The sequence below is a fragment of the Trichlorobacter lovleyi genome (assembly GCF_015239775.1).
Lineage (GTDB): Bacteria > Desulfobacterota > Desulfuromonadia > Geobacterales > Pseudopelobacteraceae > Trichlorobacter > Trichlorobacter lovleyi_B.
Window position 1 is genome coordinate 1,750,858 of the sequence record NZ_CP058409.1, and the last position, 115,343, is coordinate 1,866,200.

Consider the following 115,343-nt stretch of genomic DNA (forward strand, 5'->3'; position numbering starts at 1 on the left):
TGACCTGCTTGTGACTCAACCTGCACAAACCCGCCATGCTGTTTGACCGTACCATATACCATGGCCAGGCCTAAACCGGTGCCTTTGCCCACCTCTTTAGTGGTGAAAAACGGTTCAAAGATCTTCTGTCTGATTTCTTCAGGGATTCCCTGACCTGTATCCTGTACCATCAGTACCGCATAGGTTCCCGGTATTCTGTCCTTGGCCCCGCCAATACTCTGCTCGTCAAGCAAGCGCTCCGCCGTGGCAATTGTTATGGTACCGCCTGTTGGCATGGCATCCCGCGCGTTGGTGATAAGGTTGAACAGCACCTGCTGCAGCAATACTTCATCGGCTGTAATGATCAGGGCTGTTTCAGCCAGCTCAAGCTGCAGCGTCGTATTTTTATGCAGCAATTTCTGGGCCAGAAGTTGCGAATCCTTGACCAACTGATTCAATTCCAGCGGGATGCTGTTGATGGTTTGTTTGCGACTGAAGGCGAGCATGCTGCGGGTAAGGGCAGTACCCCGTTCAACCGCCTTAAGAATTTCCTTCAGTTGTGGCGGGTCTGGACTGGTTTGCTTCAAGTCATACTGCAGGATCTGGGTGTTGCCAGAGATGATCTGCAGGATGTTGTTAAAGTCATGGGCGATCCCGCCTGCCAGCTGGCCGGCAGCCTCCATCTTCTGTGCGTGGCGTAACTGGTCTTCAAGCTGGCGGCGTTCAGAGATATCAACAAAAGTGCAGACCATGCCGATGATCCGGTCCTGTTCCTGAATCGGATGGACACTGTAGGAAACCGGAAAAGCGCTGCCATCCTGCCGCCAGAAGACTTCATCGGTAACCAGTGCCGGTGCTGCCCCGGTGGTAATCATGCGGTGCGCCCTGCATTCTGTTTCAGGGTAGGGAGTGCCATCGGCATGGCTGTGGTGCATCAGTTGATGCATGTTTTTACCCAACAGTTGTTCCGTCGAACTGTATCCCAGCAGGCGGGCGCAGGAGCGGTTGGCCAGGATACAGCGCCCCTCTTCGTCAGTGCCGTAGATCCCTTCAATGGTTGAATCGAGCAGTAGCTTGATACTGCGCAGGTTTTCCCGATTTTGATGTTCCACAATTAGCTCGTTACGCTGCTTTAAGGCCCGCATCCAGGCGATCGGGGCGGCAATCAGGAGTGCTAGGAACGTAACGGCTGAAATGGTGACAAGTTGATGTTGCTGCAGGGCACTGGTTAAAGGGGAACGCTCATCAACGGACTGTATTTTGCCGAACTTGTAGAGCAGATCCAGGTGGCTGCTTCGTTCAAGCAAAAAAATTGCCCCGCTCGCCAGCAGGGTAAACAGTGCAAGCGGCAGGAAACGCCCCAGAAAGAGGGTGAACATGGATTTAAGACCGGATATGTTTTTGAAAATCTGTTTCACAATGCTCCTTGGTACCAGGTTTTCTGGCTGCCTATAGCAGCAATTGATTGTGTTGTCATATTGAAACAGCACCGGGAAGTACCTGCAGCAGCGGCAGACGGATCCTGAAACTGGTGCCGTGGCCAAATGCCGAGTCCACGCTGATACTGCCGCCATGTTCCTCAATAATCTGGCGGGTGATGGAGAGCCCAAGCCCGGTGCCGGCGCCTTTACGGGTAAAGAACGGCTCAAAGATCAATGGCAGGTCCTGGGCCGGGATACCGTGACCGGAGTCGGTAACCGTTATCAGTGCATCATGGCTATCGCGGTTGATGGTCATGGTGATCGTTCCTCCCAGCGGCAGGGCCTCCAGGGCGTTTTTCAAGAGGTTCAGCAAGGCCTGGCGGATTTTTTCCGCATCAATCAGGCAGTTTGGCAACGGACTGCGTTCAAGGTTCAGGACAATCCCCTGCCGTTGACAGGCACGCTGCATCAGCATCACCACATCTTCGGCAGCTTCACCCGGGTTGCCCGGTGCAAAGCGTGAGCGGGGCGGGGCTGCAAAGGTCAACAGGGCCGAGATCAGCCGTTCCATCCGTTCGATCTCGGCCATGGCTTTGGTCAGCATCTCACGATCTTTGTCACCCAGTTGAGCACGGTCATGCAGGTCGTCCAGCAGCAGCGAGATGCCGGTCAGAGGATTACGGATCTCATGGGAGATGCCGGCTGCCAGTTTCCCCAGTGAGGCCAGCCGTTCAAGCCGGACCGTTTCCTCCCGCAAATCCTCCCGGATGGTCTCATCCCGCAACGTTACGGTCAATCCCCGTTCTGCGTGTTCGCCAATCGGAAAGATGCCGACGTCAAAGTGCCGGATCCTGCCATCCTGTTCCACCTTGAGCGGTTCACGGCCATAACCGCTACCTTCGCTAAAGGCGCGGCCGATCCTGGCCGGCAAGGCCTCCCAACCGTCAAAGACAGTGGCGTAATGGCTGCCGAGCGGCCAGCTTCTTCCCAGAAAACTCTCGACCGTGCTGTTGCGTGAGGTGAGGGTGCCGTCGGGCGCAAAGGTGGTGATGGCACTGGAGATACTTTCCAGAATGCTTTCCTTGAAGTTGCGTTCATCCAGAATGGCCTGCCGGGATTCCTGCAACTGTTCAAGGGTTGCAACAAGATTGGCTTTACGCTGTTCAAGTTCTGCCACCATGGCATTAAAGGCCAAGGCCAGTTCTGCCAGTTCGTCACTGCCCTTCACCACAACACGATTGCCGGTTTCCCCGTTGGCTAGGCGGCGGGCACCCTCACTGAGGTGCTGCAGCGGGCGGGTGATGCCCCGTGCCAGCAGCCAGGCAGCCAGCGCTGCAACCAAGGCTGCCAACGAGATGAATAGAGCGCTTTTCTGGCGGTATTCTTTCAGTTTGCTGGTTATGAGATGACTGCCGGCGCTGGCCTGTTGCTGGAACTGGTCAACCTGGTACCCGATGGTTATGCCGCCAAAGATGCCGTGCCGTTTATACGGGCCGGTATTATACAGGATCGGGGCATAGGCCATGATCTTGCGGGCACCGCCCACGTTGGTCAGTTCAAGCACACCGCTTTGCTGTTTTCTGACTAACGCCGAGGCCTTGGGGTAGTTGGGGTGGATAAAACCGGCGTAATCCAGATTGAATGGAATGGTGCCCGCCTCAATACTGCGGGCGGAAGAACGGTCGGTGTAGGGCGGTACCAGGCGGCCCTGCCGGTCAACACCACGGATATCCCACAACTTGGGGTGGGTGATGATCCAGCCTTCATCATCAAACAGAAAGGCGTAGTTGCCGCTTTTGTAGGAGGGAAAAACGGTTGAAAAATGGGGGCCCGGATCAATGTGTTGGGTAAACTCCATCAGGTGGCGATGATCCATGGAGATGACAAAGGCCCCATTAAAGCGCCCATCCGGCCCATACAGCGGCATGCCGAAACGGATCACCCCTTCATAGCGGCTGCCCAGTGCCTGTTCAGGCTCATCGGCCCCGGCCAGCTGTTGCTGTTTGTTGACATGAAAGCCGGTCAGGTGGGTGACATGGATCTGCCCCGGCTGCATGCTTTTGATGGCCTGGAAGTAGGTCTCGCTTTTGAATTCAGTGAATGCCGGCAGGGCAACGTTGCGCAACTCTGCAGGGGGCAGGAAGCGGCCATCCTTCAGTACCATCTGCTCCTGACCGTTTGCATCGATCAGGGCAAAGGAGCGGTAGATCGGCAACTGCTCCCGAACCTCACGGACCTGGTTGGCTGCAACGGCACGGCGTTCCCAGACCTCGCTGCGCTGCTGTTTCCAGAAGGAGAGCAGCACCTGTCGGTCAGCGGCAAAACGGCTTAAAAAACGCAGGTCGTCTTCGCGGCGGTAAAGGTAGTCGGCAATGTTGTCGGCCACCTGACGGGCCCGCATCTGCAGCCCTTCAGCGGCCTGTTGTTCGGCGCTGTTGCTGATTTCCAGCGCCAGCCGGTCCCGCACCTGTTCAAGTCCTGAAAACTGGAAAATTGAGGCAACCAAAAGCGGCAGCAGCGCTATCAGCAGCGAGGCGATCAGAAATTTTCTGAAGATAGTCGGTCTGATCATAGGGAACCAGGGTCAGGGTTAAGGTTCAGGTTGAATTGACGTGGTGCAGATGATACCGTATCCGGCACTAAATGACAGCCAGAAAAGAGAAGAAATCGATGGGATACAGAAATCTTCAGGATTGTGTCGAGGACCTGGAACGTCATGGCATGCTGCGCCGGATTGAGGTGCCGGTTGATCCCTATCTTGAGGCCGGCAGTATCCAGCGCCGGGTCTATCAGGCTGGCGGCCCTGCGCTTTTGTTTACCCAGGTGACCGGTTCTGCCTTTCCGATGCTGGGCAACCTGTTTGGTACCCTGGAACGGACCCGCTTTATCTTCCGTGACACCCTGCGAACCATCGAGACCCTGGTGAAGCTGAAGGTGAATCCCTTTCAGGCCCTACAGGAACCGGCCCGTTTGCTGGGAGCTCCATTGGGAGCCCTGCACCTGTTACCGAAGCGGGTGTCACAGTCCCAGGCCCCATCGCTGAGCTGCCGGACAAAACTTTCGGCACTGCCCCGACTGGTCTCATGGCCCAAGGATGGCGGCGCCTTTATCACCCTGCCACAGGTCTATAGTGAAGATCCGGCCAAGCCCGGTTTTGGCAAATCCAACCTGGGGATGTACCGGGTCCAGATCTCCGGCAATCAGTATCAACCGGACAAGCAGGTCGGCCTGCATTATCAGATTCATCGCGGTATCGGTGTTCACCATCAGGAGGCGATCCGTCGGGGGGAGCGTCTGAAGGTGAACGTGTTTGTGGGAGGTGCCCCCTCCATGTCGGTGGCAGCGGTCATGCCGTTACCGGAAGGGATGCCGGAGCTCTCCTTTGCCGGCCTGCTGGGAGGACACCGGATCGCCATGGCAGCACTGCCGGGCTGTTTGCCAATACCGGCTGAAGCGGATTTCTGTATTGTCGGCTCCATTGATCCCCATGCCACCCTACCGGAAGGCCCTTTTGGTGATCATCTGGGCTATTACAGCCTGACCCACCCCTTTCCGTTTATTGAGGTTGAGGCGGTCTATCACCGTCCTGATGCGATCTGGCCCTTTACCACGGTGGGGCGGCCGCCCCAGGAGGATACCTCCTTTGGTGCCTTTATCCATGAGCTGACCGGCGACCTGATCCCCACGGTATTGCCCGGCATCAAGGCGGTGCATGCCGTGGATGCCGCCGGGGTGCATCCGTTGCTGCTGGCCATCGGCTCTGAACGCTACACCCCCTATGACGGTGTGACCCGTCCTTTGGAGTTACTGACCCAGGCCAATGCCGTTCTGGGGCAGGGGCAGCTTTCCCTGGCAAAATACCTGTTGATTGTTGCTGAACAGGATAACCCGCAACTGGATATTCATGATATTGGCGCCATGTTCAGCCATCTGCTGGAGCGGGTGGACTGGCAGCGTGACCTGCATTTCCAGACCGCTACCACCATTGATACCCTGGATTATTCCGGTGGCGGCTTCAACAGCGGTTCCAAGCTGGTCATGGCTGCCGCAGGTCGGATCAGGCGTTGTTTGCTGACGGAGCTGCCGGGCGATATTCCTGTGCCGTCCGGTTGGTCAGATCCAGCCCTGGCATTGCCCGGTGTGCTGGTGCTGCAGGGCAGTATCCCGGTCCCGGACAATGGCGAATCTGATCAGGCAATTCAGGCACTCTGCAGCTTCTGGGAGCAACGCCCTCTGCCCGATGGGATCGCCTTGGTAGTCATTGTTGATGACAGTGCGTTCTGCAGCCGTTCTCTGGATAACTTTCTGTGGGTTGCCTTTACCCGTTCGAACCCTGCTGCAGATATCTACGGTGTCGGGGCCGCAACGCGGCAGCGGCACTGGGGGTGTAGAGGACCACTGGTGATCGATGCACGCAGGAAACCGTTTCATGCCCCGGCGTTGGAGGAGGATCCGGCTGTTGAAAAGCGGATTGAAGAGCTGGCTTCTGCAGGGGGCCCGCTTTACGGCCTGTTTTAGGGATATTACCCTATTTTACTTTTGTAAAACTGTGCTATGATCCAAGCAACGTAACGAGTCCATTATTCCCTCATAGAGGAGGTTTCAATGTCAACCACAGCCCTGGTAAAAAGCGGAGATGTCACCACAAGCGGAGACCAGTTGATCCAGTTGGTCAGTTTCATGCTCAGCAACGAAGAGTACGGTGTTGAAGTGTTGAAGGTGCGGGAGATCATCCGTATGCCCGGCATCACCAAGATGCCCAACACTCCTCATTATGTTGAGGGAATTATCAACCTGCGGGGCAAGGTGATTCCGATTATCTCAATGCGTAAGCGTTTTGGCTTGGCTGAGTCGGACTATGACAACCATACCCGCATTATGGTTATGGATGTTGCCGGCGGGCTGACCGGTTTCATTGTGGATGCGGTTTCCGAGGTTATCAGGATTCATTCCAGCGAGATTCAGCCTCCCCCCACCATGGTCTCCGGCAATATTGATCAGGAGTTCATTACCGGCGTGTTCAACCATGCTGACCGTCTGTTGATCATCATGGATGTGGACCGGATGTTCTCACAGCAGGAGCGGGAGTACTTTGGCAGTGTAGGTGAGTAGTAGTAGCTGCAGCGACTGAACATGCTGTATAAGCAAAAAGCCGGGAATTGCTTCCCGGCTTTTTGCGTTTATGGCAGGTAATGGTCGTTAATCAGTTGGCCCGGGAGATTTCTTCCAGGTTGCCGGCAATCACGGTGGCCGTTGCCGCCTGTTCTTCAGAGGCGGTTGCAATCTGAGAGATCAGGTTTTTGATGTTCTCAACCGAATCAACTATGGCGATCAGGGATGCCTCGGCCTGATGGGACAGTTGTTCTCCCTTTTCAGCCTCAGCCTTGCCATCTTCAATGGAGGCAACCGCCTTCTGGGTGTTGGACTGGATCTCCGTCACCATGGAACCGATCTGCTTGGTGGAGGTCATGGTCCGTTCCGCCAGTCTGCGGACTTCGTCGGCAACCACGGCAAAGCCGCGCCCCATCTCGCCGGCCCGGGCAGCCTCGATGGCAGCGTTCAGGGCCAGCAGGTTGGTCTGGTCGGCAATTTCATTGATGACGTTGACGATCTCGCCGATTTTTTCAGAGGTTGCACCCAGGTTGCCTACGATCTGGGCTGACGAGCGAACCACTTCCGCCACCTGCTGCATCCCCTTGACCGCCTGATTGACCACCCGCTGACCTTCATGGGCGCTGTCAGCCACCTGGCTGGCCGAGTCTGCAGCATTGGTGGTATTACCGGCCACCTCGTTGACGGTCATGCTCATCTCTTCCATGGCAGTGGCGATCTGGTGGATACGCTCCTCCAGATAGTTTTTGCGTTCAATATCCTTATGTTGTTGCTCTTTGATCTTGCGTTCGGCTGTAATGTCGCTCCAGCAGGCCATGAAGCAGAGCAGCTTGCTGCTGTCGCTGGGATCCCAGATCGGATAGGCCTTGGTCTGCAGGGTAACACCACCGATCGGAATATCGGCAGCGTGCGGCAGCTTGTTGCGTGGATCAGCAAAGATGTTGCGGATACGGGCCGGGTCCTTGTGGAACTGGTGGATCGAGTTGCCAAAGGCATTACTCACATCTGCGCCGCGCAGGCCACTGTTCAGCTCTGCACGGTGTTGTTGCAGCAGTTCCTTGGCCTTGCGATTCATGTAAAAGATCTTGTTGTCATTGGTGGTGTCACAGAGCATGACCACGTTGTCAACGTTGTCCAGCATCTGCATCAGCTTCTTGATTTCATTGTCCTTATCCAGCAGTTCCTGTTTGCTGGGGCCGCCGAAAAGTCCCATACCATGGCTCCTTTAATGCCGATGTAGTATCGCTTTTGATCAGTTCAGTATAGACGAGCAGAGGATAATTGCAAGGATTGGAAATGCGGGCTATGATGCCGCTACTAGTCAGGAGGGAAAGGGTTATGTTCAAAGGTGTACTACCAGTGCTGGTTGCACTTGCCGTTTGGGGGCTGCTTGTCACGGGCTGCCAGCCGCAGAAAACAGAGAGTAATCAGCCTGCACGACCGATCGTGATAACCACGCTGTTCCCATTGTACGATTTTGCCCGCACCATTGCGGGTGACCGGATGGAGGTACAGCTGTTGCTGCCTCCCGGTGTTGAGCCGCATCATTTTGAGCCGAAACCGGACGATCTGGCCCGCATCCACCGGGCTGCCCTGTTTGTCTATATCGGTCCTTTTATGGAGCCTTGGGCGGACAAGATCATACAAGGGGTTGATCGCACAAAGGTCCGGGTTGTTGCCGCTGCATCCGGCGTGACATTGTTGCCTTCCGTTACCCATACCGGTAAGGAACAGCAGCATCATGGCCACGACCATCAGGCTGAGGCCTCTGATCCCCATGTCTGGCTTGATTTTACGGCTGATCAGGCCATGGTTGCCAAACTGCTTGAGGCGTTGGTTGCTGCAGACCCTGCCGGTGCCGAGCAGTATCGCCGCCGGGCAGCAGCCCTGACAGAACAGCTGGCAGCCCTTGATGCACGCTATAAGGCCGGGCTTGCAAGCTGTAGCAGCAGGGTGCTGCTGCATGGCGGACATGCTGCCTTTGGCTATCTGGCCAACCGCTATAATCTGAACTACCAGGCCGCAGCCGGGGTCACTGCCGAACTGGAGGCAACTCCGCGCCGCCTGGCAGAACTGGTGCAGCAGGTGCGCAGGTACAACGTAAAGGCGATCTATTCCGAAGAACTGGTCTCTCCCCGCGTGGCACGGACCATTGCCGGTGAAACCGGTGCGACGGTGCTGAAACTGCATGGAGCCCATAACGTGGCAAAAGAAGATCTGGAACGGGGTGTCAGCTTCATCACGCTGATGGAAGAAAATCTGAAGAACCTGCAGGTTGGACTTTCATGCAGGAACTGATCAGGGTAGAACAACTTACCTGTCGTCACGGAGCAATAGAGGCGCTGTCCGACATCAGTTTCAGCGTGTCCGGTGGCGACTATCTAGGGATTGTTGGACCCAACGGATCAGGGAAAAGTACCCTGGTACGAGCCTTGTTGGGGTTGATGCCTTCGTATCAAGGCCGGATCTCGCTCTTTGGGCAGCCCCGTGACAGTTTTACCGCATGGCAGCGGCTGGGCTACTTGCCCCAGAATCTGGGGCCGCTTAACCCTGCCTTTCCTGCCACGGTCCTTGAGGTGGTGCAGTTGGGGTTGTTGGCCGGTAAGGGGCTGCCGCGGCGTCTCTGTCGCCATGATCGCCAGCAGGTGCAGGAACTGCTGGAACTGCTGGGGATTGAGCATCTGCAGCGCCGCATGATCGGTGAACTGTCCGGGGGGCAGCAACAGCGGGTCATGCTGGCCCGGGCCCTGGTCAATAATCCCGAACTGCTGGTGATGGATGAACCAACCGCAGCCCTGGACCCGGAGATCCGTGACCGTTTCTATGAGCTGGTGGCTCGGATGAACAAGACCAAAGGTACCACGGTCCTGCTGGTGACCCACGACACCGGTACCATCGGACAGTATGCCTCCCGCATGCTCTATCTGGATAAAAAACTGCTCTTCTTCGGCTCTTTTGATGAGTTCTGCCACTCTCCCGAGATGTCTGCCTTTTTCGGAGAGCATTCGCAACATCTGATCTGCCACAGGCATTGATATGACGATATTTGAAATGTTTTCATACAGCTTCATTCAGCGGGCCCTGTTGGCCGGTACCCTGATCGGTGTACTCTGTGCGGTGCTTGGTGTGTTTCTGGTGCTGCGCCGCCTGTCGCTGATCGGTGACGGTCTGGCGCATATCACCTTTGGCAGTGTGGCCCTGGCCCTGTTTGCCGGGTTGCAGGGGGCTGCCATGTTGCTGGTGTCGCTGCCGGTGGTGCTGCTGGCCTCGCTGGGGATTTTGAAGCTGACCGGCAAGGCCCGGCTGGGCGGAGATGCCGCCATCGGGATCGTTTCATCGGTCGGGGTCTCATTGGGGGTGTTGCTGGCAGTTCTGGGGCGCGGTTATGGCGTTGATCTGTTCAGCTACCTGTTTGGCAGCATCCTTGCCATCAGCCAGGCAGAACTGCTGGTGGCCGGCGGTCTGTTTGTTACCGTGCTGGCACTGCTTTGGCTGTACTACAATGATCTGGTGGCCTTGACCTTCAATGAAGAACTGGCGGTGGTCAGCGGCATCAGAGTCAGGTTTCTGAACGGTCTTCTGGCGGCCCTGACTGCGTTGACGGTGGTGCTGGCCATGAAACTGGTGGGAGTAATGCTGATCTCCGCACTGCTGATCCTGCCTGCCTCAGCTGCCCTGCAGGTGGCCCGGGGGGTCAGGATGACCGTGATTCTGTCGGTGCTGTTCTCACTTCTGTCGGTTGTCGGGGGGATTGTGCTGTCGTTTCTGCTGAACCTGCCGTCAGGCGCCACCATCATTCTGCTGGCGTTTGTGATCTTTTGTGCCGGTTATCTCTTCAGGCAGGTATCTGCAGCCGGCAGGCAGGAGAACAGATGATTGGGCCGGTCGGATAGCAGCTCTATGCGAGTGCAGCAACTGAGGTATAACCGTCTTGCGCTAGGCTTAGGCGGGGGAGCAGGCAGTTCATAATGATGCAGACAACTGCCGAACCGGTTTAGAAGTAAAAACTGAAGTCCTTCCATTCATGTTTGTTTTCTTCAAGGCTGGCAACCAGCTCGTCCACAATATCCGGATCAAACTGCTTCTCTTTCAGCTTGATTATTTCATCAACCGCCTCTTCCCGGCTCATGGCTGGACGGAATGAACGGGGTGAGACCATGGCGTCAAAGGCATCGGCCACGCAGATGATCCGTGCATGCAGAGGGATTGATTCATCCTGCAGGCGGGCCGGATAGCCGGTGCCGTCCCAGCGTTCATGGTGGTGCATGATGGTGGGCAGAATATGTGAAAGGTTTTCCAGGCCAACGATCAGCAGGCCTGCCTTGAGCGGGTGTTCCCGCATGATGATCTCTTCGCGCTGATCAAGCGGATTGGGTTTGTTCAGGGTTGCTTCGGTTGTGCCGACCGCCTTGCCGATGTCGTGCAGGATTGCACCGGCATAGAGATCCCGCAGTTCTATCTGGGACAGCCCCATACGGGCGCCGATGGCCAGGCTGATTTCAGCTACCCTGCGGGTATGGCCCTGGATATAGGTGTCTTTGACCTCAAGCGCCTCCACCAGCACCTGGATCAGGTTGTTCACAAAGCGTGGATCCCACGTTTGGGCTATGTCATACGGTTTTGGCATGGTAATCCTCTATAGCGTAAAATACGCTACTGTCAACCCGGCCCTATCGCTTTCCCTGAGCCAGCCTGGCCGAAGCCGGGTCTCTGCGCAGTAGCCACATGCAGAGCGGACCCAGCAGTCCCCCCAGCCCTACCGTGGTAAAGGCGATCCCCCAGGCACCGTTGATGCCGGGCCAGGGCTGCCAGTCCTGAAAACGGTCCAGTGCCCAGCCAAAGACGGTGGGGGAGATCATCCCCATGGTGTAGCCCACCAGCGATTGCATGCCCATGGCAGCCCCCAGATAACCCGGAGCTACCAGTTCGGTCAGGGCAGTGGAAAAGACTGGCGATTCTGCCACAATCAGCCAGCCATAGACTGCGCCCACGAGCAGGGTCAGCCAGAGATTGCTATTGATCAGCCAGCCAAACAGGAATGAACAGACAACAGAACCCAGCATGACCACACTGACGGTGGTGGTGCGGCCAAAACGGTCAGACAGGCTGCCGGTAATGGCGGTGGAAAAGGTACCGATTCCCACCAGTGCGGCAGCAATGGCGGCTGCTGTGGCTGTGGCCCTGGCGGTGCTGAACCCCCAGCCGGTCAGTGCGGCAGCAAAGAACGGGGCCAGCCAGCTGCGCATGCCGTACATCTCCCACATATGGCTGGCATACCCCAAGATAACCAGCAGGGCCGGCCGGTTCTGCAAGATCTCGCCGTTAAAACCGCGAGGCGAAGGCTGGGGCGGGGCAGGACGGTAATCGCGGAAAACCAGTAGTGAGAGGCAGGCACCGACAAAGACACCGCCTGAACAGGCGAGCATTGCGATCCTCCAGCCCCAGACACCGGCAATGGTACCCGGCACCACCAGCGACAGTGAAGCACCCAGGACTAACGCACCAACATAGATCCCCACTGCTCTGCCGCGTTGATGGCTGGCAAAACGTTCTGCCACCAGTTTCAGTCCCGGCATGTAGGTGCCGCCCATGCCGATGCCGGTCAAGCCGCGCAGGATCAGGCCGGACAGGTAATCATGGGCAAACAGGCCAAACAGCAGGTTGGCGATTCCTGACCAGAGTGCAGCGGTAATAAAGATCCAGCGGATGTTCAGGCGGTCGGACAGGGTGCTGAGCAGGACACCTGAGGCGATATAGCCCAGTTGGTAGACTGAAAAGATCACTCCGGCCTGGGTGTTGTTCATCTCCCATTCGATTTTCAGGATGGGGAGGATGGCAGAATAATTAATAAATACCAGCATGATAAAGATCTGGCTGCAGCAGAGGGTCAGCAGCCAGAGAGTATTGGAACGCTGCTTAGTCAAACAGTTCCGCCTCGGATAGTACTTTGCCGGCAAGATCTTTCGCTGATAACAGTGGATCGCCGGACAGGGGCCAGCTGATACCGATGGCTGGATCATCCCAGGCAATCGTCCGTTCAAATTCCGGGGCCCAGTAGTCGGTGGTCAGGTAAAGAAACTCGGCATGGTCTGAGGTGACACAGAAACCGTGGGCAAATCCTTCCGGCACCCACATTTGGCGTTTGTTCTCAGCTGAAAGGGTGGTACCGAACCATTTGCCACAGGTTGGCGAAGAACGGCGAATATCCACTGCAACGTCAAAGACTTCTCCACTGATGACACGAACCAGCTTGCCTTGGGGGTGCTGAATCTGGTAATGAAGCCCCCTCAATACATTGCGGGCTGAGCGGGAATGATTGTGTTGGACAAATGACCGTTCCAGGCCGGTTACCTTTTGCCAGACCCGTTCATTGAAGCTTTCAAAGAAAAATCCCCGGTCATCTCCAAAGACTTTTGGTTCAAGAATCAGGACACCGGGCAGGGTAGTGGTCAGGCAGTTCATGGAAAAGGTTTCCTCCTTTGTGCAAGTCTGCTTGTCATACCAGATAACTATTAAATTGTGAATATTTGTTGGAGGCACTGGAAAAATTGGAAAACTGCGCTAAGCTGACAAACATGGTACAAGAAACAACCTTTGATAATGGTGTCAGGGTCGTGACCCAGCAGGTTCCCGGTATGCATACGGTTTCGATCGGTGTCTGGGTCTCCAACGGTGCCCGTTGTGAACAACCATCTGAACATGGTACGGCGCACTTTATTGAACATCTGTTGTTCAAGGGAACCCACCGGCGTACTGCACGACAGATTACCCGCGAAATCGACTCGCTGGGTGGGGTGTTGAACGCCTTCACCAGCTACGAATATGTCTGCTACTACGCCAAGGCCCTGGCCAAAACGCTGCCTCAGGTAGTTGATATCCTTGCTGATATGTTTCTGCATTCCACCTTTCCGGCAGATGAAATTGAGAAGGAACGCAAGGTGGTGCTGCAGGAAATCAAGATGCGGGATGATGCCCCGGAAGAGTCCATCCATGACCGCCTGCACCAGAGTTTCTGGAAGGGGCATCCCTTGGGGCACCCGATCCTGGGCACAGATCAGATCATCGGCTCTATCACCCGTGATACCATCATGGAGTTCAGAAACCACTGGTACCGTCCCAGCGAGATTCTCATAGCCGCTGCCGGCGGCGTTGAACATCATGCCCTGGTTGAGCTTTTGCAGGAATCCTTTTCCTGTCTGCAGCCCGGTGAACCCCGTCGCACGCTTCAGTCGCACGGCAGGCTTGCAACGGGACGGGTCATGGAGTTGTGTGAGCGGGACCTTGAGCAGACCCTGATCTGTCTGGGCACTGAAGGGCTACCGACCAGTTCTCCGGAACGTTACAGCCTGATGGTGCTGAACGCCATTCTGGGGGGGGGGATGAGCTCTCGGCTGTTTGAGGAGATTCGTGAGAAGCGCGGCTTGGCCTACTCGGTCTATTCCTATGTCTCATCCTTTGCCGATGCTGGAACATTGTCAATCTATGCCGGTTCCGAACGGGAGCGCAGTTGCGAGGCGGTCACCATTATTCTGGAGGAGATGTCCCGCCTGCGGGATGAGGCGGTACCACAGGATGAACTTGAGGCGGCACGTGAACAAATAAAAGGTAAGATATTGATGTCACTTGAATCAAGTGATAGCTATATGTCACGTTTGGCACGCAGTTACTTGAATTTTGGCCGTTATCAGCCGCTGGATGAAATCATGGCAGGCTTCGATGCCGTGACAGCTGGAGATCTGCAGCAGCTTTCAGCCCGCTTGTTCCGTGATGAAGCCCTGAATATCCAGGTCATGGGCAAGGTTGATCCGCACTGTTTTGCTGAAAAGTCCGGGCGTATCACCCTGTAGTTTTTTGTGTCTAGCGAGTCGACCCGCAGCTGGGAGTGGTTGCTATGGCAGGTAGCTATTGGCCCCATAGCTGGAACTTGTTGACCAAGATTGTTGCTGTCAATCTGGTGGTCCTCTTTGTCGCGTTTCTCGCCCTGATGTTCTATGTGCTCCCCCTCTATGAAGACAAGCTGCAGCAGCAGCGCAAGCAGTATATTGCCGAACTGGTTGATATGGCCACCGGCGTGGTTGAAAACTGCCACCAGCAGGAGTTGCAAGGGCGTCTGACCACCTCTGAGGCGCAACAGTCCGCATTGGCGACACTCAGGGTGATGTCCCGGGACAACGGCTATTTCTGGATTCATGACATGCAGTTAAAGATGATCATGCATCCCTATGCCACCCATCTTGATAACCACAATCTTGCAGGTTATGCGGACCCGAACGGCAAGAAGCTGTTTGTGGAGATGAACCGGCTGGTGGCGGCGTCCGGCAAGGGCTATCTGGAGTACTATTGGCCGAAGCCCGGCCATGACCAGGCAATTTCAAAGATCTCTTTTGTAAAGCTTTTTGTCCCCTGGGGCTGGGTGATCGGTAGTGGGATGTACCTGGATGATATCTCTGAGGAGGTATCATCGCTCAGGCATAAGGTCTATCTCATTGTTGGTCTTGTGCTGGTCTTGATAACTGCGTTTTCATTGATTGTTGCTGTCCGGATCAAGAAGCCGCTGCAGCAGGCACTGGAACTGCTGCAGGAGATACCTGAACAGTACCGGCCTGTCCAGAGCGTGACTGCACTGGATGAATCCAACCGGCTGTTGCGGGCCATGGTTAATCTGGTAACCGCTCTGAAGGCTGCCAAAGAACAGGCAGAGGCAGCCAGTTCTGCCAAGGGGGCATTCCTGGCCCAGATGAGCCATGAGATCCGGACACCGATGAATGCGATCAGCGGGCTGACCGAGCTTGCCCTGGATCAGGCTCCTTCCGCGCAACAACGGGAGCTGCTTGAAGGTATCAGTCATGCCGCAAACCATCTCTTGAGCCTGATTAACCAGGTGCTTGATTTCTCAAAACTGGAGGCGGGAACCGTTGAGCTGGAACAGATTCCTTTTAATCTGCGACAGACACTGACAGCAACACTGCTGCCATTCTCGGTGCGGGTCCGTTCAAAGGGAGTCAGATTTGAAACTGTCCTGGCCGATAACCTGCCCACCCGGGTGATTGGTGACCCGACCAGATTGCGTCAGGTGTTGGTTAATCTGGTGGGGAATGCGGTCAAGTTTACCCGGCAGGGGTGTATTGAGATCGACGTTGAAAAAGGTGAGCAGACGGGTAACCGCTGTGAGCTGCATATCATGGTCAGAGACACCGGAATCGGTATTCCGCAGGAGAAGATTGCGCAGATCTTTGCTCCTTACAGTCAGGCTTCCGCCTCAACGACCCGCGAATTCGGCGGCACCGGTCTGGGACTTTCGATTGTCAAGCAGTTGCTTGAGGTGATGCAGGGGACGATTACGGTTGAAAGCCAGCCAGGAGCAGGAACCTGCTTCTCGGTGTCTGTTCCGGTTGAGATTGCAGGGCCTGATACGCTGTCCGGCTCGGCAGATCTCCAGGGCGTTCTTGCCCAGCGGGTTTTACTGGCAGAGGATAATGAAATCAACCGCATGATGTTGGCCAAGCTGCTGGAAAAGACCGGTCACCGGGTTGATGCCGTAGCAGATGGTAAGACAGCCGTTGAATACTGGAAAAACGGCTCTTACAGCATGATTTTGATGGATATCCAGATGCCGGAAATGGATGGTCTTGAGGCCACACGGATCATCCGGTCACTGGAAGCGGGCCAGGGAGGGCATATCCCGATTATTGCCATGACAGGCCAGGACAGCCCGGAGGATGTGCAAAACTGCTACCGGGCCGGGATGGATCTGTACCTGAAAAAACCGGTACAGCTGTGTGAACTGGTTGCCGCAGTGGCGCGTGTGGCAAGCTAGGCCGGAGCCGCTACAGCTTTCCGGTATGACCAAACCCGCCGGTTCCCCGCGCACTCTCTTCGCTGAATTCCTCTACGACCCGTAAACTGGCCTGCACCACCGGCATGAACAGCATTTGACAGACCCGTTCACCGGGCTGGATACTGTACGGTTCACTACCCTGATTGCGGACACCGATCTTGATCTCACCCTGATAATCGCTGTCAATCACGCCAATGGTGTTGGCCAGGACAATGCCGTGCTTGATCCCCAGACCTGAGCGGGGTGCCAGGATAGCCACCAGATTCGGATCGTGGATACTGATGGCAATACCGCTGGGGATGGTGACGGTTTCGCCGGGTGCCACGGCCACTGCCTCATCCAGGCAGGCCCGCAGATCAAGGGCTGCAGAGCCGTCGGTGGCATACTGGGGCAGGGGGATGCTGCTGCCGATCAGGGGGCTGACAATTTTGGTTTCAATCTCACGGTGTTTCATGTAAAAAATCCCTTCTGGTTGTTACTGTACAGGCTTTGTAACGTAAAGCCGTCACAACGCAAAGCATAAAAAGGAGCTGTCATGCGTGACCCCCGTGTGGCCGAGATGGCCAAGGTGCTGGTTGATTACTCCACCCGGATCAAAAAAGGTGATCGGGTGCTGATATCTGCTGCCGGTTTTGAGGCCGCCCCACTGGTAAAGGAGTTGTACGCGCTTTGCCTGCAGCGTGGTGCCGAATATGTTGAGTACAGCTTCAGTGTGCCCGAGATCGACCGTCAGTTGTACAACCTGGCCTCTAAAAAACAGCTGGAGGTCTTTCCTCAACACAAATTGGATTTCTTCAAGACCTTGACCGCGTATATCGGCATCTCTGCCGGAGAAAATTCCATGGTCAATGCCACCAGCAATCAGAAGGCAATGGTGGCCTATGCAAAGCTGACCCGTCCTCTGGTGGACCAGCGGGTCAAACACACCAAGTGGGTGGTCACCCGTTATCCGACCCAGGGGGCGGCCCAGGAGGCCCGCATGAGCCTGGATGAGTATGAAGATTACCTGTTTGGGGCCTGCAATATTGACTGGTCAGTCGAGTCAAAAAAGATGGAGAAACTGAAGAGGCTCATGGATAAGACCGACAAGGTTCGCCTGAAAGGGCCGGATACCGACCTCTGCTTCAGTATCAAAGGGTTGCAGGGGATCAAATGCGACGGCCGCTATAATCTGCCGGATGGCGAGGTCTTTACCGCACCGGTGCGGGATTCGGTGCAGGGGGTTATCACCTATAACTGCCCCACCATCTATCAGGGCAAGGAGTTCAACAATATCCGGCTTGAGTTTAAGGATGGCAAGATTATCAAGGCCACGGCAGGGGAGATGACCAAGGCCCTGAATGATATCCTGAACACGGATGAAGGTGCCCGTTATGTTGGTGAGTTTGCGGTGGGGGTCAACCCCAATATCCGTACCCCGATGCGTAACATCCTGTTTGATGAAAAGATCTCCGGTTCTATTCACTTTACCCCCGGACAGGCCTATGATGAAGCTGACAACGGCAACCGTTCGGCTGTACACTGGGACATGGTACGTCTGATGCAGGATGGTGAGATCTGGTTTGATGATTGTCTGATCCAGAAAAACGGCAGATTTGTGATTAAAGAGCTGGAAGCCCTTAACCCGGAGAAGTAGTCCCGATGCTGCTCGAAATCAATCCGACATATCCGCAGCCGCATCAGATCGCCCAGGTTGTGGACTGCTTGAAAAACGGCGGTATTGTTGCCTACCCGACTGATACAACCTATGGTATCGGCTGCTCAATTTTTAATAAAAAGGGGCTGGAGCGGATTTATCAGGTCAAGCAGCGGGATAAGCGTAAGCCCTTTTCCTTTATCTGCGCCGATCTGTCCGAGGTCTCGCGCTATGCACGTCTGACCAATCATGCCTTCAAGATCATGAAGCGCTATCTGCCCGGTCCCTACACCTTTGTGCTTGAGGCCAGCCGCGAGGTGCCGGATCTGCTGATAACCAAGCAGAAGACCGTCGGGATCAGGATGCCTGATAACGCAATCTGTTTGTCGATTGTACAGGGGCTGGGGGTGCCGATTGTCACCACCAGTGCCAATCTGTCCGGCGAGGATCCGGTGGGAGACCCGTTGGAGATTAATCGGCTGTTTGGCCATGTCCTGGATCTGGTGGTTGACGGAGGATTGCTGACCACTGATGTCAGCTCGGTGGTCAGTCTGGTGGGGAAAGAGCCTGAACTGCTGCGGGAAGGGGCTGGCGATCTTTCCTGGCTGACAGGGTAGTTAAGTAGTGCGGGGGCACGTGTGACCAACAACCATATGAGCGATAGTGAGCGGGTCGTTGAGCTGCTGGCCCGCAGGAATGCGGAACTGGCGTCTTTGCTTGAGATTGGCAAGACCCTGATTTCATCGCTTGAGCTGCGTGAGGTTCTACAGGCGATCATGTCGCAGGTGGAACGGCTGTTGCAGCCAAAGACCTGGTCTTTGCTGCTGGTGGATGAGGAAACCAATGAGCTCTGTTTTGAGATAGCGGTTTCACCGGTTGCGCAGGAGTTAAAGGGGATTCGCTTGAAGATGGGTGAGGGAATTGCCGGCTGGGTTGCCCAGACCGGTCAGCCGCTGCTGATTCCTGATGTCAGCCAGGATTCCCGTTTTGCCCACCATGTTGCCGAAGAGGTCGAATATCCGGTCAGCTCCATTCTCTGTGCCCCACTCAAGATTCGCGACAGGGTGCTGGGGGTAATTGAGCTGATCAATACCGTGGGTGAACGCACCTTTGATGACGATGACCTGCCGCTGCTGGGGGCTGTGGCGGACTTTGCCGCCATTGCCATTGACAATGCCCGCAACTACAGGCGGGTCAGCGAACTGGTGGTGACTGACGACCTGACCGGCCTGCATAATGCCCGCCATTTTCACGAACTGCTGGAATACGAGCTTGAGCGTAGTCGTCGTTACAAGAGTCAGGTATCACTGCTGTTCTTTGACCTTGATCACTTTAAAGAGGTAAATGACCGCTTTGGCCACCTGGTCGGCAGCCGGATGATTGCCGAGGTGGGGCATCTGGTGAAGCGTCATATCCGTTCCTCAGACCGGGCAGCCCGATACGGCGGTGATGAGTATGTGGTGGTGTTGCCCAACACCGGCAAGCAGGGGGCTCTGGCGGTTGCCACCAATCTGCTGGAACGTTTTCGCGCCCACCTGTTTTTAACGGACAGCAACGAATCTGTGCCGATTACGGCAAGCTTTGGGGCGGCAACCTTTCCCGATGATGCCCATGATCGTACCAGCCTGATCCGTGCTGCTGATTCGGCCATGTACGAGGCCAAGGAGGCAGGGCGCAACAGGGTTGAATATTTTTCAGGTAATGAAACAAAAATAATGTCTTAACTGATTGCATTGAAAGGAATTTGTATGTATCGCTTGACTATCAAGACCGGCTTTGCCGCTGCCCATAACCTGATCAACTATCAGGGTGATTGCGAAAATCTGCACGGCCATAACTGGAAGGTTGAGGTGACGGTAACTGCCAGCAAACTGGATCAGGCAGGCCTGGCCATTGACTTTAAACTGTTGAAGCGGGAAACCAATGCGTTGCTTGATGAATTGGACCATAAGTATGTCAATCAACATCACTTTTTTCAGGATATTTCCCCTTCTTCCGAGAATATCTCCCGCTATCTCTTTCAGGAACTGTCCAAACGTCTGAATGACGGCAATGTCAAAGTAGAGCGGATCGGGGTCTGGGAATCCGATAATGCCTGTGCCGAGTATTATGAATAGTTCGGCCTCCTTGGTGGAGATATTTTCCTCCCTGCAAGGTGAGGGGGTGCTGGCTGGCTATCGCCAGATTTTTGTCCGTTTTCCCGGCTGTAATCTGGACTGTTCCTTTTGCGATACGCAGTTTGAGGCCCAGCAGGTCTGCCGGGTTGAGACCACACCGGGAAGCGGGCAGTTTCAGGAACTTGCTCAGCCGGTCACTCTTGAAACCCTGCTCGGCATCATTACCCGCTGGTGTAAACAGCTGCCCAATGCCCACCACTCCATCAGCATAACCGGCGGTGAGCCGATGTTGCATGCTGATCTGCTGGCCCGCTGGCTGCCGGAGCTGAATATCCTGCTGCCGATTCACCTGGAAACCAATGGTACCCTGCCGGAAGCATTACCAAGACTGATTGAGCACCTGGACGTGATCAGCATGGATATTAAACTGCCCAGCTCGGCAGCCACCCCGGAGCTTTGGCAGGAACACAAGCGTTTTCTTGAGATCGCCCTGGAGCGGGATGTCTCGGTAAAGGTGATCGTTGGTGAGCTGACCACTGAACAGGAGCTGCTTAAGGCCTGTAAACTGGTTGCAGAGCTTGACGATGAAATTCCTTTCATAATCCAGCCGGTCACTGGCCGGGATGGACGGGTAGCTGTAGCCCCTGAACGGCTGATGCAGTTTCAGGCTGTTGCGGCAAAAAGGCTGTGTGACGTGCGGGTACTGCCCCAGATGCACCGCTTTCTTGAGGTGGCCTGATGCTGCTGGAAGAACTGACCATGCCCCAGGTTGAGGCAGCCCTGGCTGCCGGCTGCAGAACCGTCTATATCCCCTTTGGTGCACTGGAAGAACATGGTCCCCATCTGCCGTTATCCACTGATACGATCCAGGCCTATCAGGTGGGCAAGCGGGCAGCTGAACTGGTTCCACTCTTTGTTGCGCCGCCGATTCCCTATGGTAACTGCCGTTCCACCAACTGCCACCCCGGTACGGTCTCCATCTCCACCACCACCCTGCGCTGTCTGTTAAAAGACCTAGTGCGCTCCTTTTATCGTCAAGGGATGCGCAATGTGGTCGTGCTGACCGGCCATGCCGGCGGTGCCCATCGCCTGGCCCTGCAGGATGCCGGCGAAGAGCTGCTGGATGAACTGCCGGAACTGCGAATCGCTGTGGTGACGGAATATGAACTGGCCAAGGATGAGGGCAGGGGGATCATTGAAACCCCTGGCGATGCCCATGCCGGTGAGATCGAGACCTCCCGCATCATGCACAGTCACCCCCATTTGGTACAGGGGACGGCCCCTGAGGAGTATCCAACCTTTCCCACCGGTATTCTGGTACGGGACAAACGTCGCTACTGGCCCGGCGGTGTCTGGGGTGATCCGGACAAGGCCACCGCGGATAAAGGTGCCAGGATAGAAGAACTGGTGGCCCGCAAGGTGGTTGAGCTGGTCAGGCTGCTTGAAGAGGGGCGGTATGTCTGAGCAGCCTTTTCTGCGTGATTGTGCTCTTGCCAACGGCCTGCAGGTAACGGTGGCGGATGTCTCACGTCACTACTATGGCGGCTACTGGCAGGTCTGCCTGGAGGTCAGCTGTCTGGTACCGCTTGAGCTGGGTCTGTTTTCTGATCCGGTCATTGAGGCGGATGCCTGCCGGCTTTTGGGGGCAGCGGTTCCTTTTGTGCGCCATCTGGAAAAGATGGCGGTCCATGGTGATGACCTGGCTGCTGTGCAACAGGAACTGCTGGAGCGGTTTGATCGCCACCTGTTGCCGTTTCTGGGCAATCAACAGTTTCCTTCCCGTTTTATTCAGAGTGAGTTTCAAAAACGTTGCAAGAAGAGTAACCGTGGGATCCCCTGCCTGTTATGAGTGTCGATGAACTTGTGATTGAACGGCTGGCCCTGGGAGGCAACGGTGTCGGCAGAATTGACGGTAAGGTCTGCTTTGTGCCGTTTTCCGCTCCTGGCGACCGGCTGAAGGTACGGGTGGTACGGGAGCACCGTTCTTACTGTGAAGCAGAGCTGGTGGAGTTGTGTGAGCCATCACCGCAACGGGTTGAACCACGCTGTCCTGCCTTTGGGCGGTGCGGTGGCTGTGATTGGCAGCATATCAGCTACCAGGCGCAATGTGATGCCAAACAGCAGATCCTGATTGAGACCCTGCAACGGGTTGCCCATCTTCAGGCTCCGGCAGTCGCGGCAACAGCCGCGTCCGGGCTGGACTATGGTTACCGGGCCCGGGCCCAGTTCAAGTTGCATGCAACACCGGCGGGACTGGCGGTTGGCTTTTTCCGGCGTGGCTCACGTTTTGTGATTGATCTGCCCCAGGGCTGTCCAATCTGTACTGAGCCCATTAACACCGCCATGCTGAAGCTGCGTCAGGTTATTCAGGCCGTTCCGGACCTGCACCGCATCCCCCAGCTCAGTCTGGAGGAAGGGACCTCCGGTGTCGTGGCGGTTGTGCATTACATCGGCAGCGACCATCAGCATTTGAAGCAGCTGCTTGTGCAGCACCGGGACCAGTTGGGGGTGAACGGGCTTTTTCTGCAAATCGCCAGGAAAGAGGCACTGCAGCCGGTTTTCGGCTCCGGCCATCTGACCTATCCGGTGCCGCGCTGCGATTTGTCTGCTGACGCCATGCTGCTTGGTTATGAGATCGGCGGGTTCTCGCAGGTCAATCGCCTGCAGAATCAGAAGATGGTCAAGCTGGTCTGCGGCTATGCCCAGCCTGCTGCAAGCCAGCGTATGCTGGATCTTTACTGCGGGAACGGTAACCTCTCCCTGCCGTTGTCCGGTGCCGTGCAGGAACTGCTGGGGATTGAAGGGTTTGCCCCCTCAATTGCATCGGCAGTTGACAATGCCCGTCAACTTCGTGTAAACAATAGCACTTTCAGATGTAACGACGCCTCAAAAGAGTTGCGTCACCTGATAGCTCAACATGCCGTGTTTGATCTGGTGCTGTTGGACCCGCCCAGGGCCGGTGCTGCTGACGTCGCCCGTCAACTCGCTCAGCTTGGGGCACAGCGGATTGTGTATGTCTCCTGTGATCCTGCAACACTGGCCCGTGATCTGGCGGTGCTGTGCGGCGCTGCCGGGTACCGGCTGATTGAGGCTACACCGCTGGATATGTTTCCCCAGACCGGCCACCTGGAAACAGTGGCCTTACTGACCCGAACCTAGAATAAGCTGTTTTCTTATAGCGAATCTGCACAACAAGGAGCGTACCATGAACAAGTCTGAACTGATCGAAACCTTTGCCCTCCAACGCGAGATCTCCCACAAGCGGGCTGAAGAGGTGGTCAACATGATCTTCAACTCCATGAGCGAGGCGATGACTGCTGGTGAGCGGATCGAGATTCGTGGTCTGGGGAGTTTTGTGGTTAAGGAGTATGGCGCCTATACCGGTCGTAACCCCAAAACCGGTGAGCCGATTGAAGTAAAACCGAAGAAACTGCCGTTCTTCAAGGTTGGTAAAGAGCTGAAGGAGCGTATCCTGGACGGCGAGTAACTATGTCCCGTCGTATTGCAGCCATTGATTTCGGTACCAACACTGCCCGGCTCCTGATTGCCGACCTGGCTGATGATGGACAGTTTGAACAGGTTGCCCTGCAGCGAACCATTGTTCGTCTGGGAGGCGGTTTCAGCCGTGAAACCGGTCTGGCTGATGATGCCATCCAGCGTGCCCGGCTTTGCCTGCACCAGTTTGCTGATACGATTCATAAGCATGCGGTGGATTCGGTGCGGGCTGTGGCAACCAGTGCCGTCAGGGATGCAGTCAATGGCCCGGCCTTTGTGGATCAGATGGTCCAGGAAACCGGCATCAGGCTTGGTGTCATTGATGGCCTGACAGAGGGCCGGGTGACACTGGCCGGTGTGCTGACCGGTCTGGACCAACAACCGGAACAGGTGCTGATGTTTGATGTAGGGGGGGGGAGTACCGAGTATACCATCGCTCGGGGCGCCAGCCCCCTTTTTGTGCATAGTCTGCCTTTGGGGGTTGTACGACTGACGGAGGGCAAGGTTGATCCGGCAGCCATGGCAGACAAGATCGAACGCGAACTGGACCGTCTGCAGCAGCAGATGGCACAGGCGCAGATGGCACTTTCCCCCGATGCCCTGCTGGTGGGTACCGCAGGTACCGCCACCACCCTGGCTGCCATTTCGCTCGGGATGGCAGAATATGACTACCGCAAAGTAAACAACTGCATGCTGGAGCTGCAGGAAATTCAGCGCATCTATGAGCTGTTGCTGCCGCTTTCACCGGAACAGCGTCTCTCTGTTGCCGGCCTGGAAAAAGGACGTGAGGATCTGATCATTGCCGGTAGTCTGATTACCCTCCTCACTCTGCAACGCTTTGGTTTTAGTTCCATGAAAGTCAGTGATTACGGACTGCTTGAAGGTCTGGTGGTCTCAGACATTGTGTGATTGATCAAAAGCAGGCATGACAAAGTACAATCAGGTGGTATACTCACAACTGTGTTTTTTGATGGCAACGTACCGGGGAGTTTTGTGTGGAGAGTAACAGCCATCTGATGGGCAGACAACCGATCCTGAACGGCCTTGAAGAGGTTGTCGGCTATGAGTTGTTGTTCCGTTCCCCCAAATCCATCGCCACAGCAACCATTGAGTGTCCGGTTCAGGCAACCTCCCGCGTCATGCTGGATGTCATCTCCAGTTTTGGTATCCGCGAAATGCTGGGTGAGCTGCCCGGTTACATCAATGTGGATGCCGAGATGTTATTGAGCGATGCAATTCAGCTGCTGCCAAGTGACGTGATCGGTCTTGAGCTGCTTGAGGATATTGCCATTACGCCCGCTATTGTTGCACGCTGCCGTGACCTGAAGGCACAGGGCTATCAACTGGTGCTTGATGACCACCGCTACGGACCTCAGTATGAAGAACTGTACGATGGTCTGGTGGATATCATCAAGATGGATATGATCACGACCCCCCTTGATGACCAGTACCGCGAGGTTGAACTGTTTAAGCGCTACCCGGTTAAGCTGCTGGCAGAGAAGGTTGATAGCCGTCACGTCTATCTGCGTTGCCGCAAGATGGGGTTTGAGCTGTTTCAGGGCTACTTCTTTGCCCGTCCGTCATTGGTTAAAAAGACCCGTCTGGCCAATTCATCCAGCACCTTCTTTCAGTTGATGCAGCAGCTTGCACGTGATGCTGATATTGACGAAATCGAACAGACCTTCAAACAAAGTCCCGCTTTGACCTATAAGCTGCTTCTGCTGGTTAATTCAGTCTCCTTTTCCACCCGGGAAAAGATTCGGACCGTACGTCACGCCATTATGCAAGTGGGGAGGCAACACCTGAAGCGCTGGGTGCAGCTGGCAATCTTTGCCGATGACGGCGGCCTGGGGATACACAACCCTTTGCTGGAGATGGCTGCAGTGCGGGCTGCCTTCATGGAGGAGCTGGCCAGGCTGGAATTGAGCAAGACACGGCTGCTGCGCTATGCCCAGCCGGATGAATGCTTTATGCTGGGAACCTTGTCAGTCCTGAAGGATGTCTGTGAGATCGGTACTGATGATATGCGTAAAAACCTGAATTTGTCAGATGATCTTGTTGGCGCCCTGGTGGCCCATGAAGGTGATCTGGGTACCATGCTCTGTCTGGCAGAGATGATTGAGCAGCTTGAGTTTGAAGAGGCAGAGCAATGCCTTGGGCGGTTGGGGGTCTCACCTGATCTGGTGCTTGACTGTCAGAAAAAGGCCTATAACTGGCGCAACAGTCTGGTCTGAGCTGCTGTTATTGTTTTGAGATGATCTTGCTGTGTTCTCTGACCGTCCTGGCCCGTTGCAGGTAGCCCTGCTGCAGGCCTTTGTTGTCTTGCAGGCCGGCAAGTTCTGCCAAGGTCTCCAGATCCGCTGCGATCTTTGCAGAAACCTCCTGCTGTTTGTCCAGCTTGAGTGCCTCCTGCAGCAATTCTTCAGCCTTATCAAACTGTCTTTCCTGTGCCTTGAGCAATCCCAGCATCCGCAGCGAGTTTGCGCGTTCCAGCTCCATACCGTCCTGTTTGTTGGCTGTTAATGCCGTTTCAGCCAGCCGCATTGCTTCGGTTTTGTCTCCCGTGATCAGGGCGATCCGGGCCAGCAGATTCAAACGCCGTCCCTGCAGGTTACCCTGTTCTGATTGCAGGGCGATCCCGGCCCAGCGGCCAGCTTCTGCAAGGTGGTTCGCTGCCAGTTCCTGAAGGGCCTTTTCCTGGGCAGCATCGGCATACTGCGGGGTACCGCCGGCATTGGCAAGGGCCTGTTCCACCAGTTGGGCAGCCAGCTGCAGCTTGCCGTCGTGACGGGCAATTCTGCTCTGGTTCAGCAGTGTCAGGCTCAGGCCGTTACGATCATCCTGTGCTGCGGCACGCTGCAGCGCCTCCTGAAACAGTTTCTGGGCGTCAGTGGCATAGCCTTTTGCGGCGCTGTCCAGGGCCCGTTCGTTCAGGTCAGAAATTTTACGTTCATGTTCGGACAGTTGCACCTTGCTGCCAAAACAGCCGCCCAACAGGATCGTGGCAGCCAGGAGCAGGACCGTTTTAGCTGCTACGTTAGTCATGACTGTCACCTGCCTTGAAGGAACGGCTTGGTACGGTTACCGGTCCTCCTCCCAGCAGCCAGGAGTTATTCAGGCTGTTCACCAGCCGGTCGGTGCTGAACAAGAGTTCTTCCGTGCGTGACAAGACCCCGGGAATCAGGGGGAATGCCTGTTGGGACAGTTTCTTTGTCTCTGCAGAGATTGCCGTGACATTAGCCATGGCGGCATCGGTTTTTTCAAGCAGTGGCGGCAGCTTTTCAAGAGTGGTATTCAGCCTGGCTACATCCAGGCTGTCAATCTTGCGGGTGCTGACCTCCAGAAGCGTTGTGGTCCGGTTGCTGATCTCTTCTAGGTTGCGGGTGGTGCTTACCAGCAGGGTGTCGGCATTGCTGCGGGTCGTCTCAAGATGCCGGGTCAGCAGCTCCAGATTGCGGATGGTCTTTTTCAGGTCCCCGTTGGGATCATTAACGTAACCGATGATATCCCGTACCTCAATCAGCACCGGTTTCACCTTTTCAGCAATTTCATCTGCCAGCTCATCCAGTCCCTTGGTCTTCAGATAGGTGATGGATTCGCCCGGCTTCAGCTCAGGTTTGTCAAGTGAACCCACGGCAACCTCAACAATACTGTCACCCACCAGCCCTTCCTTGACCAGTTTGACGGTTGAATCGCTACGAATCCACTTGCTGTATTTCTTTGCTATTTCAATTGAAATCTCAACCATGGCCTGTTCATTCAAGGCCATGTCAGTGATGCGCCCTATTCTGAATCCGGAGAGCTTGACCGGCATTCCCTTGGTAAAACCGGTGCCGCGGTCGACGGTCACGTTCAGGGTGTATTTGGGGCTGAAAAGGTCTTTCTGAACCCCTACCAACAGTACCACCAGGGCCACACCAGCCAGGGCCAGCAGGGTAAACAGACCGATTTTACGTTCAAGGTTTTTAAATCTGGGGTCTTGTTGCGTGATCATGTCTGCCTCGTGATCTGTGGCGGATTATATCTCAGGTCACAGGTAATGTCCGGCGTCAGCAGCGGCAGCTGAACATCTCCTGTGATAATGAACAGCGCTGCCGGGGCATCAGTCTGATTTTGTAATGCCATGGCCTGTTGCAGAAGCAGATCACGCTGCAGGCTGGGGAGGTCATCCAAGCATTCAGCATACACCATCAGGCGTGGTGCTGAAACAGCAGCGCGAACAAAAGCGGTCATGATCCGCTCCGTATAGCTGAGATGACCGGGCAACGCCCAGATGTTGCCTTTGTAGCCAAGTTTTTCAAGCAACAGCAGGGCCTGCTCTGCTGCTGTGTCAGGTACTGCGCCATAGTGGTACAACAGGGGCAGGGTGATGTTCTCCCAGACCTTCAGGTTGGAGATCAGGCCTGCCTGTGCGGTGACCGTGCTGATAGTTCTGCGAACCCTGAGCAGTTGCTCACGATCCAGCTCATGTAACGGCAGTTCATCCAGCAGCACGGCACCGCTTTCAGGCCGTGCTTCCCCGATAACCACCTGAAGCAGTTGCTTGGTCTCCTGCTCCCCTGAGGTCTTGCAGAGCGCCACCTGCCCCTGTTGAAGGCTCAGGCTCAAATGGCTGACAACACCTGGAATGGTGAGATCTCTCAGTTCAAGAAGCTCAGGCATGACAAAAAACAGGCTCCTGTTTTGTTACGGGTAGTTTGGTTGACGTAATCTGACTTGACTGTCTACATACCATAAACTGACCCGCTTCACAAAGCGTGAAGATTCGCCCATTTGAGGATATGAAACAAGAGTAAACGAATTGACAATACCGTGCGTCAACGTGTATAAATTAACCCTTTAATTCTATTTATATGTTGTAAAGTGAGATGAGTTCCCATGAAAGAAATTCTGTCCGGCAACGAGGCCATTGCACGGGGCGCCTATGAGGCAGGTTGTCTGGTGGCCAGTGCCTATCCCGGTACCCCTTCGACTGAAATCCTTGAAAACGTAATCAACTACAAAGAAATCAACGCCTCGTGGGCTCCCAATGAGAAGGTCGCCCTTGAGGTCGCGATTGGCGCCTCGTTTGGCGGTGCCCGTGCGCTGGCCTGCATGAAGCATGTCGGGGTCAACGTAGCTGCAGATCCGCTGTTCACCGCCTCCTATACCGGCGTCAAGGGCGGGCTGGTGCTGGTGGCTGCCGATGATCCGGAAATGCACTCCTCCCAGAACGAACAGGACAGCCGCAATTATGCCAAGTTCGCCAAGGTTCCAATGCTGGAACCGGCAGACTCCCGTGAGTGCAAGGAGTTTACCAGGCTGGCCTTTGAACTGTCTGAGCAGTTTGATACCCCGGTAATGCTGCGCAGCTGCACCCGTATATCCCATGGCAAGTCGGTTGTGGAACTGGGTGAACGGGTAAGCGACCTTCCTGCACCGAAGCTGGTAAAAGACGCACCCAAGCTGGTGATGCTGCCCGGTAACGCCAAGGTACGCCATCCACTGGTTGAAGAGCGCACCGTCAAGTTGTCAGAGTACGGTGACACTGCCGCCATTAACCGGATGGAGCTGCATTCAGGCGAAATCGGTGTAATCTGTGCCGGTGTCACCTATCAGTATGTTCGCGAGGCACTGCCTGAGGCCAGTGTGCTCAAGCTGGGTATGGTCTGGCCGTTGCCCAAGAACCTGATCAGAGAGTTTAGCACCAAGGTGAAGCAGCTCTTTGTGATTGAGGAACTGGACCCGTTCATTGAAGAGCAGGTCAAGGCAATGGGCATTGCCTGTCAGGGCAAGGGGCTTACCTCGCTGTGCGGTGAACTTTCTCCCGGGCGGATCCGTGATGCCTTTGTCAAGGCCTCTATTATCGAGGCTGCTGCATCTGAGGCCGTTACCGTTGAGCCGGTTCCGCCACGTCCGCCCAACATGTGCCCCGGTTGTCCCCACCGCGGTGTCTTCTATCAGTTAAACCGTGCCAACGCCTATGTGACCGGTGATATCGGCTGCTATACCCTGGGCTTCATGCCCCCTTTGAATGCCATGGACACCTGCGTCTGTATGGGGGCCTCCATCAGCATGGGCTCCGGTATTGTGCGGGCGCTACCACCTGAAGAACAGAAGCGTGTGGTGGCGGTGATCGGTGATTCCACCTTCCTGCATACCGGCATCAACAGCCTGATGGAGATGGCCTGGAACAAGGCGCCAGCCACGGTTGTCATTCTGGATAACCGGATTACTGCCATGACCGGCCGCCAGGAAAACCCGGCCTCCGGTTTTACCCTTGCAGGTGATGAGACCTCAGAGGTGAATATCCCGGAGCTCTGCCGGGTGTTGGGGATCAAGCATGTCCGTGTGGTTGACCCCTATGACCTGGATGCTACCAGGCTGGCTATTGAAGAGGAGATGAACCGCCCTGAACCATCGGTGATCATCACCAATCGCCCCTGCTGTCTGATCAAAGGGGCTGGACGCTTTGAAAAAGGAAAAATCCTGGAGGTGGATCAGGGCAAGTGCACCGGCTGCAAGGCCTGTCTGAGAATCGGCTGCCCTGCCATTGAGTGGAAACCCAACCCGGATGGTAACAAAGGCAAGGCCTTTATTGACCCGCAACTCTGCACCGGTTGCACGGTCTGTCAGCAACTCTGTAAATTCAATGCCATCGGGGGGAGAAAGTAATGGATAACGCAATCACCAACATCCTCCTGGTGGGGGTAGGCGGGCAGGGGATTCTACTGGCTTCGGAGATTCTGTCAGAGGCGTTCATGCTGGCTGGTTTTGATGTCAAGAAGAGCGAGATTCATGGCATGTCACAGCGGGGCGGCAGCGTGGTTTCCCACGTACGCTTTGGTAAGGAAGTTTTCTCTCCCGTGGTACCTGAAGGGGAGGGGGACATCCTGTTCGGCTTTGAACTGCTGGAAACCTACCGTTATCTGTCGCTGCTCAAGCCGGGTGCCACGGTGGTGGCCAATGACTACAAGATCGCTCCACCTTCGGTATTGCTGGGGCAGGCTGGTTACCCTCAAGCCTTGCCTGAAAAAATCAAGGCCAAGTTCCCTGATTTCCTGTTGGTTGATGGCCAGGGACTGGCACTGCAGGCCGGTGATGTGCGGGCTGCCAACACCGTCATGCTGGGTGCGGTTTCCAAGCGTTTGCAGATTGCAGATGCGGTCTGGCAACAAGCCTTGGAAAAAATGGTGCCGAAAAGGGCGCTGGAGATCAACCTGAAGGCCTTTGCCATGGGCCGGGAACTCTAGGAGGTCGTACGCGTGGCCAACTATTTTAACGAAGAGTTTGAGACGCTGCCCCGTGCAGCCTTGGAGGCGCTTCAGCTGAAACGCCTTCAGGCAACGGTTGCACGAGTGTATGCTAATGTGCCGTTTTATAAGCAGTCCTTTGATGCTGCCGGTATCAAGCCGGAAGATATCAAGAGTCTGGCCGACCTGCAGCGCCTGCCGTTTACCACCAAGCAGAATATGCGGGACTCCTATCCCTATGGCCTGTTTGCAGCCCCCATGGAAGAGATCGTCAGAATCCATGCCTCATCCGGCACCACTGGTAAACCGACGGTGGTGGGCTACACCCAGAAGGATATTGAAACCTGGTCTGAGCTGATGGCTCGTTCCTTTATGGCTGCAGGCGCCCACAAGGGCGATATCATCCACAACGCCTATGGTTATGGCCTGTTTACCGGCGGTCTGGGAGCCCATTACGGTGCTGAAAAGCTGGGTGCGTCGGTTATTCCGATCTCCGGCGGCAATACCAAGCGCCAGATCATGATCATGCAGGATTTTGGCTCTACTGTGCTGACCTGTACCCCTTCCTATTCACTGTATCTTGCTGAAGAAGCTGCTGCAGAAGGGGTGGATGTCAAGTCTTCAAAGCTGCGGGTCGGCATCTTTGGTGCCGAGCCCTGGTCTGAGGCGATGCGGGGGGAGATTGAGGCTAATCTTGGCCTGGATGCGATTGATATCTATGGCCTGTCCGAGATCATGGGGCCTGGTGTCGCGATTGAGTGTATTGAGGAAAAGCATGGCCTGCATATCTGGGAAGACCACTTTATCCCGGAGATCATCAATCCTGAGACTGGCCTGCCGGTTGCTGAAGGGGAAAAGGGTGAACTGGTAATCACCACCATTACCAAACAGGGAATTCCGTTGATCCGCTACCGTACCCGCGATATCACCAGCCTGAGTTACACCCCCTGCGCCTGCGGCCGTACCCATGGCCGGATTGCCCGGATGAGCGGCCGCTCCGATGATATGCTGATCATCCGTGGGGTCAATGTCTTCCCGTCCCAGATTGAATCGATTCTGGTGCGGATTGAAGGGGTTGAACCCCACTACCTGCTGATTGTTGACCGTAAGGATAACCTGGATACCCTTGAGGTGCAGGTGGAGGTGGATGAACGGATCTTCTCTGACGAAATCAAGGTACTGCAGTCTCTCTCGCGTCAGATAGAGAAGGAGATCAAGGATATGCTGGGTGTGACCTGCACGGTCAAGCTGGTGGAGCCCAAGACAATTCAAAGAAGTGAAGGTAAGGCGCAGCGGGTCAAGGATAATAGAAAGCTCTAGGAGGTTTGCCATGAAAGTTGAACAGATCTCAATATTTATAGAAAACAAATCCGGTCGTCTGGCAGAGATCACCCGTATCCTGGGCGAGGCGGGCATTAACATTCGTGCCCTGTCTCTGGCTGATACCTCTGATTTCGGGATTCTGCGTCTGATTGTGAATGAGGTTGAGAAGGCCAAGGCTGTGTTGAAAGAAAAAGGGTTTACCGTCTCCAAAACCGAAGTGGTGGCGGTTGAGGTGCCGGATCAGCCCGGTGGTCTGTCCACTATTTTGCAGGCCCTTGACCGGGATAATACCAATGTGGAATACATGTATGCCTTTGTGGAGCGTTGTGGCGGTAATGCGGTGATCATCTTCCGTTTTGATGAGACTGATAAGGCGATCGCCACATTGACTGCCAATAATTTTAGTATTCTTGCAGGTGAGCGACTCTATTCTATGTAGTTAAAACAGGAGGAGAGCATGAAAAAACTGGTGATGGTCTGTGGTATGGCAGCGATGCTACTCTGCAGCGCAACAATGGCCCTGGCATCCGGTACGATTAAGATCGGTGGCCTGTTTAGCGTGACCGGTCCGGCATCATTCCTGGGTGAACCGGAGAAGAAGACCCTTGAAATGCTGGTGGCGGATCTGAATGCCAAGGGCGGCATCAATGGCCAAAAGCTTGAGGCGGTGATCTATGACACCACCGGTGATGCCACCAAGGCGGTACAACTGGCCACCAAGCTGATTAAGAACGACAAGGTCGTTGCCATCATCGGCCCCAGCACCACCGGTGAATCCATGGCTGTGCTGGCCTTAACCGAGAAAGAAAAAATTCCGCTGATCTCCTGCGCAGCCGGCATCAAGATCACCGAGCCTGCCAAGGATCGCAAGTTTACTTTCAAGACTCCGGCCAATGACCATGTGGCCGTGGAAAAAATCCTGCAGTACGCTGCCAAGGTCAAGCAGAAGAATCTGGCTATTCTCACGGTTACTGACGGGTTCGGTGCATCAGGCCGTGAACAGCTGAAGGTTTCGGCTGCTCAGAAGGGTTTCAAAATTGTTGCTGATGAAACCTATGGCCCCAAAGATACCGATATGACCCCGCAGTTGACCAAGATCCGTTCCAGCAAGGCTGATGCAATTATCTGTTGGGGCACCAACCCCGGTCCTGCCATTATCACCAAGAACATCAAACAGCTTGGGATCAAGACCCCGGTCTATATGAGCCATGGTGTTGCCTCCAAAAAGTATATTGAGCTGGCCAGCCCGGCTGCAGCGGAAGGGATCATGCTGCCTGCAGGGAAACTTGCCATCTACGATGTGCTGCCTAAAAACGATCCGCAACAGAAGCTTTTGAAAGAGTATGATGCTGCCTACAAAAAGGCCCACGGCGTTGAGGCATCGACTTTTGGCGGCTATGCCTATGACGGTTTCCTGCTGGTAACCAATGCCATCAAGACCAAGGGAGCAAGCCCGGCCCAGATCCGTGACGGACTGGAGCAGACCAAGAAACTGGTGAGTGTCTCCGGTGTGTTCACCATGTCGGCTGCCGATCATAATGGCCTGGACCTGTCGGCTTTTGAGATGGTGAAGATTCACAAGGGCGACTGGTCCATACTGAAATAAAGGAGATACCAGCATGCGTTTCCGATTTACAACTCTGACAACTGCAGCACTGCTGCTGCTTAGTGCGTCTCTTTCCTTTGCTGCCGGTACCATCAAGATTGGTGGTCTCTTTTCGGTGACCGGACCTCCTGCCTTTCTGGGTGAACCCGAGCGCAACACCGCCAAGATGGTGGTGGACACTATCAACAGAACTGGTGGTATCAAGGGACAGAAACTGGAACTGGTGGTGTACGATACTGCCGGTGATGCAACCAAGGCTGTCCAGATGGCAACCAAGCTGATCAGGGACGACAAGGTCGTTGCCATTATCGGCCCCAGCACCACTGGCGAGAGTATGGCGGTGATTCCGGTGGCTGAAAGGGAAAAAGTTCCGCTGATCTCCTGTGCAGCCGGTAGCAAGATTACTGACCCGGTCAAACGCTATGTCTTCAAGACAGCCCAGAATGACGGGTTGGCAGTGGCAAAGATCTATGAATATCTGCAGAAACATAAGCAAAACAAGGTTGCTATTCTGACCGTCTCTGATGGTTTTGGTGCTTCAGGACGGGAGCAGCTGAAGTCTTTGGCTGGCAAATATGGCGTGCAGATTGTGCTGGATGACACCTACGGCCCCAAAGATACGGATATGACGTCACAGTTGACCAAGATCCGCGGTTCGCAGGCCCAGGTGCTGATTGTCTGGGGTACCAATCCCGGTCCGGCAGTGATTGCCAAGAACGCCAAACAGCTTGGACTCAAAATGCCGCTCTATATGAGCCACGGTGTCTCTTCCAAGAAGTTCATCGCTCTGGCTGGTGATGCAGCAGAAGGCGTTAAACTGCCATCCGGCAAGGTTATTGTCTCTGACGTACTGTCCAAGCATGATCCTCAAAAAGGATCGCTCATGGCCTATGTCAAAGACTACCAAAAACAGTTCAAGGCTGAAGGCGACCACTTTGGCGGCCATGCCTGGGATGCGGTGATGCTGCTCAAGGCCGCCATTGAAAAAGGCGGGGCAACCACTGAAGGAATCCGTACCGGCCTGGAGGGGCTCAAGGATTTCCATGGTATTGGCGGTACCTTTAACTTTTCAGCCGGGGATCATGCCGGTCTGAATAAAGATGCCTTTGTTATGGTTGAGATCAAGAACAAAGACTGGATGATTGCCAAATAGAAACAGTCTTTTTTCGCCCTGAGCCAGTCGCGCTTCAGCATGGCTTGTGTGGCGTACTCTGTTGTACGCCTCCGTACCATGCTTTGTTTTCTTGGCTCAGAACGATAAAACTGTGCTTCAAGATAACTTTATTGCAATACACATCATCGTAAAGACAGGTGTTTTGGAGCGCCTGTCTTTACGTCTGTAAAGGGTTGGTATTAAAATCGTATGGAACTCGGGAATCAGGTGCTGCAATATCTGCTGTCAGGATTTTCCACCGGGGCTATCTATGCCCTGATCGGGATCGGCTTTTCCATTATCTACAACGCCACCGGTATCATCAACTTTGCCCAGGGCGAGTTTGTCATGCTGGGCGGTATGCTGACCCTGTTTTTGATGGAGACCCTGAAGCTTCCACTCTGGGCCGCTATTCCACTGGCTGTCCTGCTGGCCACCCTGGTTGGTCTGGTCTTTGAACGGCTGGCAATCCGGCCTTTGAGCAAGGCATCCCCCATCAGTCTGGTCATCATTACCATTGGTGGTTCAATTCTGATCCGCGGTCTATCCATGCTGATCTGGGACAAGGACACCCACGCCCTGCCGCCATTTTCCGGCGATGAGCCGATCATGATTGCTGGTGCCACCGTCTTGCCGCAACACTTCTGGATCCTGGGGATTACGGTGGTGCTGATTGGCCTGAATAAGTGGTTCTTCAATCATACCATCAGCGGCAAGGCGATGCGTGCCTGTTCCTATAATCCCCGTGCAGCAGGTCTGGTAGGGATAGACGTGCGCCGGATGGTGCTGCTTTCCTTTGTGATTAGTGCTGCCATGGGTTCTCTGGCCGGTATTATTGTGGCCCCGCTGACCATGACCTCCTATGATGTCGGTGTTATGCTGGGGCTGAAAGGGTTCTGTGCTGCCATTATCGGTGGTATGTCCAGCGGCATTCCCACGGTGATTGGCGGGCTGATCCTGGGGGTGCTGGAGTCGCTGGGGGCCGGCCTGATCTCCTCCGGTTACAAGGATGCCATTGCCTTTGTAATTCTGTTGCTGATCCTGTTCATCCGTCCCCAAGGCCTGTTCGGTAAGCCGGAAAGTGAACGGGTGTAACGGTGAAAAAGGAATTGATCAAATACGTAATTTTTGCTGTCTGTGTCCTGCTTGCACCTCTGGCCTTTTCAGGCAATTACCTGATGAATGTACTGGTCTTTGTGGGAATCCACACCCTGCTGGCAGTGGCACTTAACCTGCTGCTGGGGTATGCAGGCCAGATCTCGCTGGGGCATGCTGCCTTCTTCGGGCTGGGCGCCTATGGTTCAGCTATTCTGTCCACAACCTACGAATGGAATCCCTGGCTTGCCATGCTGGTGGTTGCCCTTGCCGTGGGAGGATTGGCCTTTGCTATTGGCTTTCCGATCCTGAAATTGAAGGGGCACTATCTGGCCATGGCCACCCTGGGGATGGGGATCATCGTTTATATTGTCTTTAATGAATGGATAGACATGACTGAGGGGCCATCCGGTTTCTCAGGCATTCCCAACCTGGAACTGGGACCGCTGGTCTTTGACAGTGATTTTAAAAATTACTATCTGGTCTGGAGCTTTGTGCTGGGCTGCGTACTGCTTTCGGTCAACCTGGCTAACTCACGGATCGGGCGGGCCTTCCGGGCCATCCATGATGCCGAGGTGGCTGCACGGGTAATGGGGGTCAATGCACGCTTGCTCAAGGTGCAGGTCTTTGCCCTTTCGGCCCTGATCTGCGCCATTGCCGGTTCTCTGTACGCCCATGTGATGACCTTTATCGCTCCGCCATCCTTTGGCTTCAATATCTCGGTTGAGTTGCTGACCATGGTGGTGATCGGCGGACTGGGCAGCATCTACGGTTCCTTCCTGGGGGCATTGTTGCTGACCATGCTACCTGAATTTCTGCGCTTTATGCATGACTATGACATTGTCTTCTATGGCGGCCTGTTGATGCTTATGACGATCTTCATGCCGGGCGGCCTTGTGCGTGGCATACCGGATCTGTTCCGTAAGATTGCCGGCCTAAGGAATAAAAAGGGAGGTGCCCATGCTTGAACTGAAAGGCATCACCCAGATCTTTGGCGGGGTTACTGCCTTAGATGATGTGTCTTTTTCCATTCATGCCAATCAAGTTACCGGCGTGATCGGCCCCAATGGTGCCGGCAAGACCACCCTGTTTAATATTGTGACCGGTATTTATCAACAGACCAGTGGTCAGGTGATTTTTGAAGGCAACGATATCAGCGGGATTCCGGTGGAGCGTCTGGCAGCCAAGGGAATGGTGCGCACCTTCCAGAATATCGAGCTGTTCGGGCAGATGACCGTACTTGAAAACGTGATGGTCGGGTTACACAGCAGGAGCAAAAGCGGGCTGTTTGCCTGTTCATTCAAGGCCCCCTGGACGATTAAGGAAGAACGCCGTATCCGTGAAGAGGCCCACGAATGGCTGCGCTTTGTCGGTATTGAGCAATTGTCAGATGTTCAGGCATCAAACTTGCCGTTTGGCAAGGGCAGAATGCTTGAAATTGCCCGTGCCATGGCCTGCAAACCCCGTATGATCCTGATGGATGAGCCTGCTGCCGGACTGAACTCTCAGGAAACCGTCGGACTTGCTGAGCTGATCCGGAAGATCCGCGACCTGGGTGTAACGGTCGTGCTGGTGGAGCATGACATGGAGCTGGTCATGGATATCTGTGACAGGATCGTGGTGCTGAACCTGGGGCGGAAGCTGGCCGAGGGGACACCACGGGAGATACAGGATAACCCAGAGGTAATAGCAGCGTATCTGGGGGATGATGAATAATGTTAAAGTTAAAGAATATCAATACCTACTACGGTAAGGTACACGCCCTGAAGAATGTTTCCCTGCATCTGGCAGAAGGGGAGATCGTTACCCTGATCGGTGCCAACGGCGCCGGTAAAACCACCATCCTGAACACCATCTCCGGTGTGACTCCGGCCACTGGTGGTGATCTGCTCTTCCAAAAAGAAGAAATCAAGACTCTGGCCCCGGATCGGATCGTCAAGCTTGGCATTTCGCAAGTACCAGAAGGCCGTCAGGTCTTTAAACCGATGACGGTTGAGGATAACCTTGATTTGGGGGCCTACCTGCGCTACCGGGCACGGGATCCCAAGGCAGATATCCTGAAGGACAAGGAGGAGATCTTTCAGCTCTTTCCCCGTCTGGAAGAACGTCGTAAACAGGCTGCCGGAACCATGTCCGGTGGTGAACAGCAGATGCTGGCCATTGGCCGTGCCCTGATGGCCCGCCCCAAACTGTTGCTGCTGGATGAACCATCCATGGGGCTGGCTCCCCTGGTGGTGCAGGAGATCTTCCGGGTGCTGCAGCGGCTGCGGGAGGAGCGGGGAGTCACGATCCTGCTGGTGGAACAGAATGCCAAGGCAGCCCTTAAGTTGGCAGACCGCGGCTATGTGCTGGAAACCGGCAAGGTAATCCTGGAGGGTCCGGCTGAAGAACTGCTTGAAAATGCCGAGGTTAAACGGGCTTATCTGGGTAAAGACAAAAAAGAGATATGGGAGCGGTAACCTCTTTAAGCTATTTGGGTTGCCAAAATGGCAACATTTGTTATAGTTGGTATGGAGGATAGCTTCTATGCGAACAGCTACAGCAAAAAAAGTTTTGGCAGACGACAGGATTGTCTCCCGTGTCCCGCACTCAAACCGTACTATTATTGAAAAAGCAGCAGCGGTATACGGGGCAACCATTAACCAGTTTATGATTCAGGCAGCCCTGGATAAGGCTAATCAAATCTTGGCTCAGGAAGAACAGCTACGTCTTTCAGAAAGGGATGCCCGTCTTTTTCTGGATGCCCTGGAGAACCCGCCAGCTCCCGCTGATACACTTGTTGAAGCACTGCGAAAGCATGCGCAGCTTGTTGCATGCTGACAGTTGAGCCTCTTGGGCTGCTTCATGATCGTACATCGTTTGATTGCGGTGTGGATGCACTCAACTTTTTTCTGCAGAAGACCGCTAGACAGCACAAAGAAAAAGGGCTTTCCAATACCTTTGTGTTGGTAGACAAAAAACAGCCTGCCACTATTCTTGGATTTTTTACTTTGACTTTTCTTGAAATAGATTCCAACAGCCTGCCTGTCCAGCATTCTAAAACACTGCCAAATAACGCTCGACTGCCTGGCGCAAAACTTGCCAGGCTTGCTGTTGATACACACTATCAGGGAAAAGGATATGGTGCGTTGTTGCTGGCTAATGCCATTCAACGCGTAGCGGGAACAATCAGTTTATCTGGTGCGTTGACCGGTTTTTTTGTTGATGCAAAAGATGAACAGGCCAAGAAATTTTATCAACACTTTGGATTTATAGAGCTTCGTGATGAAAACCTTAAACTCTTTCTGCCCCTGAAGACTCTTCTGGAAGCTATGGTAAAGGCAAATGCCTAGCATACGGAATTTAGAAACAGGGATAGCGGGTTCGGGAGTACATAAATGCGTCTAGTTACTGTTTTTTTGTTTCTATTGCTTGTTGTATGTAACTCACATGCCTCCGACGCCCGTGGTCTGCGGGTAATTGCTAAAGACCCGGCTAGTGGCCAGCAGGCTGAAGTACCCCTCTACAACAAATCCTATGCTGTCATTATCGGTATTGACCAGTATCAAAACCTGCCTGCTGATCGTCAGCTTTCCTACGCTGTCCGTGACGCCAAAGGGGTGGCCCAAGCCCTTGCCAAAAACTACCGCTTTGACAAAATTTTCACCCTGTACAACAAGGATGCCACCAAAGAGCAGATCATGAAACTGCTTACCGTGCAGCTTCCCAAAGAAATCGGGAAAAACGACTCGCTCTTTGTGTTCTGGGCTGGTCATGGCAATCAGGAACTGACACCGGAAGGAGAAATCGGCTTCCTGATCCCCTATGACGGTTCAGCCGATGAAGTGTACCGCAATGTCACCATGACTGAAATCAGGGATACCATTTCCCGCATTGTCCCTGCCAAGCATGTCTTTTACGCAATGGACGCCTGTTACAGCGGCCTTTTGACTACACGGGCGGTTGACAGTAAACCCCGCCGAGATCTTGCCTACCTGAAAGAAATCACCAAAGAACGGGTCAGACAAGTTCTGACTGCGGGAGGGAAAGACCAGCAGGTTCTTGATGGTGGTCCCAGCGGTCACTCCGTCTTTACCGGCAGGCTGATTGAGATACTGGAGGCAAGTGGCGACTTCATCACCGCCAACGAAATACAGGCCATACTGAAAGAACGGGTCTTTAACGATGCCAAAGGCAGGGGTTATGTCCAAACCCCCAGTTTCGGTTCCCTTTCTGGCAATGGTGATTTTGTCTTTGTGCCCAGCGTTGAGCAGAAAATGACAGATACTCGCACAGAGCTTGCTCGTCTTATGGAAGAGCAGAAACGTCTTGAGGCTCTTGAAGCTGACGCAAAACGCAAACAGAACGAACAACAGCTTCGGGATGCCGAACAGGCCCGTAAAGCAGTTGAAGAACGTGTAAAGGCTGAACAGTTACGGCAGCAGCGACTTGCAGAAGAACAACAGCGGATTGAAGCAGAGGCTAAAGAGCGCAAGCGTTTGCAGTCACTGAAACTTGAAGATGAAAAACGTCTGGCCCTCTTAAAGGCTGACCTTGAAAAACGCAAGCAAAATCTGCAGCTGTCCGGCTCTTCCGCCAGTATTGAATCAGCTGTTGCTGAAATCAAAAAGTTGCATGCCCGTATGCAGGAAATTGAATCCACTCTGGAGCGTGAACTGGCGCCAACCCGTCAACAGGTCCTGCAACGGTATAGCCAGAAAATTGCAGACCTTGACCGGCAACAGCAGAGCGAGTTTGAAACGCGGCAGGAATATACTGATCGTATTCAGAAGCAAAAAGATGACCTGCAGGCACTGCGTGATAAGGAACTTGCTAGTCTGGATGTGCATACCCTTGCCGAACAACAGGTTGCACCCCTTAAGGAGCAGATTCTCATACTTGCCCAGCAGGAATACAGTATTCCTTCAGAGCAACTATTGGCTCAGCTGGGTAAGTATGATGCAGAAAAACAGTCGTTTCCTGTGCAGGTTGCAACCAGACAGGGAAAAGGTGTTCAACTGGCGTCAACTGGTATGCTGAAAATATCGAAAAAGGAAGCCCCTGATTTTAAGAAACTATTTGAGGCAGGCCTGATCCGTTTTGAGATGTCTTCAAAAATCAGCAAAGACAGCACCCCGATTGTTATCAGCACCATTTTGCACGACCCCAGTGGCAAACAGTACGAATTGCCCGTTGTTGATCCTGTCACCGGTATGGAATTTTCGTTTGTTAAAGGTGGTTGTTTCAAGATGGGGAATGATATGGGCGCAGCAGATGAACGGCCAACACATGTAGTCTGTGTGGATGATTTTTTTATAGGAAGAACTGAAGTAACGCAGGGGCAATGGAAAAAGCTAATGGGTACCAACCCCAGCCATTTCGAAAATTGTGGTGATAACTGCCCGGTTGAGAATGTAAGCTGGGATGATGCACAGAGTTTTCTGGCAAAACTAAATGTAACTACAGGTCACCGTGAATATCAGACAAGTAATACCATTTGGGACCGATTAGCTGGTCGAATATATCGACTACCCACAGAGGCTGAATGGGAATATGCTGCAAGAAATGGGGGGCAGAATTGGATATCAGAGGGGCATCTCGCTGAAATCAAACAATTAGAAAAAGAAATTGAAATGACCTCAAAGGGTTTTGACTCTTGTGACGTACCCGGAAAAGAGGGTGGGGCTAAAAAAGGATGGTGTAAATCTTTTGATCCAAATGACTTGGCTATTCAAGCAGCCCTTAAGGAGAAGAGAGAAGACTTAGAAACCATGAAGCGCAATTATTCCCTATCAGGAGAAGGAATGCTTGTTTTTACCCATAATATTTTTGGATGGATTTGGGAACAAGGAAAAGAAAGTAAGACACACAATGTTGGAGAACTGATTCCAAACCGTTTTAACCTGTTTGATACCATTGGCAATGTTTCTGAATGGACAACAAGTTGCTATCAGTCTTACCCGGTTAAACAGCAGACTATACCATCTAACGAATGCAAATACGTTTTCAGAGGTGGCTCGTTTAAGTCAGATCCAGTGAGAATTTCTGCAGCCTCAAGATTTAAGGGGTCATCTAAATATAGTGCCAATGACTTAGGATTCAGGATTGTTATTCCTATGCAGCCATATATTCCCTCAGAAGGGCACTTTAATGCAAGATTGGATTATTTCAAAAAAGAACTTTCTAATATCGAATTTAATAATGATGATAATTACGCAACCATAATAAAAAATAATTTGCAGTTTAGCTATACCTTTAAATTACTAAAACAAAATAATAAAGACCCATATTATTAACTTAATAATATAAACAGCAATGAATAAAATAAATGGAGATTGCCATCTAGAAAGGAGTTAGATTGGTCTTATAGCTTAATAAAAACATTTTGCGATGTGTATGCAATAAACATTGACTATTTTTATATAGCAATATCTGATACTAATAATAACTCAAACTTACCTTTATGCTATAATTTTAATAAAAATAAAACAATTGAATGTTTTAATGTTGCTAATAATCAAGCAATAATGCTTCCTGTTCGCTAAGACTATAATTTTGTTAAATACCAAAAGGATATATTGTCAGTGGAAACTACTATAATGAGTTTACAAACTCGTGATGGTCAAGGAATCAGTGGTACGAACTCTGATCTTCTTGAAGCAACAACTTTTTCGGCTCTAAAGCTTAGGGAAGAACATGTTGAGGAGTTTTTGGCCCAAAATTTATACCTGCTAATGGGGGATAAAAACGCTATTTTGGTCGGTCGCCAAGTGGTGAATGAGCAGAAAAGCCGTGCCGATCTGGTGGCCTTGGATAGTGATGGTTGTCTGGTGGTGATTGAAATTAAGAGGGATATGGCCGACTGCAAGGCACGGGCTGAAAAGTTTGAGATGCAGGCTATCCGCTATGCCGCAACCTATTCTCGCATCCGTACGGTTGATGAATTGGCAGAGCTGGTATACGCTCCTTATCTGAGGAAGTTTGAGTCAGAAAGGCTTGCCGGTAAAGAAGCAGAACAGTTTGCACGTAGCGAAATCAATCGTATTGTAAAAGCTGGAAATGGTGAGTTTAACTCCCGTCAGAAAATCATCCTGGTCGCCTCAGAATTTGATAAAGAAGTGATTTCTGCCTGCGCATGGCTGGTGCAGAATGGTATAGACATCTCCTGTATTCGGCTGTCACCGGTAAAAAATGGCGATAGTCAGCTTTTACTGGTTGTAGAACGTGTCGTCCCACCTCCTTCACTTGATGAAATGTTAACCCCGGTTGCCCGCCATCAGGCCGTTGCCGCAGACGTGTCTGAAACTGGCGATGAATCCAAGAAAAGCCGGACTATATTCCCGACCTTGTCTGCACTCTTTGAACAAAATTTGATTCAACCTGGAGTTGAGGTCACCATCAAAGACCGTGCTGAATCAGCAGCCAAGATCATTAACCATAAACTGGTTGAATATCAAGGGCAGCAGTTACCCTGGAATGAATGGGCCAAGCGGGTCACTGGCTGGTCAGCAGTTAATATTTATGCCAATGTTATGCTTGGAGATAAGAGCCTGGACGATCTGCGCTGGGGGCGGTAAAGTTTTCCCCCTCATCCGGTCTTTGGCCACCTTCTCCCTCAAGGAAGAAGGAATAATGTGATAGGTGGCAGGAGTTGCTATGAAGAAAAAGGTTCTTGATGATGAGGTACAGGCGGTCGATTTTTCTGGTGCTGTGAGGGGAAAGCACAGCGCAATTTTCCAGCGTGGCCATGCCATTAAAATCCATCATGATGATGGTTCTGTGACAGTACAAAAAACTGCATTTATAAAATCTGAAAGGAATATGAATGACCCGCGACGAAGCAAAAAACAAGATCATCTTTGCCCTGGATGTGGATAACCTGAAGGATATTGACTGTTGGGCTGAAAGGCTTTCCAGCAAGGTTGGCATGTTCAAGGTGGGCAAGGAGCTGTTCACCTCTGCCGGGCCAGCTGCGGTTGCTGCGGTGAAACAGCATGGTGGTGAGGTATTCCTTGACCTTAAATACCATGATATCCCCAATACCGTTGCCCAGGCCATGCTGGCTGCTGGGCGTTTAGGGGTAAAGCTAGCCAATCTGCATGCCTTGGGTGGTCCGGAGATGATGGAAAAGACCAGCCAGGCAGTGCGCAAGGAGTTCAGCGAGGTTGAGCGTCCCCGACTGCTGGCTGTAACCATCCTGACGTCGTCTACCCAGGATACCTTAAAGGCTGTAGGGATTGAGCAGCCGGTTGAAGAGATGGTGGTGCGCTTGGCAAAACTGGCCAAGGAAAGCGGCATGGATGGTGTTGTGGCGTCACCGCTGGAGATTCAGGCGATCCGTGCTGCCTGTGGGCCTGATTTTCTGATTGTAACCCCTGGGGTGCGACCATCTTTTGCATCGGTTGATGATCAGAAGCGGATCATGACCCCGTCTGAAGCGGTTCAGGCAGGTGCTGATTATCTGGTGATCGGCAGGCCGATTGCCAAGGCAGCTGATCCTGCACAGGCTGCAGAGCTGATTGTTGACGAGATTGTGACGGGTGTACAATGAAAGAAGATATCCTGTATGGGATAAATCCGGTCAGAGAGGCCTTGCGGGGAAACCGCAAGGCTTTCGAGCTTTTTGTGCAGACTGGTGGCACGGATCAGCGGATTGCCAAACTGGCAACCTTGGCAGAAGAAAAGGGTGTTGCCGTACGACGGCGTGAACGGGCAGATCTGGAGCGGTTGGCTGGTAATCCCCATCATCAAGGGGTGGTGCTGAAGGTTGCCCCATTTGTCTATGCAGAACTTGAAGATTTCTTGTCTAACCATATGGAATCTGATGGTGGTCTGTTTGTGTTGGTTTTGGATGGTATTCAGGATCCCCAGAACCTTGGTGCGTTAATCAGGTCTGCTGCCTGCGCAGGTGTACAAGCGGTGATTATTCCAAAAGACCGGGCCTGTGGTATGACCCCGGTGGTGGAAAAGGCCTCGGCAGGAGCGGTTGAGACTGTGCCGGTAATCCAGGTTACCAACCTGGTGCAGACCCTGGAACGACTGAAACAGGCCGGCTGCTGGACCTTTGGTCTGGCCGGGGAGGCGAGCAAGGATATCTATCAGGCTGACTATCGTGGTAATCTGGCACTGGTGGTTGGCAGTGAAGGGGAAGGGATCAGGCCGTTGGTGCGTAAGCATTGTGATCTGTTACTTGCCATTCCGCACTACGGTGGCATTTCATCGCTGAATGCTTCGGTGGCAGGAGGCATTGTGCTGTTTGAGGCAGCCCGTCAAAGGTACACACCATGAAACCACGGATTAAGACAGCAGGGAAGGGTGGTGCGGCGCGTCAGAAGCCGACCGGGACCCGTGAACAGGAAGCCCCATCCGGGTTGCGACGGGGTGTCGCCGTTGATCTGCTGATTGAGCGGCTTGATGATGAGGGGATTGGTAGTGCCCATTACCAGGGCAGGCAGATCCTGGTGGCCGGCACCCTGCCGCAGGATCGTTGTCTGGCCAGGATCAGTCATATCGGTAAGACAATAGTCTTTGCAGATCTGGTTAAGCTGATTGAACCATCTCCGCTGCGGCTACAGCGTTGTCCCTGCTCAGATGCAGCCCTTTGTCTGGGCTGCCCGTTGATTGCCATGCGCTATGGTGAGCAGTTGCGTTGGAAGCAGGATCTGGTACAGGCCGCTTTCAATCAATATCCGCCTCTCAAGCCGATTGTTGTACCGCGTCTTTTGACTCCTGAACGCCGTCTGCAGTATCGCACCACGGCAAAACTGGCTGTAGCAGGCAGCCATGCTGATCCGTATATCGGTATCTATCGACGTGCCAGCCATGATGTGGTGGATCTGGAGGATTGCCCGCTGCACCATCCCATGATCAACACCGTGATCAAGGTGGTGCGTGAAGGGATCAGCAGGCTGAAGGTGCCGGTGTATCAGGAGAAAAACAAGAGTGGTATCCTGCGGTATCTGGTGGTGCGTGTTTCAGAGAGTAGCAATGAGGTCATGGTAACCTTTGTTACTGCCCGGCGAGCCTTTAACGAGATTCACCACCTTGCCCGTTTTCTGCAGGAAAATGTCCCGCAGGTGGCGGTTGTCTGCCAGAATATCAACAGCAGCGAAGGCAACGTCATTTTCGGTGCCCATGATCACTTTCTGACCAAGCAGCAGACTATTCAGGAGCGGATAGGGCAGGTAGAGCTGCTGGTCTCTCCACGCTCTTTTCTACAGGCTCAAAATGATGGCGCCCGGTTACTCTATGAAACCGCTCGTGATTGGGCCGGCCTGGATGGTAGCCAACAGGTACTGGACCTTTATTGCGGCATCGGCGGTATTGCGCTGACCCTTGCCCCTGCTGCCAGGCAGGTGCTGGGAGTTGAGTTGAACAAGGATGCGGTGGCTGATGCCAAACGTAATGCCCGCCTGAATAATGTCAGGAACTGTCGTTTTGAGGCAGGAGATGTACTGGAGCTTCTGGATGACCTGCTTGAGGATGACCTGCGATTTGACTGTATTGTTCTTAATCCTCCGCGCAAAGGCTGCGATCAGGAGGTTCTTGATAAGGTGGCGGAGTTTGCTCCTGAACGGATTGTCTATGTATCCTGCTCCCCCCAGACCTTGGCCCGTGACCTGGATATCCTGATTGGAAAAGGCTACGATTGTTTAAAAGTGCAGCCGGTTGAGATGTTTCCTCAGACGCCCCATGTGGAGAATGTGGCGTTGCTGCTGAGAAAAGAGCTAAAAACCGCTTGACATTTTCCGGGAGAAGCTGCTAATTAACAAATTCCCTTGCTGGAGGCGCGTAGCTCAGGGGGAGAGCGCTACCTTGACACGGTAGAGGTCGGCGGTTCGAAACCGCCCGCGCCTACCATTGAACTGAGAGCGGCATCGGCATTCCCGATGCCTTTTCTGTTTAAAGAAAGATACATTCATGTCAATGATCCAAGTGACACTACCGGATAATTCTATACGTGAACTTGCTGCTGGTGCTACGGTTGCTGATCTGGCTGCTTCCATCGGTGCCGGGTTGGCCAAGGCAGCTTTGGCAGGGCAGGTGAATGGTCTGTTGGTTGATCTTTCAGCGCCGCTTTCTGATGGGGACAGCGTTGCCATCATTACTGAAAAAAGCCCTGAAGCGCTCGAGATCATCCGGCACTCCACCTCGCACCTGATGGCGCAGGCGGTTAAGGAGCTTTTCCCGGCAGCCAAGGTGACTATTGGTCCGGCTGTGGAAAACGGCTTCTATTATGATTTTGATGTCGCTGCACCATTTACCCCGGAAGACCTGGAGAAAATAGAGAAGCGGATGGCTGAGCTGGCGGCAGCTGGACAACCGCTTACGCGCAAGGTGATGTCTGCTGTAGAGGCGATTGCTTTTTTTGAGCAGATGGGGGAGCCCTACAAGAAGGAGCTGATTGAGGGGATTGGCGCTGAAACGGTCTCAATCTACACGCAGGGGGAGTTTGCTGATCTCTGTCGTGGCCCCCATGTGCCGAACACCAATAAGCTCAAGGCATTCAAGCTGCTTTCCATTGCCGGTGCCTACTGGCGAGGTGATGAAAACAACCGGATGCTGCAGCGGATCTATGGTACCGCCTTTGTCGACAAGAAGGAGCTTGAGGCCTATCTGCACCGCCTTGAAGAGGCCAAGCGCCGAGACCACCGTAAGCTGGGACGTGAGCTGGATCTGTTCTCGTTTAATGATGAGGTCGGGGCCGGTTTTGCCATCTGGCACCCCAAGGGAGCCATGCTGCGCACCCTGCTGGAGGATTTTGAGCGCAAAGAACACCTGAAGCGTGATTATGATATCGTTGTTGGTCCGCAGATACTGAAGACAGAACTCTGGCAGCGTTCAGGCCACTACGACAACTATCGCGAGAACATGTATTTTACCGAGGTGGATGAGCAGAGCTTTGGTGTCAAGCCGATGAACTGTCTCTCCCATATGATGATCTATAAATCGCAGCTGCGCAGTTATCGAGACCTGCCGCAGCGCTATTTTGAGCTGGGTACAGTACATCGTCATGAGCGGGCCGGTGTGTTGCATGGTCTGCTTAGGGTGCGCTGTTTTACCCAGGATGATGCCCATATTCTCTGTACACCGGAGCAGCTTGATGCCGAAATTAAAGGCGTCCTGAAGTTTGTCTCCGATGTGATGGGAATCTTCGGGTTTGAGTACGAGATGGAGCTCTCGACCCGCCCTGAAAAATCAATCGGCAGTGATGAGGATTGGGAACGGGCAACCGGTGCACTGCTTGGTGCTCTGAAAGATACTGGCCGTGATTTTGAGGTTAATGAAGGTGATGGTGCCTTCTACGGCCCCAAGATTGACATAAAACTGCGTGATTGTCTTGACAGACGGTGGCAGTGTGCTACTATCCAGTGCGATTTTACCCTGCCCGAGCGGTTCGATCTGACCTATGTTGCCAGTGACGGAGAAAAGAAACGCCCCGTCATGGTGCACCGGGTTATCCTCGGTTCAATTGAGCGGTTTATTGGCGTATTGATCGAACATTTTGCCGGTAATTTCCCGTTGTGGCTTGCCCCGGTGCAGGCTGTTGTGTTAACGGTTACAGATAATCAGATCCCCTATGCTCAAGAGGTGTACAAACAGCTCAAGAGTGCGGGGATTCGTGTGCAGCAAGATCTGCGGAACGAAAAACTTAATTTCAAGATCCGTGAAGCACAGTTACAGAAAATACCGTACATGTTGGTAATTGGTGATAAAGAAGTTGAGCAGGGGACGGTGACACCACGTTACCGTGATGGGAAAAACCTGCATGCCATGAAGCCGGATGAATTTATTGCTTTTGTTGAAGCTGAAACAAAGGCCTACAAGTAATCTAGTAGGGCCACTCTTTCAGGAGGTGTCGTCATAGCTGCCCCCACCAAAACCGCAACAGTCAACATCAATCACGCCATCCGCGCTTCAGAAGTGCGTGTTATTGCACATGATGGCGAACAATTAGGAATTCTGACGCTGCGCGAGGCGCTGGAGGCTGCTGAGGCACGCCAGCTTGATCTGGTTGAGGTGTCGCCCACGGCGACCCCGCCGGTCTGCCGGATTATGGATTACGGCAAATTCAAGTATCAGCAGAGCAAGAAACAGCAAGAGGCCAAGAAAAAGCAGGTACAGGTACAGGTCAAGGAAGTCAAGATCAGGCCTAAGACCGATGATCATGACCTTGACTTCAAGGTTAAGCATGTTCGCCGTTTTCTGGAAGAAGGAAACAAGGCCAAGGTTACACTGGTCTTCCGTGGCCGTGAAATAACCCACCAGGATATCGGGCGGGCGGTGATTGAGAAATTTGCTTCTGAGTTGGCTGACATCGCGGTCATTGAGGTTTCACCCCGGGTTGACGGCCGCCAGATGTTCATGATTGTAGCCCCTAAAGTTAAGAAACACTGATTCAGATTTAGTACTACTCACAACGTATATACACAAGAAGGAGCAAGTCGATGCCTAAGATCAAAACCAATCGCGGCGCTGCCAAGCGTTTCAAGAAGACCGGTACCGGCAAGGTAAAACGTGCCCATGCCTTTACCAGCCACATCCTGACCCACAAGACCAGCAAGCGTAAGCGGAACCTGCGTCAGAGCAACACCGTTGCTGCAGTGGACCAGAAAAATATCTGCGCCTTGATTCCGTACATGTAGTTAGAAACAGCTTTTGCTGTTTCGACCCAGAACCGCGAGGAACGGCCCCTTGCGGATCGGGCAATTAAACCTGAAGGAGTACTAAGATGCCGAGAGCAAAAGGTGGTTTTAAGTCGCGGCAACGCCGCAACAAGGTTCTGAAGCTTGCCAAGGGATACCGTGGCGCACGGAGTAAGTTGTTCAGAAGCGCAACCGAGGCGGTTGACCGGGCGCTGAACTATGCATTCCGTGACCGCCGTGTCAAGAAGCGGGACTTCCGTTCACTGTGGATCATGCGCATCAACGCTGCCTCACGTCTGAACGGTCTTTCCTACAGCAAGTTTATTTTTGGCCTCAAAAAGGCGGATGTTCAGATCGATCGCAAGGTCCTTGCTGACATCGCCATCACTGATCCGAAAGGGTTTGCCGAGATTTCGGCAGTGGCCAAGGCCCAGCTGTAAAGCTGGTTTGTTTGCGGAAAAAAGGGGATGGGAGTCAGGTACTCCTGTTCCCTTTTTTCCGTTCTACTCCATTTTCCGTTTGTTTAAAGGATTAAAGATATGCGGGAACAGCTTGAGCAGATGCGGCAGCAGGCCTTAAGTGCCATTGCTGCAGCTACCACCGAGGAAATGCTGAACGACGTCAGGGTCCGTTATCTGGGGCGTAAGGGGGAGTTGACCGGTCTGATGAAGGGGCTGGGGACACTTCCTGCTGATGAGCGGCCAAAGGTCGGTCAACTGGTTAACACGGTTAAGGATGAGGTTGAGGCACTGATTGAGCAGACTATGAATCGTGCCCGTGAAGAGGCTACTGCCAAACGGCTTGCCACCGAACGGATTGATATCAGCCTGCCTGGTCGGGGGCGCCGTCAAGGTAGTAAACATCCGGTTACCCTTGTCATAGAAGAGGTAAGCGAAATCTTTGCCGGTCTTGGTTTTTCCGTTGCAGAGGGGCCTGAGATCGAACATGACTGGTACAACTTTGAAGCATTGAATTTTCCGCCTGAGCACCCTGCCCGTGACATGCAGGATACCTTTTTTGTAGAAAATGAGCTGTTGCTGCGGACGCATACCTCACCGGTCCAGATCCGAACCATGTTGAAACAGAAACCTCCGGTGCGGATTATTGCACCCGGGACGGTCTATCGCTGTGATTCCGATGCGACCCATTCCCCCATGTTTCATCAGATCGAGGGCCTTATGGTGGATAGTCAGGTCTCTTTCGCGGATCTGAAGGGGATACTCACCACGTTCACCAATCAGCTGTTTGGCCAGAAAACCGGGGTCAGGCTGCGCCCCAGCTTTTTCCCTTTTACCGAACCCTCAGCTGAAGTTGACATCGCCTGTGTGATCTGCGGTGGTTCCGGCTGTCGAGTCTGCAAACAGACCGGTTGGCTGGAAATTCTGGGCGCCGGCATGGTTGACCCGGAGGTGTTCCGTCATGTGGGCTATGATCCTGAGACCATCTCAGGTTTTGCCTTTGGCATGGGGATTGAGCGGATTGCTATGCTGAAGTACGGCATCAGTGACATGCGCCTGCTCTTTGAAAATGATGTCAGATTTCTTAAACAGTTTTAGTCCGGTGAGACCATGAAAGTTACTTATAACTGGCTGAAAGAGTTCGTTGATTTTGATCTGTCACCTGCTGACCTGGGACATCTGCTGACCATGCTCGGCCTTGAGGTTGAAGGCATGGAACAACTGGGCGGCGGTATGGATGAGGTGGTAGTGGCCCGTGTTCTTGAAAAGAACCAGCATCCCAATGCCGACAAGCTTTCACTTTGCAAGGTTGATAACGGCAAAGAGATACTCTCGGTTGTCTGTGGTGCCCAGAATTTCAAACAGGGGGATACGGTTGCCTTGGCCCAGATCGGGGCGGTACTGCCGGGGGATTTCAAGATAAAGCGGTCCAAGATCCGTGGTGAGGAATCCTGCGGTATGCTCTGCTCTGAAAAGGAACTGCATCTGGCAGATGAAAGTGCCGGAATTATGATTCTCTCAGATGATTTGCCGCTTGGAACACCGTTTTTTGAGGCTATGGGGCTCAAAGATACCGTTTTTGAGATCGGTTTGACACCTAACAGGGCTGACTGTCTCAGCGTGATCGGTATTGCCCGTGAAATTGCTGCAAAGCTGGGTAAGCGGGTGCGGTATCCGTCGATCGTCGTGCCTGAGTATGGTGAGCCGGTTGACAGCAAGATATCTGTGGCTATCCAGGACGCAGCAGGGTGCCCACGCTATGCAGCACGTTTTATATCCGGTTGCCGGATTGCTCCTTCGCCTGCCTGGCTGGTTAACCGCTTGAATGCCGTGGGTGTCCGCTCCATTAACAATGTGGTCGATATTACCAACCTGGTCATGATAGAGCTTGGACATCCTCTGCATGCCTTTGATTATACCCAGGTGGCCGGTGGGCAGATTGTCGTGCGCAGGGCAGGTGAGGGAGAAAAATTCAACACCCTTGATGGTCAGGAACGCACCCTTGCAGCCTCTGATCTTATGATCTGTGATCGTGATCGTGCCGTTGCTTTGGCTGGTATCATGGGTGGCGAAAACTCTGAAATTACTGACACGACCACTGACATTCTGCTGGAAAGCGCGTTTTTTGATCCACCAACCATCCGGCGCACCAGCAAACGTCTGGGATTACATACAGAATCTTCCCACCGTTTTGAGCGTGGCGCGGATTTGGAGATGGTGCCCAAAGCGCTGGATCGGGCTGCCAGTTTGATGGCTCAGCTTGCCGGCGGAAGTGTTGCAACTGGCAGGGTCGACAATTTTCCGTCACCCAAGGCACCGGTCTCAGTAACCTTCCGTCCTGAACGCGCCAATGCCATGCTGGGGCTCTCACTGACGGCAGAACGGATGGCTGAGCTGTTCCGTAACCTTGAATTTCAGGTCCAGCCGGTTACCAACGGCAGCTTTCAGGTAACCATTCCTTCGTACCGGATTGATATTGAACGGGAAATTGACCTGATAGAGGAAATCTGCCGCCTGAACGGTTTTGATCAGGTTGTGGCCTCCATGCCTGTAGCGCAGGTTATCTCTGATCGTCCCTCGCTGCACCAGCGCCTGCAGCGTTCAGTGCGCGACCACTTTGTGGCTGAAGGGATGCATGAAATTGTATCTTTCAGTTTTATTGCCCCCGAGGCAGCGGACCTGTTAAGGCTGGATGCTGACGACCCGCGGCGCAACAGCATCAAGCTGTGTAATCCCCTGGCTGTAGAACAATCAGTCATGCGTACGACCCTGTTGCCCGGGCTTCTGGAGACCGCTTCACGCAACATGAGTTTCCGTAGCCTGGATCTGCGCCTGTTTGAGATGCGGCGTGTCTACCACAGCGTTCCCGGTCAGGAAATGCCCCATGAACCGGTTTACTGCGCAGGCTTGATCAGCGGGAACAGGGATCTGGAAAGTTGGTGTCATCAGGGGACAGCGGTTGATTTTTATGATGCCAAAGGGATTGTAGAAAATCTGTTTGATCTTTTACAGATCCGTGGGGCTGTCTGGTCAGCTGATAGGCCGGAGACATTCTACCATCCCGGTAAAGCCTGCCGCATCATGTTTGGAGGCGGGACAATTGGTACCGTTGGTGAAATTCACCCGGAGGTGCTGAAAAACTACGAAATAGACCGCTCAGTTTACTATTTTGAATTGAATTTTGAAGAACTGGTTAGGCTGTCCGGCACGCGCAAGGCAGTTGTACCTCCTTCACGCTTTCCTGACAGTGTCAGAGACCTGGCCTTGTTGGCCCCTCTTGAGCTTGCCTCCTCACAGCTGCTTGATTGCGTCAAGGCCTTAAAGCAAAAAGAACTTGAAGAGGTCGTTATCTTCGATCTGTACCAAGGGGACCGTGTCCCGGCAGGTTTCAAGAGCATTGCTCTGCGTTTGCGTTACCGCGCTGCTGACAGGACTATGACGGATGACGAAGTGCAGCTGGTGCACCAGAAGGTAATTACTGCGTTAACTGGGAAATTGAGTGTGACCGTTCGATAATTAATTGCTATACAAATTAAAATTGATACGAAAAGACTTGCGGAAATATCTATAAATGAATATCATTAACTATGTTTATTTTTATCCCACAAAGGAGTATGCAACAATGAAAAAATTGGTATCTGTAGTTCTGATGGCTGCATTTCTGTCTGTTTCTTCCCTGGCTTTTGCTGCTGAGCAGAAGATTACTGGTACAATCGAGAAGGTTGAAATGCAAGGCGCTTCTGCAACCGTAACGCTGAAGGATAGCAAAGGTGCTAAGGTTCAGGTTATTGTTAAGGATCAGCTGACCGTGGACAAGCTGAAGGACAAGCGTATTGTTGTTGGCGATGAAGTCCGTGTAAAGTATGACGACGCCAGCAAGGAAAGCAAGCTGTTCCGCAAGACTGCCGGTTGCTAAGGTCGTAAGCACATTGTAGGAATCAGAAAGGGCACGGTGTCTACCGTGCCCTTTCTGCATTTTGTCTATTCGAATTGATAACGTTCCTGCAGCTGTGTGAAATAGCTATCTCTGCAACGTTGTTCCACATGCGCCAATTCAGCCAGGGCCTCACCAAAACCAGTGTCACTGATTGCAAAAACACCATGACCCCTGACAATAACCGCCTTGACCCCAGTCAGGCTAAATGCCCTGACAAGGCTTTCTGCAAGGCCTCCAACGCCCCCTTCACCATCAACAACAGGAATAGAAGCAATCCGGCAAAGATTTTCATCGTCGGGAACAGCAAAAAAACTCATAACCACCGAAAAGCGTGGGTGACCATGGAGTATCGCCTTGCAGCCGGTTGCACAGACGATGGCGCGGTGGGCAGGCAGCTCACTGGAGGCGGTAATACCTGCTGTTGATGAACCGTCAAAAGGAACCGGGTCGACCTGAGACTGCAGCTCATCAAGCCGGGCAGATGTCTCTGAAATATAGAGTGTCGTATCTGCAGCGCAAGAGATGTTACCAAAAAACGAATCAACCAGTCCCAATTGCACGGTGGCCTGTCCAGCCAGACTCATCTCGGAGATGATGGTTTGCGCGTGCGCAGGCAGGCTGGGCAGGAACAAAAAACCGTTCGTGTTAAATGGCTTCAGGCAACTTTCTTTGTATTGAAGGACGGTTTCCATCTCGCCAGTCAGTTGTGGGCCGGTTGTCAGCAGGTCTTCAAAATATTTGATCACGGTTGCGTGCAGCACCGAAGACCAGGCGATATATGACTGTTCGACAGTGAGCGAACCTTGGCTGATCAAGCCGATATTTTCAACAATGCAGCCCTTACGCTTGCGCAGTGCCGTACAGATTGCAGCTAAAAAATCTGTTGGGTTCTGGCAGTGGCGAACAAGTGGAATATCATGCAGTGACGAACGTGACTCGGAATCTCTGGGAACAAGCGCGGCCAGGCTCGGCGGTGCACGGAACAACAATAGAAACGGAAAAGGGTGTAGTGGCTCTGCAACAATTACTGAGGCGCAATCAAGCTCTTGTACAATCTGTTGTCCCAGCTCGGCAAAGTCATGATTGCCAAAACTGCAGATTCGGTCATTCTGGCTGCAGATTGCAATTTTACCCGCTTTGGCGCACTGTTCATCAACCAGTCGTTGCGTGTATCGTTGAAGCTGAACCTGCATCAGGGGACTGATGAGGGGAGGTTGGTGATTAACATTGAGCCATCTGCCAGTACCTCTTTTCGAAATTGAATCCGTTGCCGGGTTGCATGGGTTGCTGAGGCAATGTTCATGCTGCTGCCTGGCATAAAGGCTGCAGTAATATTATTGCCTGACTGCCATGCCTCAAAATGAACGTGGGGGCCGGTCGAGCGGCCGGTACTGCCGGCCAGGGCGATCATCGTACCTTTTTTGACCTGCTGTCCCTGTTCGACACGGTTTTTGCTGTTGTGACCGTAGAGTGTAATCATGCCGTTGTCATGTTCAATCAAGACGGTCCAGCCATAGCCTGAACGTAGTCCTGAATAGACAACAATTCCATCGGCAACCGTGTGGACCGGTGTCCCCTCCGGGACAGCAATATCAAGTCCATTGTGTTGGCGCCACTGACCGTCAATCGGGTCAACACGCATGCCAACTCCGGAGGTAATGGTGCCGTTTACCGGGAGCAAGGCCTCAACGGCACCGTTAGGATTTGTTCCAGGGTTGATTTGGGCCTGTACCGTCTTTTCAATAATCTCTTTAAGAGAGGGTGCCGGAGTTTGGCTGGTTTCTCGGGACAGGTTTCGCGCAGACTTCCTACGGGTATTTTTTGCGGTGTCCCTGATGACCAGATGTGCATCTTTTTGCAGCGGGCTGTCAGTAAAGCTTTCAACACCGTCAATGGTGACAAAGCGGTAGATGTCAGCCCAGGCCTGCTGCAGGAATGACAGGCAGCAGGCTGTGAACAGCAGGCCGGACAGCATAATGAGCCGGTAAGTATGTCGTTTCGTTGGTATCCGCATTGGTATCAGCATTCGTGCTTGTGATGGCAGCTCTTTTCTGTTAAAAAAACGATGCCTGTGCACTATACCGCTTTCCAGAATACAAAGCAATTCCAACGTTCTCGCCGACTGACTTCGTTATCAAGGATATAATTTGTGAATATTACCTATTATGACAAGGTAATCCGTGGCACTGAACATGAGGATGGGTTGGTTATTATCCAGTTCCTTAAAGGAATGGTAGGGCAGACTTTTTCATTTCTGAATTATTATAAAGAGATCCCTGTTTCCTATGACGCCCGCCTGGTCTCGGTTGAAAATGATATGGCGGAGTTTGAAATACATGAATACCAGGCCAAGGTAATTAGCATTGAGAAAAAGGCACTGATCAGGGCCCATGAAAAAAGCCCGGTGCCGGATGACCTTGTCGGAGAAGTGTTCTATGTCAACACTGCCCGGCGGAAGGTGATTCTGACCCGTTTTCATTATGCCAAGATACGCTCAGACCTGCGTCGTTTTGTTCGCGTCTGTCTTGACGATCGACGTGCTGATGTTGATATGTACCTGGAAAATGACATTATACCGGCCTCAGTTCGCGATATTTCGCTGGGGGGGGTCGCATTACGGGTCACAAATCCTGCCGGGATAGAGCCGGGTATGGAAGTAAACCTGATTTTGAAACTTGTAACACCTGATGATGCTGCCCCCCATGAAATTGGTGTGGCCTGCACAGTTACCCGTCTGTTGGGGGCTGCTCCTGATTATACCTGTATCCTTGAATTTCATCCTGACCGTCATTCTCAGCAGGCCCTGGCTTACTACATCAACCAGCGCCAGGTTGAGATCATTAGAGAGCTTAAAGAGTTGGCAACCTGAGTATTTTGCGAGGATGTTTGATTAAAAAAAGTGCACATAGTTGTGCTGGTGCCTAATTTGTGTGCTTGGTTCGTGCGGAAAGTTTTGTATTGCTTGGGTAAAATGATATGAATTCAGTTCGTTATATCTGTTGCGAGAGTTGGCAATGTGCTTGCATAATTTAAAAAGTCTGAAAGCTACTGCTGAGAAGGGAGGGTGACTGTGAAAAAAGTCGAAGCAATCATCAAGCCGTTCAAGCTGGATGAAGTTAAAGAGGCGCTGAACGAGATAGGTATCCAAGGGATCACTATCAGCGAGGTAAAAGGGTTCGGGCGCCAGAAAGGCCATACTGAACTTTACCGTGGAGCTGAATACGTTGTTGATTTTATCCCAAAGATTAAACTTGAGATCATTGTCAGTGATGTTATCCTGCCTAAAGTAGTTGAAGCCATTGAAAAGGCTGCAAAAACCGGCAGGATAGGTGATGGTAAAATTTTTGTGACACCGGTTGAGGCCGTTGTAAGAATCAGAACCGGTGAAACCGGAGAAGATGCACTGTAGCTTCATTATTCAAGTGAAAGGAGAAGTTTGATGACACCGAAGCAGGTAGTTGAGTTTGCCAAAGAAAATGGCGCACTGATGGTCGATTTTAAGTTTATGGATTTTGTAGGTATTTGGCAGCACTTTACGGTGCCCATGAGCGAATTTGGCGAAGACACCTTTGAAGAGGGCCAGGGTTTTGATGGTTCTTCTATCCGTGGTTGGCAGCCGATTCATGCCTCCGACATGATCATTCTGCCGGACCCTGCTACTGCAAAGATGGACCCGTTTACCGCTATTCCTACACTGTCGCTGATCTGTAACATCTTTGATCCTATTACCAAGGAAGATTACAGCCGTGACCCACGGAATATTGCACGTAAGGCTGAGGCCTATCTGAAGTCAACCGGCATTGGTGATACCGCTTATTTTGGCCCTGAAGCAGAGTTCTTCATCTTTGATGAAGTACGTTACGACTCTTCTTCTAACCAGTCTTTCTACATGGTTGACTCCGTTGAAGGTACCTGGAATACCGGTCGTGAAGAGTTCCCTAACCTGGGCTACAAACCACGCCACAAAGAAGGCTATTTCCCGGTAGCTCCGACTGACTCCCAGAATGACCTGCGGAATGAAATGGTCATGGAGCTTCAGAAGGTTGGTATCCGCGTTGAGTGTCAACACCATGAAGTTGCAACCGGTGGTCAGGCCGAGATCGATATGCGCTTCAACTCTCTGGTTGCCATGGCTGACGACCTGCAGTGGTTTAAGTATGTCATAAAGAACGTTGCCAATCGCAACGGCAAGACCGTTACCTTCATGCCCAAGCCACTGTACGGCGATAACGGTTCCGGTATGCACTGCCACCAGTCCATCTGGAAAGATGGTCAGAACCTGTTTGCCGGTGACAAATACGGCGGGCTGTCACAGATCGCCCTCTGGTATATCGGTGGCATTATCAAGCACGCCAAGGCCCTTTGCGCATTCACCAACCCGACCACCAACTCCTACAAGCGTCTGGTTCCGGGCTTCGAAGCACCTGTGAACATGGCTTATTCCAGCCGTAACCGTTCCGCTTCGCTGCGTATCCCGATGTTTTCAACCAACCCCAAGGCAAAGCGGATTGAGTACCGTACTCCCGATCCGTCTGCCAACGGCTACCTTGCCTTTGCTGCCATGCTGATGGCAGGTCTTGACGGTATTGAGAACAAGATCGATCCGGGCCAGCCTCTGGACAAGGATATCTACGGTCTGTCACCAGAAGAGCTGAAAGACATCCCGTCAGCTCCGGGCAGCCTGGAAGAGGCCCTCAAGTGTCTTGAGGCTGATCATGAGTTCCTGCTGAAAGGTGACGTCTTTACGTCTGACGTTATCGAGAAGTGGATTGAGTACAAGACTGAAGCTGAAGTTAACCCGGTTCGTATGCGCCCGGTTCCACTTGAGTTTGCTCTGTACTACGACATCTAATCGGTGTTGTGTATCTGATGACCGGAAGGGCGGGAGCAATCCCGCCCTTTTCTTTTCCTGTCGGGGCTTGATTGACTTCATCTGGCGCATCTGTTAGAAAGTATGTTTTAATGATGACAGGAAAAATCCATGATTGAAAATATTCTGTTCAAACTGTCAATAATGCTGGTTCCCGGCTTGCTGGCAATAACCTGCCATGAGGTTGCTCATGGTTACATTGCCTGGCGCTATGGAGATCCAACAGCCCGCATGCTGGGACGGTTGACCCTCAATCCACTGAAACATATCGATATCTTTGGAACATTGATGCTGGTAATTGTGGGCATCGGTTGGGCCAAGCCGGTGCCGGTGGTGATTGAGAACCTGCGTAATCCCAAGAAAGATATGGTCTGGGTTTCTATTGCCGGGCCGGTCACCAATATTCTGCTGGCCATAGTTTCGGCAGGGCTGTTGCGGCTTATCCTGATGGTCCCTCCCGGCAGTGGTGTTGAGATTAACTTCATACTGCAGCCGCTCATTTACATGGTGGCTTTTTCTATCTATATCAACCTGCTGCTCGCATTTTTTAACCTGATACCAATTCCACCTCTGGATGGAGGTCATGTGCTGATGGGGCTGCTACCGTATCGTCAGTCAGCTGCCTTGGCACGGATTGAACCCTATGGCATGATCCTGATTATTGTGCTCGTGTTTTTTACACCAGTTTTTCGCTACCTGCTGCTGCCATTGCTGATGGCCGGCATTCAGCTGCTGGCAGGTCCGCACAGTCTGCTGGTACTCAAGGTTGCAAGCTTCAAGGTCATGTAATTAACGAAAAGGTGCTACTTAAGATGCAAAAACAACGTGTTGTCAGTGGTATGCGTCCTACCGGACGTCTGCATATCGGTCATTATCATGGGGTGCTGGAAAACTGGATCAAGATTCAGGAACAGTTTGACTGTTTTTTCTTTGTTGCCGACTGGCACTCGCTCACCACAGAGTATGCCGAGACCTCGGGAATTAAAGGCTCTGCCCGTGAGATGGTGCTGGATTGGGTTGCGTTCGGGCTTGATCCGTCAAAGTGCATAGTTTTTGAACAGAGTCAGGTGGCCCAGCATGCCGAGCTAAACCTGATCCTGGGAATGATTACTCCGGTCTCCTGGCTTGAGCGTAACCCGACCTATAAGGAGATGCTGGACAATATTGAGCAGCGTGACCTTTCCACCTTTGGTTTTCTGGGGTACCCGGTTCTAATGGCTGCCGATATCATCCTCTATAAGTCCACCCGTGTACCGGTCGGTCATGATCAGTTGCCGCACCTTGAGATCACCCGCGAGATCGCCCGGCGCTTCAACCATCTCTATGATTGTCAGGTTTTTCCCGAGCCTGAGGCGCTGTTGACCGAGACCCCCAAGCTGCTTGGTCTTGACGGGCGCAAGATGAGCAAATCCTACAACAACTCGATCTACTTGTCTGAAACAGCAGAAGAAACCGCTGCCAAGATCAAGGGGATGGTGACCGATACTCAGCGTGTTCGCCGTGCTGATCCCGGTGATCCCGAACAGTGCGTGGCGTTCAACCTGCATCGGATTTATGTGCCGCAGGACAAGCAGGATGAAATCATGCCAGCCTGTAAAAATGCTGAAATCGGCTGTGTAGACTGTAAGAAGATCCTTACCCAGTATCTGAATGAGCGCCTGGCCCCCTTCAGGGCGCGTCGTGAAGAAATAGCTCAGGACGCCTCATTTGTGGATGATCTGCTGGCAGAAGGCAGTCGCAAGGCTGCGCAGGTGGCCAGCCAGACCATGCAGGAAGTACGGGCTGCACTACGGGTATAACCATGCCGCAAGCGGCTGAAACATCTCCGACATCACTCTTCGAGGGGGCTGAGCAGGGCTACAGCATCAAGCTGGATGCCTTTGAAGGCCCCCTTGATCTGTTACTCCACCTGATTCGCAAGAACGAGGTGGATATCTACGACATCCCGATTGCCTTGATCACCCGCCAGTATCTTGATTACCTTAAATTGATGAAAGAGCTGAATCTGGACCTGGCCGGTGATTTCCTGGTCATGGCCTCGACCCTGTTGCAGATCAAGTCCCGCATGTTGCTGCCGTTACCTGACCCGGAAGAAGGAGAGGGGGAAGAGCAGGAAGATCCACGAGCTGAACTGGTGCGGCGGCTGATTGAATACCAGCGCTACCGCGATGCCGGATTGGAGCTTGGCGCACGGGAACTGCTGGGGCGTGAGGTCTTTGTCCGTCCCTGTGCCGATGGCTGCTGTCTGGAAGGGTTTGCAGGAGACGACGGTCCGTTTGAGCTGGACCTTTTTGAGCTGTCAGAGGCGTTTAACCGGCTGCTGGCCAAGATACCGATGGCCCGTGCCCACGAGGTGGCTGGACAGGATACCCTCAGTATTGTCGATGCCATCAATGAGATCCTGACCAGGCTGGATGGTCAGGATTCAATGGAGTTTGAGTCGCTGTTTCAGGAGGATATGAGTAAGGAGCGGATGATTGTTACCTTTCTTGCCCTGCTTGAATTATGTCGGATTAAACTAGTGAAAGTCATACAAAACAGTCGCTATGGCACAATCTATATCTTCCCCTCGGTGCCTGTGACAGATGATAACGGAGTAGTTGATGCACTTCCCTTCACTTAATGCCATAATTGAAGGACTGCTGTTTGTGTCCGACGGCCCGATGAGCCTGGACCGCCTGACTGAACTGCTGCCTGACTATGAGCGTGCCTCGGTCCGTCTGGCTGTTCAGGAGCTGCGCGATGACTATGAGCAACGCGGCTCTGGGGTGCACCTGGTGGAAGTGGCTGGGGGCTGGCAACTGCGTACCGTGCCGGAATTGATGCCCTATCTTTCACGGATGGTTAAGGGCAGACCGGCCCGTTTTTCCCAGTCAGCCCTTGAGACGCTGGCCATTGTTGCCTACCGTCAGCCGATTACCCGCCAGGAGATCGAATATCTGCGTGGGGTTGACACCGGTGCTGTACTTAAAACATTGCTTGAAAAAAGGCTGGTTAAGATACTGGGAAAAAAGGATATTCCTGGCCGACCGATTATCTATGGCACCACCCGGGAGTTTCTTGAGGTCTTTAACCTGAAGGATCTGAAAGGGCTGCCCACCCTGCGTGAGATCCAGTCTCTGGATGAAGTACCGATCTTTGAGGTTCAGGAAGAACTGCCTTTGGGAGGGGAACAGCGAGGTGAGTCATGATCAGGCAAGCAGCAGTGGCAGGACAGTTCTATCCCGGTAGTCAGACAGCGCTTATCCGCGAGTTACAGATCCTGTTGCCGGCGGTTAGGACCAGAAAGAAGGCCATCGGCGTCATCTCACCCCATGCCGGTTACCTCTACTCCGGCAGCGCAGCCGGGCAGCTGCTGGCCGGTATTGAACTGCCCCGCACGGTGATAATCCTTGGCCCCAATCATCATGGTACCGGTGCACTGGCAGCATTATCACCGGAAGATGGCTGGCAGACACCGCTGGGGGTGGTGCCGATCGAAAAACGCCTGGCAGGCCTGATTCAGCAGCATGTCCCTCAGGTAGTACAAGACAGCAGCGCCCACCGCCATGAACACTCCCTTGAAGTACAGGTTCCCTTTCTGCAGTACCTTTGTCCCGATCTTGCCATAGTGCCGCTCTGTCTGGCCTTCGGCGACTATGCCGGTTGTGAGCTGCTGGGTAACGGCCTGGCTGCGGCAATCCGTGATTTTGGAGAAGAGGTCCTGATTCTGGCCAGTTCAGATATGACCCATTACGAATCTGCCGTAACTGCCAGGCGCAAGGACGGTCTGGCCCTGGAACGGGTTCTGGCCCTTGATGCAAAGGGGCTGGTGGAGGTCTGCCGCTCAGAGCGGATCTCCATGTGCGGGGTGATCCCGGCAGCAGTCATGTTGGTGGCTGCCAAGGCCCTGGGGGCAATGGCTGCGGAGCTGGTGGCCTATACCAACAGCGGCCAGGTCACCGGTGATGAACGCGAGGTGGTGGCCTATGCAGCGGTGGCAGTGGGGTGAGGGAGGCATCCGGCTGCTTTGCGGACTGGATGAATGCGGTAGTAAATTGGCATAGTTGAGTGATTTTGAAAGTTTCTTGGCACAGTCTGGTGAAAACAGTCAATTATCAATTATCTTGATCAGATAGCTCGGTGTAAAATTTCTTTACAACTGTGGTGTATGTTTGGAGATATGCTTAATATATATCGCATGTTAAGTCTGTTTTGGCAGGTGTAAAAAACTGGAAATGCACAGTTGAATGATCTGCTGTCATCGGGTTGCCATCAGGTAATCGCTGTTGATGACTTCATAGTGGTTGCGGTGGGTACGCATCCGCCAGGCACGTGAGCCGGACCGGGTAATTTTCCAGGCCGGCAACAACACCTTGCTCTTTCCTTCCAGCAAGGCGCGGACATTATCCAGGCCGCGGCCAGGGTAGGGGCCGGTGCTGGTGCCACCCAACCAGCGTTCTTCCGGTGCAGCACTGGTTGACCAGGAAAACGGGTCGGCAAACAGGAAGGAGCTGTTTTGATTGCCAGCCACACGGTTCATCTCATACAGGTGTGCCAAGGGATAGCTGACCCGGTCCAGCAGGTTCAGTGAGACCACCTGATCAAAGCTGTTGGCGGCAAAAGGCAGGCGCAGGGCATCAGCCACAATGAACTCAGCGTTGCCGGTCTGCCAGCTGGCAGGCAGTTGCAGGTTAAAGGACTCAGTCAGTTTGCCTTCCAACGGGAGTGAGAAGCTGAGCCTGCTGTTGCGGGCCAGGCGTCGGGCGGTCTTGATAAAGCTGCTGGATAGGTCGCAGCCGACACTGAACTCGAATCGATTCGCCATCTCAAAGGTAAGCCTGCCCACTGCGCAGCCTGCCTCAAAGGCTGCAGCACCGTTCTGCACCAGTAATCCGGCCCAGCCGCTTTCACCAGTATCCCCGGTCTGTTCCCCCAGCAGGTCACCATACTGGCTCCAGAGGTAGCGGGCAGTCATCTCCTGTTCTTCATAACGCCATTGGCCGCCGCTTGTGGCACTGTCCGGGTTGGATACCAGGTTGGCAATACCGTCCTGAACCGGAAACCCCTGTTTGCAGCCGGGACAGGTCAAGAGGCCGGTCTCGATTTCGTCGTCAAGCTCCTTGGTGATACTCGCTCGTAAAGGATATTCCTTGGGCAGGCAGGCCGGGCAGATCAGGTGTGGCAGCAGTATCCGTTTCATGAAACCTCCGCGGGTGAGCCGTCTGGTTGAGCAGTCTGCCAGTAAAATCAGGGCAGCGCAAGCAGGGGAGTTGGCATTGTCATACAGGCTCTGTTGAATCGTTGACAACCTTCAAGAGAAATTGTATACACTATACACTTTATTTCGACCCATATGTACGCTAAGTACCTATCAAAACAAGGAGGATGTACGAATGATCGAAGCATATCTGGCCCATGAAGCCGAGCGTGCAGCACAAGGGATTCCTGCGCTGCCGCTGAGCCCCGAGCAAACCGCTGAACTGTGTAAACTGCTGGAAGCCCCCCCTGCAGGCAAGGAAGCATTTCTGCTTAATCTGCTGAAAGAGCGCGTTTCCCCGGGCGTTGACCCTGCTGCCAAAGTAAAGGCAGAGTTCCTGGCCGGTATCCTGAATGGTAGCAAAAAGTCTCCTCTGGTTTCCAAGGTTGATGCAGTCCGTATCCTGGGTACCATGATGGGTGGCTATAACGTTAATCCCCTGGTTGATGCCCTGAAAGATGCCGAGCTTGCTGAAGAAGCTGCCTGCGCACTGTCCGGCATGACCCTGGTATATGATGGTTTTGATCAGGTTGTTGCCCTGTCTGCCTCCAATGCTGCTGCCAAGAAGGTGCTGACCTCCTGGGCAAATGCAGAGTGGTTCACCAACAAGCCCGGCGTACCTGAGACCATCAAGGTCAAGGTATTCAAGGTTGAAGGTGAGATCAACACCGACGACTTCTCACCTGCCGGTGACGCCTGGAGCCGTCCCGATATCCCACTGCATGCCCTGGCAATGGGCAAGACCCGTTTCCCCAACCGTCTGAAGGACATCGCTGACTGGCGTGCTGCCGGCAATCAGGTTGCCTTTGTGGGCGATGTTGTTGGTACCGGTTCTTCCCGTAAGTCCGCCTGCAACTCCGTGCTGTGGCACATGGGTCAGGATATCCCCTGTGTTCCCAACAAGAAGACTGCCGGTGTGATCATTGGTGGCGTTATCGCCCCGATCTTCTTCAACACCGCCCAGGATTCCGGTGCACTGCCGATCAAGGCCGACGTAACCAAGATGAACGACGGTGACGTGATCACTATCAACACCGTTAAGGGCGAGATCAGCAATGCAGCCGGTGAAGTTATCTCCACCTTCAAGCTTGCTCCCAACACCATTGCTGACGAGTTCCGCGCTGGTGGCCGTATTCCCCTGATCATTGGCCGCGCCGTGACCGAGAAGGCCCGCAAGGCGCTGGGCATGGGCGAGACCGATGTCTTCACCCTGCCGGTTAACCCGGTTGCAAAGGCTGATCAGGGCTACTCACTGGCCCAGAAGATGGTTGGCAAGGCCTGCGGCGTTGCCGGCATCCTGCCCGGCACTGCCTGCGAGCCCAAGATGACCACCGTTGGTTCCCAAGACACCACCGGCCCGATGACTGCTGACGAACTGAAGGAGCTGGCCTGTCTGAAGTTCCTGTCCCCAATGTTCATGCAGTCCTTCTGTCACACCGCTGCCTATCCGAAGCCGGCTGACGTGAAGATGCACAAGACCCTGCCTGCCTTCATCGCAGAGCGTGGCGGTGTTGCCCTCAAGCCGGGCGACGGCGTTATCCACTCCTGGCTGAACCGTCTGCTGCTGCCTGACACCGTTGGTACTGGCGGCGACTCCCACACCCGCTTCCCGATCGGCATCTCCTTCCCGGCCGGTTCCGGTCTGGTGGCCTTTGCCGGTGCCATGGGCTTCATGCCGCTGGATATGCCTGAGTCAGTTCTGGTGCGCTTCAAGGGTAAGTTCAACCCCGGCATCACCCTGCGTGACGCGGTGAACGCCATCCCGTACTGGGCCATCAAGCAGGGCCTGCTGACGGTGCCCAAGAAAAACAAGGTCAACATCTTCAACGGCCGTATCCTGGAAATGGAAGGCCTGCCGGAACTGACCGTTGAGCAGGGCTTCGAGCTGACCGATGCTGCTGCCGAGCGTTCTGCTGCTGCCGGTTGCATCCAGCTCTCCAAGGAGTCAGTGGCCACCTATCTGCGCTCCAACGTGGCCCTGATGAAGAAGATGATTGCCGACGGCTACCAGGATCCTCAGACCCTGCAGAACCGGATCGATGCCGTGAACGAGTGGCTGAAGAATCCGCAACTGCTTGAGGCTGACAAGAATGCCGAGTACGCTGCCGTGATCGAGATCGATCTGGCTGAGATCACCGAGCCGATCCTGGCCTGCCCCAATGACCCGGATGATGTCAAGCTGCTGTCCGAAGTTGCCGGCACTCCGATCCAGGACGTCTTCATCGGTTCCTGTATGACCAACATCGGTCACTTCCGCGCTGCTGCCGAGATCTGGAAAGGCGAGAAGTTCAACCCGAACGTCCGCACCTGGATCACCCCGCCGACCCGCATGGACAGCGACCTGCTGAAGGACGAGGCAGTGTTCTCCATCTACAGTGCCTTTGGTGCGCGGATCGAGATCGCCGGCTGCTCACTCTGCATGGGTAACCAGGCACGGGTACCGGATGGTGTCAATATGTTCTCCACCTCCACCCGTAACTTCGACGACCGTATCGGTAATGGCGCCAAGGTATTCCTGGGCTCCGCCGAACTGGGCGCTGTTGCTGCCAAGCTGGGCAAGCTGCCTACTCCGGCAGAGTTCCTGGCCATCTACAACGAGAAGGTTGCTCCTAACAAGGAGAAGATCTATCGTTATCTGCAGTTTGACGAGATGGAAGGCTACAAGTAGCATGCTGCTGAGCTGATCTGCATCAGCAAGCGGTGTTTGTGTAAGTCAAAACCCCTGTCCGGCAATGCTGTGGCAGGGGTTTTGATTGTAAACAGTTGTCGCCAGATTCGGGCGTGGAAAGCGGTTACGATATCGGTGTATCAGCTTCTGTTAGCATATGGCCGGTGTATCCGACAGATACAGCACAATATCACGCAATTAGCTGAAAAAAGGGTTGCAGCATCACTGCCCCTATGTTATAAACCTTTCCTTGCCGCTATTTATCCATTGCAGAGTTAACTGTTCTATATAAGAGGGGTTTTTTATGACAAAAGCAGATATTGTTGAACGTATTCATCAAAAGATCGGTCTCTCCAAGAAGGAGTCTGCCGAAATGGTGGAGATGGTTTTTGGTATCATGAAAAATACTCTGGAATCCGGTGAAAAGATCAAGATCGCCGGTTTTGGTAACTTTGTTGTCAAACAGAAGGCCGACCGTCGTGGCCGTAACCCGCAGACCGGAGATGCGATTACCATCTCTGCACGCCGTATCCTCACCTTCAAACCCAGCCAGGTCTTGAAAAGCGGCATCAACGACGAAGAATAACGCCGGTCTGGGTAAGTAGGGTATGCAGCCAGTAATTCCGGACAAAACCTACTTCAAGATTGGTGAAGTTGCTCGTCTTGCCGATATCAAGACATCGGTGCTCAGATACTGGGAAACCGAGTTTCCTTTTCTGAACCCTGAAAAAAGCTCTGCCGGACAACGTCTCTATACCAGGCAGGATATCGAGATGGTGCAGCAGATCAAACAGCTGCTCTATCAGGAAAAGTATACCATTGAAGGTGTTCGTAAAAAGTTTTCCCCGCGTAAGACCGCTTCAGCCAAACAGGCAGTTCCTGCAGATTCCTCCCACGATCTGCAGGCTATCCTCAGAATGGTCCGACAGGAATTACTTGCTATTCGTGCCGTACTCTGATGATTCCCACCGTTTATGATTTATGAGCCTCGAAGACCCTTCGGGGCTTTTTTACACCCAAGACGCTACCCGTTCTCTCTTCCCAGTCTTGCTGTTTAGCAATGAATTACCTTAAACTGTTTAGTGAATCCTGAAATTGCTTTATTTAATAGTTGACTGGGAGAATTTAGGTTATGCATGAAATGAATCAAGAACCGGATAGCTGGTTTGCTCCTGCAGGTAGAGTGTCCCATGAAGCCTTGTTGCTGGAAACCGCTAAGGTTGTCAATAGTGAACTGATTTCATCTCTTTTGAACGCCATGCCTGATTTTCTGCTGGTGCTGAATGAACAGCGCCAGATTGTGGCGGTAAACCAACGCTTGCTGATGACCTTTGGGGTTACCGATCCGGAATCGCTACTGGGGTTACGTCCAGGTGAGGCGGTTGGTTGTACCCATGCCCACGAAGGTCCGGATGGTTGCGGCACAGCAAAACATTGCGCTGTTTGTGGTGCCGTACTTGCCATCATGGCCTGTCAGAACAGTGGTCTGCCGCAGCAGGGTGAGTGCCAGTTAATGCTGGACAAGGATGGCTGTACAGCGCTTGATCTGGATGTACTGGCGACCCCGGTGACCATTGAAGGGGAGCTGTTTACGGTACTGGCCCTGCGTGATATCAGTTCTGAAAAACGTCGCCATGTCATGGAACGGGTCTTTTTTCATGATATACTTAACAGCGCCGGTGGAATACGGGGGTTGGCCGCGCTGCTGCATGAAGGGACCACGCCGGCTGCTGAGAATGAATATAAAGGCTGGATGGTCAATCTGGCTGATAACCTGATTGAAGAAATCAACCATCAACGACGACTACTGGATGCTGAGCGGGGAGCGTATCAACCAACGTTTGAAACAGTGGACCTAGCGGAGCTCTTGCATGATGTCCGGCGCCTCTATGAACATCATGAACGGGTGCCGGACCGGAGATTGGAGCTTGAACTGCCGGTTGACTGCACCTTGGTAACTGATCGTCCCTTGCTGCGCCGGATTGTCGGCAATATGGTATTAAATGCACTGGAAGCCAGCAAGCGTGGTGATACAGTAACCATTCGGGCTTATTGCTCCAGTGGTCTGGTTCAAATACTTGTGACGAATCCTGGTGAGATGAGTTTCGATGTCCAGCTGCAACTTTTTAAACGTTCTTTCAGTACCAAGGATAAAAAGGGAAGGGGATTGGGTACCTACAGCATGAAGTTGTTTGGTGAGCGTTACCTAAAGGGAAAAGTCTATTTTCGCTGTTCAGGCGGTATGACCACCTTTTTCATTGAGCTGCCGGTAACACCAAGCACCTGACCGGAGCCGCAGACTAGCGTACCTACTATATTTTCTCTATTTTTGCGGAGGTCCATCATGCTTTCTTTGGTACGTGATATCGATAGGTTATTTGAATTCTCAATTTATGGTACTGCGGTATTTGACAGCTTGTCACAGCTACGGGATGAGCTGAAACGCCTGATGGCTCAGTTTAAGCTGGCCTGATCCCCAGGAAACCATGCAACGCCATCGTCTCTCCATAAAGCTTAAATTGCTGTTGGCGATCTTACCGATCCTGGCAGCGCTTGGCTTTCTGACAACCATTTTTGTATCATCGTATATCCAGCATTCTTTTCAGCTTGATCTTGAAAAACAACAACTGACGCTCGTCTCCCTGATGGCCCAGAAGCTGGATGATCAGTTCGCCTCCTACCAGAAAACCATTGTCTCGTTTTCAAAAAGCATCCCGCGTCAGGCCTTGAACAACTCGCAACTGCTGGAACAGTACCTTGACAGCCGGCAAGGTATTCTGGAAATATTTGATAACAATGTGGTGGTTTTCTCTCCCCGAGGGGTGCTGGTGGCTGAGACAGCTAAACGCCCCAGTCGCACAGGTACTGATTTTTCCTTCCGTGAGTATATCATCCAGACCCGTAAAAATTGGCTTCCGACCATTTCCAAACCGTTTCAGAGTCAGCTCAGTCACCGGCCACCGGTTGTGATGTTTACTGCCCCGGTACTTGACAAGGATGGCACACCCCTGGCGATTGTGGGAGGGAGCATCAATTTGCTGCGACCCAATCTGCTAGGCAGGCTGGCCACCACCAGGATTGGCACTAACGGCTATTTTTACCTGAGCGACCTTGATCGCACCATGATCATGCATCCTGATGAGAATCGTCTGATGAAGCCGGTTGCTGCACCAGGAGTCAACAGGCTGTATGACAGGGCGCTGGCCGGTTTTGAAGGAGCAGGGGAAACCAGCAATAGCGAGGGTGTGGCAATGTTGACGGCCTTCAAACGCCTCAGCACGGTCAACTGGATTATGGCGGCCCAAATACCTGTTAAAGAGGCCTTTGCCGCTGTTAACACTGCCCGGCGTCTGGCATGGATCAGCACCGGTTCTGCCCTGCTTGTGCTTGCCATCCTCACCATTGCAGCTGCCTCGCATCTGCTGGCACCATTGCAGATGCTGACAACCCGGGTGTCCCAGGTTGACCAGGACAGCGAATATCAGCCGATAAAGATCGCGTCCAATGATGAGATCAGTGAACTGGCCACAGCCTTTAACAGCCTGATGTATCAACTGCAGGCCCGCGAACGTGATCTGCGCAGCAGCCGGGAGCTGTTCCAGTTTCTCGCAGATTTTTCCCATGACTGGATCTTCTGGCGGATACCGGATGGAGCGATGCTGTATATCTCGCCTGCTGCGGAAGAGATCACCGGATACTCGGTTGATGAATTAATGGCTGATCCGTCTCTTACCTACACCATGATCCATCCGGAAGATCGCGATCTCTGGGATAATCATCTTTGCCAGATTGAAAAAAGTCCTGATAATGAGAGTATCGACTTCAGGATTATTACCAAAACCGGTCAGGTGCGCTGGTTGCGCCACAGCTGTGTTTCGATCCTGGATGACAACGGAATTTTACTGGGGATTCGGGGGAGCAATCGGGATATCACGGAACGCAAGCTTGCACTGTTGACGCTGAAGGAAAATGAGGAGCGTTTCCGCCTGATCGCAAAAACAGCCCACGACGCGATCATCATGACTGATCTTCATCATCGTATCAGCTTCTGGAATCCGGCAGCAGAGCTGCTTTTCGGGGCAGACTCGTCCACTGTGCTCGGTGTGCCACTGGTGACCTTCCTGCCCGGTCTGGTGGATGCTGTGCATCAGGCTGAGACGAGTACCGAGCGGGGGCTGATGCTTGAAATCAGCGGACGTCATCAGGATGGCCATCAGATGATGGTTGAGTTGGCCTACTCGCAGGCCCGGCTTTCAGGCGCCCCGGTTACGGTTGTGGTTGCCCGCGATATCACGGCACGCAAGCAGACAGAAGAACAGCTGCGTTACATCAGTCTGCATGACAGCCTGACCGGACTGTATAACCGGGCCGCCTTTGAACATCATCTCTCACGTTTTGACCAGGAAGGGCCGTTCCCGTTGGCAGTGATCATGGCTGATCTGGATGGTCTCAAACAGGTCAACGACACCCAGGGGCATGAGGCCGGCGACCGCTTGCTAAAGGCAGCAGCTGAACTGCTCTCACTCTCATTCCGTACCAATGACATTGTTGCCCGGATCGGTGGTGATGAATTTGCCCTGCTGTTGCCAGGTATCCCCGAAGAGATGGCAAGAAACAAGTTTAACCGTCTGCAACGGCAGATTGAACTGTTTACGGAATTGCCGGAAAATCCGCAGGTTGCGTTATCCTGTGGCATGATCCATGTCACAGGACCGGGGCAACTGCTGGAGGCGGTTAAACAGGCCGATCAACTGATGTATCAGCAAAAAAAGGTGCGTAAACAAAATTCATTCCCGCTTTAATTGCCAACCAGCCATTCCCTGTTACACTTGGCTATATTTCATGGAGGTCAATCCACCATGGCAGCCTGGTTTAACAACCTTTCAATTACCAGCAAAGCCACCATTCTGCTTTCACTGACCGCCATGTTTTTTTTGTTGGCGCTGTCAGGGGTCACCTACTTTTTTGCCCGCCAGGAATTGCAGCAGTCCATTGCCACCAACCAGACCGCCATGGTCAACAATATTGCCGTCCAGCTGGATGAAAATCTGGCATCTGCCCGTAATTACCTGCAACACCTGGCAGGGCATCTGCAACAGCAGCACAGAAAGGCCCCTGCACACCTCCAGCAGGTACTTGGGCATCATGATGAATCCCATCTGTTTTTCGATCATGGTCTGATACTGCTTTCACCACAGGGCAGGATTGTTGCCGAAATACCCTACCACCCTGAACGGATCGGGCTTGATCGCAGTCACCGTGAATACTACCAGCGTGTTCTGGCAACCGGTAAGCCGGCAATCAGCGCACCATACCAGCTCTCACTGCCACCCAATCCACCGGTGATTGCCTTTTCCGTACCGGTCCGGGATACCCGGAACCGGCTGACAGGTGTGCTGGTGGGGCGGCACAGCCTGTACAAAAAAGGAATTTTACAAGGCCTGATTGATGCACCGATCGGCAGTAGCGGCTATTTTTATCTTTTTAACCAGCAGCGGACCCTTATCATTCATCCTGAGGTGTCCCGTATTCTTACCAGTGTTGCTCCAGGAAAAAACAAGGCACTTGATGATGCCCTGAAGGGGCGGGAAGGTACCTGGGAAAACATCAATTCTCGCGGCATTGTCGGGCTGACCAGTATGAAACGATTAAAGGAAGCCCCCTGGTATCTGGCAGCCCACTATCCACTCAGTGAGGCCTATGCCCCCCTGCAACGTGCCCGTTTTGCCTTTATTGCGGTACTGGTGGTCTCCATGGGGCTGGTTGTGGTGGCGGTCTGGTTCAGCATGCAGCCGATGGTGCGGCCTTTGTTGCGGCTGACGGAACATCTTAAGAATATTGCTCAAAAACAGGGTGATGACCGCTTTCTGCCGGAAACGTCACATGACGAGATCGGACAGCTCAGCAAGGTGTTTAATGAACTGTTGCATGAACTGGATGACGATACCGCTGCCCTTGAGGAATCAGCAGAGGTCTACCGGATCGTAACCGAATTTACGACCGAGGTCTCGATCTGGCGGCTTGAAAACGGTGATATCCGCTATATTTCTCCCAACTGTATCGATGTATTCGGCTACATGGCAGCAGAATTCTATGCCGACCCTGATCTGATTGTTGTCATGATCCATCCTGATGATCAGGAACTCTGGCACGGTCATCAACCCGGGAGTTGCTCTCTTGGAGATAATGGGCTTGATATCAAGATGATTATCAAGGATGGCTCAATCCGCTACTTCCGGCACTACTGCCACCAAGTGGTTGATCAGCAGGGACGGCCGAACGGTATCCGCAGCAGCTGGCTGGATATTTCCGGTCAGCTGCTGATTGAATCAAAGGCGCGCAAACTTTCCAGGGCTGTGGAACAGAGTGCCGGCATTGTCATCATGACCGCTACTGACGGCTCCATTGAGTATGTCAACCCTGCTTTTTGCAAGGCAACCGGTTACACCAGAGAAGAGGTGCTGGGAAAAAATATCAACCTGCTTAAGACCGATCAGGTAACCAAAGAAATGGATGAGGCGCTGTGGCAGGCCATTAACAATGGTCAGCAATGGCGGGGAGAGTTTTACAACAGGCGCAAGGACGGCAGCAGGTACTGGGTAAATGCATCGATCTCGCCTCTGTTTGATAAAAACGACCAGATTAGCGGATATTTGTCTGTTCAAGAGGATATTACCGAGAAAAAGGCAGCAGAGCAGCTGACACTGGAGCTGTTCCAGCAGGTGGAGCAGGCAAAACATGAATGGGAATATACGCTGGATCATCTGCATGACTTTATCATCCTGACCGATGCCGAACACCGGATCCGGCGCTATAACCGGATACTGGCTGACATGACCGGCAGGGATCTCAAGGAGCTGGTTGGTAAAGACTGGCGTGAGCTGCTGCAGGAAACAGGTTTCAAATTTATCCACTTTGATGCTGAAAACGGAGAGATGATACATCAACGTTCTGCCCGCATCTATGACATCGATGTTTATCCGGTCAAGGATCCGGTAGAAGGTACGCTGACCGGGTTTGTCATCTCCCTGAACGACACCACTGAACTGCGGGCCATTACCCATGAGCTCGAGCAGACCATGACCGAACTGAGCGAGGCGCAGTCCCAGATCTATCAGCAGGAAAAGATGGCTTCAATCGGCCAGTTGGCTGCCGGGGTGGCCCATGAGATCAACAATCCGATGGGCTTTATTACCAGCAATCTTGGATCGCTGGATAAATATGTCAGTAGATTATCAGAATATATTGCCGTGGTTGATCAGGCCATGCAGCAGTGTCGTACAGACGGTCTGTCCACCCCGGTTCTGGAGGCTCGCAGGAATCTCAAGATAGACCGCATTCTCGATGATGCCCATCAACTGATTGCGGAAAGCCTGGACGGTGCAGGCCGGGTACGCAGGATTGTGCAGGATCTGAAGAGCTTTTCGCGGGTTGATCAGGCGGAAACAGCACTGGTTGATCTGAATGAAATCCTGGAAACCACCATCAACATCGCCTGGAATGAGTTGAAATATGTGGCTGATGTGCAACGTGTGTTCGGTGAAATTCCCAGGATCACCTGCTTCCCGCAACAACTGCATCAGGTCTTTCTGAATCTGCTGGTCAATGCGGCCCATGCCCTGGGCCAAACCCGCGGTACTATCACGGTCAGCACTCAAGAAGATGGTGCCTTTGTGCTGGTAAAAATCAGTGATACCGGCTGCGGTATGACTGAAGAGGTGCGGCGCCGGATCTTTGAACCGTTTTTTACCACCAAGGAAGTAGGTAAAGGCGCCGGCCTGGGGCTTTCCATCAGCTACGATATTATCAAAAAGCATGGCGGAACCATTGAGGTCGAGAGTGAACCGGGCAGGGGTAGCATCTTTACCGTACGGTTGCCGGTTAGCAAACCGGTTGCAGGGGAGAGCTGAGCAGATGTTCCGTTTACCCACTCATACAGCGCCTTCAGGCGGGTTTTTGAACCGGATGGTGATCGGGCTGTTGCTGCTGCTGATCGTCATAAGTCTGCCGGCTGTCTACAGTTTGACACGGGGCCGGATGCAGGCTCTCTCTGAAGCAGAACAGTTTGCCCGTTCCACAGCCCGGATTCTGGGGAAATCCGTCACCAATACCCTGGAGAAGGTGGACTATGCCCTGCAAGTCACGGCTGAAGAGGTGTTGTGTCATCACCAAAGAGGTGGTGATACGCAGGAATTGCTCCTGTTTATCGAACGGCAGTATCGTCGTATTCCCGAACTGGACAGCCTGAGGATCTGCGATGCCAGAGGGGTGGTGGTGCTGGGGAGTGGCACGTCGCCAAACAGGTCGGTTAGTGTTGCTGATCGGGCCTATTTCAGCTACCTGCGGGATCACCCTGAGGCAGGAATGGTACTCTCAAAACCGGTTCTGGGTAAGATCAGCGGTAAATGGGTAATGATCTGTGCCCGCAGGATCAATCTGTCCGGCAACCGTTTTGGCGGAGTGGCCTTTGCTACCTTGTCGCTGCAGCAGTTTCACGAGTTATTCAGCAAGGCGTCTTTAGGCGAAAATGGCAGTGTCTCGTTACATTCTGCTGATATGTCCCTGATTACCGGTTATGCAGCACAAAAGCAGAGGGAAACGCCACCTGATAGTGGCAATGCAAAGATACCAAATGACTGGCTGCCGAAGCTGCCGCAGGGGATAACCTCAAGTGGCAGTTATCTTGCCCAAAGTGCCAGTGACGGTGTCAGGCGTAGTTTTTCCTATATCAGATTAGCGCCATACCCACTCTACCTGAATGTGGGGCTGGCCGTTGATGACTATCTCAAACACTGGCGCACCGACCTGTGGCTGACCTCGCTTGCACTGGTTGGTTGCTGGGCAGGCGTGCTGCTGCTGATCCGTCAGATGTATCATTACAAACGCCAGGCTGTGCTTGAAAAAGAGGTGCAGGAACGTACCAGTGACTTGCTGGAGACCAGCCAGGAACTGGCCTGGAACGAAGAGCGGCTGCAGGCCCTGCTGGATATCAGTAAATGTCCTGCCACGACCATCCAGGAGCTGCTGGACTATACCCTGGAAAAGGTGATCCATATCACCGGCAGTAAGATCGGCTATATCTACCTGTACCATGAAGATCTGCAGCAGTTTGTGCTTAGCAGCTGGTCAAAGGAGGTCATGCCCTCTTGTACCGTTGCCAATCCGCAGTCGGTCTATCAGCTCGATAAAACCGGTATCTGGGGTGAGGTGGTACGACAACGCAAGCCGATTCTGGTGAATGACTTTGAAGAGGAAAATCCGCTCAAACGCGGCTACCCGGAAGGACATGTGCCCCTTTCCCGCTTCCTGAGTGTGCCGGTCTTTGACGAACATCAACGGATTGTAGCAGTGGTGGGGGTTGCCAATAAAAAGCTGCCCTATGCGGATCATGATGTTCTGCAGCTTGATTTGATGATGTCTGAGGTCTGGCGGATCGCAAAACGGCTGGAACTGGAACTGAAGCTGATCCATGCCGGCCAGGAATGGCAGACCACCTTTGATGCCATCAGCGACAGTGTCAGCCTGATTGATCTCGAACAGCGGATCCTGCGTTGCAACCTGGCCAGTACACGGCTTTTCAAGCGCGGTTTTGACGGTATTCTCGGTAAGCATTGCTGGGAGCTGGTACATGCTACCAGCCATCCCATTGAAGACTGTCCCATGCTACGGGCCTGCCGGAGCCGCAAAACGGAAAGTCAGCTTGTGTTTGAAGACCAACGCTGGCTGCAGATCACGGTGGACCCGTTACTGAATGAACAGGGAATGGTGACCGGAGCTGTCCATATTGTACATGACGATACCGAGCGGGTCGCTGCGGAACAGTCAATGCGGGATCTGCTGGCCATGCTTGAGGCCGTGCAGAACGAGCTGTATGTCTTCAGACCTGACACCTTGCAGTTTGAGTATGTCAACCGCACTGCCCAGCATAATCTGGGCTACAGCGAGGAACAACTGCTGCGGATGACTCCGCTGGACATCAAGCCGTTCAGCCGACGGGAGTTTGTGCAGTTAACGGCACCACTCATATCCGGTGACCTGAACCTGCTGCGCTTTGAAACAGTCCACAAACGTGCCGATGCCAGCAGTTACCCGGTTGAAGTGCACCTGCAACTGGTATCAACACTCCACGGCCAACGCTTTCTGACTGTGGTCCATGATATTTCGGAGCGCAAACAGTTTACTGATTCTCTGTTGGCCAGTGAGGTTCTGGTCAGCTCGATCATGAACTCCATGAAAAGTACTATTGCCGTCATTGACGGTGCGGGCGAGATCATCCGGGTCAACACCGAATGGAAAAAATTTGCCTTAAATAACGGCGGTTCAGAGCAGCTGGCTGACGGCGTTGGACTTAACTATCTGCAGGTCTGTGACAGGGCTGTGCAGGACGATCCAGCTGTTGCAGATCTGTTGTCCGGCATCAGAGCTGTGCAGGATCGCTCCATGGAAAGCTTTTCTTCAGAATATGCCTGTCACAGCCCCCAGGAAAAACGCTGGTTCATTGTGAACGTTACCCCCCTTGAGAACTCGTCCGGCGGTGCTGTGCTGACTCACTTCAACATCACCCGGCGTCGTCAGGATGAACAGGCACTACAGGAGATGCAGGCTCAACTGCTGCAGAACGACAAGATGGCCTCGATCGGTCAGCTTTCTGCCGGCATTGCCCACGAGATCAACAACCCGATGGGGTTTATCAATAGCAATCTTGGTACCCTTGAAAAATATGTTGATAAATTTGATCGTTACATTGCAACTCTTGAAGCAACGGTAGAGCAATCTGCCGATATGCAGCAACAGCAGACGGTTGCTGAGTTGCGAAGACAGTTGAAGCTTGAGTATGTACTGAAGGATGTACGTCAGCTGCTTGCCGAAAGTGAAGAAGGCGCCGGCCGGGTGATGAAGATCGTAAAAGATTTGAAGACCTTTGCCCGCAGCGATACTGAACAGCTCGGAAGCGCAGATCTTAACCAGTGCCTTGACAGCACCCTGACGATTATCTGGAATCAGATCAAATATGTGGCTGAACTGGTCAAGGAATACGGAGAGCTACCCAAAGTGACCTGTAATGTCCAGCAGATCAATCAGGTCCTGCTTAACCTGCTGGTGAATGCGGCCCATGCCGTTGAAGACAAAGGAGGGGAAGATCTTGGCACGGTTACCATACGAACCTGGTCTGATGGCAAAAATGCCTTTGTTGCCATCAGCGACACTGGCTGCGGCATACCTGAAGAGATCCGCAGCCGGATCTTTGACCCGTTCTTTACCACCAAGGAAGTGGGTAAAGGGACCGGCCTGGGCCTGTCCATCAGCCATGAAATCATCAAAAAACATGGCGGTGACTTGACCATGGTGAGTGAACTGGGCCAAGGCACCACCTTTACCATCAGTCTGCCGTTGAATCCGCCGGAACCGGACAGTTTGCCAGCAGGGAGATGGTCATGAGCCCGACCAGTTATATCTACCGCATTGTGGCGGATTATTCGTCCGATCTGGTCTATCTGGTGTTATCGGATAACCTGATCGGTTATATCTCGCCAAACTGTGAATCTCTGACCGGCTACAGCAAGCTTGAGCTCGAACCTGACCTGGAATCATTCAAAAAGATTATCGCACCTGAATCTCTCGGACTCTGGATTGAGCATGTTGCCATGCACCAGCAACGGCTCCTGATGCCCAACAGCATCAATCTCAAGCTGCTTGACCGTAACGGTGATGAACACTGGGTTTCCCACAACTGCCAGCAGATCTGCGATGAGGATGGCGGTTTTGTCGGTGTGCGGGGGAGTTTTTCCGATATCTCAGACCTGATGCAACTGCAGGATATGCTTGAGAAGCAGAAGACCTTTCTTGAACAGTTGATCGGCAATGCGGCTGTTCCGGTCTTTGTACTGGATGAAAACCACCGGATTGTTATCTGGAACAACGCCCTGCAGGATCTCTCAGGGCTGGCCAAGGAAGAGATGATCGGCACCAGGCGTCAATGGAGCGCCTTTTATCACCATGAACGTCCAGTGTTGGCTGATCTGGTGCTGACCGGCAATGCTCAGGAAAATGAAGGAATCTATACGCAGATCAAACCGTCACTCCATATTCCGGGCGCCCTGCAAGCTGAAGGCTGGTATGAAAACCTGGGGGGCAAACGCCGCTTTATCCTTTTTGAGGCATCTCCCATCCATGACCAGCAAGGTAACAGAATTGCCGTTATCGAGACCGTACTGGATATGACGGAGCGGAAATTGCTAGAGGAGGAACTGGAGCGGAGTACGGCAGAGATCGCGCTGCAGCACACGAAGCTTGACAAGCTGTTTGCCCAGGTTGAGGCAGGCAAACGGGAGTGGGAGGATACCCTGGACTGCATAACCGATATTGTCCTGATGTGCGATACACAGGGCAGTATCCAACGCTGCAACCGTCCTTTTATCCAGCTCTTAAACATGCCGTTCGAGCAATTTGTCGGTAAAAGCTGGGCCACCATCCTGTATGGACTCGGTTTTGTGATTGATGATTACAAGAATGGAAACGGTACCATCCACGACAAGCAGGGAGTGCGCTACTTTGACCTGCGTACCTTTCCGCTGCGCAACAAAAACGGGGTCCTGTTTGGAAATGTGGTCAATATCCGTGATATCACCGAGATCAGGGCCATCAACCAGGAGCTGGAAGCTGCCTATAATCACCTGAAACTGGTTCAGATGCAGGCGGTGCAGCAGGAAAAGATGGCCTCGGTGGGACAGTTGGCAGCCGGAGTGGCCCATGAGATCAATAATCCGATGGGGTTTATCTCCAGCAACCTTTCGTCGCTTGCAAAATATATCAACAAGCTGCGGGCATTTGAAACCAGCCTGGTTGATCTGGCAGGAGCAAGCGGTAACACGGCCCTGGTGGATGAGATAACCAAAACCAAAAAAAGTATGAAGATCGATTTCATTCTTGAGGATATGCAGAGCCTGCTGGAGGAGTCTTTGGACGGAGCGGAGCGGGTCCGTCGTATTGTTCAGGATTTAAAGAGTTTTTCGCATGTTGATGAGGCTGAGTTAAAGCCGGTCAGTCTTGTTGATAATCTGGACAGCACCCTGAACATGGTCCGCAATGAGATAAAATATGTGGCTGACGTGGTTAAGCAGTATGGGGATCTACCGATGGTAACCTGCAGGCCGCAGCAGTTGAATCAGGTCTTCATGAATCTCTTGGTGAATGCGGCCCATGCCATTGAAGGGCACGGCACTATCACGGTACGAACCTGGCAGGAGGGGGAAGTGATCTGTGTTGCTATCACTGATACCGGCAAAGGGATTGCCCCGGAGCATCTGAACAGGATCTTTGAACCGTTTTTTACTACCAAGGATGTGGGCAAGGGGACCGGGCTGGGGCTTTCGATCTGCTATGACATCATCCACAAGCATGGTGGAGAAATTCTGGTGGAAAGTGCCGTTGGGGCCGGAACCACCTTTACGGTCAGGTTGCCGGTTGTTCCCCCAGCTGATAGCTAAGGTGACAAGGGCACTCCTATGGCAAATATACTGATCGTTGAAGATGAATTGATGAGTCGCAGCATGCTTGAGCAAACCCTGTTGCAGGCCGGGCACAATGTTGCCTGTGCGGTTGACGGTGCTACAGCGCTGGCTATTGCGCACCAACAGCCCCCTGACCTGATCATAACCGATGTGATGATGCCGGTGATGGATGGTTTTGAACTGTGTCGTCAATGCAAGGCCGATCAGACTCTGAAGCAGGTGCCGATTATCCTGTATTCGAGCGATTATGTTGAACAACAGGAACAAAAGCTTGGCCTGGAACTGGGTGCGTGCCGTTATCTGGTCAAGCCGTCTCCTCCTCAGTCCTTGCTTACTGAAGTCAGCGATGTGCTGGCAGAACAGCAGCGTTTGATACTGTTTGAAACAGGACAACAGCTGGATGAAGAGATGAAGCTGCTGCGTAACTACAATGAGGTGCTGTTTAACAAGCTTGAGGCAAAGATGCAGGAGCTGCAGCAGACCATTGCCGAACAGAAGAAATACGAAGAAACCATGAAGGCGATGCAGGCCCAGATCATCCAGCAGGAAAAAATGGCCTCCATCGGTCAGCTGGCAGCCGGAGTGGCCCATGAGATCAATAACCCGATGGGGTTTATTACCAGCAACCTGACCTCGCTGGGGAAGTATGCTGAACGGTTGGATGCCTTTATAGCCGCGATGCAGAAGTCGCTGTACGAATGCCCCAATCATCCCGGACTGGAGGAGCTTGATCACCTGCGCCAGAAGCTGAAGGTTGATTACATCATCAGCGATGTGAATGAGCTGATCAACGAGAGTCTGGACGGTGCCAACCGGGTGAGACGAATCGTACAGGATCTGAAGAGTTTCTCCCGATTGGATCAGGCCGAGAAGAGCCGGGCCAACCTGAACGACTGTCTTGAAACCACCATCAATATCGCCTGGAATGAGCTGAAGTATATCGCCACCCTGGAACGCAGGTTTGGCGACATTCCGGAGATTACCTGCAACCCGCAACAGTTGAACCAGGTCTTTCTCAACCTGCTGGTAAATGCGGCCCAGTCCATGGAGCAGCAGGGTACCATTACGGTAACCACCTGGTCTGAGCCGGGCCAGGTCTGCGTTTCTGTGGCTGATACCGGCAAAGGGATGCCTCAAGAGGTGCAGGAGCGGATCTTTGAACCGTTTTTTACCACCAAGCCGGCCGGTAAGGGAACCGGCCTGGGGCTCTCGATCTCGGCTGATATTGTCCGTAAGCATCAGGGGGAGATCAGTGTGAAGAGTGAGCCGGGCGCAGGGACGACCTTTATTGTGCGGCTACCGGTGGAGGACTGAGGTATGCTGGAAATCAGGCAAGGAGTTGAGCATGGATAACCTGAATATGCCGGTAAAAATACTGTGTGTTGATGATGAACGCAATGTGTTGCGGGCACTGGAACGGATTTTTCTGGATGATGACTATGAGATTGTCACTGCCGGTTCAGGTGAAGAAGGGCTCGAAATCATGACTGAATCAGGTGATTCCTTTCAGGTGGTGGTCTCCGACTATCGGATGCCGGTCATGAACGGTGTGGAGTTTCTCAAGGCGGTTTATGAGCGCTGGCCTGATACGGTGCGGATTGTACTTTCCGGCTACGCAGATGCCGGAGCAATCGTGGCCGCCATCAATGAAGGACATATTTACAAGTTTATCCCCAAGCCGTGGAATGATGAAGAGCTGCGGGTCACTATTCAGAACTGTCTAGAACGTTACTCGCTGCTGAAGAAAAACCAGGAGCTGCTGGCTGAGCTGGCCCGGGCAAATCTGGTGCTTGAACAAAAGGTGCAGCAGCGCACGGAAGATCTGGAACTGCGCAACAGGGCGCTTGAATTCTCGCAGACCATGCTGGGCAACCTGCCGGTTGGGGTGGTGGGGATAGACGAAGGCGGCCTGATCGCACATTGTAATACGGTTGCGGCAGGCATCCTGAAGCAGCTCTGTGAAGACTTTTTTGGTACTGATATCCAGCATTTTTGTGATGAGCGTTTCAGGGCTCTGGTGGAGCAGGTCCGGAGGGAGAAGACCCTGGATCTGACTGATCGTTTTGGTGATCGTAGCTGGCGGGTGTTGGGACGTACGGTGGTCTTTGCCGAGAGTGAATCGGTTGTGCTGGTATTTCTGGAGGTCTGATCAATGCCTACTGTTTTGTTTGTCGATGATGAACAGCCGATCCGCAGTGCCCTGGAACGGATGTATATTGAACGGGATGATGTGCGCTGCCTGTTTGCCGCTTCCGGTCAGGAAGGGCTGGAGATCATGGAGCGCGAAGATGTCTGGGTGGTGGTTTCCGATTACCTGATGCCATCCATGCGCGGGATTGAGTTCCTGGCAAAGGTCAAGGCCCGCTGGCCCCAGACGATCCGCATCATGATGACCGCCTATGCCGATCTCTCAATCGCCATTGATGCCATCAACAAGAGTGAGGCATTCCGTTTTGTGACCAAGCCCTGGAATAACCAGGAGTTGATGGAGGTGGTGGACGAGGCCTTGATGCGTTATCAGCTGGTGCAGTCACTTGGCACCACCAAGGACGAAACGGTCTACCTTTCCCTGGCCCAGACCGTTGAGCTGAAAGATCCTTACACCAAGGGACATTGCGACCGGGTTGCCCGTTATGCGGTTGCCCTGGCTAAAGCCGTGGGTCTGGCTGAAGAAAAACTGGAAGATATCAAGCATGGCAGCTGGCTGCATGACTGCGGCAAGATCGGGGTGCCCGAGCGGGTGCTGAATTTCCCCGGCAGACTGAATGAGGACGACAGGGAGTCGGTCATGCAGCATCCCCGCTGGGGGTCTGAAGTGGCCCGTCAGGCCCAGATGTCTGAAGCGGTGGTGAATGTGATCCTTTATCACCATGAACGTTTTGACGGTGCAGGGTATCCCTCTGGTTTGAAAGGCTTTGAAATTCCGGTTGAAGCACGGATTGTGGCCATTGCCGATGTATTTGATGCACTCTATTCGGATCGGCCCTATCGTAAGGCCTATACGCTTGAGCGGGTGATGGAGATTATGGAGGAGATGACCAGCACCCACTTTGATCCTGAGCTGATACAGCTGTTTCTGCCCATTGCCCGTCAGGAGGTGCAAGGCGATGAATGATGAACCGGCCCGGCCGATTGTCCTGTTTGTCGACGATGAGGATAACATTCTCAAGGCACTACAGCGTCTGACCATGGATGAAGAGTTTGATACGGAAATTGCAAACTCGGGGGATGCAGCCCTGCGTAAACTGACCACGCTTCAGGATGTTGCGCTGATTGTGTCCGATCAGCGGATGCCCGGTATGAACGGGGCTGAATTTCTGCAGCAGTCACAGCAGTTGGCGCCGGATGCGATCCGGATGCTGTTGACCGGTTATTCCGATATTTCAGCTGCAGCTGATGCCATCAATAAAGGTGGAGCCAGCCGTTACCTGAATAAGCCCTGGCAGGACGAGGACCTGTTACAGACCCTGCGGGGAGCGGTTGAGACCTGGAGGCTGTCCAGTGAAAACAAGCGGTTGCAGGCCATTGTGCAGGCTCAGAATGAAGAGTTGAAGCAGTGGAATGAAAACCTGAAAAACCGTGTGCTGCAGCAAACCACTGCCATTCGCAAGAAGGCGGACGACTTGAATGAAGCCCTGATTCAGTTGAAGCACAACTACAACGGGATCATCAGTGCCTTTTCAAATCTGGTAGAGATGCAGGGGCAGCGGATGCAGCAGCATGCCCGCAATGTGGCTGAGCTGGCAACCTCTGCAGCACGGGAATATGGTCTAATGCCTGAAGAGATCGAGATCATCAGGACTGCAGCCCTGCTGCACGATATCGGTGAGATCGGCATACCGGACAGGGTGTTGGAAAAGTCTCAGGAGTATATGACACAGGATGACCTGCAGCTCTACAGTCAGCATCCGGTGCGTGGCCAGATGGCCATTGACAGCATTGTTGACCTGCGTCCGGCCGGCGTATTGATCAGACATCACCACGAGAATTATAACGGCACCGGGTTTCCGGACAGGCTGAAAGGTGATCAGATTCCGATCGGCGCCCGGATTCTGGCCTATGCTGATCAACTTGACCGTGCCGTGGCCAACGGCGGTGACACGGCAGAACAGGCCTTGGTCAGGGTGGAGCTGGGGCTTTCCATCAAGCTTGATCCCGGGCTGCAGCGCGTATTCCGCAAGATCGCCCGCTATGCCTACTTTACCATGCCTGAGATGGATCCCAATGCCACGGTAGAGCTTGAGCTGCGACCGGAAGAGCTGCGCAACGGGATGTTGTTGACCCGTGACGTACTGTCCGGTACCGGTCTGATGCTGCTGAACAAGGGGGTTACCCTGGATGCGGTCAAGATTGAGGCGATTCAGCGCTACTACCAGCTTGATCCGCCGCAACGGGGGATCTGGGCCTTGGTACATCAGAGATAAGTGAAGGACTAAGGCCTTTGCATGATCGAATTTGACGAACTCCACGGCAAGCTGGTGCTGAAACTGGTCTATTATGGCCCAGCCCTGTCAGGGAAAACCACCAATCTGCTGAGTCTGCATGACCGTCTGCAACAGGAAGGCCGTGGTGAGCTGATGTTGCTGGATACCACTGAAGACCGTACGATCTATTTTGATCTGTTGCCGTTTTTCTATGTGGCGCCGTCGGGCTTCAGGATCAAGCTGAAGGTCTATACCGTACCGGGGCAGGTCCGTCATGATGCCACCCGCAAGGCAGTGCTGCAACGGGCCGATGGTGTGGTCTTTGTGGCTGACTCCCGGATCAGTCAGATGGCGGTCAATGCCGAGAGTTTTGCCAACCTTGAACAGAATCTGACACTGGTGGGGCTGGATATTGAAAAGCTACCGCTGGTGGTGCAGTTTAACAAACGTGACCTGCCGGATGTGGTCTTGGAGGCGGAGCTGAGAGAAACCTGGGCTCCCACCGGGCTGCCGGTGTATATGGCTTCCGCCCTGCAGGGACAGGGGGTGTTGGAGACCTTTCAGGCTGCGGTTGAGGGGGTTTTGAAGAGTGTGGATCAAAAGCTGGGATTACTGGAACGCTATCAGGTTGACCAAAGCGCATTCGTACAGTCCGTGGTGAAAACGATATGAACGAAGCCACATCCCACATTGAATTTATCATTGGCGAAGAAAAGCGGCTGTCCGAGATCGTGTCCAGGGCTGAGATCGAGCCGCTTCTGCGTAGTGGACTCAAACTGGGGATTCTTCGTGCAACGCTGCTGGATGAGGATGATCTGCCCCTGGCAACACTTGGCGCAGCCCCGTCTGCAGACAGGGGAGAACCGCTTCAGAAACGCTTGCCCATCATGGTTGAGGGGGAGCCAAAGGGAACCCTGCTGCTGGAACCGGACGGTTCCAATCCGGCCTTTGAGGCGCTTGCCCGCTTGCTGCAGGAGGCGCTGCAGCTGACGGTGACCAACAACCTGAAGCGGATGCTGACCACTGAGGTACATACCAGCATCGTACAGGAATCCTATGATCAGCTGGTCAGCACCAACCGCCGCCTGATGGAATCAGAAAAGCGTTACCGTGATCTGGCCCGTGATCTTGAGAAAAAGGTGGTTGAGCGGACCACGGAACTGCAGCAGGCCTATCAACGGATGCTGCAACAGGAAAAACTGGCTGCAGTGGGGCAACTGGCTGCCGGCATGGCCCACGAAATCAATACGCCGCTGGGTTTCATCCGCAGTAACCTGAACAGTTTTGCCAAGTACCAGAACCGGATGGCCGAGATGCTGGGACTGTACCGTCTGATGCTGGATAAAGAGGCCTCGCCGGAGGTTATCAGGCGTCAGACGGAACAGCGCTGGAAAGAGCTGAAGCTGGATTTTCTGCTGGAAGACAGCGGGGTGCTGCTGGGGCAGTCTCTGGAGGGAACTGACCGGATTGCAACGATTGTGGCGCAGCTGAAAAACTTTGCCCACCTTGACGGCATGGAACAGCAGCCGATGGATATCAGGCGGGAGCTGGAACAGCTGCTGGCAGGTATGGCAGCGCAGTTTCCCCCCAATACCCGGCTCACCACCGATCTGCACCAGCTGCCCTTGCTGACTTGCCGGGTCCCCTTAATGGTGCAGGCCTTTGCCAATCTTATCGATAATGCCCTCAAGTCGCGGGCCGAAGGGCTCGAGCTGACAGTCCGGGCGTTTCAGGATGCCGATCAGGTGCTGGTCTGTATCAGTGATAACGGCTGCGGCATTCCGGCAGAGCATCTGCCACGTATCTTTGAGCCGTTCTTCACCACCCGCGAAGTGGGCAAGGGCAGCGGTATGGGACTGACCGTGGCCCGGGAGGCGATCAGCGGGGCAGGGGGGAGCATCGAGGTTGAGTCGGTCGTGGGGCAGGGGACCACCTGCAGGGTACGTCTGCCTCAGGGAACAGCATCACCAGATCACCCTGATCGCGAGACACCATGACCGTGGTGCTCGCTTGTACGTATGGCAATGTCAGATCAGGGTGCAGGCCGGACAAGGAGCCGCTTTGGGTTCCGGCTGCCGGTTGAGAGGAGGGCGGCATGAGGCAACGTATTGCAACCGGGGTTGTTGTCTGTCTGACAGGGATCTGCTGGTCTGCCGGCAGTGCCTGTGGTGCAGAACGGAACATTTACGACCTGAGTCTGGATAAACTGTCTGAACTGGTCATAACCGACAGCAAGGTGGCTCAGTCCCAGGATACCGTGACCCAGAAGGTGGAACTGTTCTATCCTGAAGAGTTCGAGCAGCAGACCAGCTACAACCGCAATATTGCCGAACTGCTCAAATACACCTCTGGTCAGTTTGTGAATCCGCTCTCCCGTAATGATGCCAACTGGGGCTCATTTGGCGGTTTGGGCCCCAAGTATAACGGCTACCTGCTGGACGGCCTGCCGATTGACTCCTTTGTGGATGCCATGAGCCTTGATCCCTGGGCCTTTGGCCAGGTGGAAATCCACAAGGGGCCGGCTTCGGTCATGTATTCCAACTATCTGACCATGGATTTTGCCGGCAATGAAACGCCACTGGCTGGCATCACCAACTTTATTCTGAAGGAACGGATTGACCATACCGCCACCAGGGCGCTGGTGGGGTATGGCAGCTACAATACACTGGATGCCCGTTTCTACCACCAGGGCCGCAAGGAAAACCTGAACTACTTCATGGGGGTCAGTTATGAACAGTCTGACTATACCAATTACGGCACCACCGGTTCATGGCTTAACATTCTTAAAGATCCTGAATATGACAAGATCAAACTCTACGCCAAGCTGACCTACCTGTTTGACCGGGATGACCACAAGCTGTCCCTGTTTGCCCACCACACCCAGCATTCCGGTGATGCAGGCCGTCCCAACCGTGATTTCAACCATCAGTACGATACCGTCAATGCCAGCTATAGCAACCAGATCACCAGCGCTGTCAATCTGCAGCTGAAGAGTGGTTATCGCAACTACGACCGGCGCTGGGCAGAGGATAATTTTCCTGCCAACCTGGGACTGCGTGAACATGACGGTGTTGAACAGCAGATTTTCCCTTCTGACTTGACCCTGAGTATCAGCCATGCCGGTAACAGTCTGTTTACCGTCGGGGCCGATTCCCAGGTGGCAACCTACAAAACCTCTGTAGAGACCAATGGCAGCAAGAGTACTGGCAGTGACGTGACCGCCTATTCAACCGGTATCTTTTTGCAGGAAAAGTATGTGCTGGATAAATGGGTCTTCCGGGCTGGAGGCCGTTTTAACTATACCCATCACAGTTATGATCTGTTTAATGGCGTGGCCCCTCCCAAGCATGACAATAGCTGGGAATCCCTGCTCTGGAGCGTCGGGGTGCGTTACAATGCCAGCCCTGAAATTGCCTTCTACAGCAACGCCGGATCAAGTTTTGTGGCGCCATCAGCCAAACAGCTCGGCGGAACCGTCACAGCCATGAGTACTGCTAACGGGCAGTTGCCCAGTTTTGACCTCAAGCCTGAACATGGCATCGGTACTGATCTGGGGGTTGAGCTGCGCCCTCTGGACAGTCTGATCATCGGCCTGCGCGGGTTTTACAACCAGGTGGAAGATGCCATTGTCGAAAACGTGGTCAGCACGACGCCGTCGCAGAGCAGATCAACCAATGCCGGCACCACCCGTTCCTATGGTGTGGAACTGAATCTGGATCATCGGCTGGCTGATGAGCTGCGCTGGTTTGCAAACGTTACCTATACCGCTACCACGGTGGAAAACCCGCTGGACAGTGATCAGGACGGGGCCGATATCTCGTTTGTGCCTGATTATATTGCCAATATCGGCCTGACCGTTAATCTGCCGTTTGATATCTCGCTTTCACCCTATCTTCAGATGGTGGGCAACTACTATGACAGCACCTCAAAAAGCAGCCGCAGGTCATTTGGTCCCTATCAGGTGCTGAACTTGAAGGCACACAAGACCCTCTTCAAAACAGCAGATTACACCATGAAGGCAGCTCTTGAGCTAAACAACCTCTTGAATAAGCGCTATGAAATGCCCTGGCAGTTCCGTGACCCCGGTTTTAATGCCTATGGCAGTCTTGAAGTGACCTTCTGAAAGGGGCTTTGATGAACGTCGAGCATCGTTTTCATAGCCTTGTCGTACCAAGAATGCTGGTCTGGGTTGTTCTGGCCGGCCTGCTGCTGCCGCTAACGGCAGGGGCCAGTGATCTCGAAACCAAGATCAAGACCGCCTATATCTACAACTTCACCAAGTTTATCGACTGGCCTGCTGATGAGGGGAAATCAACCTCTGAACCGTTCAGGATCTGTCTGATCGGTTCAGATCCGATCCGCACCACACTGGGGGAGTTGACCAACCGTGAGGCCAAGGGAAGACCGATCAGAGTCGTGCGGATCAAGGAGCCCTCGGGGCTGTCTTCCTGTCATCTGCTCTACATCAGCCGTTCTGAAGAAACGCAGCTGGCGCTGATACTGCAGCGGCTGCAGGGTACGCAAGTGGTGACAGTCAGCGATATTCCCCAGTTTGCCCAACGGGGCGGGATGATCAGCTTTGTGACGGACAAAGAGAGGGTCAGGGTTCAGATCAATCAGCGGACAGCCCGCGAGGTCGGGGTAAAACTGAGCGCCAAGCTGCTTGAGATCGCGAGGGTGGTGCAATGACCGTACTGCTAAAAGGTAAGGACTATATCCGACACCTGCCGATCAGAAAAAAACTGGTCCTGATCGCCATGGTTACCACGGTTATCGGCCTGCTGCTGGCAAGCACCGCCTTCATGGCCTATAGCCGCTACCGGATCAAACAGAACATGGTGCAGGATCTTTCCTCGCTTGCCATGCTGATTGCCGAACGGAGCAATGCTGCCCTGCTGTTTGATGATCCTACCCTGGCAGCGGACAACCTGGCCTCATTACGGGTCAAACGCTCTGTGAGTGCTGCCTGTATCTACAAGCAGGATGGGACGGTTTTCTCTGCTTATTCAGCAGTCAGGAATCAGCCGGTCTCACTCCCCGGGGCGGCGCACGAACGGCTACATTATTTTACCTCCCGCCATCTGTACGTTTTTGAGCCGATGCTGCTGGACGGCAAACAGATCGGTACGGTTTGTCTGCAGGCAACCCTGATTGAGCTGGATATGCTGATGCAGAGTTATCTGCTGTTTACGCTGCTGGTGGTCAGCTGCTCAATCCTGATTGCTCTGGTGTTGTCAGCGCGCTTGCAGGGGATCGTCTCTGAGCCGATTGCGGCAATGACCCGTACCGCCGAACTGATCAGTGCCCAAAAGGACTATTCGGTGCGGGCTGAACGCCAGAGCAGCGATGAAATCGGCGTGTTGGTTGAGGCGTTTAACGGGATGCTGGAAACCATTGAAACCCAGAATGCCGAGCTGTTGAATAATAACCGGCGCCTTGAAGAGCGGGTTGACGAACGGACCCTGGCTCTGAATGAGGCCAAAGAGGCGGCTGAGTCTGCCAACCGGGCCAAGTCGCTGTTCCTGGCCAATATGAGCCACGAGATCCGTACACCGCTGAATGCTGTGTTGGGGTTCAGTCAGATTGTCCTGCATGACCCAAATCTGTCAGCAGAAAATCGCCATAACCTGCAGACCGTCAACCGCTCCGGTGAGCATCTGCTGACCCTGATCAATGATGTGCTGGACATGGCCAAAATCGAATCAGGCCGGATGGTCCTTGAACGGGCAACCTTTGATCTGCCGGGGCTGTTTGCTGATGTAACCGATATGTTTACCCCCCGGGCCACTGGCAAGAACCTGCAGCTGGTCCAGGAACTACAGCCTGATCTGCTGCGCTATATTGAAGGGGATGCGGGCAAGCTGCGCCAGATCATCATCAACCTGCTGGGCAACGCGATCAAGTTTACCGAACAGGGCGGGGTTGCGCTGCGGGCACGAACCTGTCAACGGGATCAGCACAGCTGGCTTGAGGTGGAGGTGGAAGACAGCGGCCCCGGCATTGCAGCCGACGATATCCAACGGGTCTTTGATGCCTTTGAGCAGTCTGAAACCGGTAGAAAAACCCAGGGGGGCACCGGACTGGGGCTTTCCATCAGCCGCGAATATGCCCGCTTCATGGGCGGCGATCTAACGGTCACCAGTCAACGAGGGCAGGGGACCTGCTTCCATCTATGCCTGCCGGTGATTGCGGCAGAACATGGGCCGGTAGCTGCTGCTACCGGACAGCAGCGCCGTCCGCTGCGTCTGAAACCGGGACAGCAGAGCTGGCAGGTGCTGGTGGTGGATGACCGTGACACCAACCGGGAGATCCTGGTCAAGATGCTTGCACCGCTGGGCTTTAGCATGATTGTGGCAACAAACGGACAGGAAGGGCTGGAGCTGTTTCAGGCCCATGGACCGCAACTGGTCTTGATGGATGTGGTGATGCCGGTCATGGATGGCCGTGAGGCAACTAGGCGTATCCGTGAGCTACCCGGAGGCGCTGACGTGCCGATCATCGCCATATCGGCCAGTGTGTTTGAAGATCAGTTGCAGGAGATTATCAAGGCCGGGGCCAGTGATTTTCTGCGCAAGCCGCTGCGGGAAGAAGAGCTGTTGGCAAAGATAATCCAGTTCCTTCCGGCAGAGTTTGAGTATGCAGGAGGGGATGACCTGCCTTCAGCAGAACAGCATGCGGAGCTGTCGCCCCGTGAGCTGACCGAGGCGCTGGCGCTCTTGTCCAAGGTCCAACGTCAGGATCTGCTTGATGCTGCCCAGCAGCTGGATAAGGGGCGCATTGTAACATTGCTTACAGGCCTAAACAGTCTGAGACAACCGGTTCTTGACCATATCCGTTCCCTTGCAGAAACCTACCGCTTTGATCTGCTGGAAGAGGTACTTATCCAGACATCAGCAGGAGAGGGGGGGGCATCATGAATCCTGAGCCGTCTGGAACAGCTGCGGAGCAACGTCGCCGACTGCATTGGAGCGTTCCGACCGTAGTCTTGTCAGGGGTGATGATAACGATGGTGCTGTTTGGTCTGGTCAGACAGTCTGAACTGGCCTCTTTTAAAACCGGTCTGGAAAGCGATGTTGCTCTGCGTACCGACACCATTATTAACAAGATTAATGACAGCCAGCTGGTGGTAATCGCATTACGCAGTTTTTTTACTGCCTCAGATGAGGTCACTCGTAAGGACTTTTCCGATTTTACCCTGCCCTTTTTGCAAGAACGTAACGAGATCAAAGCCCTTTCCTGGAATCCCCGTATAACTAATCAGCAGCGGAAACACTTTGAAGATCAAGAGGGTAGCGAACAACAGCGTGAGCAGTTCGCTATCACTGAGCGAGATAGTAAAGGCGGCTTGATTGCAGCAGCTGTTCGTGACGCCTACTATCCGATCCACTATATTGAACCACTGGCTGATAACCGTAAGGCGCTCGGCTTTGATGTGGGGTCGCACCCGGTGCGGCTGGCTGCTCTGGGGCAGGCGCGGGATACCGGCAAGCCAACCGCCACGGAACGGATCATGCTGGTGCAGGATGGCCAACCCAGATACAGCGTGCTGGTCTTCAACCCGCTCTATGCCGCGGGGATGCCGGTTACCACAGTGGCAGAGCGGCGGCAGGCATTGCAGGGATTTACCGTAGTGGTACTGAACATGGAAAAACTGCTTACTGCAGCGCTGGGAAAGACGGCATCAATCGGCCTTCCCTTTGATCTGCTTGACCTTTCAGCCCCTAAAGAACGTCAGTTGCTCCACCATTGGTCAGCACGCCTGAATGGGAATGCTGCATGGTTTTCCAGCCTGATTCCCGATCTCCCTGCCACCACCAGAAAATTTGCTTTTTGCGGACGGGAATGGGCGCTGGTTATGGCCCCCAATCAGTCATATCTGGCCCGTAACTATCCGCTGGCTTACTGGCTGCTGTTGCCGGCAGGCTTCCTGTTAAGTATCCTGCTGGGGGCCTACTTCCGCATTCTGACCACGCAGCGACAGGCGCTTGAGGAACAGGTGCTGAAGCGGACTAGCGAGCTGCGCACAAGCGAGGCACGTCTGAAGGAGTTGAACAACAACCTGGAAGAACGGGTTTCAGAGCGCACCAACCAGCTTGAGGCTGCCATGCAGGCCCTCTCGGTTTCCAAGGAGCAGGCAGAAACTGCCAACCGGGCCAAGAGTATTTTCCTTGCCAACATGAGCCATGAGATCCGTACTCCGCTCAACGCGGTGCTGGGATTCAGTCAGATTGTGATGCGTGATCCGGCGCTCTCGCCGGATCACCGCCATAATCTGCAGATTGTCAACCGTTCGGGAGAGCAGCTTCTGGCCCTGGTCAATGATGTGATTGATGTGGCCAAGATCGAGGCAGGCCGGGTTGCCCTGGAAAAAACCGTTTTTGACCTGCCGGCCTTGCTTGATCAGCTACTGGAGCAGTTCCGCCCCAAGGCGCATGCTGTATCATTACAGCTGATGCATGAGTCGCTTGGTGATATGCCGCGCTATATAACTGCTGATGCGGAAAAGCTCCGCCATATCCTGACCAACCTGCTTGATAACGCCCTGAAGTTTACCCAGGAAGGGGGCGTTTCTCTGCGTAGCCGTGTCTGTTGCCGTGAAGGCCAGGACTGGTTGGAGATTGAGGTGCAGGATAGCGGGCAAGGCATCAGCCCTGAAGACCGTGAGCGGATCTTTAATGCCTTTGAACAGGCGGAGGCGGGTCGAATACATCAAGGCGGCACCGGACTGGGGCTGACCATCAGCCGGGACTATGCCCGTCTGATGGGAGGAGATCTGAGTGTCACCAGCAGTCCTGGACATGGTTCCTGTTTTCATCTGGTCGTACCGGTCATACCGGTCAGCGGAGAACCGGATCTGCAGCAGCAGGAACGGCCGAACCGGATCAAACGGCTAAGGCCGGGACAGCCTCCCTGCAGGATACTGGTAGTTGATGACCGCGACACCAACCGGGAAATCCTGGTCAAGATGCTTGCGCCGCTGGGCTGTACCATGCTTGAGGCAGTGAATGGTCAGGCCGGTCTGGAGGGGTTTATTACCCACAAGCCGCATCTGGTGCTGATGGATGTGGTCATGCCGGTCATGGATGGCCGGGAAGCCATCCGTCGGATCCGTGCGCTGCCTGATGGGAAAAAGGTGCCGATTATTGCCGTCTCGGCCAGCGTGTTCGAGGATCAGCTGCAGGAGGTGATGGAGGCGGGTGCCAGTGCGTTTTTGCGTAAGCCGTTACGTGAGGAGGAGTTGTACGCAAAGCTGCTCTCCCTGCTGCCGTTTGAGTTTGAGTATGTCGATGAACGGGGCGCTGGGGATGAGGCTGCTGCAGCAAGCCCGGCAGAGCTTGATCATGAGCTGGCCCAGTTGCCGCAGGAACTCTGCAGCCGGTTGATTGCCGCCGCCAGAGGCTTGGATAAGACCGGACTGCAGGAGGTGATTATGCTGTTTGCTGCTACGGCGCCAGGTCTTGCGGAACAGCTGCGATCCCTGGCTGACAGCTATCGCTTTGACCTGATTGAAGAGCTTGTCGCGCAGCGGATAAACGTTGAGGACAATGCAGGAGGACAGCATGACTGAACAGAAAGGAACTGTTCTGATTGTGGATGATACCCCGGCCAACCTGCAGCTGCTCGAATCAATCCTGCATGCGCAGGGCTATGCGGTACGGGCAGCCATCAGCGGCCCGATGGCGCTTAAGGCGATACGGATTCAGAGCCCTGATCTGATCCTGCTGGATATCAATATGCCGGAGATGAACGGCTTTGAAGTCTGCCGCGCCCTGAAGGCTGATCCGCAATTTGTGGGTATTCCGGTGATTTTTGTGTCGGCTGCGGTGGATACGGCAGACAAGCTGCGTGCCTTTGAAGAGGGTGGGGTGGATTATGTCACCAAACCGTTCCAGCCGCTGGAGGTGCTGGCCAGGGTGGCCACCCACCTGGAGTTGAAGCGACACAGGAACCATCTGGAAGAGCTGGTGCAGGACAGGACCCGTGAGCTGTTGCTGACCCAGGATGCGGTTATCTACGGGCTCGGCATCCTGGCTGAATACCGGGATCCTGAAACCGGTCTGCATATCAAACGGACGCAGCTGTATGTGAAGCTGCTGGCCGAGCAGTTGCGGCATCATGCCAGCTTTCAGGGCTATTTTGACGATACCACGATCCGTCTGTTGTACCATTCTGCACCGTTGCACGACATCGGCAAGGTCGGGGTGCCGGATCATATCCTGCTCAAACCGGGCAAGCTGACCGAGGCTGAGTTTGAACAGATGAAGCAGCATGCCGTGTACGGTCGGGAGGTGATCGATCGGATTGCGGCCGGCATGCATGACGATTCTGCTGCGTCGTTTCTCCGGCTGGCCGGTGACTGTGCCTACAGCCACCATGAGTGCTGGAACGGTACAGGCTACAACGGGCTGAGCGGTGATGCCATACCGGTTGCCGGCCGTTTGATGGCATTGGCTGATATCTATGATGCCTTGACCAGCAAGCGGGTCTACAAACCGGCCTTCAGTCATGAGCGTACCGTTGAGATTATCACTGAAGGGGATGGACGGACCGTGCCGGAACAGTTTGACCCGGCGGTACTGCAGGCCTTCATGGATCTGCAGGGCAGCTTTAAGCAGATATCCAACGCCTACCGGGATGAGGACACTGCATCTCATCTGTCCCGGTCTGCGGCTTCCGGTCTGCTATCGGAAACAGATAAGAACGGAGCCTGCCATGCCTGAAAACAGAGGGACTATTCTGGTGGTGGATGACACTCCGGCCAACCTGCAGCTGCTGGAGTCGATTCTGCAGGAAAAGGGGTATCAGGTCCGGGCTGCCATCAGCGGCCAGATGGCGCTCAAGGCAGTCAGGCATCAACCTCCCGATATCATTCTGCTGGATATCAATATGCCGGAGATGAACGGTTTTGAGGTCTGTCGTGCCTTGAAGGGCGATCAGCAACACGCCGGTATTCCGGTGATTTTCGTGTCGGCAGCAGTGGACACGGCAGACAAATTGCACGCCTTTGAAGAGGGTGGGGTGGACTATGTTACCAAGCCGTTCCAGCCGCTTGAGGTGCTGGCGCGGGTGGAGACCCATCTTGCGCTGGCCAGGGCAAAAATAACTCTGGAACGGCAAAACAGTGCTTTGGAACAGGCATTGCTGGAGCGGACACGGATGCAGGAACAGCTGCTTGAGGCCAAGGAACGGGCCGAGGCAGCGGACCGGATCAAGTCTGCCTTTCTGGCCACCATGTCCCATGAGCTGCGTACCCCGCTGAACTCCATCATCGGCTTTACCGGTCTGCTGCTGCAGGAACTGGCGGGTCCGCTTAATGCCGAACAGGCCAAGCAGCTGGGCATGGTCAAGAACAGTGCCCAGCATCTGCTCTCTCTGATCAGTGATGTGCTGGATATCTCCAAGATTGAGGCCGGCCAGTTAACGGTGGTGGCAGAGCCGTTCAATCTGACGGAGGTAATCAGGAGTGTGGTCCAGACCGTTCGCCCCCTGGCTGAGAAAAAGGGGCTGCAGCTGGCGCTGGAACTGGCTGATGATCCGGTCAGCATAACCGGAGATCAGCGCAGGGTGGAACAGGTACTTTTGAATCTGCTGTCCAATGCGGTCAAGTTTACGGAACAGGGGACGGTCAAAGTGACCTCTGTTCGAGAGGGAAACAGCTGTCTGACTACGGTAACCGACACCGGTATCGGTATTCAACCCGAGGATCTGCCTGCTCTGTTCAGGCCGTTTCATCAGATTGATACCGGTCTGAGCCGAAGATACGAGGGCACCGGGCTGGGGCTTTCCATTTGCAAAAAACTGGTTGAACTGATGGGGGGCACCATCCTGGTGGAAAGCATACCGGGGGCAGGTAGTTGTTTCGGCTTTACACTTCCGGTTGAAGGGGCTGCTGCATGAGCAGGAAAATACTGTACATAGAAGATAATGAGCAGAACCTGTATCTGGTCAGCTTTCTGCTTGAAAAACATGGCTATCAGGTCTGTTCGGCCACGGACGGGCCGCAGGGGATTGCCATGGCAGCCGCAGAAAGACCTGACCTGATCCTGCTGGATATCCAGCTGCCCAAGATGGATGGCCACAGCGTGGCCCGTGCTCTGCGCAGCAACCCGGATCTTGCGGCCATCCCGATTGTGGCGGTTACCTCCTATGCCATGGCCGGTGATCGGGAAAAGGCACTGGAGGCCGGCTGTAGCGGTTACATTGAAAAACCGATCAATCCTGACACCTTTCGACAACAGGTGGAGCAACATCTTCCGCAGCAAGGAGTAACCGAATGAGACGGGCACTGATTGCAGATGACCATAGTGATAACCTCTATTTCCTTGAGGTACTGCTGAAGGGAAACGGTTTTGATACGGTGGATACCGCTGAAAACGGGGGGCAGGCCCTGGAGATGGCCCGGAAAAATCGGCCCGATCTGGTTATCAGTGATATTCTGATGCCGGTCATGGATGGTTATGCCCTCTGCCGTGAGCTGAAGGCTGATCCGTACCTGAAAGAGGTGCCGTTTATTTTCTACACCGCCACCTTTACCACTGCAAAAGATGAGGCCCTGGCCTTGAGTCTGGGGGCGGACAGGTTCATATTCAAGCCCCAGGAACCTGATACCCTGATACAGACCATCCGGCAGGTACTGTCCGAGTCACGCCCGGTGGTTGATATACCGGCAGCTGAGAAAACTATCCTCAAGGAGTACAATGAGGCGTTATTCCGCAAGCTGGAAAAAAAGATGGCGGACCTTGAACAGGCCAACCGGGATTTGCAGCAAAGGGAGCAGGAACTGCTGGCTGCCCGTGAAGCGGCCGACTGTGCCAACCGGGCCAAAATGAGGTTTCTGCGCACCATGAGTCATGAACTGCGTACTCCCCTGAATATTATTCTGGGCGCTTTGCAGCTGAGTGAACTGGATCAGGCCTACGATGCCCGGATGACAGCCGAGGCCAAGACGGCGCTTTTTTCGATGCTGGACATGATTGACAATATCCTGGAAGCATCCCGGCTTGAGTCGCCGGGAGCGAATTTCGTTCAGGAACCGCTTCAGCTGGAGCAACTGGCGACCACGGTGAGCAGGCTGTTTTCAAATGCGGCGCAGAGCAAGGGGCTGGCCTTGCGGTTATCCCTTGCCGATGACCTGCAGCGCCGGATCGTTGCCGATGGGGTACATCTTCAGCAGATCCTGGTGCATCTGGTGAGTAATGCCATCAAATTTACGGAACATGGCAGTGTTGAGGTCCGCCTGAAGCAGGAGACCGGAACATCAGCGGACCAACCGCTGCTCAAGATTGAGGTGCAGGATACCGGTATCGGCATTGAGCCGGATCAACAGCAACGGATCTTTGACCTGTTTACCCAGCTTGACGATTCCGACAGCCGTCCTTACGGCGGTATCGGCCTGGGGCTGACGCTGACCAAGCGGTTGGTTGAACTGATGGGGGGAACCATCAATCTGCAGAGTAGTGTTGGAGCCGGTACAACGATTACGGTACGGCTTCCGATGGCTCAACTGCCGTGATCCGGACGGGCCGGGATTTCTGGCTGACCTTGCATCGCAGAAACCGTTTTCCCTGTTGCTTACTTGCTGTATGTTCAAGCAGTGCTATAGTCTCTGCACGCCTGTTCTGCAGCATGTCTTGGTGTGATGATTATGTGCCTTGCCTGAAAAGAATCACGGTGCTCAATGTCCTACTCACAACTCTTTAGAACCACTGCCTCTGCCTCCAGACCGGCCGATGACACCCTGGAACTGGAACCCCAACAGCAGCGTCAGGAGTCATTTAGCCTGCTGTTTGTGGATGACGAAGACGGGGTGTTGAATGCCCTGCGCCGGATCTTCATGGATGAGAACTACACGATCCTGACAGCCACTAGCGGTGACAAGGCGATCAGGATACTGGAGGAGCGGCAGGTCCACCTGCTGATCACAGACCACCGCATGCCCGGTATGAACGGGGCAGAGCTGTTGAAGCTGGTACGGGAACGCTGGCCGGAGACAATCCGGATCATGCTGACCGGCTATGCCGATGTCAACTCCATCATGGGGGCGGTCAAAGAGGGGGCGGTCTACAAATTCATTACCAAGCCCTGGAACGATGAAGACCTGCGGCTGACTGTGTCACTGGCATTGCAGCAGTACCTGCTGATGCATGAGAACCGCCACCTGAAGGAACTGGCCCGCCAGCAGCAGAGCAAAATCAAGAACTACGCCGGGCTGTTTGAAGAGAATCGGGGCATGCTGGGTGATATCCTGGTCAAGTGCGGCCTGATTGGTCAGGAGGAGCTGGCCCTGGCCAATAAACAGCAGGAACAGGGGGAGTTCCTGGGTGATACCCTGATCAGGCTGAAGCTCGTGACCGAGAATCACCTGGTTGCAGCGCTGCAGAAGTCGCTGGGGGTGGAGTATCTGGATCTGAGGGAACTGACGATTCCGGCCAATGTGGCGCGTTGTCTACCGCGGGAACTGTGTGAGCAGAGCCGTCTGATACCGGTCAAACTGGATGGCAGCCAGTTGACGATTGCTATGGCGGATCCGTCCGATATCCTTAAATGCGATAATATTTCGCGGGTTACCGGACTGAAGGTGATCAGTGTACTGGCTTCTTCCAGCCAGGTCGGTGAGCGTTTGCGGCAGGTCTGGGATACTGGTGATCTGGCACTAGATGAATTCAATGATCTGGAACCGCTGGACGAGATTGATATCATTCTGGATGAAGAAGAAAAAGAGGCATCGGTCGAGGAGTTGATCGGCTCATCCAAGGTGCCTCCGGTCATCAGAATTGTGAATGCAATCATGTCCGAGGCGATCCGGTATGGTGCCAGTGATATCCATATTGAGGCCAAGACCAAATATTCAGTCATACGGTACCGGATTGACGGCATGCTGCATGCCAAGATCAGGATCCCGGCCGACCTGCACGCTGCCGTTATTTCGCGGATCAAGATACTGGCCAAGATGGATATTGCCGAGCGCAGACGTCCGCAGGATGGCAGGATTACGGTTAAGGCCGGAACCAGGATCGTTGACCTGCGGGTTTCGTCACTGCCCACCATCAATGGCGAGAAGGTTGTGATGCGGATTCTGGACAAAAGTTCCGCCATCAAACGGATGGAAGAACTGGGGGTTCTGGCGGATGACCTGAACAAGATTACGATCATCAGCAAAAAACCGCAGGGGGTGATTATCGCCACCGGTCCGACCGGCAGTGGCAAGACCACCATGCTCTATTCTCTGCTGGCCGCCATGATGAATCCCAGCAAGAACTTTGAGACCATTGAAGAGCCGGTGGAGTATTATCTGGAAGAGGCCAACCAGGTCTCGATTCATGAAAAAATCGGGCTTTCCTTTGCCCAGGTCTTACGGGCCACCCTGCGACAGGACCCGGATGTGATTCTGGTAGGGGAGATGCGCGATTTCGATACCGCCGATACCGCCTTCAAGGCTGCCTTAACCGGTCATATGGTGCTCTCAACCCTGCACACCAACAGTGCCATTGCCTCCATCACCCGCCTGATAGATATGGGTATCAAACCCTATATCCTGGCCTCTGCCCTGGAGGGTATCATTGCCCAGCGACTGGTGCGGCGGATCTGTGAAAACTGCCGGGAAGAGACCGCTCCTGACCCGGAGCAGTCTGCGCTGCTGCGGGTTCCGGAAGGCCTTTTTAATGGCACAACCTTCCGTGGCGCAGGGTGCGTCCGCTGCAACAACACCGGCTATAAAGGCCGCCTGGGAATCTATGAGATCTTTCTGATGAGTGATGAGTATCGCCAGCTGATCGGCACCAGTTACAAGGAGTCGGAGATCCAGGCCATCGCCCGTGTCAACGGCATGCGCAGCCTGCTGGAGGATGGCCTGGAAAAGGTCCGCCAGGGCCTGACCACCATGGAAGAGATCCTGCGGGTGGTGGGACCGGCTGTGCGGATGGAGCGACAGTGCGATCATTGCGGCAAGCTGATGGAATCACGGCACCTGTTCTGTCCCCATTGTGGCGCGTTCCGGCAGAATTGCTGCAAATCATGTCATCAGTCTCTTGAGGATGAATGGCTGATCTGCCCGGCTTGCGGTACGGCACGTTGAACATGAAAAAGGAGTCTCTATGAACAATCCGATCCTGCTGGTTGACGATGAAGTCAATGTGTTATCGGCACTGACCCGTGCCCTTTTTGATGAGCCGTATCAGGTAACCTGTGCCAAAAGTGGTGAAGAGGCCTTGACATTGATCGCTACCACGCCGTTTAAAGTGGTGATCTCCGACGAACGCATGATCGGCATGCAGGGCAGTGAGCTGCTGGCAATCCTGAAAGAACGCTACCCCCATACGCTTAGAATTCTGCTGACCGGACATGCCACCCTTGAGGCGGCCCTGAAGGCGGTTAACCAGGGTGAAATCTATCGCTTTTTTACCAAGCCCTGGAATGACACCGATCTGAAATTTGCCATCCGGTCAGCCATAGAACGTTATGACCTTGAGGCAGAAAACCGGCGTTTGCTGGCAACCGTAAAAAATCAGGCCATGGAGATCAAGGTGCTTGAAAAACGCTACCCCGGTATCAGCCGGGTTGAGAAAGACAACCTGGGCAGTTTTGTGCTGCCGGATCTTTCTGAAGCGGAAATCAGGATGATGATGGCAGAGTGTGAAAAGGAAGTCGGTTGAAGATAAAAAAGTCTTGACCTGGACTCCCGATTGATTTATATAGTCAAGACTTTTCGCGGTACGAAAATACTGCATGAAAAGTACCCTGTTTGATTGGTTGTGTGGGGCTGTAGCTCAGCTGGGAGAGCGCTTGACTGGCAGTCAAGAGGTCGACAGTTCGATCCTGTTCAGCTCCACCATAATTGTAAAAGCCGGCTCTTGCCGGCTTTTGACATAGAGCTGTGGTGGCCATGGTGAAGCGGTTAACACTTACGACTGTGACTCGTACATACGAGGGTTCGATCCCCTCTGGCCACCCCAAAAAACATAACCTGCTGTAAGCCTGCAGGTTGCTATACCTAATGAGGTTTTTCCGATTTGTTGCCATGTCCGGTACGAACGGTGGAACCTCATTTTGCATTTTTGGACTCTGACTATTCAGCTCAACCTTCCTTTGACCATCAACAATCTTCCCCTCTGATACCTGCGAACTCAACTGGCACTGCAAACGACATGAGCTGCCTTTGTATATCGTTTGTAGGTGGACCTATAGATTGTAAATAAATTACATGTAGTTATGGTGTATCTGTACGTTTTTAATCCTTATTTGTTGAATTGTTAAATTTTGTTCGGACGCTAAAATGCAAATTATTTGCTTGATTGTCACATAATTTATGCGGTAATTTGTCCGCATGAAAGTCATATGCTCCTGTTATGGATATAGAGAAAGTGAAATTTTCCAGGAAATTCTTGATACAGGAATCTCAAGTATTCTAATCAATATTGAGACGGCCTACAATCTGGGGCTATGCAGTTGTAAAACGAATAATCCAAGCAAACAGTGCTGTTTACCAGAAGTGCGGTTGATTGCTGAAAATGCGATGATTGAACGTTTGGAAATAATCAAAACAGCTATACTTACGCTGGAGCTGCATGGTGTAAATATCGAAAGATTAAGCCAGAAAGCTAAAGAATTGTTTGATTTTTAGGGCCGTAGTTTTGCTTCCGGCAGCTTTATATGGTGTCCTCATCCTTCCTGCCCTATGGTTGGCGATCATTTTTCATCCCGTGTTATATCGCATCCGTACTCTGTTGTGCGGCCTTACAGTCCGGCAGGTAAAAGTCGGTTGCAGCGTGGCTGCTTTCCTGATCAGATTTTCAGTTGGGGTTGCTTGACAGTCTGATGTCTTGTTGTATTCTAATTTAGTTAGAAGCAGTGCCGATATCCGTCAGGAGACACAATGGCAGTCCACTCGATAACCGGCGATAGTTCTTCACTGGTTGAATTGCGCGAAATTTCAATTCTCTTTGCTGAAGACGACACCAGTGTCCGTACCCATATCTCGCGGATGCTGACGCCGGTCTGCGGTGAGTTATATACAGCAGAAAACGGTCGCGTTGCCCTTGATCTGTTTAGAAGAAAAATGCCGGATCTGGTCCTGACTGATATTACCATGCCGGCCATGACCGGCCTTGACTTGGCCCGTCAGATAAAGTTGGAACGTCCGGCAGTGCCGGTTATCATAATTTCATCCCATGACGACTCTGAACACCTGCTGCAGGCTATTAATCTCCATCTTGACGGCTACCTGACAAAACCTCTCAATGTTCAACAACTGTTTGCCAATCTGCAGCAACAGGCAATGCTGCTGCGTGCCCGTCGCCTTGCCAGCCAGCAATCCAGGCTTTTGTCCGGTGTCAATATGGCCATCCAGTATCTCCTGTCGGCTGACGCCAATCAGGATGCAGTTGATTTTGCTCTGCAGGAAATGGCCAAGGCTGCCCGGGCTGACAAGATTTTCCTTTATCACTATCAGGATGCAATGCTGGGCGACCGTGAAGTCTCATTGATCAGCGGTTTTGCCGGAGGGGAGATGGTTCTGCGTTTTCTTGATGGCGCTGAACCAGACATGCCCGAGTTGCCGTACCTTGAACGTTGGCACGGCCTGCTTTCGCAAGGAAAGTCGATTTCCGGACCCCGCTCGGCTTTTCCGGCGGAAGAACGCCATATACTGGATACCATGCGGGTGCGTTCGATGCTGCTGACTCCTATTTTTGAGGAAGGTAATCTATGGGGATTCGCCTGCCTCTGCGATATGAAACGGGAGCGTCCCTGGTCAGATGCTGAAACCTCAATGGTGATGACTGCGGCACGTGGACTGGGCAGCTTTATGGGACGACTCAAGCTGGAAGAGGAGCGTCTTGAAGCACGTAAGTCGCTTGAACTTGCCAATACGCAATGGCGTGAGACCTTTGATACGATTCCTGATATGGTCATGGTCCTGGATACCTCTCATCAGGTTGTGCATATCAACAAGGCCGCCAGAGAACGCTTGAGTATTGCTGAATCCGGCCCGAAAAGCCTGATCGGCCCCTGTTTTCAGCATGTGCATGGAGCAAGCCATCCCCTGCAGGGCTGCCCCCACAGCGCCCTGCTGAAAGACCATCAGCCCCATGAAACAGAGGTTCATATTCCACATATGAACAGCTATTTTCATATTACGGTCAACCCAACCTTTGATATGGACGGCAATCTGGCCGGTGCTGTCCATGTGGCCCGTGATGTTACCAAGCGGCGTGAAATGGAAGATCGTCTGCGGTATCTCAGCACCCATGACGAGATGACCAAGCTGTATAACCGCGCCTATTTTGAAGCCGAGGTTGAGCAGCTTGAAAAAGGGCGTGTGGCCCCGTTATCGGTGGTCATTGCTGATCTTGACGGGCTGAAAGAAGCTAATGACCGTTTTGGCCATGATGTCGGCGATGGCTTGATCAGGGCTGCTGCAGATCTGCTGCGTGAGATTTTCAGGGCCGGTGATGCCATTGCCAGGATAGGTGGTGATGAGTTTGCCGTAATCCTGAAAGGGGTGGGGGAAGAACTGCTTGCCATCATTATGGAGCGGGCGCGCCAGATGCTTGATGAAGGCGGTCATCGATCCGAACACGGCCTGAAGGTCCGCTTCTCTCTGGGCAGTGCCACAACCGGCTTTCCTGCTCGACTGCAGGATGCTATCAGAGAGGCTGATATGGCCATGTATGAAGACAAGAAGGCTCGCAAGCTGAAAGAAAACGAACTCTCAGAAATTGTCTGAACCGGGCTTTTCTCTATTCCCATGTTTGCTGCCTTCCGATAAAAATAGCGTAGACGTTCTTGACTTCACTGCCGTGCTGTACTAACGTCTGTAAAATTTATCTCCGCGAGGTAGCGAAGCCATGCCGCTCGAAAACCTTCCTGAAGGATTAACGTTTGATGATGTGCTGCTTGTTCCGGCCCACTCTCTTGTCCTGCCCCGTGATGTCAATCTGACCACACGCCTTTCACGCAACATTCCACTCAATATTCCGCTGGTAAGTGCTGCAATGGATACGGTTACCGAATCCCGTGCTGCGATTGCCATGGCCCGTGAAGGCGGGATCGGCATCATCCACAAGAACCTTTCCATTGAAGCCCAGGCCCATGAGGTGGATAAGGTCAAAAAGAGTGAATCCGGTATGATCGTTGACCCGATCACCATGCGCCCCACCCAGAAGATCCGGGAGGCGCTTGAAATGATGTCCCGCTATCGCATCTCAGGGGTTCCGATCACCAAGGCCAATGGCAAGCTGGTGGGAATTCTGACCAACCGTGACCTGCGTTTTGAAACCGATTATGATCTGCCGATTTCTGCCCGTATGACCAAACGCAACCTGGTAACGGTTCCGGTTGGTACCACACTGGAACAGGCCAAGGAACACCTGAAGCATACCAGGGTAGAAAAACTGCTGGTGGTTGATGATGCCCGTTTCCTGAAGGGGCTGATCACCATCAAGGATATTGAGAAGGTTAAAAAGTATCCGAATTCCTGCAAAGACAGCCTGGGACGTCTGCGGGTTGGTGCTGCAGTTGGCCCCACGGCCGAGATGGAGGCCCGTATGGAGGCCCTGATCAAGGCCGGCGTCGATGTGGTGGTTATTGATACTGCCCATGGTCACTCCCAGGGGGTGATTGATGCCGTGATCCGAGCCAAGTCTACTTTCCCGGGTGTCGAGATTATTGCCGGTAATATTGCCACTGCCGAGGCAGCAGCTGCCTTGATCAAGGCTGGCGCAGACGGCATCAAGGTGGGCATCGGGCCCGGCTCCATCTGTACCACCCGGGTTGTAGCCGGGGTGGGGGTGCCGCAGATCACTGCCATTATGGAGTGCTCTCGGGTTGCCCATCAACATGGCGTGCCGGTGATTGCCGATGGCGGGATCAAGTTTTCAGGTGATCTGCCCAAGGCGGTGACGGCCGGCGCCGACGTGATCATGATCGGTTCGCTGTTTGCCGGTACCGAGGAGTCCCCGGGTGATACGGTACTGTATCAGGGGCGTACCTATAAGAGTTACCGTGGTATGGGCTCCATTGGCGCTATGAAAGAAGGCAGCAAGGATCGTTACTTCCAGTCTGATGTGGGGGATGATGTCAAGCTGGTGCCGGAAGGCATTGAAGGGATGGTGCCGTTGCGGGGACCGTTGTCTGCCAATATCCACCAACTGATCGGTGGCCTGCGGTCTGGTATGGGCTACACCGGCTGCGCCACTATCAAGGAGTTGCAGGATAACGGCCGTTTTATCCGCATCACCGGCGCCGGTCTGAAGGAATCCCATGTACATGATGTAACCATTACCAAGGAAGCCCCGAACTACCGGGCAAGCTAAGGATAGATATTTTATGAGTTCTACTGACATTCACAGCCAGAAAATTCTGATTCTTGATTTTGGTTCCCAGGTTACCCAGCTGATTGCCCGCCGCATCCGTGAGCAGTCGGTCTACTGTGAGATTCATCCCTACAATATGGGACTGGAAAAGATCAAAGCCTTTGCCCCCCAGGGGATTATTCTCTCCGGTGGCCCAAGCAGTGTCTATGATGCTGATGCCCCTCATTCCGATGCCGGTGTCTATGAACTGGGGGTGCCGGTGCTGGGGATCTGCTATGGTATGCAGCTGATGACCAGCCAGCTGGGTGGCAAGGTGGAGCGTTCTGATAAGCGTGAATTCGGTCGTGCTGCCATGACAATCGACGACACCACTGATCTCTTTTCCGGCCTGTCCGGCAAGGAAGAGGTTTGGATGTCCCATGGTGACAAGATTGAGCAGATGCCCAAGGGATTCAGTGCCATTGCCCACACTGACAACACCCCGGCAGCAGCCATGAAGGATGAGAAGCACCGCCTCTATGCGGTGCAGTTCCACCCTGAGGTGGTTCACACCCCGAAGGGGGCGGAGATGTTGGGCAACTTTGTCTTTACGGTCTGCGGTTGCCAACCGATCTGGACCATGGCCAACTTTATCGAAACCGAGATTGCCGCCATCCGTGAAAAGGTGGGTAACGGTAAGGTCATCTGCGCCCTGTCCGGCGGGGTGGATTCATCAGTCGTGGCTGTATTGCTGCATAAGGCGATCGGTGACCAGCTGCAGTGTATCTTTGTCAATAACGGACTGCTGCGCAAGGGTGAGGCGGAAAAGGTGGTCAACCTCTTTACCCGTCACTTCAAGATCAATCTTGATTATGTTGATGCATCTTCGCGATTTCTTGATAAACTGAAAGGGATTACTGATCCTGAACAGAAGCGGAAGATTATCGGCAATGAGTTCATTTACCTCTTTGAAGATGAGGCAAAGAAGATCGGGACGGTAGACTGGCTGGCGCAGGGGACTCTCTATCCTGACGTGATTGAGTCGGTTTCCACCAAGGGACCATCGGCAGTGATTAAGAGCCATCATAATGTCGGTGGCCTGCCGGACCGTATGAAAATGAAGCTGATTGAACCGGTGCGGGAATTGTTCAAAGATGAGGTCCGGCTGCTTGGAAAAGAGCTTGGCCTGCCTGATGAGGTCATCCATCGCCAGCCGTTTCCCGGCCCTGGTCTGGCAATCCGCTGTATTGGAGAGATCACGGCAGATCGTCTGGAGATTTTGCGGGAATCGGATGCGATTGTGCTGGATGAAATTCGTAAAGCAGGGCTCTACCGCGAGATATGGCAATCCTTTGCCGTATTGCTGCCTGTTCGCTCCGTTGGTGTCATGGGGGATGCCCGTACCTATGACTACACCATTGCCCTGCGGGCCGTAAACTCGCTGGATGGTATGACCGCCGACTGGGTCAAGCTGCCTTATGAGGTGATGGGCAGCATTTCATCACGGATCATCAATGAGGTCAAAGGGGTTAACCGGGTGGTCTATGATATCAGTCAGAAACCGCCAGCTACCATTGAGTGGGAATAAGAACCCTGCGAGCAGGAGGGGACATGCGTAGATCGTTGCTGACAACCTGTGCTGTTGTTGCCTGTTCTGTTGTTATGATGTCCCTGGTTGCCTCTGCCAAGACCCTGGTGCTTGAAGGCAACCTTGATGGTGCCGTTGACATGCGCCAGTCCATGGAGTTTTCGGTCAACAAAGGCACGGTCTCCAGTTTTTCATTCAAGTTTGCCTTGCCGGCCTCTTTCACGAGCAAGACCGTCAGCCAGGGGGTTGACGGTCTTGATATTGGTCTGTCTCCCCAGCCAACCAGCTCAACTGTTGAGTCTGACCGTTTTGGCAATAAATTCCAACGGGTCAGCTGGAACAACGTGAACCAGGACATCAGGGTTAACCTGAACTATACGGCCAAGGTTCATACGCAGCTGACCTCGCTGGAAAGCAAGACGCCTTTTCCGCTGGGGAGCCTTGCTTCAAGGGAGTCTCTCTATCTGCAACACACCGAGATGGTGCAGGGTGATTCAGAGATCAGGTCCCTGGCCCGTCAGTTGACCAGTGGTGTCAAGAACGAGTATGAGGCCGTATCTGCCATCATTAACTGGGTCACTGACAATATCAAATACACCTTTAACCCGCCCCAGTATGACGCCTCCTATACCCTTTCAACCAGAAGCGGCAACTGCCAAAACTTTGCCCACCTTTCCATTGCCCTGTTGCGTAGCGTGGGAATCCCCGCCCGTATTGTCGGCGGCATAACCCTGAAAGAGGGGTGGAAGGTGCCGATTGATGCAAAAAACTCCATTGTCCAGAGTATGGGGCAGGGAGGGCATGCCTGGCTGGAGGTCTATTTCCCCGACCTGGGCTGGTTACCGTATGACCCGCAACAATCACGACAGTTTACTTCTTCGCGCCATATCAAACAGACCCATGGCCTGGATTCCCGGGATATTAATGACACCTGGAAGGGAGGGCCCTATCTGCCGGCTTACAATGAGCTGATAGAAGGGCGTTACACTACTGACGATATCAAGCTGAAGATGAAGCGCTATGCTAGTGCTCCCCGCCCCTATATCCTGAGTAATGCCGTGATGGCTGGTTCAGCCGGTGTCGTGGATACAGCAGATTCCGGTCGGGATATGCCTCCGGCTGCCAAACCATCACGTCCGGAGCCGAGGACGAATGTTGCATCAGCCAAGCCGACACCTCCTCCGCAAGGATCAGGTGCCGGGCCGGCTGAAACCCGTTTTGTCAGTGATGACGAGGGATCTGATGAGGATCAGCCCAAGCCGGTCAAGCCAAAGCCCCCGGTAAAACCGGTCAAACCGCCAGTCACAGCCAAACCTCCCAAGGTTCATACCAAGCCACCGGTAGCTGTTGTTGAGCCTGGCCATAAAAAGCCACGTCCTGGCACCCTGTTGGCCTTTGGCAACATGGATTTCCCGGCTCTGGTCAATCTGTACAATGTCAAAGGTGATACCGGTACCCGTGTCTTTGAGCGTGAGACCTCAGAGTATGTTACCTCAAAATATATCTTTGCCCAGGCTATCCAGGTCAAAGACCGGATGAACCTTGAGAAAATCTCACTTGCCATGCGTAAGTTCGGTGGTGATGGATCGGTATACATTGATCTGGTCAAGGACAAGGGGGGCAAACCCGACATCATGCAGGGTATCCGCTCCAACCTGCTTGATCTGGAAAAGATAGCCAGAAGACCGGGTTACTACTGGGTAGATTTTTCATTTCCGCCTGATGGAAACAAACCGCAACAGCTTGCTCCGGGCAAGTACTGGATTGTATTTCGCGCCTCAGGCGAGGCGATCATGAACTGGTTCTTTACACCGGGTAAACCGTATAGCGAAGGGGATGATACCCGTTCAACGGCAAAGGGGTTCCAGTGGGAAGATATCCTGAACTACGACTTTGTCTTTAAGGTCAGTGGCAGGGCGGTCTGAGATGCGGGTTGTCCACCTGTTAGCTGCCGGAATCATGCTAGGTATGGCAGGGTGTTCTCAACAGGACAGCAGGTTGGAAACGAGCAAGCCGCAGCGGCCAGCAGATAGACCCCTGTCCAGCCAAATGTTTCAAGAACTGTGCGCTGCCTGCCACGGTAGCCGTGCCAGGGGCGGGGTCGGACCTGATTTAACGGTGTCCCGTTTCAAATATGGTAAAGACAGAGCTTCACTAGAAAAGAGCATTCTGGAGGGGCGTCCGGGCGGGATGCCAGCCTTCAGCGCTTACATAAAGCCGGAAGACGCAGCAGCGTTAGCAGACTATCTGCTTTCCTTATAGTACACACTTTCCAGAGGAGGCACTAATTGTGGCAGGAATCAGCTTTGAAGAGGTAATGTTTACGGTCATGACGGCCACCCAGGATACCTTCAAGTGCTACATGAATATTGAGCTGTATGCAGGCCATGTGGAACGCAAAGTTACGCCTGTTGATTCTGATGTCACCGGCATTATCGGTGTTGCCGGTGACCGGGTCGGTTATATCATTGTCGCAGCGGACCGGGCAACAGCACAGCTGGTGGCACGTGAAATGTTAATGGATGATGAGCCGGATGAAGACTCAATCCGTGATGCCATCGGCGAACTGATCAACAATATCGCTGGTGCGTTCAAGACCAAGTACCACGACCAGTACGGTAATGTGGCCATGGGGTTGCCGCTGGTAGTGTCAGGGCAATTGCGTACGGTCACAGAACCGCCTGAAGAGGGTGCCAGTATGAATGTCCAGTGCAAAGGGGTTACCATTCCCTTTACCAACAAGGACGGCAGTGCCAATCTGAAGGTTATGATCTACATGTAATGGTTGAAACCGTTTCGATTCTGAACCGCTACCAGGAGCTGTTGTCTGAAGTGGACGCCTGGTTTTCGCACTGCAGCCTCGCGGCAGGTACACAGATATCCTGTCAGCGGGGCTGTTCTGCATGTTGCCGTGGCCTGTTTGATATTACGCTGCTAGATGCACGGCTGTTACGGCAGGGGTTTGACGGTCTCCCCGCAGAAGTGAAACAACAGGTGCTACTGCGTGCACAGCAGAGTATTGCCGGTATCCGTACATTCTGGCCTGATTTTGATCAGCCGTACCTGTTTAATGACTACCCGGAAGAAGAGTGGGATCTGGTCATGCCTGAAGAGGATGAGACGCCGTGTCCTCTGTTGGGACAGGACGGACTCTGTCTGGTCTATGAATACCGTCCCATGACCTGCAGGTTAAACGGTATACCGATGGTGGATAGCAGTGGCGAGGTGTTGTTTGACGAATGGTGCAGCCTCAATTTCGCAGCTGTAGATCCTCTCCAGATGCAGGAACTGCGTTTTCACTTTAATGATATTTTTACCCAGGAACAGCTGTTGTTCAGGGAGTTTACCAGGCGTTTGTTTGGTACGGCGTTGAATGAGCTGGATACCGTTATCCCTGCTGCAGTGTTGATCGATTTTGCTGACGTACGCCTACCGGAGCAGGTATGGAAACAAAGAACTACCTGACACCTACTGAGACCATCAGTGCCATTGTACTGAGTGGTAAGCGGGTCATGACCCAGTGTCGGCGCCGCACGTTTTTGTTGTCGTTGCTGGCAGGTTTCTATATCGCCTTTGGGGCACAGCTTTCCACCGTGGTTATGCATGATGCTGCCGCATTTGTAGGTCTTGGTTTAGCCCGGCTCGCAACCGGTATTGTCTTCTCTTTTGGTCTGATGCTGGTGGTAGTCTGCGGAGCTGAGTTGTTTACCGGCAACAGCCTGCTGGTTTCTTCGGCCCTGGATGGTGAGATTTCCTGGATCAAGCTGATCGAAAACTGGTCAATTGTCCTGTTCGGCAATCTCCTGGGAGCCCTGTTTATGGCCTGGTTGCTGTATGAATCACGGCTCTGGCAGAGCGGCACCGTTGCACAACAGGTTGTTGCTACAGCGGTTGCCAAAAGCCAGCTTTCGTTCTGGGTTGCGTTTGTACGGGGTATCCTCTGTAACTGGTTGGTCTGTCTGGCTGTTTTTATGGCAACCGCAGCACGGGATATCTCCGGTAAGCTCTTGTCCTGTCTGGTGCCGATCACCGCCTTTGTTGCCAGCGGCTTTGAACACTCGGTTGCCAATATGTACTTTATCCCTGCAGGTTTACTGCTTAAGTCCGGTTTGGGGATCCCGGAACCCGGGCTGACCTGGGGGGCATTCCTGTTTGGTAATATCCTGCCGGTAACCCTGGGTAATTTGGTGGGTGGTGTCCTGTTTGTTGCCTGTGCCTACTCGTATGTACATTTGCCCCTGAACCGCCACTAGGCACTCCTTGCAATTCCCCGGTTGTTCCGCTAGTATTCCACGACTATGAAAACACTTACCAGACAACTGCATGTAGGCCCGGTGGCAGTTGGTGGAGGCGCTCCCTGCGCTGTCCAGTCCATGTGTTCCACCGACACCCGTGATATCAAGGCAACCCTGGCGCAGATTCAGGCTTTGAACACAGTGGGCTGCGAAATTGTCCGTTGTGCCGTGCCTGACGCCGATGCTGCGGATGCCCTGGCTGCCATCAAGGCCCAAAGCCCGATCCCGGTGATTGCCGATATTCACTTCGATTACAAGCTGGCCCTGCGGGTGCTGGAGGGGGGCATCGATGGCCTGCGCCTCAACCCGGGTAACATCGGTGAGCATTGGAAGGTTGCCGAGGTGGTGAAATCTGCGGCAGAGCGCAAGGTGCCAATCAGGATCGGTGTCAATGCCGGCTCACTTGAAAAGCATCTGCTCGAAAAATACGGCCATCCGACCGCTGAGGCAATGGTTGAATCCGCCATGGGGCACATCCGTATTCTTGAGGAACTGAACTATCAGGAGATCAAAGTTTCCCTCAAGGCCTCTGATGTACCCAAGACTGTCGAGGCATATCGTCTGCTGTCAAGTCAGGTCAACTATCCGCTCCATATCGGCATTACCGAGGCAGGTACTATCTTCTCAGGGACCATTAAATCTTCTGTCGGACTTGGCATTCTGCTACATGCTGGAATCGGTGATACCTTGCGGGTTTCCTTGACTGGTGATCCGGTGGATGAAGTACGGGTAGGGTATGAGATACTTAAATCACTGGGGTTACGTCAGCGGGGGGTCAATTTTGTTTCCTGCCCCACCTGTGGCCGCTGCCAAATCAACCTGATCCGCGTTGCAGAAGAGGTGGAAAAACGTCTGCAATCTGTTGACAAGCAGATCACTGTGGCAGTGATGGGATGTGCCGTTAATGGACCGGGTGAAGCCCGCGAGGCTGATGTGGGTGTGGCTGGTGGCAAAGGGGAGGGGCTGATCTTCCGCAAGGGAGAGGTGGTCCGTAAGGTCAGTGAGGCGGAACTGGCTGATGCCTTGCTGGAAGAGATCAATAACCTGTAAGCAGGCAGGGAGGCGACTATGCGAAGCTTGATCGTTGATGATGATGATATTGGCCGCCTGATGCTGGCGACCTTTCTGGAGGATTTCGGCCCCTGCGATCAGGCGGAAAACGGCCAGCAGGCCCTTGATCTGATTGATGGTGCCACTGCAGAAGGCAGCCCCTATAACCTGATCTGCCTTGATATTGTCATGCCGGTTATGGATGGTACCACGGCCTTGCGTGGTATTCGGGAACGCGATCAGAAGCAGGGTGGCCGTACCAAGGTGTTCATGATCTCTGCCTGCAGTTCTCCCGAGGATATCCAGGATGCTTTTTTTGAAGGCGATTGCGATGACTATGTGGTAAAGCCGTTTCAACGCGAAGCAGTCACCCAGATGCTGCAGCGTCATAAATTGATCTAAGGTGGTTTAATTGTAATGCGTTATACACAATTTTTTATCCCAACACTTAAAGAAACTCCGTCCGATGCCGAGGTAATCTCACACCAGTTGATGATGCGTTCCGGCATGATCCGTAAGATTGCCGCCGGTATCTATACTTATATGCCGCTGGGGCTGCGTTCGATCCGCAAATTCGAACAGATTGTACGTGAAGAGATGAACCGCGCCGGTGCCATAGAGTTGCTGATGCCCGGTGTACAACCTGCCGAGCTCTGGATCGAGTCAAAGCGTTGGGCTCAGTATGGCAAGGAGTTGCTGCGTTTCAAGGACCGCAAGGATAACGAGTTCTGCATGGGGCCGACCCATGAAGAGGTAATCACAGATATTGCCCGGCGTGAAGTCAAGAGTTACCGCCAGATGCCGGTCAATTTCTACCAGATTCAGACCAAATTCCGTGACGAGATCCGTCCGCGCTTCGGCCTGATGCGTGGGCGGGAGTTTATCATGAAGGATGCCTATTCCTTTGATGTTGACTCCTCTGCAGCAGATCTCTCCTATGACAAGATGTATCAGGCCTATAATCGCATCTTTGAACGCTGCGGTCTCAACTTCAGGGCTGTGGAGGCTGATACCGGCTCGATTGGCGGCTCGGCATCCCATGAGTTCATGGTGCTGGCCTCTTCAGGCGAAGATGCCATAGTGTCCTGCAATGCCTGCCGCTATGCTGCCAATGTGGAAAAGGCTGAAGGGATCAAGCAGCAACAGGGTGGGGCAGGGCAGCAGGCGCTGACTAAGGTCCATACCCCTGACAAAAAGACTATTGCTGAAGTGGCCGAATTTTTGGGGCTTCCCCAGTCAGGTACTGTCAAGGCGCTGGTGCTGTCCAACGGTGAAGGACAGTTTGTGATGGCTCTGGTACGGGGTGACCATGAGCTGAATGAGCTAAAGCTGAAGAACTGCCTGGGCTGGGACGAGATCCAGATGGCCACTGACGATGAAATTCTGCGTTTCACCGGCTCACCTCCCGGCTTCCTGGGACCTCTGGGATTAAAAGAAGGGCTGCAGGTGGTGGCAGATTACGCCATAGCAGCCATGGCAGATTTTGTGATCGGTGCCAATGAAACCGATCAACATTACACCGGTGCCAACACCGGCCGTGATTTTCAGGTCAGCCAGATTGCCGATATCCGCCTGATCGGTGCCGGTGATCCCTGCCCACGTTGTTCGGGTGGCACCCTGGAGGTCTGGCGCGGGATTGAAGTCGGTCACGTCTTCAAGCTGGGTACCAAGTATTCAAGCAGTATGAATGCGACCTACCTTGATAAAGACGGCAAGGAGCAGATCATCTTTATGGGCTGCTACGGCATCGGTATCGGACGTACGGTGGCAGCATCCATTGAACAAAACCACGATGACAACGGTGTGATCTGGCCGTTACCATTGGCTCCGTTTCACTGCTCGGTGGTGGCGATCAATGCTCAGAAGGATGAGGCCGTTATGGCTGCAGCTCAGGATATCCATGATCGCCTGGAGGCTGCCGGTGTTGAGGTGCTGCTGGATGACCGTGACGAGCGGCCCGGTGTCAAGTTTAAGGATCATGATCTGATCGGCATTCCGCTCAGGATTGTGGTGGGTGGGAAAAACCTGGCTGAAGGCAACGTGGAGTTCAAACAGCGTGCAGGTGGTGAGATGCAGCTTCTGGCACCAGAGCAGGCAATTGAAGCGGTGATTGCCAAGGTCAGGGAGTCCTGCGGAGGTGGCCGATGAGCAGTGCTGCTATCTGGGATACCCAGCATGAATGCATGCCACGTGAGGAGTTGGAGCAGCTCCAGCTTGAGCGCCTGCAGGCCACCCTTAACCGGGTGTACAAAAACGTCCGTTGTTACCAGAATAAGTTTAATCAGTTGGGGATCGTACCGGAAGATATCACCTCGCTGGCTGACCTTTCCCGCCTGCCATTTACCACCAAGGAAGATCTGCGTCTGAACTATCCCTACGGT

General features: G+C 53.5%; 102 protein-coding genes and 3 tRNA genes (2 of these 105 only partly in view). 92 read left to right on the forward strand and 13 right to left on the reverse strand.

Going from position 1 to position 115,343, the window contains the following annotated elements:
- Window positions 1-1,397, reverse strand: the 5' portion of a protein-coding gene (locus FY034_RS08065; protein ID WP_265555040.1) for a two-component system sensor histidine kinase NtrB. Its footprint begins 73 nt before the window's first position; only the first 1,397 of its 1,470 coding nucleotides appear in the window; the start codon lies at window positions 1,395-1,397; its stop codon lies off the left edge, out of view.
- Window positions 1,398-1,452: 55 nt separating this feature from the next.
- Entirely contained in the window at window positions 1,453-3,972 is a 2,520-nt protein-coding gene (locus FY034_RS08070) for a PAS domain-containing sensor histidine kinase (RefSeq protein ID WP_265555042.1), read from the reverse strand.
- 98 nt (window positions 3,973-4,070) lie between these two features.
- On the opposite strand from FY034_RS08070, the gene FY034_RS08075 reads away from it, so the two are divergent.
- Together FY034_RS08075 and FY034_RS08080 are read left to right on the forward strand one after the other, a co-directional pair.
- On the forward strand, window positions 4,071-5,918 hold the full coding sequence (locus tag FY034_RS08075) for a UbiD family decarboxylase (RefSeq protein ID WP_265555044.1): 1,848 nt from the start codon (window positions 4,071-4,073) through the stop codon (window positions 5,916-5,918).
- Between the two features lie 87 nt (window positions 5,919-6,005).
- Window positions 6,006-6,512, forward strand: a complete 507-nt coding sequence (locus tag FY034_RS08080; protein ID WP_265555045.1) for a chemotaxis protein CheW — start codon at window positions 6,006-6,008, stop codon at window positions 6,510-6,512.
- Window positions 6,513-6,603: 91 nt separating this feature from the next.
- On the opposite strand, the gene FY034_RS08085 is transcribed toward FY034_RS08080, so the two are convergent.
- Window positions 6,604-7,725: a methyl-accepting chemotaxis protein gene (locus FY034_RS08085; RefSeq protein WP_265555048.1), complete on the reverse strand. Its 1,122-nt coding sequence runs from the start codon at window positions 7,723-7,725 to the stop codon at window positions 6,604-6,606.
- Window positions 7,726-7,850: 125 nt separating this feature from the next.
- Here FY034_RS08085 and FY034_RS08090 point away from each other — a divergent pair, with 125 nt between their 5' ends.
- From FY034_RS08090 to FY034_RS08100, 3 genes are read left to right on the forward strand one after another with little or no spacing between them, the layout of a single operon-like run.
- Window positions 7,851-8,810, forward strand: coding sequence for a metal ABC transporter solute-binding protein, Zn/Mn family (locus FY034_RS08090; RefSeq protein WP_265555050.1), 960 nt, complete (start codon window positions 7,851-7,853; stop codon window positions 8,808-8,810).
- Window positions 8,798-9,547 (forward strand): metal ABC transporter ATP-binding protein, encoded by a 750-nt coding sequence (locus FY034_RS08095; protein WP_265555051.1) that lies wholly within the window; start codon window positions 8,798-8,800, stop codon window positions 9,545-9,547. Before FY034_RS08090 ends, FY034_RS08095 begins: the two co-directional genes overlap by 13 nt.
- A 1-nt stretch (window position 9,548) precedes the next feature.
- Entirely contained in the window at window positions 9,549-10,388 is an 840-nt protein-coding gene (locus FY034_RS08100) for a metal ABC transporter permease (protein WP_265555053.1), read from the forward strand.
- 118 nt (window positions 10,389-10,506) lie between these two features.
- Here FY034_RS08100 and FY034_RS08105 read toward each other — a convergent pair whose 3' ends face one another.
- The 3 genes from FY034_RS08105 to rfbC form a co-directional block, all read right to left on the reverse strand.
- Window positions 10,507-11,094 (reverse strand): HD-GYP domain-containing protein, encoded by a 588-nt coding sequence (locus FY034_RS08105; protein ID WP_265555056.1) that lies wholly within the window; start codon window positions 11,092-11,094, stop codon window positions 10,507-10,509.
- Between the two features lie 88 nt (window positions 11,095-11,182).
- Window positions 11,183-12,436 carry an MFS transporter gene (locus FY034_RS08110; protein ID WP_265555058.1) on the reverse strand — a complete coding sequence of 418 codons (1,254 nt, stop codon included), beginning with the start codon at window positions 12,434-12,436 and terminating at the stop codon, window positions 11,183-11,185.
- Window positions 12,429-12,974 carry a dTDP-4-dehydrorhamnose 3,5-epimerase gene (rfbC, locus tag FY034_RS08115; protein WP_265555060.1) on the reverse strand — a complete coding sequence of 182 codons (546 nt, stop codon included), beginning with the start codon at window positions 12,972-12,974 and terminating at the stop codon, window positions 12,429-12,431. The genes FY034_RS08110 and rfbC overlap by 8 nt, the downstream gene beginning before the upstream one ends.
- 113 nt (window positions 12,975-13,087) lie before the next feature.
- Between rfbC and FY034_RS08120 the strand changes: the two genes are divergently transcribed.
- Both FY034_RS08120 and FY034_RS08125 read left to right on the forward strand, forming a co-directional pair.
- The gene (locus FY034_RS08120; protein ID WP_265555062.1) at window positions 13,088-14,359 is read left to right on the forward strand and encodes a M16 family metallopeptidase; all 1,272 of its coding nucleotides are present in this window, start codon (window positions 13,088-13,090) and stop codon (window positions 14,357-14,359) included.
- Window positions 14,360-14,403: 44 nt separating this feature from the next.
- Window positions 14,404-16,329: a hybrid sensor histidine kinase/response regulator gene (locus FY034_RS08125; protein ID WP_265555064.1), complete on the forward strand. Its 1,926-nt coding sequence runs from the start codon at window positions 14,404-14,406 to the stop codon at window positions 16,327-16,329.
- Between the two features lie 10 nt (window positions 16,330-16,339).
- On the opposite strand, the gene dut is transcribed toward FY034_RS08125, so the two are convergent.
- Window positions 16,340-16,804 carry a dUTP diphosphatase gene (gene dut / locus FY034_RS08130; protein WP_265555066.1) on the reverse strand — a complete coding sequence of 155 codons (465 nt, stop codon included), beginning with the start codon at window positions 16,802-16,804 and terminating at the stop codon, window positions 16,340-16,342.
- Window positions 16,805-16,885: 81 nt separating this feature from the next.
- Here dut and FY034_RS08135 point away from each other — a divergent pair, with 81 nt between their 5' ends.
- The 11 genes from FY034_RS08135 (at window position 16,886) to FY034_RS08185 (ending at window position 25,832) form a co-directional block, all read left to right on the forward strand.
- Complete coding sequence (locus tag FY034_RS08135) at window positions 16,886-17,986, forward strand: aminopeptidase (RefSeq protein WP_265555068.1); 1,101 nt, start codon at window positions 16,886-16,888, stop codon at window positions 17,984-17,986.
- A gap of 5 nt (window positions 17,987-17,991) precedes the next feature.
- The gene (locus FY034_RS08140) at window positions 17,992-18,603 is read left to right on the forward strand and encodes an L-threonylcarbamoyladenylate synthase (protein ID WP_265555070.1); all 612 of its coding nucleotides are present in this window, start codon (window positions 17,992-17,994) and stop codon (window positions 18,601-18,603) included.
- Window positions 18,604-18,624: 21 nt separating this feature from the next.
- Window positions 18,625-19,710 (forward strand): sensor domain-containing diguanylate cyclase, encoded by a 1,086-nt coding sequence (locus FY034_RS08145; protein ID WP_265555072.1) that lies wholly within the window; start codon window positions 18,625-18,627, stop codon window positions 19,708-19,710.
- 24 nt (window positions 19,711-19,734) lie between these two features.
- Complete coding sequence (gene queD, locus FY034_RS08150) at window positions 19,735-20,103, forward strand: 6-carboxytetrahydropterin synthase QueD (RefSeq protein WP_265555074.1); 369 nt, start codon at window positions 19,735-19,737, stop codon at window positions 20,101-20,103.
- Window positions 20,096-20,842 carry a 7-carboxy-7-deazaguanine synthase QueE gene (locus tag FY034_RS08155; protein WP_265555075.1) on the forward strand — a complete coding sequence of 249 codons (747 nt, stop codon included), beginning with the start codon at window positions 20,096-20,098 and terminating at the stop codon, window positions 20,840-20,842. Before queD ends, FY034_RS08155 begins: the two co-directional genes overlap by 8 nt.
- Entirely contained in the window at window positions 20,842-21,567 is a 726-nt protein-coding gene (locus FY034_RS08160; RefSeq protein ID WP_265555077.1) for a creatininase family protein, read from the forward strand. Before FY034_RS08155 ends, FY034_RS08160 begins: the two co-directional genes overlap by 1 nt.
- Window positions 21,560-21,952: a hypothetical protein gene (locus FY034_RS08165; RefSeq protein WP_265555079.1), complete on the forward strand. Its 393-nt coding sequence runs from the start codon at window positions 21,560-21,562 to the stop codon at window positions 21,950-21,952. The genes FY034_RS08160 and FY034_RS08165 overlap by 8 nt, the downstream gene beginning before the upstream one ends.
- On the forward strand, window positions 21,949-23,262 hold the full coding sequence (rlmD, locus tag FY034_RS08170) for a 23S rRNA (uracil(1939)-C(5))-methyltransferase RlmD (RefSeq protein ID WP_265555081.1): 1,314 nt from the start codon (window positions 21,949-21,951) through the stop codon (window positions 23,260-23,262). Before FY034_RS08165 ends, rlmD (FY034_RS08170) begins: the two co-directional genes overlap by 4 nt.
- Before the next feature lie 46 nt (window positions 23,263-23,308).
- Window positions 23,309-23,590, forward strand: a complete 282-nt coding sequence (locus tag FY034_RS08175; protein WP_012469905.1) for an HU family DNA-binding protein — start codon at window positions 23,309-23,311, stop codon at window positions 23,588-23,590.
- Between the two features lie 2 nt (window positions 23,591-23,592).
- Entirely contained in the window at window positions 23,593-24,507 is a 915-nt protein-coding gene (locus FY034_RS08180) for an exopolyphosphatase (protein ID WP_265555083.1), read from the forward strand.
- Window positions 24,508-24,593: 86 nt separating this feature from the next.
- Window positions 24,594-25,832, forward strand: a complete 1,239-nt coding sequence (locus FY034_RS08185) for an EAL and HDOD domain-containing protein (RefSeq protein ID WP_265555085.1) — start codon at window positions 24,594-24,596, stop codon at window positions 25,830-25,832.
- A 7-nt stretch (window positions 25,833-25,839) separates the two neighbouring features.
- Here FY034_RS08185 and FY034_RS08190 read toward each other — a convergent pair whose 3' ends face one another.
- Genes FY034_RS08190 through FY034_RS08200 form a run of 3 tightly spaced genes read right to left on the reverse strand, consistent with a single transcriptional unit; the run spans window position 25,840 to window position 28,260 of the window.
- On the reverse strand, window positions 25,840-26,643 hold the full coding sequence (locus tag FY034_RS08190) for a hypothetical protein (RefSeq protein WP_265555087.1): 804 nt from the start codon (window positions 26,641-26,643) through the stop codon (window positions 25,840-25,842).
- Window positions 26,636-27,592: an MlaD family protein gene (locus FY034_RS08195; RefSeq protein ID WP_265555088.1), complete on the reverse strand. Its 957-nt coding sequence runs from the start codon at window positions 27,590-27,592 to the stop codon at window positions 26,636-26,638. The genes FY034_RS08190 and FY034_RS08195 overlap by 8 nt, the downstream gene beginning before the upstream one ends.
- Window positions 27,589-28,260 (reverse strand): ATP-binding cassette domain-containing protein, encoded by a 672-nt coding sequence (locus FY034_RS08200; RefSeq protein WP_265555089.1) that lies wholly within the window; start codon window positions 28,258-28,260, stop codon window positions 27,589-27,591. Before FY034_RS08200 ends, FY034_RS08195 begins: the two co-directional genes overlap by 4 nt.
- 216 nt (window positions 28,261-28,476) lie before the next feature.
- On the opposite strand from FY034_RS08200, the gene iorA reads away from it, so the two are divergent.
- The 26 genes from iorA (at window position 28,477) to FY034_RS08330 (ending at window position 54,006) form a co-directional block, all read left to right on the forward strand.
- Window positions 28,477-30,252, forward strand: a complete 1,776-nt coding sequence (gene iorA, locus FY034_RS08205; RefSeq protein WP_265555091.1) for an indolepyruvate ferredoxin oxidoreductase subunit alpha — start codon at window positions 28,477-28,479, stop codon at window positions 30,250-30,252.
- Window positions 30,252-30,830 carry an indolepyruvate oxidoreductase subunit beta gene (locus tag FY034_RS08210; protein ID WP_265555092.1) on the forward strand — a complete coding sequence of 193 codons (579 nt, stop codon included), beginning with the start codon at window positions 30,252-30,254 and terminating at the stop codon, window positions 30,828-30,830. The genes iorA and FY034_RS08210 overlap by 1 nt, the downstream gene beginning before the upstream one ends.
- A 12-nt stretch (window positions 30,831-30,842) precedes the next feature.
- The gene (locus FY034_RS08215; protein ID WP_265555094.1) at window positions 30,843-32,150 is read left to right on the forward strand and encodes a phenylacetate--CoA ligase family protein; all 1,308 of its coding nucleotides are present in this window, start codon (window positions 30,843-30,845) and stop codon (window positions 32,148-32,150) included.
- Between the two features lie 10 nt (window positions 32,151-32,160).
- Window positions 32,161-32,592, forward strand: a complete 432-nt coding sequence (locus tag FY034_RS08220) for an ACT domain-containing protein (protein ID WP_265555096.1) — start codon at window positions 32,161-32,163, stop codon at window positions 32,590-32,592.
- A gap of 18 nt (window positions 32,593-32,610) precedes the next feature.
- Window positions 32,611-33,759, forward strand: coding sequence for an ABC transporter substrate-binding protein (locus tag FY034_RS08225; RefSeq protein ID WP_265555098.1), 1,149 nt, complete (start codon window positions 32,611-32,613; stop codon window positions 33,757-33,759).
- A 13-nt stretch (window positions 33,760-33,772) separates the two neighbouring features.
- Window positions 33,773-34,912 (forward strand): ABC transporter substrate-binding protein, encoded by a 1,140-nt coding sequence (locus FY034_RS08230; protein ID WP_265555100.1) that lies wholly within the window; start codon window positions 33,773-33,775, stop codon window positions 34,910-34,912.
- Window positions 34,913-35,122: 210 nt separating this feature from the next.
- Entirely contained in the window at window positions 35,123-36,007 is an 885-nt protein-coding gene (locus FY034_RS08235) for a branched-chain amino acid ABC transporter permease (RefSeq protein WP_265555103.1), read from the forward strand.
- Between the two features lie 2 nt (window positions 36,008-36,009).
- On the forward strand, window positions 36,010-36,975 hold the full coding sequence (locus tag FY034_RS08240) for a branched-chain amino acid ABC transporter permease (RefSeq protein WP_265555105.1): 966 nt from the start codon (window positions 36,010-36,012) through the stop codon (window positions 36,973-36,975).
- Entirely contained in the window at window positions 36,968-37,723 is a 756-nt protein-coding gene (locus FY034_RS08245; protein WP_265555106.1) for an ABC transporter ATP-binding protein, read from the forward strand. The genes FY034_RS08240 and FY034_RS08245 overlap by 8 nt, the downstream gene beginning before the upstream one ends.
- Window positions 37,723-38,466 carry an ABC transporter ATP-binding protein gene (locus FY034_RS08250; protein WP_265555109.1) on the forward strand — a complete coding sequence of 248 codons (744 nt, stop codon included), beginning with the start codon at window positions 37,723-37,725 and terminating at the stop codon, window positions 38,464-38,466. Before FY034_RS08245 ends, FY034_RS08250 begins: the two co-directional genes overlap by 1 nt.
- A gap of 67 nt (window positions 38,467-38,533) precedes the next feature.
- Window positions 38,534-38,827: a DUF1778 domain-containing protein gene (locus FY034_RS08255; protein ID WP_265555111.1), complete on the forward strand. Its 294-nt coding sequence runs from the start codon at window positions 38,534-38,536 to the stop codon at window positions 38,825-38,827.
- A complete protein-coding gene (locus tag FY034_RS08260) occupies window positions 38,821-39,339 on the forward strand; it encodes a GNAT family N-acetyltransferase (RefSeq protein ID WP_265555113.1) in 519 nt (172 codons plus the stop codon). The genes FY034_RS08255 and FY034_RS08260 overlap by 7 nt, the downstream gene beginning before the upstream one ends.
- A 45-nt stretch (window positions 39,340-39,384) precedes the next feature.
- Window positions 39,385-42,282, forward strand: coding sequence for an SUMF1/EgtB/PvdO family nonheme iron enzyme (locus tag FY034_RS08265; RefSeq protein WP_265555114.1), 2,898 nt, complete (start codon window positions 39,385-39,387; stop codon window positions 42,280-42,282).
- Between the two features lie 303 nt (window positions 42,283-42,585).
- Window positions 42,586-43,563, forward strand: coding sequence for a hypothetical protein (locus tag FY034_RS08270; RefSeq protein WP_265555115.1), 978 nt, complete (start codon window positions 42,586-42,588; stop codon window positions 43,561-43,563).
- A 79-nt stretch (window positions 43,564-43,642) separates the two neighbouring features.
- The gene (locus FY034_RS08275; protein WP_265555117.1) at window positions 43,643-43,864 is read left to right on the forward strand and encodes a hypothetical protein; all 222 of its coding nucleotides are present in this window, start codon (window positions 43,643-43,645) and stop codon (window positions 43,862-43,864) included.
- Window positions 43,812-44,537: an orotidine-5'-phosphate decarboxylase gene (gene pyrF / locus FY034_RS08280; protein WP_265555118.1), complete on the forward strand. Its 726-nt coding sequence runs from the start codon at window positions 43,812-43,814 to the stop codon at window positions 44,535-44,537. Before FY034_RS08275 ends, pyrF begins: the two co-directional genes overlap by 53 nt.
- Window positions 44,534-45,274, forward strand: coding sequence for a 23S rRNA (guanosine(2251)-2'-O)-methyltransferase RlmB (gene rlmB / locus FY034_RS08285; protein ID WP_265555119.1), 741 nt, complete (start codon window positions 44,534-44,536; stop codon window positions 45,272-45,274). Before pyrF ends, rlmB begins: the two co-directional genes overlap by 4 nt.
- Window positions 45,271-46,728 carry a 23S rRNA (uracil(1939)-C(5))-methyltransferase RlmD gene (gene rlmD / locus FY034_RS08290; protein ID WP_265555121.1) on the forward strand — a complete coding sequence of 486 codons (1,458 nt, stop codon included), beginning with the start codon at window positions 45,271-45,273 and terminating at the stop codon, window positions 46,726-46,728. Before rlmB ends, rlmD (FY034_RS08290) begins: the two co-directional genes overlap by 4 nt.
- A 43-nt stretch (window positions 46,729-46,771) precedes the next feature.
- Window positions 46,772-46,846, forward strand: a tRNA-Val gene (locus FY034_RS08295).
- A 60-nt stretch (window positions 46,847-46,906) separates the two neighbouring features.
- Window positions 46,907-48,817: a threonine--tRNA ligase gene (gene thrS, locus FY034_RS08300; protein ID WP_265555123.1), complete on the forward strand. Its 1,911-nt coding sequence runs from the start codon at window positions 46,907-46,909 to the stop codon at window positions 48,815-48,817.
- 33 nt (window positions 48,818-48,850) lie between these two features.
- Entirely contained in the window at window positions 48,851-49,384 is a 534-nt protein-coding gene (infC, locus tag FY034_RS08305) for a translation initiation factor IF-3 (RefSeq protein WP_041242897.1), read from the forward strand.
- Window positions 49,385-49,434: 50 nt separating this feature from the next.
- Window positions 49,435-49,632: a 50S ribosomal protein L35 gene (gene rpmI / locus FY034_RS08310; RefSeq protein ID WP_012469926.1), complete on the forward strand. Its 198-nt coding sequence runs from the start codon at window positions 49,435-49,437 to the stop codon at window positions 49,630-49,632.
- 86 nt (window positions 49,633-49,718) lie between these two features.
- Window positions 49,719-50,072, forward strand: a complete 354-nt coding sequence (gene rplT / locus FY034_RS08315) for a 50S ribosomal protein L20 (RefSeq protein WP_012469927.1) — start codon at window positions 49,719-49,721, stop codon at window positions 50,070-50,072.
- Between the two features lie 99 nt (window positions 50,073-50,171).
- Entirely contained in the window at window positions 50,172-51,188 is a 1,017-nt protein-coding gene (gene pheS, locus FY034_RS08320; protein WP_265555125.1) for a phenylalanine--tRNA ligase subunit alpha, read from the forward strand.
- A 12-nt stretch (window positions 51,189-51,200) separates the two neighbouring features.
- Window positions 51,201-53,606, forward strand: coding sequence for a phenylalanine--tRNA ligase subunit beta (gene pheT / locus FY034_RS08325; RefSeq protein ID WP_265555127.1), 2,406 nt, complete (start codon window positions 51,201-51,203; stop codon window positions 53,604-53,606).
- Window positions 53,607-53,712: 106 nt separating this feature from the next.
- Window positions 53,713-54,006 carry a TOBE domain-containing protein gene (locus tag FY034_RS08330; protein ID WP_265555129.1) on the forward strand — a complete coding sequence of 98 codons (294 nt, stop codon included), beginning with the start codon at window positions 53,713-53,715 and terminating at the stop codon, window positions 54,004-54,006.
- Window positions 54,007-54,071: 65 nt separating this feature from the next.
- Here FY034_RS08330 and FY034_RS08335 read toward each other — a convergent pair whose 3' ends face one another.
- Both FY034_RS08335 and FY034_RS08340 read right to left on the reverse strand, forming a co-directional pair.
- Window positions 54,072-55,220, reverse strand: a complete 1,149-nt coding sequence (locus tag FY034_RS08335) for a class II aldolase/adducin family protein (RefSeq protein ID WP_265555131.1) — start codon at window positions 55,218-55,220, stop codon at window positions 54,072-54,074.
- Window positions 55,220-56,041, reverse strand: a complete 822-nt coding sequence (locus FY034_RS08340; RefSeq protein ID WP_265555133.1) for a M23 family metallopeptidase — start codon at window positions 56,039-56,041, stop codon at window positions 55,220-55,222. Before FY034_RS08340 ends, FY034_RS08335 begins: the two co-directional genes overlap by 1 nt.
- 135 nt (window positions 56,042-56,176) lie before the next feature.
- Here FY034_RS08340 and FY034_RS08345 point away from each other — a divergent pair, with 135 nt between their 5' ends.
- The 8 genes from FY034_RS08345 to amrB all read left to right on the forward strand — a co-directional run bounded on the left by FY034_RS08345 (window position 56,177) and on the right by amrB (window position 62,888).
- Entirely contained in the window at window positions 56,177-56,896 is a 720-nt protein-coding gene (locus tag FY034_RS08345) for a PilZ domain-containing protein (protein ID WP_265555135.1), read from the forward strand.
- Window positions 56,897-57,097: 201 nt separating this feature from the next.
- Window positions 57,098-57,436: a P-II family nitrogen regulator gene (locus FY034_RS08350; RefSeq protein WP_012469934.1), complete on the forward strand. Its 339-nt coding sequence runs from the start codon at window positions 57,098-57,100 to the stop codon at window positions 57,434-57,436.
- Window positions 57,437-57,466: 30 nt separating this feature from the next.
- On the forward strand, window positions 57,467-58,879 hold the full coding sequence (gene glnA, locus FY034_RS08355; protein WP_265555136.1) for a type I glutamate--ammonia ligase: 1,413 nt from the start codon (window positions 57,467-57,469) through the stop codon (window positions 58,877-58,879).
- Between the two features lie 129 nt (window positions 58,880-59,008).
- Window positions 59,009-59,686 carry a site-2 protease family protein gene (locus FY034_RS08360; protein ID WP_265555138.1) on the forward strand — a complete coding sequence of 226 codons (678 nt, stop codon included), beginning with the start codon at window positions 59,009-59,011 and terminating at the stop codon, window positions 59,684-59,686.
- A 23-nt stretch (window positions 59,687-59,709) separates the two neighbouring features.
- Window positions 59,710-60,696, forward strand: coding sequence for a tryptophan--tRNA ligase (trpS, locus tag FY034_RS08365; protein ID WP_265555140.1), 987 nt, complete (start codon window positions 59,710-59,712; stop codon window positions 60,694-60,696).
- Between the two features lie 2 nt (window positions 60,697-60,698).
- On the forward strand, window positions 60,699-61,520 hold the full coding sequence (locus FY034_RS08370) for a segregation and condensation protein A (protein WP_265555142.1): 822 nt from the start codon (window positions 60,699-60,701) through the stop codon (window positions 61,518-61,520).
- Window positions 61,501-62,088, forward strand: a complete 588-nt coding sequence (gene scpB / locus FY034_RS08375; RefSeq protein ID WP_265555145.1) for an SMC-Scp complex subunit ScpB — start codon at window positions 61,501-61,503, stop codon at window positions 62,086-62,088. Before FY034_RS08370 ends, scpB begins: the two co-directional genes overlap by 20 nt.
- On the forward strand, window positions 62,085-62,888 hold the full coding sequence (amrB, locus tag FY034_RS08380) for an AmmeMemoRadiSam system protein B (RefSeq protein WP_265555147.1): 804 nt from the start codon (window positions 62,085-62,087) through the stop codon (window positions 62,886-62,888). Before scpB ends, amrB begins: the two co-directional genes overlap by 4 nt.
- 249 nt (window positions 62,889-63,137) lie before the next feature.
- Here the strand turns inward: amrB and FY034_RS08385 are convergent, their stop codons facing one another.
- A complete protein-coding gene (locus tag FY034_RS08385) occupies window positions 63,138-64,079 on the reverse strand; it encodes a class I SAM-dependent methyltransferase (RefSeq protein ID WP_265555149.1) in 942 nt (313 codons plus the stop codon).
- A gap of 193 nt (window positions 64,080-64,272) precedes the next feature.
- Between FY034_RS08385 and acnB the strand changes: the two genes are divergently transcribed.
- The 40 genes from acnB to FY034_RS08580 form a co-directional block, all read left to right on the forward strand.
- Entirely contained in the window at window positions 64,273-66,804 is a 2,532-nt protein-coding gene (gene acnB, locus FY034_RS08390) for a bifunctional aconitate hydratase 2/2-methylisocitrate dehydratase (protein ID WP_265555150.1), read from the forward strand.
- Between the two features lie 304 nt (window positions 66,805-67,108).
- A complete protein-coding gene (locus FY034_RS08395) occupies window positions 67,109-67,390 on the forward strand; it encodes an integration host factor subunit alpha (RefSeq protein ID WP_012469943.1) in 282 nt (93 codons plus the stop codon).
- 22 nt (window positions 67,391-67,412) lie between these two features.
- Window positions 67,413-67,763 carry a MerR family transcriptional regulator gene (locus tag FY034_RS08400; RefSeq protein ID WP_265555152.1) on the forward strand — a complete coding sequence of 117 codons (351 nt, stop codon included), beginning with the start codon at window positions 67,413-67,415 and terminating at the stop codon, window positions 67,761-67,763.
- Between the two features lie 173 nt (window positions 67,764-67,936).
- Entirely contained in the window at window positions 67,937-69,091 is a 1,155-nt protein-coding gene (locus tag FY034_RS08405; RefSeq protein ID WP_265555153.1) for an ATP-binding protein, read from the forward strand.
- Between the two features lie 57 nt (window positions 69,092-69,148).
- On the forward strand, window positions 69,149-69,277 hold the full coding sequence (locus FY034_RS08410; protein WP_265555155.1) for a hypothetical protein: 129 nt from the start codon (window positions 69,149-69,151) through the stop codon (window positions 69,275-69,277).
- Window positions 69,278-69,290: 13 nt separating this feature from the next.
- Window positions 69,291-71,606 (forward strand): PAS domain S-box protein, encoded by a 2,316-nt coding sequence (locus FY034_RS08415; RefSeq protein WP_265555157.1) that lies wholly within the window; start codon window positions 69,291-69,293, stop codon window positions 71,604-71,606.
- 57 nt (window positions 71,607-71,663) lie between these two features.
- Window positions 71,664-74,714, forward strand: a complete 3,051-nt coding sequence (locus FY034_RS08420; protein WP_265555158.1) for a PAS domain S-box protein — start codon at window positions 71,664-71,666, stop codon at window positions 74,712-74,714.
- 4 nt (window positions 74,715-74,718) lie between these two features.
- Window positions 74,719-78,243: an ATP-binding protein gene (locus tag FY034_RS08425; RefSeq protein ID WP_265555160.1), complete on the forward strand. Its 3,525-nt coding sequence runs from the start codon at window positions 74,719-74,721 to the stop codon at window positions 78,241-78,243.
- The gene (locus FY034_RS08430; RefSeq protein ID WP_265555161.1) at window positions 78,240-80,291 is read left to right on the forward strand and encodes a PAS domain S-box protein; all 2,052 of its coding nucleotides are present in this window, start codon (window positions 78,240-78,242) and stop codon (window positions 80,289-80,291) included. Before FY034_RS08425 ends, FY034_RS08430 begins: the two co-directional genes overlap by 4 nt.
- 18 nt (window positions 80,292-80,309) lie before the next feature.
- Window positions 80,310-81,629, forward strand: a complete 1,320-nt coding sequence (locus tag FY034_RS08435) for an ATP-binding protein (protein WP_265555162.1) — start codon at window positions 80,310-80,312, stop codon at window positions 81,627-81,629.
- Between the two features lie 31 nt (window positions 81,630-81,660).
- Complete coding sequence (locus FY034_RS08440; protein ID WP_265555163.1) at window positions 81,661-82,464, forward strand: response regulator; 804 nt, start codon at window positions 81,661-81,663, stop codon at window positions 82,462-82,464.
- A 3-nt stretch (window positions 82,465-82,467) separates the two neighbouring features.
- A complete protein-coding gene (locus tag FY034_RS08445; protein WP_265555165.1) occupies window positions 82,468-83,430 on the forward strand; it encodes an HD-GYP domain-containing protein in 963 nt (320 codons plus the stop codon).
- Window positions 83,423-84,739, forward strand: coding sequence for an HD domain-containing phosphohydrolase (locus tag FY034_RS08450; RefSeq protein ID WP_265555167.1), 1,317 nt, complete (start codon window positions 83,423-83,425; stop codon window positions 84,737-84,739). Before FY034_RS08445 ends, FY034_RS08450 begins: the two co-directional genes overlap by 8 nt.
- A 21-nt stretch (window positions 84,740-84,760) precedes the next feature.
- Window positions 84,761-85,411 (forward strand): GTP-binding protein, encoded by a 651-nt coding sequence (locus FY034_RS08455; protein ID WP_265555168.1) that lies wholly within the window; start codon window positions 84,761-84,763, stop codon window positions 85,409-85,411.
- Window positions 85,408-86,736, forward strand: a complete 1,329-nt coding sequence (locus FY034_RS08460; RefSeq protein ID WP_265555169.1) for a sensor histidine kinase — start codon at window positions 85,408-85,410, stop codon at window positions 86,734-86,736. The genes FY034_RS08455 and FY034_RS08460 overlap by 4 nt, the downstream gene beginning before the upstream one ends.
- A gap of 98 nt (window positions 86,737-86,834) precedes the next feature.
- The gene (locus FY034_RS08465) at window positions 86,835-88,862 is read left to right on the forward strand and encodes a TonB-dependent receptor plug domain-containing protein (protein ID WP_265555170.1); all 2,028 of its coding nucleotides are present in this window, start codon (window positions 86,835-86,837) and stop codon (window positions 88,860-88,862) included.
- Between the two features lie 11 nt (window positions 88,863-88,873).
- Window positions 88,874-89,428 (forward strand): YfiR family protein, encoded by a 555-nt coding sequence (locus FY034_RS08470; protein ID WP_265555172.1) that lies wholly within the window; start codon window positions 88,874-88,876, stop codon window positions 89,426-89,428.
- Complete coding sequence (locus tag FY034_RS08475; RefSeq protein WP_265555174.1) at window positions 89,425-91,656, forward strand: ATP-binding protein; 2,232 nt, start codon at window positions 89,425-89,427, stop codon at window positions 91,654-91,656. The genes FY034_RS08470 and FY034_RS08475 overlap by 4 nt, the downstream gene beginning before the upstream one ends.
- Entirely contained in the window at window positions 91,653-94,307 is a 2,655-nt protein-coding gene (locus tag FY034_RS08480) for a CHASE domain-containing protein (protein ID WP_265555176.1), read from the forward strand. The genes FY034_RS08475 and FY034_RS08480 overlap by 4 nt, the downstream gene beginning before the upstream one ends.
- Entirely contained in the window at window positions 94,300-95,460 is a 1,161-nt protein-coding gene (locus tag FY034_RS08485) for a response regulator (RefSeq protein ID WP_265555177.1), read from the forward strand. Before FY034_RS08480 ends, FY034_RS08485 begins: the two co-directional genes overlap by 8 nt.
- The gene (locus FY034_RS08490; RefSeq protein ID WP_265555178.1) at window positions 95,453-96,637 is read left to right on the forward strand and encodes a hybrid sensor histidine kinase/response regulator; all 1,185 of its coding nucleotides are present in this window, start codon (window positions 95,453-95,455) and stop codon (window positions 96,635-96,637) included. Before FY034_RS08485 ends, FY034_RS08490 begins: the two co-directional genes overlap by 8 nt.
- On the forward strand, window positions 96,634-97,017 hold the full coding sequence (locus FY034_RS08495; RefSeq protein WP_265555179.1) for a response regulator: 384 nt from the start codon (window positions 96,634-96,636) through the stop codon (window positions 97,015-97,017). Before FY034_RS08490 ends, FY034_RS08495 begins: the two co-directional genes overlap by 4 nt.
- The gene (locus tag FY034_RS08500; RefSeq protein ID WP_265555181.1) at window positions 97,014-98,252 is read left to right on the forward strand and encodes an ATP-binding protein; all 1,239 of its coding nucleotides are present in this window, start codon (window positions 97,014-97,016) and stop codon (window positions 98,250-98,252) included. Before FY034_RS08495 ends, FY034_RS08500 begins: the two co-directional genes overlap by 4 nt.
- A 165-nt stretch (window positions 98,253-98,417) precedes the next feature.
- Entirely contained in the window at window positions 98,418-100,814 is a 2,397-nt protein-coding gene (locus FY034_RS08505; RefSeq protein ID WP_265555183.1) for an ATPase, T2SS/T4P/T4SS family, read from the forward strand.
- Between the two features lie 19 nt (window positions 100,815-100,833).
- Complete coding sequence (locus FY034_RS08510; protein WP_265555185.1) at window positions 100,834-101,391, forward strand: response regulator; 558 nt, start codon at window positions 100,834-100,836, stop codon at window positions 101,389-101,391.
- Window positions 101,392-101,494: 103 nt separating this feature from the next.
- Window positions 101,495-101,570, forward strand: a tRNA-Ala gene (locus tag FY034_RS08515).
- Window positions 101,571-101,615: 45 nt separating this feature from the next.
- Window positions 101,616-101,691, forward strand: a tRNA-His gene (locus FY034_RS08520).
- Window positions 101,692-102,062: 371 nt separating this feature from the next.
- Complete coding sequence (locus FY034_RS08525; protein WP_265555187.1) at window positions 102,063-102,359, forward strand: hypothetical protein; 297 nt, start codon at window positions 102,063-102,065, stop codon at window positions 102,357-102,359.
- 252 nt (window positions 102,360-102,611) lie between these two features.
- The gene (locus tag FY034_RS08530; RefSeq protein ID WP_265555189.1) at window positions 102,612-104,462 is read left to right on the forward strand and encodes a diguanylate cyclase domain-containing protein; all 1,851 of its coding nucleotides are present in this window, start codon (window positions 102,612-102,614) and stop codon (window positions 104,460-104,462) included.
- Between the two features lie 121 nt (window positions 104,463-104,583).
- Complete coding sequence (gene guaB, locus FY034_RS08535; protein WP_265555192.1) at window positions 104,584-106,050, forward strand: IMP dehydrogenase; 1,467 nt, start codon at window positions 104,584-104,586, stop codon at window positions 106,048-106,050.
- A gap of 13 nt (window positions 106,051-106,063) precedes the next feature.
- On the forward strand, window positions 106,064-107,617 hold the full coding sequence (guaA, locus tag FY034_RS08540) for a glutamine-hydrolyzing GMP synthase (protein ID WP_265549584.1): 1,554 nt from the start codon (window positions 106,064-106,066) through the stop codon (window positions 107,615-107,617).
- A 23-nt stretch (window positions 107,618-107,640) separates the two neighbouring features.
- Entirely contained in the window at window positions 107,641-109,542 is a 1,902-nt protein-coding gene (locus FY034_RS08545; RefSeq protein ID WP_265549585.1) for a transglutaminase-like domain-containing protein, read from the forward strand.
- A 124-nt stretch (window positions 109,543-109,666) separates the two neighbouring features.
- Window positions 109,667-109,879, forward strand: a complete 213-nt coding sequence (locus tag FY034_RS19040; protein ID WP_416222781.1) for a c-type cytochrome — start codon at window positions 109,667-109,669, stop codon at window positions 109,877-109,879.
- Window positions 109,880-109,907: 28 nt separating this feature from the next.
- Window positions 109,908-110,399, forward strand: coding sequence for a chemotaxis protein CheX (locus FY034_RS08550; RefSeq protein WP_012469959.1), 492 nt, complete (start codon window positions 109,908-109,910; stop codon window positions 110,397-110,399).
- The gene (locus FY034_RS08555; RefSeq protein WP_265549592.1) at window positions 110,399-111,082 is read left to right on the forward strand and encodes a YkgJ family cysteine cluster protein; all 684 of its coding nucleotides are present in this window, start codon (window positions 110,399-110,401) and stop codon (window positions 111,080-111,082) included. Before FY034_RS08550 ends, FY034_RS08555 begins: the two co-directional genes overlap by 1 nt.
- Window positions 111,061-111,870, forward strand: coding sequence for a formate/nitrite transporter family protein (locus FY034_RS08560; RefSeq protein WP_265549594.1), 810 nt, complete (start codon window positions 111,061-111,063; stop codon window positions 111,868-111,870). Before FY034_RS08555 ends, FY034_RS08560 begins: the two co-directional genes overlap by 22 nt.
- Window positions 111,871-111,915: 45 nt before the next feature.
- Window positions 111,916-112,962, forward strand: coding sequence for a flavodoxin-dependent (E)-4-hydroxy-3-methylbut-2-enyl-diphosphate synthase (gene ispG / locus FY034_RS08565; protein ID WP_265549595.1), 1,047 nt, complete (start codon window positions 111,916-111,918; stop codon window positions 112,960-112,962).
- An 18-nt stretch (window positions 112,963-112,980) separates the two neighbouring features.
- Entirely contained in the window at window positions 112,981-113,364 is a 384-nt protein-coding gene (locus tag FY034_RS08570) for a response regulator (protein ID WP_265549597.1), read from the forward strand.
- Window positions 113,365-113,379: 15 nt separating this feature from the next.
- The gene (locus tag FY034_RS08575; RefSeq protein WP_265549599.1) at window positions 113,380-115,110 is read left to right on the forward strand and encodes a proline--tRNA ligase; all 1,731 of its coding nucleotides are present in this window, start codon (window positions 113,380-113,382) and stop codon (window positions 115,108-115,110) included.
- Window positions 115,107-115,343, forward strand: the beginning of a protein-coding gene (locus FY034_RS08580; protein ID WP_265549601.1) for a phenylacetate--CoA ligase family protein. 1,074 nt of this gene lie beyond the right edge of the window; 237 of the gene's 1,311 nt are visible here — the first part of the coding sequence; its start codon is at window positions 115,107-115,109; its stop codon lies beyond the right edge, outside the window. The genes FY034_RS08575 and FY034_RS08580 overlap by 4 nt, the downstream gene beginning before the upstream one ends.

Coding starts and splice junctions, on each gene's coding strand:
- FY034_RS08070 (WP_265555042.1), bottom strand. CDS start 3,972: ATGATCAGACCGACTATCTTCAGAAAATTTCTGATCGCCTCGCTGCTG.
- FY034_RS08075 (WP_265555044.1), top strand. CDS start 4,071: ATGGGATACAGAAATCTTCAGGATTGTGTCGAGGACCTGGAACGTCAT.
- FY034_RS08080 (WP_265555045.1), top strand. CDS start 6,006: ATGTCAACCACAGCCCTGGTAAAAAGCGGAGATGTCACCACAAGCGGA.
- FY034_RS08085 (WP_265555048.1), bottom strand. CDS start 7,725: ATGGGACTTTTCGGCGGCCCCAGCAAACAGGAACTGCTGGATAAGGAC.
- FY034_RS08090 (WP_265555050.1), top strand. CDS start 7,851: ATGTTCAAAGGTGTACTACCAGTGCTGGTTGCACTTGCCGTTTGGGGG.
- FY034_RS08095 (WP_265555051.1), top strand. CDS start 8,798: ATGCAGGAACTGATCAGGGTAGAACAACTTACCTGTCGTCACGGAGCA.
- FY034_RS08100 (WP_265555053.1), top strand. CDS start 9,549: ATGACGATATTTGAAATGTTTTCATACAGCTTCATTCAGCGGGCCCTG.
- rfbC (WP_265555060.1), bottom strand. CDS start 12,974: ATGAACTGCCTGACCACTACCCTGCCCGGTGTCCTGATTCTTGAACCA.
- FY034_RS08120 (WP_265555062.1), top strand. CDS start 13,088: ATGGTACAAGAAACAACCTTTGATAATGGTGTCAGGGTCGTGACCCAG.
- FY034_RS08125 (WP_265555064.1), top strand. CDS start 14,404: ATGGCAGGTAGCTATTGGCCCCATAGCTGGAACTTGTTGACCAAGATT.
- dut (WP_265555066.1), bottom strand. CDS start 16,804: ATGAAACACCGTGAGATTGAAACCAAAATTGTCAGCCCCCTGATCGGC.
- FY034_RS08135 (WP_265555068.1), top strand. CDS start 16,886: ATGCGTGACCCCCGTGTGGCCGAGATGGCCAAGGTGCTGGTTGATTAC.
- FY034_RS08140 (WP_265555070.1), top strand. CDS start 17,992: ATGCTGCTCGAAATCAATCCGACATATCCGCAGCCGCATCAGATCGCC.
- queD (WP_265555074.1), top strand. CDS start 19,735: ATGTATCGCTTGACTATCAAGACCGGCTTTGCCGCTGCCCATAACCTG.
- FY034_RS08155 (WP_265555075.1), top strand. CDS start 20,096: ATGAATAGTTCGGCCTCCTTGGTGGAGATATTTTCCTCCCTGCAAGGT.
- FY034_RS08160 (WP_265555077.1), top strand. CDS start 20,842: ATGCTGCTGGAAGAACTGACCATGCCCCAGGTTGAGGCAGCCCTGGCT.
- FY034_RS08165 (WP_265555079.1), top strand. CDS start 21,560: ATGTCTGAGCAGCCTTTTCTGCGTGATTGTGCTCTTGCCAACGGCCTG.
- rlmD (WP_265555081.1), top strand. CDS start 21,949: ATGAGTGTCGATGAACTTGTGATTGAACGGCTGGCCCTGGGAGGCAAC.
- FY034_RS08175 (WP_012469905.1), top strand. CDS start 23,309: ATGAACAAGTCTGAACTGATCGAAACCTTTGCCCTCCAACGCGAGATC.
- FY034_RS08180 (WP_265555083.1), top strand. CDS start 23,593: ATGTCCCGTCGTATTGCAGCCATTGATTTCGGTACCAACACTGCCCGG.
- FY034_RS08190 (WP_265555087.1), bottom strand. CDS start 26,643: ATGACTAACGTAGCAGCTAAAACGGTCCTGCTCCTGGCTGCCACGATC.
- FY034_RS08195 (WP_265555088.1), bottom strand. CDS start 27,592: ATGATCACGCAACAAGACCCCAGATTTAAAAACCTTGAACGTAAAATC.
- FY034_RS08200 (WP_265555089.1), bottom strand. CDS start 28,260: ATGCCTGAGCTTCTTGAACTGAGAGATCTCACCATTCCAGGTGTTGTC.
- iorA (WP_265555091.1), top strand. CDS start 28,477: ATGAAAGAAATTCTGTCCGGCAACGAGGCCATTGCACGGGGCGCCTAT.
- FY034_RS08210 (WP_265555092.1), top strand. CDS start 30,252: ATGGATAACGCAATCACCAACATCCTCCTGGTGGGGGTAGGCGGGCAG.
- FY034_RS08220 (WP_265555096.1), top strand. CDS start 32,161: ATGAAAGTTGAACAGATCTCAATATTTATAGAAAACAAATCCGGTCGT.
- FY034_RS08225 (WP_265555098.1), top strand. CDS start 32,611: ATGAAAAAACTGGTGATGGTCTGTGGTATGGCAGCGATGCTACTCTGC.
- FY034_RS08230 (WP_265555100.1), top strand. CDS start 33,773: ATGCGTTTCCGATTTACAACTCTGACAACTGCAGCACTGCTGCTGCTT.
- FY034_RS08235 (WP_265555103.1), top strand. CDS start 35,123: ATGGAACTCGGGAATCAGGTGCTGCAATATCTGCTGTCAGGATTTTCC.
- FY034_RS08245 (WP_265555106.1), top strand. CDS start 36,968: ATGCTTGAACTGAAAGGCATCACCCAGATCTTTGGCGGGGTTACTGCC.
- FY034_RS08250 (WP_265555109.1), top strand. CDS start 37,723: ATGTTAAAGTTAAAGAATATCAATACCTACTACGGTAAGGTACACGCC.
- FY034_RS08255 (WP_265555111.1), top strand. CDS start 38,534: ATGCGAACAGCTACAGCAAAAAAAGTTTTGGCAGACGACAGGATTGTC.
- FY034_RS08260 (WP_265555113.1), top strand. CDS start 38,821: ATGCTGACAGTTGAGCCTCTTGGGCTGCTTCATGATCGTACATCGTTT.
- FY034_RS08265 (WP_265555114.1), top strand. CDS start 39,385: ATGCGTCTAGTTACTGTTTTTTTGTTTCTATTGCTTGTTGTATGTAAC.
- FY034_RS08270 (WP_265555115.1), top strand. CDS start 42,586: ATGAGTTTACAAACTCGTGATGGTCAAGGAATCAGTGGTACGAACTCT.
- FY034_RS08275 (WP_265555117.1), top strand. CDS start 43,643: ATGAAGAAAAAGGTTCTTGATGATGAGGTACAGGCGGTCGATTTTTCT.
- pyrF (WP_265555118.1), top strand. CDS start 43,812: ATGACCCGCGACGAAGCAAAAAACAAGATCATCTTTGCCCTGGATGTG.
- rlmB (WP_265555119.1), top strand. CDS start 44,534: ATGAAAGAAGATATCCTGTATGGGATAAATCCGGTCAGAGAGGCCTTG.
- rlmD (WP_265555121.1), top strand. CDS start 45,271: ATGAAACCACGGATTAAGACAGCAGGGAAGGGTGGTGCGGCGCGTCAG.
- thrS (WP_265555123.1), top strand. CDS start 46,907: ATGTCAATGATCCAAGTGACACTACCGGATAATTCTATACGTGAACTT.
- rpmI (WP_012469926.1), top strand. CDS start 49,435: ATGCCTAAGATCAAAACCAATCGCGGCGCTGCCAAGCGTTTCAAGAAG.
- rplT (WP_012469927.1), top strand. CDS start 49,719: ATGCCGAGAGCAAAAGGTGGTTTTAAGTCGCGGCAACGCCGCAACAAG.
- pheS (WP_265555125.1), top strand. CDS start 50,172: ATGCGGGAACAGCTTGAGCAGATGCGGCAGCAGGCCTTAAGTGCCATT.
- pheT (WP_265555127.1), top strand. CDS start 51,201: ATGAAAGTTACTTATAACTGGCTGAAAGAGTTCGTTGATTTTGATCTG.
- FY034_RS08330 (WP_265555129.1), top strand. CDS start 53,713: ATGAAAAAATTGGTATCTGTAGTTCTGATGGCTGCATTTCTGTCTGTT.
- FY034_RS08335 (WP_265555131.1), bottom strand. CDS start 55,220: ATGCAGGTTCAGCTTCAACGATACACGCAACGACTGGTTGATGAACAG.
- FY034_RS08340 (WP_265555133.1), bottom strand. CDS start 56,041: ATGCGGATACCAACGAAACGACATACTTACCGGCTCATTATGCTGTCC.
- glnA (WP_265555136.1), top strand. CDS start 57,467: ATGACACCGAAGCAGGTAGTTGAGTTTGCCAAAGAAAATGGCGCACTG.
- FY034_RS08360 (WP_265555138.1), top strand. CDS start 59,009: ATGATTGAAAATATTCTGTTCAAACTGTCAATAATGCTGGTTCCCGGC.
- trpS (WP_265555140.1), top strand. CDS start 59,710: ATGCAAAAACAACGTGTTGTCAGTGGTATGCGTCCTACCGGACGTCTG.
- FY034_RS08370 (WP_265555142.1), top strand. CDS start 60,699: ATGCCGCAAGCGGCTGAAACATCTCCGACATCACTCTTCGAGGGGGCT.
- scpB (WP_265555145.1), top strand. CDS start 61,501: ATGCACTTCCCTTCACTTAATGCCATAATTGAAGGACTGCTGTTTGTG.
- amrB (WP_265555147.1), top strand. CDS start 62,085: ATGATCAGGCAAGCAGCAGTGGCAGGACAGTTCTATCCCGGTAGTCAG.
- FY034_RS08385 (WP_265555149.1), bottom strand. CDS start 64,079: ATGAAACGGATACTGCTGCCACACCTGATCTGCCCGGCCTGCCTGCCC.
- acnB (WP_265555150.1), top strand. CDS start 64,273: ATGATCGAAGCATATCTGGCCCATGAAGCCGAGCGTGCAGCACAAGGG.
- FY034_RS08395 (WP_012469943.1), top strand. CDS start 67,109: ATGACAAAAGCAGATATTGTTGAACGTATTCATCAAAAGATCGGTCTC.
- FY034_RS08400 (WP_265555152.1), top strand. CDS start 67,413: ATGCAGCCAGTAATTCCGGACAAAACCTACTTCAAGATTGGTGAAGTT.
- FY034_RS08405 (WP_265555153.1), top strand. CDS start 67,937: ATGCATGAAATGAATCAAGAACCGGATAGCTGGTTTGCTCCTGCAGGT.
- FY034_RS08410 (WP_265555155.1), top strand. CDS start 69,149: ATGCTTTCTTTGGTACGTGATATCGATAGGTTATTTGAATTCTCAATT.
- FY034_RS08415 (WP_265555157.1), top strand. CDS start 69,291: ATGCAACGCCATCGTCTCTCCATAAAGCTTAAATTGCTGTTGGCGATC.
- FY034_RS08420 (WP_265555158.1), top strand. CDS start 71,664: ATGGCAGCCTGGTTTAACAACCTTTCAATTACCAGCAAAGCCACCATT.
- FY034_RS08425 (WP_265555160.1), top strand. CDS start 74,719: ATGTTCCGTTTACCCACTCATACAGCGCCTTCAGGCGGGTTTTTGAAC.
- FY034_RS08430 (WP_265555161.1), top strand. CDS start 78,240: ATGAGCCCGACCAGTTATATCTACCGCATTGTGGCGGATTATTCGTCC.
- FY034_RS08435 (WP_265555162.1), top strand. CDS start 80,310: ATGGCAAATATACTGATCGTTGAAGATGAATTGATGAGTCGCAGCATG.
- FY034_RS08440 (WP_265555163.1), top strand. CDS start 81,661: ATGGATAACCTGAATATGCCGGTAAAAATACTGTGTGTTGATGATGAA.
- FY034_RS08445 (WP_265555165.1), top strand. CDS start 82,468: ATGCCTACTGTTTTGTTTGTCGATGATGAACAGCCGATCCGCAGTGCC.
- FY034_RS08450 (WP_265555167.1), top strand. CDS start 83,423: ATGAATGATGAACCGGCCCGGCCGATTGTCCTGTTTGTCGACGATGAG.
- FY034_RS08455 (WP_265555168.1), top strand. CDS start 84,761: ATGATCGAATTTGACGAACTCCACGGCAAGCTGGTGCTGAAACTGGTC.
- FY034_RS08460 (WP_265555169.1), top strand. CDS start 85,408: ATGAACGAAGCCACATCCCACATTGAATTTATCATTGGCGAAGAAAAG.
- FY034_RS08465 (WP_265555170.1), top strand. CDS start 86,835: ATGAGGCAACGTATTGCAACCGGGGTTGTTGTCTGTCTGACAGGGATC.
- FY034_RS08470 (WP_265555172.1), top strand. CDS start 88,874: ATGAACGTCGAGCATCGTTTTCATAGCCTTGTCGTACCAAGAATGCTG.
- FY034_RS08475 (WP_265555174.1), top strand. CDS start 89,425: ATGACCGTACTGCTAAAAGGTAAGGACTATATCCGACACCTGCCGATC.
- FY034_RS08480 (WP_265555176.1), top strand. CDS start 91,653: ATGAATCCTGAGCCGTCTGGAACAGCTGCGGAGCAACGTCGCCGACTG.
- FY034_RS08485 (WP_265555177.1), top strand. CDS start 94,300: ATGACTGAACAGAAAGGAACTGTTCTGATTGTGGATGATACCCCGGCC.
- FY034_RS08490 (WP_265555178.1), top strand. CDS start 95,453: ATGCCTGAAAACAGAGGGACTATTCTGGTGGTGGATGACACTCCGGCC.
- FY034_RS08495 (WP_265555179.1), top strand. CDS start 96,634: ATGAGCAGGAAAATACTGTACATAGAAGATAATGAGCAGAACCTGTAT.
- FY034_RS08500 (WP_265555181.1), top strand. CDS start 97,014: ATGAGACGGGCACTGATTGCAGATGACCATAGTGATAACCTCTATTTC.
- FY034_RS08505 (WP_265555183.1), top strand. CDS start 98,418: ATGTCCTACTCACAACTCTTTAGAACCACTGCCTCTGCCTCCAGACCG.
- FY034_RS08510 (WP_265555185.1), top strand. CDS start 100,834: ATGAACAATCCGATCCTGCTGGTTGACGATGAAGTCAATGTGTTATCG.
- FY034_RS08525 (WP_265555187.1), top strand. CDS start 102,063: ATGAAAGTCATATGCTCCTGTTATGGATATAGAGAAAGTGAAATTTTC.
- FY034_RS08530 (WP_265555189.1), top strand. CDS start 102,612: ATGGCAGTCCACTCGATAACCGGCGATAGTTCTTCACTGGTTGAATTG.
- guaB (WP_265555192.1), top strand. CDS start 104,584: ATGCCGCTCGAAAACCTTCCTGAAGGATTAACGTTTGATGATGTGCTG.
- guaA (WP_265549584.1), top strand. CDS start 106,064: ATGAGTTCTACTGACATTCACAGCCAGAAAATTCTGATTCTTGATTTT.
- FY034_RS08545 (WP_265549585.1), top strand. CDS start 107,641: ATGCGTAGATCGTTGCTGACAACCTGTGCTGTTGTTGCCTGTTCTGTT.
- FY034_RS19040 (WP_416222781.1), top strand. CDS start 109,667: ATGTTTCAAGAACTGTGCGCTGCCTGCCACGGTAGCCGTGCCAGGGGC.
- FY034_RS08555 (WP_265549592.1), top strand. CDS start 110,399: ATGGTTGAAACCGTTTCGATTCTGAACCGCTACCAGGAGCTGTTGTCT.
- FY034_RS08560 (WP_265549594.1), top strand. CDS start 111,061: ATGGAAACAAAGAACTACCTGACACCTACTGAGACCATCAGTGCCATT.
- ispG (WP_265549595.1), top strand. CDS start 111,916: ATGAAAACACTTACCAGACAACTGCATGTAGGCCCGGTGGCAGTTGGT.
- FY034_RS08570 (WP_265549597.1), top strand. CDS start 112,981: ATGCGAAGCTTGATCGTTGATGATGATGATATTGGCCGCCTGATGCTG.
- FY034_RS08575 (WP_265549599.1), top strand. CDS start 113,380: ATGCGTTATACACAATTTTTTATCCCAACACTTAAAGAAACTCCGTCC.